Raw genomic sequence first — 115,343 nt, 5'->3', positions numbered from 1 at the left:
GGGTTTACACCGGTGATAGGTTCGATAATTCCGCCGCCACGTCGACGATAGCAACGCCGCCGGTGCTGAAACTCGCTTTCAGTGTCGGTGGTGTTGAACAACGAGCCCTGAGAGGCGTTAACTTCTAAGCCGATAAAATCAGAATCAGGAAAAGTAGATTGAAGTAAAAACGTCCTTTATGATGACTCAAAGGTTAGCCCAAAAGGAAATCATGACAATGAGCGTTGGATTAATTACAGACGAGCCAGGACGTTTCTACACCTTCCAGTCTACATTGCCAGCCGGTGAATATTTCGAATTTCGCCCACGCAATCCTCCACTGAACTCAAAACCCATCGTTGATGACGAAAGCGGGATGTGTATTGGTTATTCCGTCGCTCAGGCTCCCGGTTTATGGCAGATTTATGATGCAGACGGCATGTTTGTTAGGCTGGAAGAAGCGCCATTAGAAGCCCCCCTGATTGACCCAACAGACCTCGCTCTAATTGCTTTTGGTGCATTTCGTCTTTTACGGGCAGGTCAGTCGTTACTGAAAAGTGGTGTCAAAGCCGCCGTAACTGTGAGGCTCAGTGAGGCTACCATCAGTCTCTTGCGTGGCCGCCTTAAAATGGGCTTATCAGCTCGCGCGCTCAGGATGAGTGAGTCATCTGTAAAACACATGCTGACCCCAGGTCGTTATGTGCCTTTGCAGATTCAGGAAAAGGCCATTCGTTATGGCATAAGAACGCCGGATCCTCTCAAAAAGCCAGGGCTTTTCCGTTACGAGGCTCGTATGTATAAGCTTGTGGAAGACAGGCAAAATAAAGGCACTTATATTTATAAGTCTTACCGTCTTGAGGTTTTGGTCAGGGAAGCTGACTGGACTATCATGCATTTTCAGTACATGCCGTAAGGGGGGATCATGATAGATATCACAAGCGGTGACAGACACCTTAAATTAACGCCTTATGAAAGGCTGGCTGAACCCGAAGAGCCTGCCTATAGCCGTATTATGGTTTGGGTTGAATTCTCAATCCCAGCCTTAAAAACAGAGTTTGCTGCAGAGTTTTTTGTCGGTCAGTTGGAGCAGTTCAGGAATGATACACATGATTTCCATCTGGCCTTAAAGACAGGGGCGAAATTTAAGGATATTAATTTAACCTCGGCATTCGAGCAGGTTGTGCTTAAGTTTCATCAGGCACATTTTGCCGGGGCTGTTGGCGTTAGCATGGTACTTAAGCCTGAAAACCATGCTGACAGTATTACCCTTGATGATTCCTTCGATATTGATGAAAGTTACTTTCCCGACCTGCTCTCTGGACTGGACGACATCATTTCATGGCAAAACTGATGCTTGCATCAAGCCACAAGACCGGCACTCAGAATGCAGGTCTTGTTATGCCATTTACTCGCGATTTTCTCGTATTTAAGCTCTACATGCATCAGGTGCATGAGTTTGCATCCGTTTTTTACTCCAGCATTTGCCAGTCAGCGCCAGCGCTGGCACAGCTTTCCGCAACCGCGTTGTCGTGGCAGTTACAGCGACGACTCATGCTGCCTTCCAGACCGTGTGATTTCAGGAACGACTGCCACTCATGGCTCGTGTACTGACTGCCCTGATCAGAGTGAACCAGTACCTGCTTTTGAGGATTACGCCTCAACACCGCCATAAGTAATGCGTTCAGGACAATCTCTTTTGTCATGCGGGGTTGCATTGACCAGCCGATAACTTTGCGTGAGAACAGGTCAACCACCACGGCCAGATACAGCCAGCCTTCGTGGATTTCGGCCTGAGCATCTGACTGTTCATTATGAGTGGAAGAATCCGGACCGTACTTCTTTATCCAGGCGTAAAGACTGTGAGTGGTGATATCGAGACGTGTTGCAACACTGGAAACAGAATGACCGCGTTCAACAACCTGTTTGACTGCTTCAATTTTAAACTCTTCAGGATAACGCTTACCGCTCATGGGCACCTCTCTTTAAGTCATCTTAAATGACTCTGAGGTGTCTGTTAAACCCGTGGCGATTCAGAGCTAACAGTGGCATGTTCCTCTCAAGTCAAAATCTGAAATTTAAGTATGGGAACGTAATGCGTGAGCTTGTTAAGTAATCTTGCCGAGAAATCTTTTAAATAGAGAATGATTTAAATGAAACTTCCCGCATGGGCGGGAAGTAATGTGTCAATGTGGTCAATATGTGGACTCGGCCTGTAATAAATCCTTTTATTTCATTGTGTTAAGGTGTTTAAAATGGCTCCCGAGGGAGCCTTTCATTTCAGAACACTTTTTTATACGGGCGAACCGTGACTTTCTCGTACACGCTGGCTGCGACGTACGGGTCTGCTTCTGCCCAGGCCTGCGCGGCTTCCAGAGATTCAAACTCGGCAATCACCGTGGAGCCGGTAAAACCCGCTGCTCCCGGATCGTTGCTGTCAACGGCAGGCATCGGGCCTGCGGTCAGCAACCGACCTTCATCCTGTAGCAGCTGTAAACGCGCCAGATGGGCAGGGCGAACGGAAAGACGTTTTTCCAGAGAATCAGGTACATCTTCAGCGTAAATCACATAAAGCACGGCAAAGCTCCTTAACCGGTAAAAGTGACATTTACGTTATGTGAAAGCACAAATGACTGCAATGTAAAGATAATAACAATGTTAAAACCCTGATCTGGATGCCCCTTTTTTGCCCTCTTATACGCTTAAATTGCGCCAGGACAAAGTGTCTTATTGAATATGATTGCTATTTGCATTTAAAATCGAGGTTCGGTTTTTTAACGTTGATGATTATGACTTCGATGACCCTTGATTTACCTCGCCGCTTTCCATGGCCGACGCTGCTTTCCGTCGTTATTCACGGTGCTGTCGTGGCGGGTCTGCTCTATACCTCGGTTCATCAGGTTATTGAAATGCCAGCGCCAGCGCAGCCAATTTCTGTGACCATGGTATCGCCCGCGGATCTTGAACCGCCGCAGGTTGCGCCGCCGCCGCCACAGCCCGTTGTTGAACCCGAGCCGGAACCCGAGCCGATTCCTGAACCGCCAAAAGAAGCGCCGGTGGTGATCCATAAGCCAGAGCCGAAACCTAAGCCGAAGCCAAAACCCAAGCCGGTCAAAAAGGTGGAAGAGCGTCCGAAACGCGAAGTGCGTCCGGTTGAGCCACGCACCACGCAGCCGGTTGAAAATGCCGCCCCGTCACGTCCGCTGATGAGTAACACCACGACCGCGACAAAACCGACGGTAACGGCGCCAGCGGGCCCGCGCGCGCTGAGCCGTAACCAGCCGCAGTATCCGGCACGTGCTCAGGCGTTACGTATTGAAGGGCGTGTACGGGTGAAATTCGACGTTACGGCTGATGGACGTGTGGATAACGTGGAAATCCTGTCCGCACAGCCAGCGAATATGTTTGAACGCGAAGTTAAATCGGCCATGCGCAGGTGGCGTTATGAAGCCGGTAAACCCGGCAATGGGTTGATTGTAAATATTGTCTTCCGCCTGAACGGCGGGGCACAGATGGAATAAAAGAAGCCTCCGCAAGGAGGCTTTTTTTTACCTGAGGATCAGCTCCGTGGGAGCTGGCGGGGCTTACCGTCGCTATCCACTGCCACGTAGATGAACAGGGCCTCCGTCGCCTTATAGCGCTGACCAATCGGTTCAGAAGAGACTTTTTTCACCCATACTTCAATGTTAATGGAGATAGACGTATTGCCGCGTTTTACGCAGCGTGCGTAACAGCACACCACGTCCCCCACCGCGACAGGGCGCAGGAAGGTCATGCCATCGACCCGGACGGTTACCACGCGCCCGTGTGCAATCTCTTTTGCCAGGATTGCACCGCCCATATCCATCTGCGACATTAACCAGCCGCCAAAAATATCGCCATTGGCATTCGTATCCGCAGGCATTGCCAGTGTGCGTAAAACCAGTTCGCCCTGTGGGGCGTCATTTGTTGTCATTGTTTTTAAACTCGTAACTGAAGACTTCAGGCGGGATGCTACTATGATTTCTGGCTGGAGAGAATAGGGTTAGCGCCCGCAGCGCGGGCGCCTGAAGGTCAGAAGGACATGGTTACGCCAGCGTAATAGGCGCGGCCCGGTTCGTTATAGGTAGATGCACCGTCATTTTCACGGTAAATCTGCTTGTCAAAGAGGTTGCTGATGCCGGCATTCAGGCGCAGGTTTTTGGTCAGCTGATAGTTACTGCCGATACCCACGATGGAATACGCGCCGATCTCTCTGTTGGACATCGCATTTTCCTCTTTGCGGATTTCAGCGTTTTCTCTGGGCTTCTGGCGGCCGTACATCGTCCAGCTTACGTTGGCTGAAAGCTTGCTGTTAACCTCCCAGTCCAGCATGGTGTTGACGGTATATTTGGGGATAATCGACAGCGGATTACCGGTGTCTTTACTTTCAGACTGAATCATATACGTCGCATTAGTACGCCAGGTTAGCGTGTCGCGAATAACAGGGACGGTGAGGTTGCCTTCCAGCCCTTCAACAACGGCCTTACCGCCGTTCTCCCATTGCAGGATATTTGCGCCGCTGCTTGTCTGCCCCAGCACGTCCGTTCCTGAAACGATCTTGTTTTTGTAATCATTGCGGAACCAGGTAATTCCAGCCTCGTAGCCTTCCAGGGCAAAGGCCAGGCCGATCTCTTTGTTCACGCTGATTTCCGGATCCAGATCCGGGTTACCTAAAAGATAACAGCTTCCTTCGGAAACGTTATTCGGGCAGCCATTGCCGCGGGTGGAAAGCAAATAGCCTTCGCTGGATTGATACAAATTTGGCGCTTTAAATACCCGAGCGATACCCGCTTTAACCTTGAACATGTCACCCAAATCCTGAGAGAGGTTCAGGCTCGGACTCCAGTTGCTGCCAAATTGATTGTGATAATCAAAGCGGAGCCCTGGGATCAGGTTGGTGCCCTGACGCGCTTCAATATTGTCCTCAAGATAGATGCCGGTGAGGTCAGCGCTGTTTTTGCTGTTGCGCTCAGAAGCCGTGCCGGGAACGCCGTTAATCACTTCTCCCGACACATTTGTCGACTGCATTGAGGCCGGATCGTTCAGTTCATCACGGTTCCATTCTGCACCCACGGTTAGCGTCTGTTCGACCAGCCAGAAGAAAGGAATGTTCAGTTCACCCGTTGAACGGTATGACTCCAGCCGGCTGGTATCGTATTTATCGCTATTGATCATCCCTTCAACTTTGCCCGTAGAGCCTTCTTCCAGTCGGGTGTTGTTGGTCTTTTCATAATAAACCCCGAACTTTGACTGACCCCAGTCCCAGATGCCGTTGTGCGTAATGCCATAAGACTGGCGGTACATTCGGTTGGTTTCGTGTCCATACAGGGACGACACCAGACCGTCAGGGCTGACGTTGCTGTTGCTGTATTGAGTATCACCCGCGTAGATATTGCCCTGGCGGCTGTAGCTGTAGTCGAAATCGATAATCTGCTGTGGCGTGAGTTTCCAGGAGAGCAGGGCATTAATGTCCTTGTTACGTACGCCCTCTCGCCCGGCGGCGTAAGAGCCGTTTTGCGCGGTGTTGATGTCCTGAGCATCTGCGTCGGTTTTGTTGATGTTCCCGTACAGGCGCATCGTTAACGCATCGCCCGCGAGGGGGCCGCTCAGATCAAAATTAGCGCGTTTCGTCGCCCCCTCTTTATCATTTTCAGGCTGGTTAGTGTACAGGGAGAGGGAGCCGTGCCAGTCGTTGGACGGGCGTTTGGTAATGATGTTGACGACGCCGCCGGCAGCCCCCGAACCATAGCGGGCGGCAGCTGGTCCCCGGAGCACTTCAATACGCTCAACCATCTCTGGCGGAACCCAGTTGGTGTCCCCGCGGGTGTCGCGCTCCCCGCGCCAGCTGTAGCGCACCGAGTTACGTGACGTCACCGGCACACCGTCAATCAGAATCAGCGTGTTCTCTGGCCCCATACCGCGGATGTCGATCTGACGGTTGTTACCACGACTGCCTGTCGCGCTGTTTCCGGTGAGGTTAACCCCGGGCATTTTGCGAATAATTTCCGAAAGATCGTTAACCGGTGGATCCTTTTCTATGTCCTTTGCCGTGATGATGGAAACCCCCGGCTGTTGCTTTAGGGCCACTTCAGCGGTTGCCTGAACGACCATTGTTTCACCATCGGCGAGAGGATCTTCCGCTGCGTGCGCGCTCTGGTATAGCGTTGAAAGAATGGCGAGCGTAAGTGTAGCCGGGGCAAATCTTATTATGTTATTCATCAACTCATTTCCATTTGTTAAAAATGCGATGAAGAATATTAATGATAGTGATTCTCATTACAATAAAGCGACAGCAATCTCCATAAAATCTTCATGATTCAGACATTTTCGCAGGAAGGTTGTGGAGAAAAGGGAAGGCGGGAAAAGAGGCCAGACCGCGTGACGATCTGGCCAGAAGGATCAGTGCTTGTCATCCTGCGGCATGTGGCGATAAATATAAACGCCGCTGAGTAGGGTGAAGATAAGGGTCAGCGCCGTCAGGCCAAACACCTTGAAGTTGACCCAGATATTCTGCGGCAGCCAGAATGCGATATAGATATTCGCCAGACCACACAGAATAAAAAATAGCGCCCAGGCGATATTCAGACGCCCCCACACAGCCTGCGGCAGCGTCAGTTCTTTCCCCAGCATGCGCTGGATCAGCGGCTTCTTCATCACCCACTGGCTGATGAGCAGCGCGCCCGCAAACAGGCCGTAAATCACTGTGACCTTCCATTTGATAAATTCATCATTGTGGAAGAACAACGTCAGACCACCAAACACCGCCACCATCAGGAAAGTGATGAGCGCCATCTTTTCAACTTTGCGATAGCGAACCCAGCTGTAAATCAGCACCACAGCCGTTGCCACAATCAACGCCAGCGTGCCGGCATAGATGTCGTACAACTTATAAAAAGCGAAAAATACGATCAGCGGTAAAAAATCAAGAAACTGCTTCATTCTGCGATCCCGGTTACTGACGAATTAACATGTACAGGCGGAACAAATAGACCAGCAGTACAGCTGAAATCAGATTGCTCAGCGTATTGGCGACAACCGCGCCGACGTTTGGCGTTAATACCGCAAAATTCGGCGCAAACAGCAACAGTAGAGTCTTGGCCAGCAACCAGCTGATAACGGCCGGGGCGACCAGACGCATATTCGCCCACGCGAGCCTTATACTGCTGCGCATGGCGGTGAAAATACCCATTTTGTCCTGCACAACCATTACTGGCGCAAATGAAAGCACGATAGCCAGCAGCACGCCCGGAACGACAACCAACATTATCCCCATCTGGACCAGCAGCGTGGTCATGAAGATGAGGATAAACAGTTTCGGCAGCACCGGAGCACTGGCCCCGATGGCACGTAACGCGCTGACGCGTTGGCCGGCAGACACCAGCTGGATCATCAGCAACACGCCACCCGCCAGAATGGCGTTGCCGATCAGCCCCGAGAAGGTAGATGCCGCAGATGCACGCAGCAAGATTTGCTGTTGCTCTGGCGTCATATTCTGCACAAGGTCAAATAACCCTGCGCTGCCTGCAAGATGATCCCCCTGGCTCAGCGAGGCAATCTGTTCATCACTGGGTGAGAACGCATGACCCAGCACCACCGTAATAAAGGCGCACAACAACGCGATCAGTAAAAAGGTAATGAACTGATTGCGGAAAAAATTTCCCGTGTCACGGTAGACAGATTTCGCCGTGATAGACATGCACTCTCCTTGAGTATTGCAGGTGTTAATTAGCCGGCAATTGTACACCGGATAACACGCTGGTGGCAGCATCAAGGCTTGTATGGAAAAGCATATCTTTGTAAAGCGGCGGTAATCCATAGCGGGCGCGGGCGCGATTGCATGCCTCATTGACCTGTCCATCCTCTCCCGACATCGCGAAAGTGCGGCACGGGCTGGGGCGATCCGCGTAAATGGAACAGCGGGTGGATACCCCAGGTTCACCTTGCAGTGCCACACAGCGGCTCTGTTTTTGGTTGGTGCCGCGCATGCAACGCAGGAAAGGGGTCAAGGGTTCAGTGAGATCAACCGGAACGGTGCCGCCGCCATCGCTGGCTTCAGCCCAGTAGAAAGAGACTCGAAAATACGCACAACAGGCTCCGCACGTCATGCACGGGTTATGATCACTCATGGCACACCTGCAAAAGTAGAACGCATCAAATCAGATTGTGAGAGCGATAAATTATCCAGCCGCTACAGGAAGCGCAAGAGAGGAAAAACAGAAAATTTTTTAACTATGAAATGCCAAAAATTGACGCGGTAACAACTTATTGCTTTATGAGGCGTCACCAAAAATTAACCTAGATCAATGAATGTTAACTTACTGGTTTTAATGTGATCTGTGTTAGATCACTTATTACTCATTTGTGAGTATATTCTCCTCCGCAATTAAAACCACAACGATGGAGCGGATATGAAAAAATTAGCGGTGGCAGCCCTTATCTTAAGCAGTCTCTCTGGCGGCGCGTACGCGCATGAAGCAGGTGAATTCTTTATTCGTGCCGGTTCGGCAACGGTGCGTCCAACGGAAGGTTCCGACAATGTACTGGGTATGGGCGGGTTTAGCGTCAGCAATAACACCCAGTTAGGCCTGACATTCACGTATATGGCTACGGATAACATTGGCGTTGAGCTTCTGGCCGCCACGCCATTCCGTCACCGCGTCGGTTTAGGGCCGACCGGGGACATTGCTACGGTGCACCATTTACCACCAACCCTGATGGCGCAGTGGTACTTCGGCGATTCCAGTAGCAAGTTACGCCCTTATATTGGTGCAGGCGTTAACTACACCACCTTCTTTGATGAGAAATTTAACGATACCGGTAAAGAGGCTGGGCTATCCGATCTCAGCCTGAAAGACTCGTGGGGCATGGCGGGGCAGGTTGGTCTGGATTATCTGATTAACCGTGACTGGCTGATCAACGCCTCGGTCTGGTATATGGACATTGATACAGACGTGCGCTTTAAAGCTAGCGGTGAGCAGCAGAGTATCAGTACCCGTCTGGATCCGTGGGTATTTATGTTCTCAGCAGGTTATCGTTTCTGACAGAAGATATATCCCCGGTCAGCCGGGGATTGCTGTATGGTGGTTGTTCCACATACCTGGCTGGAGGGGATATCCCCAACATCAAATTTGAGTGTCCCGTTTGTGCAGGTAAACAGTTTCAGTTCACGACGTTCAGCCCAGCACATAGCCTACCTCACGGTGCTATCTGTTCCGTTTGCGGAACACGTCTCACCACTCATTCATGCCTGCCGAAACTCAGACGACGACGGTGGCCAAAGCCAGTAAACTAGATAAGGCCTCTGAGAGGCCTTTTTCGATCGTGAAATCACTTCTGAATTAAATAACGAATCGTTGGTCCGTCCTGCTGGATATCCAGCACGGTATAGCCGTGATTTTTGGCATCAAGCGGAATGTTATTGATCGACTGGGGGCAATCGCTCACCACTTCCAGAATTTCACCTTTCTTAAGCTGCGGTAACGCCTCAAGCGTGGCGACAGCCGGGTAAGGGCAGGGTTCACCCACCATATCAAGACGATAATCAGGCACGATCTCTTTCATGCGGCATTCTCCTGAGTTTCAGTTTTGACGGTGGCACGCCGGAAGAAGCGCTTTTCATGCGCAATAACCAGTAAGAAGGCGATAAGCAGCAGGGCGTAGGTCACCATGAGCCCCCCGAGTGGACCAAAGGTATTCAGCAAATTGACCTTGTCCCAGTTGGTTGCCAGTACTGGAGAGACGTCATCCCAGTAGTACGCCAGGAGGGTTGAGCCAATCACGTTACCCAGACCAACCCACCAGTAATGCACCTGGCCTTCCACGGCGCGATACATCCAGCCAGTTTCACACCCGCCCGCCAGCACGATGCCAAAACCAAACAGCAGCCCGCCAATGACCGCATTAGGACCGGCCCACATGATTTTCGGCTCAACGCCGAGCTGAACATAGCTAAAGATCCCGATCGCGCTCACGGCCATCCCGGCAATAATGGCTTTCGCCATCATGGTACGTCCGGTGATCCACATATCGCGAAACGCGGAGGTAAAGCAGATCTGCGCGCGTTCAATCAGCAGACCAAAGCCGACGCCGAACAGCATGGCCAGACCGAGTTTGGGCTGATTCATCGCCGTGCAAATCGCCCAGGCAACCATAGCAAAAAAGACCAGCATACCGAGGCGGAAGCGACGACGCGCCTGATCGGGTTTTTGCGTTAACGGAGATGCAGCGCTAACTTTCGTCATTTTCACCGGAATGCGGAACAGTGGCAGCAGGGTGAACTTTGCACCGAAATATGAGCCAATGGCGGTGGCGACGGCAAAGAACCAGGCATGCAGCGAGAACTGCGGAATACCGGTAAAGAACGCGGCCAGATTACAGCCCATCGCCAGGCGGGCGCCAAACCCGGCAATGATACCGCCGACCACGGCCTGCATAATGCGGATGCGGCTTTTCGGCATGCGCAACTTAACGTTGTTGGCCCACAGCGCGGCCGCAAAACATCCGCCAAACATGCCAATGATCATCATTCCGTCGATGCGGGTCAGCGGTGAGCCCTCAAGATGGATCAGTTTGAAGTAACCCCACTCTTCGGCATGAACGCCTGCCAGCTGTAATAGCTGCCCACCCCAGCGGGTAAACTCGCCCGTAACAGCCCAGAAGGTGCCGGTAATACCGAAATAATAGGTAGAGAGAATGCCTGCCGCGATAACGGCCGGAACAGGTGACCAGAACTTAACCAGGTAAGTCTGTTTGAAGGAATGCCAGGACATGAATAACCTCTGAACTCAGAAGGGTAACGCTAAAAAGAGCCCAGATCATACGCTTACGCGAAAGTTTGAAAAGTCATTCACACCGAAAATATCGACAGGATCAATTTTGACCTGCTTCTTTCAGGAAGAGAGAAGGGAAAACCGCCTGACGCCGGGGCCAGACGGTGTTAACGGTTACGCCTTGTGTGTGGCCGCTTTCATGGATGTGACGAATGCGTGTAACTCAGCCAGCATCTGCTCTGGCTTATCCACATTCTTCTCGATGATTTTCACGATAGCCGAACCGGAAATGGCCCCGGCGGCTTTCGCGTCAATCGCCGCAGTAACCTGATCCGGAGAGGAAATCCCAAAGCCCTGAAGCGGCGGCGCAGCATGGTATTCTGCCAGCTTCTCCACCAGATGATGCAGCGGAAGCGCGGCTTTGTTTTCCGCACCGGTGACGCCCGCACGGGAGAGCAGGTAGGTGTAACCCCGTCCGTAAGAGGCAATCTGACGCAACAGATCGTCATCGGCATTCGGTGGACAGATGAAAATCGGCGCGACGTTGTGGCGCATCGCCGCCTGACGGAACGGCGCAGACTCTTCAACGGGCACGTCAGCCACCAGCACGGAGTCAACGCCCACGCGGGCGCACTCTGCGTAAAACGCATCAATACCGCGGCTGAACACCAGGTTGGCGTACATCAGCAGGCCGATCGGAATGGTCGGGTGCTTCTGGCGAATCGCCGCCAGCATTTCGAAGCACTGGCCCGGCGTCACGCCCGCAGCAAACGCGCGAAGCGTCGCATTCTGGATGGTCGGGCCATCCGCCAGCGGATCGGAGAACGGAATCCCCAACTCCAGCGCGTCGGCACCGGCGTCAATCAGGGTATCGATAATCTTCAGCGACAGCTCCGGACCGGGGTCGCCCAGCGTCACGAAGGGAACGAAAGCGCCTTCCTGGCGGGCTTTCAGTTGTGCAAATGCGTTGTCGTAGCGTTCCATCAGATTTCCCCTCGTGCTTTCAGAATATCGTGAACGGTGAAAATATCTTTGTCACCGCGACCGGAAAGGTTTACCACCAGCAGTTGCTCTTTTTCCGGGTTTTCCTTCATCATTTTCAGCGCGTGTGCCAGCGCGTGGGAAGACTCCAGCGCCGGGATGATCCCTTCATTGCGACACAGCGTTTTGAAGGCCTCCAGCGCTTCGTCATCAGTGATGGAGACATAATCCGCGCGGCCGGTGCTGTTGAGGAACGCGTGCTGCGGCCCTACGGACGGGAAATCCAGCCCGGCTGAAATTGAGTAAGACTCCTCAATCTGCCCTTCATCGGTCTGCATCATCGGGGCCTTCATGCCGAAATAGATCCCCACGCGGCCATGCTTCAGCGGCGCACCGTGCTCACCCGTTTCAATGCCGTGGCCGGCAGGCTCAACGCCAATCAGCCCAACGCTGGTTTCGTCGATAAAATCGGCAAACATGCCGATGGCGTTAGATCCGCCGCCAACGCAGGCGATCACCGCATCCGGCAGGCGACCCTCTTTTTCGAGGATCTGCGCTTTAGTCTCTTCTCCGATCATGCGCTGGAATTCACGCACGATGGTCGGGAACGGGTGTGGGCCTGCCGCGGTACCGAGCATATAGTGGGCGGTTTCGTAGCTGCCAGACCAGTCGCGCAGCGCTTCATTACAGGCATCTTTCAGCGTGGCAGAACCGCTGTGCACAGGGATCACTTCCGCCCCCATCAGACGCATACGGAACACGTTCGGCGACTGGCGTTCCACGTCTTTCGCCCCCATATAGATGCGGCACTTCAGGCCGAGCAGGGCGCTGGCGAGGGCAGAGGCCACGCCGTGCTGGCCCGCGCCGGTTTCGGCGATAATTTCGGTTTTACCCATACGTTTGGCGAGCAGAGCCTGGCCAAGCACCTGATTAGTTTTATGCGCGCCGCCGTGCAGCAGATCTTCACGTTTAAGGTAGAGCGTGGTTCTGGTGCCTTCGGTCAGGTTGCGGCATTTGGTCAGTGCCGTCGGACGACCGGCGTAGTTTTTCAGCAGGTCAGTAAACTCCGCCTGAAACGCCGGATCTTTCTGCGCGCTCACGAACGCTTCTTCCAGCTGGCGCAGCGCGGGCATCAGGATTTGTGGGACGTACATCCCACCAAACTCACCAAAATACGGGTTAAGTAATGTCGTCATCTTCTCTTCCTTAATATGCACGCAGAGTTTTAAATACCGATGCCAGCTTGCTGGCGTCTTTTATGCCCGGTTGGGACTCTACGCCTGAATTGAAATCGAGGCCGGCGCAGCCGGTTTTGGCTGCTTCCACACAGTTATCGGGGCTTAATCCCCCCGCCAGCAGGACATTGTCCAGCACTTCGCCACGCAGCAGTGACCAGTCGAAACGCTGCCCCGTGCCGCCCTGGCCGTTGTCGAGCACGTATTTATCAACATGCGTAAGGTTACGCGCGGGCAGGATGGCGCCAACGCTTTGCGCTTTCCAGATCTGAACCTGAGGTGCCAGAACATGTCGCAGAGCATCGATGTATGTCTGATCTTCATCGCCATGTAGCTGAACCGCGCTCAGGGATAACGCGTCCGCTTTCGCCGCAACGTCGTTAATATCCGCATTGCGGAACACGCCCACGTAGCTCAGTGGCGCAGCCGCAATCACCCTGCGCGCCTGTTCTTCATTAACGGCGCGAGGAGAGGACTCAACAAAGATCAGACCACCATAGATTGCGCCCGCCTCATACGCCGCCTGCGCATCCTGCTCACGGGTCAGGCCGCAAACTTTGTTCTCACCCAGCAGCACGCGGCGAACGGCCGCATTAAGATCGTCGTGTTCCATCATCGCGGAACCGATCAGGAAACCGTTGGCAAAGTGGCTGAGTTCGCGCACCTGAGCGTAGCTGTTGATTCCGGATTCGCTGATCACCGTGACGCCCGCACCCAGACGCGGCGCAAGCTGGCGCGTACGGTTGAGGTCAATCGACAGGTCGCGCAGGTCGCGGTTGTTAATGCCGACCACTTTGGCTTCTAGCGCGATGGCGCGCTCCAGCTCCTCTTCGTTGCTCACTTCGGTAAGCACGCCCATATTCAGGCTGTGCGCGACGGCGGAGAGCTGGCGATACTGTTCGTCATCCAGCACAGAGAGCATCAGCAGGCAGGCATCGGCCTGGTAAAAGCGCGCCAGCCAGATCTGATACGGGTCGATAATAAAGTCTTTGCACAGAATCGGCTGCGGCGCGATGCCGCTGACTACGGGCAGAAAATCGAAGCTGCCCTGGAAATATTTCTCATCCGTCAGCACAGAAATGGCAGACGCATGATGCTTGTAGATACCGGCAATACGCGCCGGGTCGAAATCGTCACGGATCACGCCTTTGGACGGAGACGCTTTTTTACACTCCAGAATAAACGCGGTACGCGCGCCCTGGAGGGCATCATAGAAACGACGGCTGCTCGGAACGACGTCATTCTGAAAACTGGCGAGCGGCTGCTGTTGCTTACGGGCTTCCACCCAGATGGCCTTATCGGCGACGATTTTCGCTAAAACGGTCTGCATTATTTACCCTCTTGCCGCAAGTGCGGTAACGCGATCGTAAGCTGCACCGGAGCGCAGTACATCCAGAACTTTTTGGGCGTTGGCTTTCAGATCTTCCTCGCCATGTAAACGCATCAGCATGGCTACGTTGGCCGCCACGGCGGCCTCATGGGCGGCCTCACCTTTACCTTGTAATAAGCGCGTGAGAATGTCACGGTTTTCTTCCGGCGTGCCGCCCGCCAGGGCGTCCTGATGGTACGGGGTCAACCCGAAATCAGCGGCCTCAAGCTGATAGTTCAGCACTTCGCCGTTATTCAGTTCGGCCACCAGCGTGGGCGCATGCAGGGAAACTTCATCCATCCCGCCGCTGTGTACCACGGCGGCGCGTTGGTAACCGAGGACGCGCAGCGTCTCCGCAATCGGCAGGACCAGCTCCGGACTGTAAACGCCAATCAGCGCCAGCGGCGGGTGCGCCGGGTTAATGAGTGGACCGAGCACATTAAACAGCGTCCGGGTTTTAAGCTGCTGGCGAACGGGCATCGCGTGGCGGAAACCGGTGTGATACTTCGGCGCAAAAAGGAAACAGACGCCCAGGTCATCCAGCGCTTCACGGGAACGCTCAGCGTTCATGTCCAGGTTGATACCGAAAGCCGCCAGCAGGTCGGACGATCCGGAACGGCTGGACACGCTGCGGTTGCCGTGCTTCGCCACTTTCAGTCCGCATGCCGCCGCCACAAAGGCGCTGGCGGTCGAAATATTGATGCTGTTGCTGCCGTCGCCACCGGTCCCAACGATATCGGCAAACGGATAGTCCGGGCGCGGGAACGGGGCGGCATTTTCCAGCAGCGCGGTTGCCGCACCGGCGATCTCCTGCGGGCTTTCGCCGCGTACTTTCATGCTCACCAGCGCAGCGGCCAACTGCTCAGGCTTCAGCTCGCCGCGCACGACGGCGGAGAAAAGCTGGTGGCTCTCCTGCTGGCTCAGGGTCTGGGCCTGATACAGTTTTTCCAGAATCGGTTGCAGGGTGTTGGTCTGCTCCAGCTTTTGCAGCGCCCAGTTGAGCGTTTGCTCCAGCAGGCGCGCGCCGTTAGACGTCAGGATAGATTCCGGGTGGAACTGCATCCCGCAGACGCGATCCGCATCGTGACGCACCGCCATCACCATCCCTTCAAACGAGGCGTTAATCGTCAGCCCGGCCGGAATATTGCTGCCGACCAGTGAGTGGTAACGCGCCACCGGAAGCGGGTTCGGCAGACCGGCAAACATCGCCTGACCGTCATGTTCAATGCTTGACGCTTTACCATGCAGGATCTCCCCCGCCTGACCCACGTAACCACCGTAGGCTTCGACAATCGCCTGGTGGCCGAGGCAGATGCCGATAATCGGCAGCTTGCCGCGCATACGGGTCAACAGCTCAGGCATACAGCCCGCTTCGCTCGGTGCGCCTGGCCCCGGGGAGAGCATCAGCACCGGGTTTTGCATGGTCGCCAGACGGTCAATCAGCGTCTGGGCTGGAACGTGGTTGCGATAGATAACGACGTTGTGTCCATTCGCACGCAGCTGATCTGCCAGGTTGTAGGTAAAGGAGTCGATATTATCGAGCAGCAGAATGTCAGCCATCAGAAAATCTCCTGTGCATGGTGTGCGGTAGCAATGGCGCGCAGTACCGCGCGCGCTTTACTGCGGGTTTCGTCGGCTTCCGACTGCGGAACAGAATCCAGCACAATCCCGGCCCCGGCCTGGACGGTAGCAATGCCGTCCTCAACGTAGGCGGAGCGAATCACGATGCAGGTATCGAGGTCACCGTGAGCGGTGAAATAGCCCACCGCGCCACCGTAGCTGCCGCGACGGCGGCCTTCAGCTTCGGCAATCAGCTGCATGGCGCGGACTTTCGGCGCGCCGCTCAATGTGCCCATGTTCATGCAGGCGCGGTAGGCGTGCAGGACGTCGAGGTCGTGGCGCAGCTCACCCACCACGCGGGATACCAGATGCATGACGAAGGAGTAGCGGTCGACTTTGGTCAGGTCTGCCACATAGCGGCTGCCCGGCGTACAAATACGCGCCAGGTCGTTACGTGCCAGGTCAACCAGCATCAGGTGTTCGGAGAGCTCTTTGTGGTCGGTACGCATTTCCAGTTCGATGCGGCTGTCGAGATCGCGGTCCAGGGAGCCATCGGCACGACGGCCGCGTGGACGGGTGCCCGCTATCGGGTAGATCTCAATCTGGCGGCTGGTGGCGTCGTACTTGAGGGAGCTTTCCGGTGACGCGCCGAACAGGGTGAAATCATTGTCCTGCATAAAGAACATGTACGGGCTTGGGTTGCTCTTTTTCAGCACATCGTAAGCCGCCAGCGGCGACGGGCAGGGCAGTGAAAAGCGACGGGACGGCACCACCTGGAAAATCTCCCCGGCACGAATCGCTTTTTGCATCTGACGCACCACCGCGCCGTACTGATCGTCGGTCTGACTCACCTCGCAGGTCATCTTTTCAACACGCTGCACCGGGAGCGCGGGCGGTGCTTCTGACATCTGCTGTTGCAGTTGGCCGATGCGCTGCGCGAGGCGATTTTTCTCAGACACAGATGGCGTGAACAGGCTGGCCTGAATGCGGGTGTATTTTTTCTGATGGTCGATCACCAGCAGGGTTTCGGCCAGGTAGAAGCAGTAGTCCGGGCAGCGGTTACCCTGCTCGGTTTCCGGTAAATCTTCAAAGCCAGCAACCAGGTCGTAAGCAAACAGCCCGCCAAAGAACATTGCTTCGCGCTCATCTTCCGGCACAATGACCAGATTTTGCAGCAGGCGGAAGGCGTCGAAAACGGAGAGTGAGCAGAGGCGGGCATCTTCATCCAGCAACTGGCTTACCGGCGGGAAATGCAGAATTCGCAGGTCCGGATGACGCTCATTTTCAATACCTGAAGGCAGAGCCGCATCCAGCAGCGGCAGCAGCGACGCGCCATTCTCGGATAACGCCTTAATAGTGACAGTGTCACCCGATGCGGTAATGCGCAGCGCGCTGTCAACCAGCAGCAGGCTTTTGAGATCGTCCTTGCTGTCGATATCAGCAGATTCCAGCAGCAGCGTCGCAGGACGTGCACCGCACACCTGATGAAAGAGCGCGGTAGGGTTATGGCGATAGGCCGTCTCGCAGGTCAACAGTTCGAGGTGGGGTTTGGCTGTTTGCATGTAGTTATTCTCATATTCTGTTCAAAAAAAAGCCCGCTTGGGAGCGGGCCGGGTATCAGTTTGCTTTTCGCAGACGCGTGACACTGCCCGAAGATCAGGAAGTACGCCACCAACCGTGCAGAGCGAAATGTGCTGTCATTTACAGATACCTTTTTCGTGTGAACTTGCGTACTAGTTAACTAGTTCGATGGCGTGTTGTCAACCCCTGATTTCAGTATTTCGCGGTAAGTCGGTATCATAGGTGCTTCGGATGTCTCCAGACTGTTATGGGAAGTGCTTTGAGCGATACCACCTACGCCGTAATTTATGATTTACACAGCCATACGCAGGCTTCAGATGGCCTGCTGACGCCCGAAGCCCTGGTCCATCGCGCCGTTGAAATGCGTGTCGGCACGCTGGCAATAACCGATCACGACACAACAGACGCCATCCCCGCCGCGCGCGCCGAGATTGCCCGAAGCGGGCTGGCGCTAAATCTGGTGCCCGGGGTCGAGATCTCCACGCTCTGGGAAAACCACGAAATTCATATCGTTGGCCTGAATATTGATACAGAACATCCGGCAATGTGCGCATTTTTGCAAGAACAAAAAGCACGACGCAATCAACGCGCGGAGTTGATAGGCGAACGTCTTGAGAAGGCGCATATCCCCGGTGCGCTGGAAGGTGCGCGCAAGCTGGCGAACGGTGGGGCGGTCACGCGCGGCCATTTCGCCCGTTTTCTGGTTGACGCCGGTAAAGCGACGACCATGGCGAATGTGTTTAAAAAATATCTTGCGCGCGGGAAAACCGGATACGTTCCTCCCCAGTGGTGTACAATAAAACAAGCTATTGATGTGATTCATCATTCTGGTGGTAAGGCCGTATTGGCCCATCCGGGGCGGTATAATCTTTCTGCTAAATGGCTGAAAAGGCTGCTGGCCCACTTTGCCGAATCCGGCGGTGAGGCGATGGAAGTTGCCCAGTGTCAGCAGGCACCCAATGAGCGTTCGCAGCTCGCGACCTACGCCCGTCAGTTTGGCCTGCTTGGGTCACAGGGTTCAGATTTCCATCAACCCTGCGCGTGGATTGAACTGGGGCGCAAGCTCTGGTTACCCGCTGGCGTTGAGCCCGTCTGGCAGCTCTGGGAACAGCCACAGCAAATTGAAGAGAGGGAAGTATGAGTCAGTTTTTCTATATCCATCCGGATAACCCACAGCCACGTCTGATTAACCAGGCTGTGGAAATCGTCCGTAAAGGTGGCGTTATTGTCTACCCAACCGATTCTGGCTACGCGCTGGGCTGTAAAATCGAGGATAAAGGGGCGATGGAGCGCATCTGTCGCATCCGCCAGCTGCCGGACGGCCACAACTTCACCCTAATGTGTCGCGATCTCTCTGAGCTGTCGACCTATGCGTATGTCGACAACGTGGCCTTTCGCCTGATCAAAAACAACACGCCGGGAAACTACACCTTCATTCTGAAAGGGACAAAAGAGGTGCCGCGTCGTCTGTTGCAGGAAAAACGTAAAACCATCGGCATGCGCGTGCCGTCGAACCCGATTGCCCAGGCGCTGCTGGAAACCCTCGGCGAGCCGATGCTGTCTACCTCGCTGATGCTGCCGGGCAGTGAGTTTACCGAGTCCGACCCGGAAGAGATCAAAGATCGTCTGGAGAAAGTGGTGGAGCTGATTATTCATGGCGGCTATCTAGGCCAGCAACCGACCACCGTGGTGGATCTCACCGAAGACGCGCCAGAAGTGATTCGTGAAGGCGTGGGCGATGTTAAGCCTTTCTTGTAAGGGTGTAAGCAGATATACTACGCGGCCATCAAAGCAGGGCGCCGCCCTGTTTTGACCTGATTCGACGCCTGTGAAGGCGCACAAGATAAATATTAAACGCTTTATAATCAGTGAGTTAAAGTAACTCGATTAATGGTTGTTACCAGCTTGTGTGGCAGCCATTAGCCACATCGCGACTCTCATCATGTATGTACACCTTTCCCTGCCGTTAATGGCTTCATTGGTACAGCTCCGTTATGGGTATTAATACCGAGGGGCTTTATGGCTTCTCTTTTCCAAAATCTGTTAGTTGCTCATTTTCTGCACCCTGGTTAACCTAAGATTAATCCTAATGAATCAAGGGTGAGCTTGGCTATCGGGAACAGACAGATTCAAAAAGGAATCACCCAAAGAAGAGTTAGATCGCTTGCTGGATGAGCTTGCATTCACAAAGGAGCAACGGGATTTTATAGAATCCATACGGCAAGATAACGTGGATAAAAACAACGAGGAGTAGTGTCTATGGCGTGGATCTGTGAAGTTAGCAGCCGTAGTGCTGCCGATATTGCTGTTTGTGTAGTCGGTTAAAGATCAGTAGCCGATCTGTTGGTTTGTAGAGTTGAGTCGCGCAGTGTGTCTCAAGGTATGGATGGGCTATGGTGTGAGGTAACGTCTCGAAGTGTTGCTTCATCGAAAGTGAAGTTTGTCACTTCGCGCTCTTCCGCTGATCTACTTATTTGTTATGTGACATCACGGAGTGTTGCGGGATGGACGAGAGAACATCCATTGAAAGGTAAACTCTGACCATAAGGAATCATCATGAGCATTTACTTCACTGAACATGGTAGTGCCATTGGATACCAGGTAGAAGGGCGTTGGACAGTCAAGGGCGATTATTTGCAGGTCAACCATGGTCCCAACATTCTAGGCGGTTTATACAAAATCAACGACAATAAAGTGAAATTCCCATTCGACTACAAAGAAGTTGAGGGAGTGATCGACGCTGAGAAACTCACTTTCACCGTGTGTGGCATCGAATACAAAATGAGAAAAATTAAAACAAATCCGTGGGATGTATAATTGAAAAGGGGGCATTACGCTCCCTCGTATTGCCTTCTTAACCCATACTGCTAACGCCATGTTTTAGGGGTGACTGTCTGTAGATCAACCGTTATGATTGCAATACATTCAGAGTCAAAAGGATTGAGACGTGGATACAGTCGAGGAACTCAACGGAACATACTTCTATGCGGGGCGTACAAACCTCACCGCCTCCGAGCTTTTTTTCATGGTCTTCTGTGAAAATGTTGTTGATCAACTTGGTTTAGGTCTTGTTGATTTCGGTGCTGTAGTTGCCATTGTATCTGGGCGTAATACTCTCCCTACAAGGGCGAAACCAAACGGCGCTGAAAAGGGAACATCCTATGCGTCTAAAGCCTCGCGAAAAGTGTTCAAAAAAGCGCAGTTCCCTTTCGGTATCAAACTACCTTCCGTTATTGGTGGTTATCCACCTTCTACAATCAGAATCAGGGCGGTAGCTAACATTGGAACCTTTACGGGCAGGGCTATTCCTGTCGTGGGGTGGGTTATCTTAGCTTCTGATATCTCTCAAATCACCTATCGCACTATCCGAGACTACAACGCTATAGCGCTGGGTAACGATAAGTTATGGTAAACAATGTTGAGCAGCGCGTTTATGAGCTTGTACGGCCTTACGCTGGCACGTACCTATTCAAGTTCAAGAAAGTAGAGCTAACACCTGAAACGGATCTTGATACTGATTTGAGTCTTGATGAGCTTGAAGCTGGTGAGTTAATGGATAAGTTTTTCGATGCGTTCAAGGTTGAACGGGGAAACTTTAAAATAGAAACTTACTATCCTGACCAGCCTGTTTCATGGAATCCATTTAAAAAAACAGAGCCTACTCCTGTACCAGATTTCAATGTTGGTATGCTGATCGAATCAGCTAAAGCCGGAAGATGGTTGTACGAATGAGGGGCGCACCGCCCCCAGTAAATGCTGACTTATTTAGCCGTAATAAAATTAAGAATTTTTTACATGGATTAAAAGGAGATTAAGAAATGATTGAGTTGGCATCAGAGGTTGTTAACTTCATTGTAAATAAAATTGGATTGATTTTTTCCTTAGCTGCATTGGTGTTATCTTTCTTGAGCTATAGGAACAGTAAATTAATAAAAAAGAAGAGCGACAAAGATGCTCTTTATAAATTTAAGACGGAAACCTTACTCAAGGCGCGGGAATTTGAAATTGCTTTTCAAGATTCATATGATAAGATAAATGGCTTTATAAAAGAGTTGCAAGGAAATAACACGCTCTTTGCAGAGCCAAAGAATGTAATTTTGAATGGGTTGATTTCACAGCGTGACTCTTTCTATAAGCAGTGCGTGCTTGACGCCAAAGCAACTTGTTTAAAATTAATTGATAACTTTGATACATTAAGTGAAGATGAAATTGCGGAGTATCATAAGGTTTTTAACTCTGAATTGGAGAGATTAAAAGCAAATAATAAAAGATTGGATTCAAAATTTACGTCTTTAATCCAGAGTATTGCAGTGAAATAAATACACTCCACGAAGTCTTATTCTATTTGGTATGCATTATACCATCTCAATTACCAACATTGGGCACTCATGATATCAATATGAAATGCCCTAAGTGCGTGTCCCTCTCTTAATGCCCGTTGAATACTTCGTTCGTAGTGCGTCTACTTTGGCCTGAGTAATCCCCAGGTAGGCGCGGGTATGTTCGGTGGAGCGATGCCCCAACATCTTACTAATCACCTCAAGATCTTCGCCGTGGGCGTGAGCGATAGCAGCCACGGTCTTACGTGACGAGTGCATACTGATCACTGCTTCCTGTGGAAGCAAGCCCCCGCATTTTGAGCTTGTCCACTGCATACTCAATCTCAGCATGGATTTTGGAACGGCTAATCGGCTTACCCTTGGTCCGGTTGCTGTCATTCTGGAATACATACACGTTATCCCCGCGCTCGTTATAACGAGCCTTGAGCACCTCCCTTGCTGTCTCCGTCAACTCCACTTCTACCGCTTCTTTGGTCTTGTCGTGGGTGATACGCAATACCTTGCTACCATTGTCCAGTTCATCCCAGCGCCAGGATCGCATATCCACGCCGCGAAGCTGTGTCTCTATCAGTACCGAGACTCAGACGCACAAAACTTGTTGAATCATTTAGTCTAAAGTTAGTGTAGTATGTGCGCCCACGAATCATTGTGTGTGACAGCTTGTGTGACACGTTGTTTGCCATGCTGTGTACCATGAAAGAGTTACAGATCAGTGAGTTAAGTCGATTTATTAGCTAACTCGTTGTTTTAGAAAGTATACCAGACGCCTGTGAAGGCGACACCTGAGGAAGCTCAATGAGCGAGAAGTTACAGAAAGTGCTGGCGCGTGCCGGCCACGGTTCGCGCCGTGAAATCGAAGCCATTATTGAAGCAGGCCGCGTGAGTGTGGACGGTAAAATCGCCACGCTCGGTGACCGCGTTGAAATCGTACCGGGGCTGAAGATCCGCATTGACGGCCATCTTATCTCCGTGAAAGAGTCTGCTGAACAGATCTGCCGCGTACTGGCTTACTACAAGCCGGAAGGCGAACTGTGTACCCGCAACGATCCGGAAGGCCGCCCGACGGTGTTCGACCGTCTGCCAAAACTGCGTGGCGCCCGCTGGATTGCCGTAGGGCGTCTGGACGTGAATACCTGTGGCCTGCTGCTGTTCACCACCGATGGTGAACTGGCAAACCGCCTGATGCACCCGAGTCGTGAAGTGGAGCGTGAATACGCCGTTCGTGTTTTCGGCCAGGTTGATGAGAACAAACTGCGCGATCTGTCGCGTGGCGTTCAGCTGGAAGACGGCCCAGCGGCGTTCAAAACCATCAAGTTTACCGGTGGTGAAGGCATTAACCAGTGGTACAACGTTACCCTGACAGAGGGACGTAACCGCGAGGTGCGTCGTCTGTGGGAAGCGGTCGGTGTCCAGGTAAGCCGTTTGATTCGTGTCCGCTATGGCGACATCCTGCTGCCGAAAGGCCTGCCACGTGGCGGCTATACCGAGCTGGATCTGACGCAAACTAACTACCTGCGCGATCTGGTTGGCCTGACGCCAGAAACTACATCGAAAGTGGCGGTAGAGAAAGATCGTCGTCGTATGAAGGCGAACCAGATCCGCCGTGCGGTTAAACGTCACAGCCAGGTTAGCAGCAATCGCCGCTCTGGCAGCCGTAATAACAACGGTTAATCTAAAAGCCCGGTGAATATACCGGGCTTTTTTCTTCAGTAATCAATCCCTATTTGCGCTTTGAAACCCGCATCGAACGCATGCTTAACCGGACGCAGCTCGCTGACGGTATCGGCCAGCTCCAGAATGTCCCGATGACACCCGCGCCCCGTGACGATCGCCGTCTGGTGTGCAGGGCGGTTCCTGAGGGCCTCCAGCACGGCTTCCAGCGGCAGGTAGTCATAGGCCACCATATAGGTGATCTCATCCAGCAACACCATGTTCAGCGACGGGTCAGAGAGCATTCTTTTGGCATGCTCCCAGACGGCGAGGCAGGCTGCCGTATCTGTTTCCCGGTTCTGGGTATCCCAGGTAAAACCGGTCGCCATCACCTGAAACTCAACGCCATGCGGTTCGAGCAGATTACGCTCGCCGTTGGGCCATTCACCCTTGATAAACTGGATCACGCCCACTTTCTGACCGTGCCCGACTGCGCGGGTGGCGGTACCGAATGCGGCGGTGGTTTTGCCTTTGCCGTTGCCGGTGAACACGATGAGGATCCCGCGCTCGTCCTGAGCGGCCGCCACGCGTGCATCAACCTGTTCTTTCAGACGCTGCTGGCGCTGCTGATGACGATCTTCACTCATTGCGATATCCCCGGTTTGCGGCCTGGCTGAGCATCGAATGTCATTCCGGTTTTACGACGGCTGTCGTCACCCATTAGCCACAGGTAAAGAGGCATAATATCGGCCGGGGTTTTAAGCTTTTGCGGATCTTCTGTCGGGAACGCGCTGGCACGCATTTTAGTGCGCGTACCGCCAGGGTTAATACAGTTAACCCGCAGATGGCGGTTTTGATACTCTTCGGCCAGCACCTGCATCATTCCTTCGGTGGCAAATTTTGAGGCGGCGTAAGCCCCCCAGTTCGCACGACCCTGACGCCCCACGCTGGAGGAGGTAAACACCAGCGAACCGGAATCTGAGTTAAGTAATAAAGGAAGCAAGGCCTGGGTCAGGAAAAACGTCCCGTTGACGTTAACCTGCATCACTTGCTGCCAAATCTCCGGATCCTGTTCATCCATCGGGCGCACTTCGCCCAGTAACCCCGCGTTGTGCAGTACGCCGTCCAGACGCGAATAATGCGTACTAATGCGCTGGGCAAGGGCCTGACATGACGCTGACGTACAGGTCAGCAGATCGAGCGTATACCAGGGCGTGGGGGTACCGCCGGCGTTTTCGATTTCACGGGCAACGGCTTTGAGCTTTTCTTCATTACGTCCCAGCAGAATAAGGCTCGCACCGTATTCAGAATAAGTCAGCGCCGCTTCGCGACCAATCCCGTCGCTGGCACCGGTAACCAGAATGATGCGGTTCTGTAGAAGGTTTTTTTGTGGCTGATAATGCACGGTGGCTCCTCAGGCGCATTGGGCGTGACTTGCACCTTTATTTATGACTTTTCGGCTTTATGCCCGAAACCGCGTCAGAATTCAATCAGTCTACAGGACAGAACGCTGGGAAATTAACAATTTGCAAAGATTTAAACCAGAAACGGGGGATTCCTGAAGCCGCCTCGCAGAGCTAATGTCCAGAGCGAGACGCCTGCGCAGGGCTGTTGTACACTGGCGTGAAAGATTCGTGGTTAAATCAAGGTGGAACGCGTGGAATTACTTTCTCAGTATGGGTTGTTTTTGGCCAAAATCGCGACGGTGGTCATTGCTGTCGCGGTGATTGCCGTCCTGATTGTCAACCTGACGCAGCGTAAGCGTCAGCGTGGTGAGTTACGCATTACCCGCCTGAGCGAGCAGTATAAAGAGATGCGGGAAGAGATGTCTCTGGCGCTGCTTGACGATCATCAACAGAAGCTGTGGCTAAAAGCCCAGAAGAAAAAACATAAGCAGGACGCCAAAGCCGCGAAGGCGAAAGCTAAGCTCGCCACGCCACAGGCTGACGCAAAACCGCGCGTCTATGTGCTCGATTTTAAAGGTAGCATGGATGCGCATGAAGTCTCCTCTCTGCGTGAGGAAGTGACCGCGGTGCTGGCCGTGGCGACAGCCCAGGATCAGGTGGTGGTACGCCTTGAAAGCCCGGGCGGCGTAGTGCATGGGTATGGACTGGCGGCTTCGCAGTTACAACGTCTGCGGGATAAACAGATCCCGCTCACCGTGGCGGTAGATAAGGTCGCGGCGAGTGGCGGCTATATGATGGCGTGCGTGGCGGATAAAATCGTCGCAGCACCGTTCTCCATTATCGGCTCGATTGGGGTGGTTGCGCAGATCCCTAACTTCAATCGTTTCCTGAAAAATAAAGAGATCGACATCGAATTGCATACGGCGGGTCAGTACAAACGTACGCTAACGCTGCTCGGCGAAAATACCGAAGAGGGACGGCAGAAGTTCCGGGAAGATCTGAACGAAACCCACCATCTGTTCAAGGATTTCGTGCACCGCATGCGCCCAACGCTGGACATTGAGCAGGTGGCTACGGGCGAACACTGGTACGGCACGCAGGCGCAGGAGAAAGGGCTGGTGGATGAAGTGGGTACCAGCGACGACCTCCTGCTCAACCTGATGGAAGGCCGTGAGCTGGTGGGGGTGCGCTTCACCCGACGTAAGCGCCTGATCGACCATTTTACCAATAGTGCGGCAAAAAGCGCGGATCGCCTGCTGCTACGCTGGTTGCAGCGCGGACAAAAGCCGCTGCTGTAAAGAAAAACGCGAGGCAGATGCCTCGCGTTTTCGTTTTAATCGACCAGGTGGTACTTCTCTGAGAGGGTATGCGCCAGGTATTTAAACATGTTAAACACGGCGGTGCTTTTCGGGGTTGGTAACCCTTGTTCATCAAGGAAGTATTCACCGCTGAACACCAGCACGCCATTACGTTGTTCCACGCCAGTCGCTTCGATACCCGCCAGGGTGTCTTCATGGTCGCGAATGAGTTTGTTTGCTTCGATAAGCAGTGAAGCTCGGTCAATGGGTTGGGTCGTATTCTGCATATTCCACTCCTTAAACAGTGACAATAGTCTACGCCTGGGTCGCTTCGGGGGCAAATTTTCCCTGCTATCCACGGGTATAAGGAACAGGGGCTGGCTGGCGGGATTTGCTTTTGCATGCTAATAAAGTTGCGTAACGAATTTTATCAGGTACAGTGTGCGCTTTCGTCATTCTGGCAACAGAATTGCTTGACATTCGACCGGGAATTCGTCACGAATGAACTTTGATGTGAGAAAAATACCCGAAAACTCAATGACCTGGATGTCGCCATACTGACGTTCGGTAAGACAAAGGGGTTGATATCCCCTGACGACGTCGCAATATCAATGGCTCGTCGTCAGCGGAAGGGAAATCAACGTGCGGCGTATTCCTGGAAGAATTAAATTAGGTAAAGGTGAATATGGGTAAAGCTCTCGTCATCGTTGAGTCCCCGGCAAAAGCCAAAACGATCAATAAATATCTGGGCAATGACTACGTGGTTAAGTCCAGCGTTGGTCACATTCGCGATTTGCCGACAAGTGGCTCAGCCAGCAAAAAGAGCGCAGACTCTACCTCCACCAAAGGGGCTAAAAAGCCTAAAAAGGATGAACGTAGCGCGCTTGTCAACCGCATGGGTGTTAACCCATGGCACAACTGGGATGCACAATACGAAGTGCTGCCAGGCAAAGAAAAAGTCGTTAACGAGCTGAAACAGCTTGCTGAAAAAGCAGACCACATTTATCTCGCAACCGACCTTGACCGCGAAGGGGAGGCCATCGCATGGCACCTGCGGGAAGTGATTGGGGGTGATGACAAACGCTACAGCCGTGTAGTGTTTAACGAAATTACAAAGAATGCGATTCGTCAGGCGTTTGAAAAGCCGGGTGAACTGAATATCGACCGTGTTAACGCTCAGCAGGCGCGTCGCTTTATGGACCGCGTTGTAGGCTACATGGTTTCGCCGTTGCTGTGGAAAAAGGTCGCTCGCGGCCTGTCTGCGGGGCGTGTGCAGTCTGTGGCTGTTCGTCTTGTTGTCGAACGTGAACGCGAGATCAAAGCGTTTGTCCCGGAAGAGTTCTGGGAAGTGGATGCGAATGTCACCACGCCGGGCGGCGATGCGCTGCCGTTGCAGGTGAGCCACCACAACGACAAACCGTTCCGTCCTGAAAATCGCGATCAGACCATGGCCGCCGTAGCGCTGCTGGAAAAAGCGCGTTATCAGGTGCTGGATCGTGAAGACAAACCGACCAGCAGCAAGCCTGGCGCACCGTTTATCACGTCAACGCTTCAGCAGGCGGCAAGTACGCGTCTGGGTTACGGCGTGAAGAAAACCATGATGATGGCCCAGCGTTTGTATGAAGCGGGTTACATCACCTACATGCGTACTGACTCCACCAACCTGAGCCAGGACGCTGTCAGCATGGTGCGTGGCTATATCGAGGACAACTTCGGTAAGAAATACCTGCCGGACAGTCCTAATCAGTACGCCAGCAAAGAGAATTCTCAGGAAGCGCACGAAGCGATCCGTCCTTCTGACGTTTCCGTTCTGGCGGAATCTCTTAAAGATATGGAAGCGGACGCCCAGAAGCTGTATCAGCTGATCTGGCGCCAGTTCGTGGCCTGCCAGATGACGCCAGCGAAATACGACTCCACTACGCTGACCGTTGGCGCGGGTGATTTCCGCCTGAAAGCGCGTGGCCGCATTCTGCGTTTCGACGGCTGGACAAAAGTGATGCCTGCGCTGCGTAAAGGTGATGAAGACAGAACTCTGCCTTCCGTTAACAAAGGCGACGAGCTGTCGCTGGTTGATCTGGTACCGGCTCAGCACTTCACCAAGCCGCCTGCGCGTTTCAGCGAAGCGTCGCTGGTAAAAGAGCTGGAAAAACGCGGCATCGGTCGCCCGTCTACCTATGCGTCAATCATTTCGACCATTCAGGATCGTGGATACGTTCGCGTTGAGAACCGTCGTTTCTATGCTGAAAAAATGGGTGAGATTGTTACCGACCGTCTGGAAGCTAACTTCCGTGAGTTGATGAACTATGACTTCACCGCGCAGATGGAGGACAGTCTCGATGAGGTTGCCAGCCATAAGGCCGAGTGGAAGAAAGTTCTCGACAGCTTCTTCAGCGATTTTACCAACCAGCTTGAGAAAGCTGAGAAAGATCCTGAAGAAGGCGGCATGCTGCCTAACCAGATGGTACTGACCAGCATCGACTGCCCAACCTGTGGCCGTAAAATGGGGATCCGTACCGCAACCACGGGCGTGTTCCTCGGCTGTTCTGGTTATGCGCTGTCGCCGAAAGAGCGTTGCAAAACCACTATCAACCTCGTGCCGGAGAACGAAGTTCTCAACGTGCTGGAAGGTGACGATGCGGAGACCAACGCACTGCGCGCCAAGCGCCGCTGTAAGAAATGCGGCACGGCGATGGACAGCTACCTGATCGATCCAAAACGTAAACTGCACGTTTGCGGTAATAACCCAACCTGCGACGGTTATGAGATCGAAGAAGGTGAGTTCCGCATTAAGGGCTATGACGGTCCGATCGTTGAGTGTGAGAAATGTGGTTCCGAAATGCACCTGAAAATGGGACGCTTCGGTAAGTACATGGCATGTACCAACGACGACTGTAAAAACACGCGTAAGATCCTGCGTAACGGTGAAGTTGCGCCGCCGAAGGAAGATCCGGTTCCGCTTCCTGAGCTGCCGTGCGAGAAGTCAGATGCGTATTTCGTGCTGCGTGACGGCGCTGCCGGGGTATTCCTGGCGGCCAACACCTTCCCGAAATCGCGCGAAACCCGTGCGCCGCTGGTAGAAGAGCTGTACCGCTTCCGCGACCGTCTGCCGGAGAAACTGCGTTACCTGGCCGATGCGCCACAGCAGGATCCGGAAGGCAACAAAACCGTGGTGCGCTTCAGCCGTAAAACGAAGCAGCAGTACGTGGCGGCAGAGAAAGAGGGTAAAGCGACCGGTTGGTCAGCCTTCTTTGTCGACGGGAAATGGGTTGAAGGTAAAAAATAATCTTCACTTACCGTAACTTACCTTTGAAAGGGCCGGATTTCCGGCCCTTTTTTATTACGTTGTTATTATTTTTTGTTCCGTACTATACAGCCTGGCTATAAATGATATAGTGGTTATAGTTAACCCGTTTCTTATTATCAAATCGTATTAAGCGATTGACGCATGCGCTAAATCGGATGGTCTGGCATGAAATTACAGCAGCTTCGCTATATCGTTGAGGTCGTCAATCATAACCTCAATGTCTCTTCCACCGCAGAAGGTCTTTATACCTCGCAGCCTGGCATCAGTAAGCAGGTGCGTATGCTGGAGGATGAATTAGGTATTCAGATATTTGCCCGCAGCGGTAAGCACCTGACTCAGGTCACACCGGCAGGGCAGGAAATCATTCGCATCGCACGAGAAGTGCTTTCCAAAGTCGACGCCATTAAATCCGTCGCCGGGGAACATACCTGGCCGGATAAAGGCTCCCTTTATATTGCCACCACGCACACACAGGCGCGTTATGCGCTTCCCGGGGTGATCAAAGGTTTCATCGAACGCTATCCCCGCGTTTCCCTGCATATGCATCAGGGCTCACCGACGCAAATCGCAGAGGCCGTGTCTAAAGGCAATGCCGATTTTGCCATCGCGACGGAAGCTCTTCATCTGTACGATGATCTGGTCATGCTCCCGTGCTACCACTGGAACCGCTCTATTGTCGTGACCCCCGATCATCCGCTGGCGGGGAAGGGCGAAGTGACAATCGAAGAGCTGGCGCAATACCCGCTGGTTACCTATACGTTCGGATTTACGGGCCGTTCTGAGCTAGACACCGCCTTTAACCGCGCCGGCTTAACGCCACGGATCGTCTTCACTGCAACGGATGCGGACGTCATTAAAACGTACGTGCGTCTGGGTCTGGGCGTAGGCGTTATTGCCAGCATGGCGGTGGATCCTGTATCAGACCCGGATCTGGTGCGTCTGGACGCGCATGATATCTTCAGCCACAGCACCACCAAGATAGGTTTTCGTCGCAGCACGTTCCTTCGCAGCTATATGTATGATTTTATTCAGCGCTTCGCACCGCATTTAACGCGTGACGTGGTCGACACGGCCGTGGCGTTACGCTCCAATGAAGACATCGAAGAGATGTTTAAAGACATCAAACTTCCTGCCAAATAATTACACCCGGTATCTTTCTCTACTGGAAAGATACCGGTTTCCCCCTTTAAATCTAAATTAGAATTAACCTCATCTGCGCCTACTGTCATATATCGTCATAACCCATTTGATGAATAGGGTTTTACTGTCGCAAATTTGCGACAAAAGTAGAAACTAATTTACAGGTGTGCAAATTATTCTTTTCAATTATTTATTTCTGGTCAAAAGATTGAATTTTCCCAGGCTCAGATTCGTAAATTCACTGGCTTTTCGGCTAAAGTTTCTTTAGGATTTATCTCATCAGATGATTACTTGTGCCAATTGTTTGGTCTATAAATGATAAGCGATATCGATTGTATGAGGTTAGCAATGCCGTCAGGAAGTGAAGAACCGCAAAGGGATCCCGCGCTTAAGCGTAAAGCCTGGCTGGCGGTCTTTCTCGGCTCTGCCCTGTTCTGGGTGGTTGTTGCTCTTCTCGTCTGGAAATATTGGGGTTGAATATGGTCATGACGGTGCGTACTGACGCGAGAAAAGAGATGTGTCAGCTTCGTGACAATGCTCACAAAGCGCGTAAGGCGCCAGCAACCAGCGTGCCAGCCTCCTGGCAACTGACGCCACAGCAGCAGGCCTTTATTGATGTGTTCGCAGAAGACGAACCCAAAAAACAATAATTTTGATTTTTGCGTAATGATGCAAATAGTCTGAATAAAGACTGTGCACTTTTGTACTCCTTAATAAATACACATCAGCAATATAGAACGAGGGCAGACCTCGCATCCTTAAATAATTAAAGTCTGGTGTCCCTATGATGAATAACATGACAACCGTAAAATACTGGTCATGGCTCGGCGTATTCTCAGCGTCGATCCTCTTCTGGTGTCAGCTCCTCTGGCTGGCCTTACACTAAATCGTAAAACCTCGCCACGGCGGGGTTTTTTGTTTAATCCCTCGCGTTGGACCATTCCTAAATTTATCAATTTGGGTTGTTATCAAAACGTTACGACATCTTTGTGTTATCTTTAATTACAGCCCTGATGATTGTCAGGACATCCCTGTTTTTAAGGAGGAGCTTATGTCGTTAACCCTACGCGAAGCCAGTAAGGACACATTACAGGCGGAAAATAAAACCTGGCGCTACTACAGCTTACCGCTGGCTGCCAGGACGCTTGGGGACATTTCGCGGTTACCCAAGTCGTTGAAAGTACTATTGGAAAACCTCTTGCGCTGGCAAGATGGCGACTCGGTTACCGAGGAGGATATCCAGGCTCTGGCAGGGTGGCTGAAAAATGCTCATGCAGACAAAGAAATTGCCTACCGCCCGGCCAGGGTATTGATGCAGGATTTCACCGGCGTGCCGGCGGTTGTGGACTTGGCCGCCATGCGTGAAGCTGTTAAGCGTCTCGGGGGCGATACGGCTAAGGTGAACCCGCTCTCACCGGTAGACCTCGTCATCGACCACTCCGTCACCGTCGACCACTTCGGCGACGACGATGCTTTCGGTGAAAACGTCCGTCTGGAGATGGAACGTAACCATGAACGCTATGTCTTCCTCAAATGGGGTCAGCAGGCGTTCAGCCGCTTCAGCGTTGTTCCACCAGGCACCGGCATTTGTCACCAGGTCAACCTGGAATATCTCGGCAAAGCCGTCTGGAGTGAATTGCAGGATAAAGAGTGGGTGGCTTACCCGGATACGCTGGTGGGCACCGATTCACACACGACCATGATTAACGGCCTTGGCGTTCTGGGCTGGGGCGTCGGTGGTATTGAAGCGGAAGCGGCCATGCTCGGCCAGCCGGTATCGATGCTCATTCCCGATGTGGTGGGCTTTAAGCTGACCGGTAAATTGTCCGAAGGCATTACCGCCACGGATCTGGTTCTGACGGTCACCCAGATGCTGCGTAAGCATGGCGTGGTGGGTAAATTCGTTGAATTTTATGGTGATGGTCTGGATTCACTGCCGCTGGCGGACCGGGCCACCATCGCCAACATGGCGCCGGAATATGGTGCGACCTGCGGCTTTTTCCCGATTGATAGCGTTACGCTTGAGTATATGCGCCTCAGTGGTCGCAGCGAGGAGCAGGTGGCGCTCGTAGAGGCCTACACCAAAGCGCAGGGCATGTGGCGTAACCCGGGTGACGAGCCGGTATTTACCAGCACGCTGGAATTGGATATGGGCACCGTTGAGGCAAGCCTCGCAGGGCCGAAACGACCGCAGGACCGCGTCGCCCTGAGCAACGTTCCGAAAGCCTTTGCCGCCAGCAATGAGCTGGAGGTTAACGCCGCGCAAAAAGATCACCGTCCTGTGGACTATGTTCTGAACGGGCATCAATATCAGCTCCCTGACGGCGCCGTGGTGATCGCCGCTATCACTTCCTGTACCAACACGTCCAACCCGAGTGTGTTAATGGCTGCCGGGCTGCTGGCAAAAAAAGCGGTAGAACTGGGACTCAAGCCACAGCCGTGGGTTAAGGCGTCCCTGGCGCCTGGTTCGAAAGTGGTTTCCGATTACCTGGCGCAGGCCAGACTCACGCCGTACCTCGACGAGTTGGGCTTTAACCTGGTGGGTTACGGCTGTACGACCTGCATCGGTAACTCTGGTCCACTGCCTGAGCCTATTGAAGTGGCGATCAAGCAGGGTGATTTGACCGTTGGCGCGGTACTTTCCGGTAACCGAAACTTTGAGGGGCGTATTCATCCGCTGGTGAAAACCAACTGGCTGGCCTCGCCGCCGCTGGTTGTAGCCTATGCTCTGGCCGGAAACATGAACATTAACCTGGCGACCGATCCGATTGGTCACGATCGCAAAAATGAACCTGTCTATCTGAAAGACATCTGGCCATCATCGCGTGAAATTGCGCGCGCGGTAGAGAAAGTTTCCACCGAGATGTTCCGCAAAGAGTATGCGGAAGTGTTCGAAGGTACAGCGGAATGGAAAGCGATCGACGTGGTGGGTTCCGATACCTATGACTGGCAGGATGATTCCACCTATATTCGCCTGTCGCCCTTCTTCGATGAGATGCTGGCGGAGCCGGCACCGCTGAAAGATATTCACGGCGCGCGCATTCTGGCGATGCTGGGCGATTCCGTCACCACTGACCATATCTCACCAGCGGGGAGCATCAAAGCGGACAGTCCGGCAGGTCGGTATCTGCAAAGCCGTGGCGTGGAACGTCGCGATTTTAACTCCTACGGTTCGCGCCGCGGTAACCACGAAGTGATGATGCGCGGGACATTTGCCAACATCCGCATTCGTAATGAAATGGTCCCGGGCGTGGAAGGGGGCATGACGCGCCACCTGCCAGATACAGAGGTCATTTCAATTTATGACGCAGCCATGAAGTATCAGCAGGAGGGTACGCCGCTGGCCGTTATTGCCGGTAAAGAGTACGGCTCTGGTTCCAGTCGCGACTGGGCGGCTAAAGGTCCACGTCTGCTCGGGGTTCGCGTGGTGATTGCCGAATCCTTTGAACGTATCCACCGCTCAAACCTGATCGGGATGGGGATCCTGCCGCTGGAGTTCCCGCAGGGCATAACGCGTAAAACGCTGGGTCTGACCGGGGAAGAGCAGATTGATATCAGCGGTCTGCAAAATCTGCAACCGGGTAAAACCGTTCCGGTGAAGTTAACGCGGGCAGATGGTACAACAGAAGTGCTGGATTGTCGGTGTCGTATTGATACGGCAACAGAGCTAACCTATTACCAGAATGACGGCATTTTACATTATGTGATTCGTAAAATGCTGGACTGATAAATCTCGCCCGGCAGAAGTGCCGGGCGTTTTGCGTTTACTCGCTCAGCAGGTGCCCCATCTTTGCAGCTTTGGTATCGAGGTAGTGCGCGTTTTTCGGATTGCGGCCAACAATCAGCGGCACGCGTTCAACGATATTGATGCCCGCTTCAGTGAGGATCTCCACTTTTTTCGGGTTATTGGTCAACAGACGCACTTCGTCCACGCCCAGCAGCTTGAACATATCTGCGCAGAGGGTGAAATCGCGCTCGTCAGCAGCAAAGCCGAGCTGATGGTTGGCTTCGACGGTATCATAGCCCTGATCCTGCAACGCGTAGGCGCGGATTTTATTCAGCAGACCGATATTGCGTCCTTCCTGGCGGTGATACAGCAGCACGCCACGTCCTTCCTCTGCGATATGAGAAAGAGCGGCTTCGAGCTGGAAACCGCAGTCACAGCGCAGGCTGAAGAGCGCGTCACCGGTCAGACACTCAGAATGAACGCGGGACAGTACCGGCGTCTGCCCCGAAATGTCACCGTATACCAGGGCGACGTGATCTTGTCCGGTTGCCAGTTCTTCAAAACCCACCATCAGGAAATCGCCCCATGGGGTTGGCAGTTTGGCTTCTGCCACACGTTTAAGCTGCATGTGATTCTCCATACCAGGCTGACACGTTTCGTGCCTTTGCCCCATTTTGCTTTCTGTATTGGACTATTTTGCCACAAGCCCGTCTACTTCACCTAATCACCACCACGCTATACGGACGTTAAACGCACGATCCGACATATCCACCAGGAGGTGGAAATTCAGTTATGATTGTGGTGCTTAGTGAAAAAGGAGAGGACATGCTTTCAATTGCCAGACGCACGGCCGCAGGCGCCGCCGTATTGCTTGTTATACCCCTGATCGTTTGGTTCTCCGGCTGGATGTGGAAGCCCGGACAAAACGAGACGTGGCTGAAAGCCTTATACTGGATAACTGAGACGGTCACCCAGCCCTGGGGGATTATTACGCACGTGCTGCTCTGTGCCTGGTTCCTGTGGTGCCTGCGCTTTCGTCTTCGCGCGGCGCTGGTATTATTTGCCATTCTCGGAGGCGCCATTCTTGTCGGGCAGGGGGTGAAGTCGTGGGTGAAAGATCGCGTGCAGGAACCCCGTCCCTTTGTTATCTGGCTGGAAAAAACGCACCATATTCCGGTAGATGAGTTCTACACTTTAAAGCGTAAGGATCGCGGGGCGTTGGTGAAAGAACAGCTTGCGGAACAGCAGGATATCCCGACATTTTTACGCAAACACTGGCAAAAAGAGACCGGCTTTGCGTTTCCTTCCGGACATACGATGTTTGCTGCCAGCTGGGCGCTACTCGGCGTGGGGCTGCTTTGGCCACGTCGACGTACCCTCACGATTGCGATTTTGCTGGTCTGGGCGACAGGCGTAATGGGCAGCCGGATGCTGCTGGGGATGCACTGGCCGCGTGATTTGGTGGTGGCTACGCTGATTTCGTGGGTACTGGTGACGCTGGCGACCTGGCTTGCACAACGTTTCTGTGGGCCTCTGACGCCACCGCAGGAAGAGAAGGAAGAAATAGCCGAAAGGGAGTCAGGCGGAACCTGAAGCTTGATATTCCGCATTTTGACCATAAATCCATGAAGGGCGCATTACTTTTTCCGTTTCGCGCCCGCCACTAAAATGGTAGCTTATAAGGCTGATTGCAGTGAGTTGAACACGCTTTATACGCTCGAACCACATAACGGGAAGTCATGTGAAATATTTACTCATTTTCTTACTGGTGTTGGCGATTTTTGTCATTTCAGTCACATTGGGCGCGCAAAACGATCAACAGGTAAGTTTCAACTATCTGCTGGCGCAGGGCGAGTACCGGGTGTCGAGCCTGCTGGCTGTGTTATTCGCAGCGGGTTTTGTCATCGGCTGGCTTGTATGTGGCCTGTTCTGGCTTAAGGTTCGTGTTTCCCTTGTTCGCGCTGAACGTAAAATTAAACGACTTGAACATCAACTTACGCCTGCGACTGACATTCCGGCGAGCTCTGGTGTGCCGGTAGTCAAGGAATAATCGAATATGCTGGAGTTGTTGTTTCTGCTTTTGCCTGTCGCCGCAGCCTATGGCTGGTATATGGGCCGCAGAAGCGCGCAACAAACAAAACAGGATGAAGCAAACCGACTCTCCCGTGACTACGTTGCGGGGGTGAACTTCCTGCTGAGCAATCAGCAGGATAAAGCGGTCGATCTGTTCCTCGACATGCTCAAAGAGGATACCGGCACCGTAGAGGCGCATCTCACCCTGGGAAACCTGTTCCGCTCGCGCGGAGAGGTTGACCGTGCCATCCGTATCCACCAGACCCTGATGGAAAGCGCATCGTTGACCTATGAGCAACGGTTGCTGGCCGTGCAGCAGTTGGGCAGAGATTACATGGCGGCGGGCCTGTACGATCGCGCAGAAGATATGTTCTCTCAGCTGGTGGATGAGACCGATTTCCGTATCGGTGCGCTTCAGCAACTTCTGCAAATCTACCAGGCAACCAGCGACTGGCAAAAAGCGATTGATACCGCCGAACGGCTGGTCAAACTCGGCAAAGATAAACAGCGCGTCGAAATTGCCCATTTTTACTGCGAGCTGGCCCTTCAGCAAATGGGTAGCGATGACATGGATAAGGCCATGGCATTGCTAAAAAAAGGCGCCGCGGCCGATCGCAACAGCGCCCGCATCTCGATAATGATGGGGCGGGTCTTTATGGCTAATGGTGATTACGCCAAAGCCGTGGAAAGCCTGCTTCGCGTTATCGATCAGGACAAAGAGCTGGTCAGCGAAACGCTGGAAATGCTGCAAACCTGCTATCAGCAGTTAGGTAAGCAGGACGAGTGGGTTGCATTCCTGCGCCGCTGTGTTGAAGAAAACACCGGTGCCACAGCCGAGCTGATGCTGTCGGATGTCGTCGAAGAGCACGAAGGGAGTGATACCGCCCAGGTATACATTACCCGTCAGTTGCAGCGCCATCCGACGATGCGCGTCTTCCACAAGCTGATGGATTATCATCTTAACGATGCAGAAGAAGGGCGCGCTAAAGAGAGCCTGATGGTGCTGCGAGACATGGTCGGTGAACAGGTGCGGAGCAAGCCGCGCTATCGCTGCCAGAAATGCGGCTTCACCGCCTATTCGCTCTACTGGCATTGCCCTTCCTGCCGGGCCTGGTCCACCATCAAGCCAATTCGTGGTCTGGACGGGCAGTGATTTTTTAAAACACTCCATTTTAGTTACAACATACTAAAGAGTACATTATTTCTTTCAGCACCGTGCGGTCTGTGGTTCAGCAGGAAAAGCATTCGATTCTGTTCATTTACCCCGAGGGCAGGTAGAATGCACGCCGTTTATCTGTTCCGCGCCGCTGCGCGCCCATAGACGAAAAGGGCTGGTCATGACGTCTGTTACTTCCTCCACTTCCCGCGTAGTTACCGATTCTCCTGTAGTTGTTGCTCTGGATTACAATAACCGTGACGCCGCACTGGCCTTTGTTGATGGTATTGATCCCCGGGATTGCCGTCTTAAAGTAGGCAAAGAGATGTTTACGCTGTTCGGTCCGCAAATCGTCCGCGATCTGCACCAGCGTGGTTTCGACGTTTTCCTCGACCTGAAATTCCATGATATTCCGAATACCACTGCCCACGCCGTTGCTGCGGCGGCTGAACTAGGTGTGTGGATGGTTAACGTTCATGCCTCCGGTGGGGCACGTATGATGACGGCTGCGCGCGAAGCGCTGGTGCCGTTTGGCAATGACGCTCCGCTTCTTATCGCCGTCACCGTGCTGACCAGTATGGATGAATCTGACCTTCGTGACCTGGGTGTGACGTTGTCACCTGCCGAACATGCGGAGCGTCTGGCGCGCCTCACGCAACAGTGTGGGCTTGATGGCGTGGTCTGTTCAGCTCAGGAGGCGGTTCGCTTCAAATCTGAGTTAGGCCGCGAATTTAAACTGGTGACGCCAGGTATCCGTCCGGCAGGCAGCGAGTCAGGGGATCAGCGACGCATCATGACGCCAGAGCAGGCGCTGAGCGCGGGGGTAGACTATATGGTAATTGGTCGCCCGGTGACGCAATCCGCTCATCCGGCAGAGACTCTGAAAGCGATTAATGCATCACTGAAAAAGGGGGCATAATGCGTGATGCCAACACTCGTCTGGTCTATTCAACAGATACCGGGCGCATTGAAGAGCCAAAAGAGAAAGCTGAACGTCCGAAAGGCGATGGAATCGTGCGTATTCAGCGCCAGACCAGTGGCAGAAAAGGGAAAGGCGTTTGCCTTGTCACCGGCATTGATCTGGATGATGCAGAGCTGGTAAAGCTCGCCGCTGAGCTTAAAAAGAAGTGCGGATGCGGTGGGGCAGTAAAAGACGGCATAATTGAGATTCAGGGCGATAAGCGGGATTTAATTAAAACGCTCCTGGAAGCCAAAGGTATGAAAGTCAAACTGGCGGGCGGTTAAAATAAATGAGCCACGGACATTGCCGTGGCTCTTTTTTTTAGGTGCGTAAGTCAGACCTGAAAATACAAAATATATTATTATACCGGTGAGAGCCGTTATGGTGATTATTTGCCCACCTGGTGACCGATAATACCACCTACGGCAGCACCACCTAATGTACCCAGCGTACTACCATCCGTTAATACTGCACCACCAAGCGCACCAGCACCGGCACCAATCGCGGTGTTACGGTCACGTTTAGACCAGTTAGAGCAAGCGCTCAGAGACATTGCTACAGTGATTGCCAGAACAGCGGCGGCTAATTTTTTGCTGGTAAAGGTCATAATACTTTCTCCTGAATTATCGATTCACGGAAAGGAATGCACTTTAAGTATAGACAATATCCATACTTAAATTCTGTTCCCGTGAAAGCTGGTCGCGCAGGCGTTACATCATCACGCAGGTGATAGTCACTTCCTGTTATATCGCTAATATTAATTTTACGTGTTTAGAACAGTTTCAACAGGTAAAAACTCTTAAAGGAAGGGTCGGAATACTCTCAGAGAAAGGTTTAAGTGCGCCCATTATTCGGGCGCAGCAGGATAATCAGGCCGTTTTTTTCACAATATCGACAGTCAGGCCGTCTTGTTCTAATTGCTGGCGATATTCATCGCGTAAACGCTCATCCGTGATCACACGGCTGAAGCGCGAAGCCGGACCCATCGTATAAGGGTGTACGGCGCCAAACTTAGAGCTATCGGTCAGCACAATCGCTTCACACTCTTTGGCGAGTACGGCGTTCACCACGTCTGAACGCATCATGTCGCGACCGGTAAAGCCGGTGTCGGGCTGCCAGCCGTCAATGCCAATGAATGCCTTACTGAAGTGAACCTGCTGAACATATTGACGCGTTAATGGCCCCACCATGCTTTCGCTTTTCTTCTGGTAAATGCCGCCCAGCAGAATGACCTCGCAGCGAGTTTCCTTCAACAGATGGGCGATATAGCTGCTTACGGTAATGATGGTAACGTCTTTTTGATCGGCAAGCGTGCGCGCCAGAAGGGCGTTACTGCTGCCATTTTCAATAAAGACGGTCTCACCGTTATTCACTAAGGATGCAGCAAACTCCGCCAGTTCCCGCTTGAGCGCAAAATTGTTCATCATGCGGGTTTCAACGTCGTCACTGTCCAGTGGAACGGCATATCCGTGCGCACGCCGCAGGTAGCTCTGTTTTTCCAGAAGATTCAGATCCTGACGAATGGTGACTTCAGAAACGCCGGTAGCTTTAGCGAGATCGACTACGCTTACGCGTCCCTGATCGATCACCATCTGCAAAATGATTTGTTGTCGGGAATTCATAGCATCCATTTAAAAGGCAAGGGCGAAAACGACGTGGTTACACTTCCCACGGGGCTTTTGGTTGAGTGGATTCTGATGCGTTATCAGTGCCGTTCTCAGCCAGCAGTTCAGACTTGAGGATCTCAAGATTACGGATAGCAGAGTGATAATCGCCCGCGACAAGAATATCCAGCACAGTATCAATACGCTGTGCCACGGCTGTTGCATCAATGTTAGACATAAGCTCACCCTGAAGCGAAAAGTTAATATTATCAATGATGCAGAAAATTGATTCAAAAGAGAAGGTAAAAAATGCAATAACCAAAGTTCATAATTGAAAGTGACAAATTTAACCCCCGTATGCTGCGGGTTGTAGGAGTGGATTAGTCTAAAACTGCGCGCAACGCGCTTTTTTATAAGAGGAATTCGACTATGACAGTTATCAACCAGACAACCTGCACATTGTTTACTGATGCTGAACGATTCACTCAACTGGCGGCTTATTATGAGGCCGAACGGCGCACGGTATGGATGATGTTACGTGCCACGCCACGGCCTTGCTTCAATCATGCGCTGATCGAGGAGATCATGAATCTCTCCTGGCTGGTTCGCCAGTCCGGATATGTCGTTGATTTTTGGGTCACCGGATCGCTGGTCCCTGACATCTACAATACCGGCGGTGATTTACAATTCTTCGTTGAGTGCATCAAAAACAACCGACGCGAAGCGTTACGCGCCTATGCCCGGGCCTGTGTGGACTGCGTTCATGCCGCCTCGCGAGGGTTTGATACCGGTGCTGTCACGCTGGCGATGGTTGAAGGAAGCGCGTTAGGGGGCGGGTTTGAAGCCGCGCTGGCGCATCATTTCATTTTGGCCCAGCGCGATGCCCGATTAGGCTTTCCGGAAATCGCGTTCAATCTATTCCCGGGCATGGGCGGTTATTCACTGGTGGCGCGTCGTGCCGGCATGAAAATGGCAGAGGCGCTGATCTATAAAGGTGAGTCGCATACGGCGGAATGGTATGAACAGCATGGTCTTGTGGATCTCTTATTCGAGCCGTTACAGAGCTATGTTTCGGTACGGACGTTTATCGACACGCTACAGCCGAAGCTGAACGGCGTAAGGGCCATGCTGCGCGCGCGTACGCGTGTCCTGCCACTTCCGCGAAGCGAGTTGATGGACATTACAGAGGATTGGGTGGATGCCGCCTTCTGCCTTGAACCGAAGGATATCGCCTACATGGAGCGGCTGGTTATGCTGCAAAATCGCCATCAGGCGACGGGCTTACGCAAAGCCAGCTAACGGACATTCCTGGCCTGATAGCGCTTTAGCCATCGCTCGAATGCGGCTGCGGGCATGGGCTTAGCAAAAAGATAACCCTGCCGTTCGTTGACGCCATTCTTCGTCAGAAAGGCGTCTTCTTTTGCACTCTCTACCCCTTCAGCAATGACCTGCAGATTCAACGCCTGTGCCACGGCGACTATCGCGCGCACGAGCGACTGTGAAATGGACTGCTTATGGATATCCCGGACGAAGGACTGGTCAAGCTTGATGGCGTCGATAGGGAAGCGCGCCAGCTGCGACAGGGAAGAGTACCCCGTACCAAAGTCATCAAGGTGAATTTGCGACCCCAGGCGGCTAAATTGCTGGATCACTGACAGGGCCAGCTCTTCATTTTCGATGAGACAGCTTTCGGTCAATTCCACGTCAATCGGGCAGTATTCAAAATTCAGGTCTTTCAGCGCCTGCTTCAGGTCACTGAAGATGGTCTGGTCCGCCAGCTGACGGGCGGAAACGTTGACCGCGACGCGCAGGTTGATCCCTTTGTCGCGCCATTTTGCCACCTGGCGCACCACATCGAGCATAACCCAGCGGCCAAGGGGCACTATCAGCCCTGACTCTTCCGCATAGGAGATAAATTCCATCGGCGGGATCAGGCCACGCTCTGGTGACTGCCAGCGCACCAGCGCCTCCAGACTTCTGACTTCGCCGCGCCAGGTCATTTTTGGCTGGTAGTGAATTAACAGCTGATCGTTATCCAGCGCTTTACGCAGGTTGGTATCCAGCCACAGATATTCAAATACGCGCTGGTTCATCTCTGGCGAGAAGACGCAGAATTTACCCCGGCCATTTTCCTTGGCGGTGTACATGGCGGTGTCGGCATTGCGAATGACGCTTTCCCGATCGTTACCGTGCTGGGGCGCAAGCGCGATACCAAGCGAGCAGCCGGTGTAAACCTCAATCAGCCCGATGCGGAAAGGCTGCCGCAGTCGGGTCAGAATGCGCGACGCCATAGCTTCCAGCGCGCCCTGCGAGGTATCGGTGGCCATCACGATAAACTCATCCCCACCCAGGCGCGCCAGGGTTTGTCCGTCGTCCAGGCAACTCAGGATCGCCAGCGCAACGGCCTGTAGCAGCTGGTCGCCAAACATATGCCCATAGGCATCGTTCACTTTTTTAAAGTTATCCAGATCGAGATAAACCACGCCCACCTGCGTTTCACCCCGGGAGGTGATGGCGTCGGAGATCAGCTCATGGATGGCATTTCGGTTAGGCAAACCGGTAATCGTATCCGTATTGGCGAGAACGCGCAGGCGCTCCTGGGCCCGACGCTCTTCCGTGATGTCGGTACCCGAACAGATGAGGAAAATTTCATTTTTCCCGCTGCCGCTGTGAACGAATTTATTTCTGAAGAGAAACAGGCGTTGCCCCTTGCGGGTCTTGATCCAGCGTTCGACTTCGTAGGAGCTGCCGTTACGAAAAAAACCGGTGATGTTGCGTTTTGAGGCCGCGGCTTCGCTGCGGCTCATGAACAGTTTAAACACGTTTTGCCCGATGACTTCCTGTTCCTTCAGGCCCGTATATTCTTCACTTAAACGGTTGAAGCGCTGAATATTCCCGTTCTGGTCGAGGATGACAATTACGGAGTTAGCTTCGGACACCACCTGTTCGGCGAAGGAGAGTCCCTGCGCCAGATCGCGCGCCACGGAAGGCGTGTCGTTCCATGCTGATGCCGTTCCCGCCCACTCATTTTTGTTAATTTTACGACCGACAAGATGGACGGGAACGTCCAAACCATACAAGGGAAGGGTCATGGCAATGCTGGCGGTGATAACGGTGAGCTGGCGAATCAGAGCGGCCTGCTCATCGTCCAGCGCAACCACCTGAACGATGTCAGCGCTTTCACTGGCAGCAAGATGCAGAGCATTGCTGTCTGCTGTTAGTCGCCACCAGGGGCTATGCGTACCCATGTAACGAAACAGCAAATTCTGCTCCAGATCGTCCATCCCGTTTTCTCCCGCGGCTGCTGAGTAGCGCACAAATTATTCATTTGCAGTCGACTATGACGGCTCTTTTTAATGTAGATAATTCTGGCGAAATGTGGCGGTGGGAAACAGAAAAGTGTGAGAAAAAACGATGATTTTGCGAGAGATAATACTGGGGAGAACTCCCGGCCATCCCTGAACGGAACGGCCGGGAGTCTACGGGGTTATCAGGCGACAGGGCGCGCGGTAATGCTGCGGGTTTCCATGCGGACTTCAGCGATGTTTACATCAATCACGTCAGTGACTTTGTAAACCGTTTCGCCTTTAATTTGCACCGTCCCGTTTTCCTGGCTACAAACCAGTTCGTCGCGAACGGCATGCAGGAACGGGGCAGGAATAAAGGCAACGGCGCCATTATCCACCAGACGCACGCGCATACCGCCGCGGCTGATGTCAATGATTTCAGCCGGGAAACGGGTGTCAGTCCCTGCCTTATCATTCAGGAAACGCGCGTACAACCAGTCGCCGACATCACGCTCCGCCATACGGTTCAGACGGCGACGCTCTGCCATCTGCAACGTAGTCTCATCCTGTGGCCGGGCAACAGATTCCCCTTTGATGATCGCTTTCAGCAGACGATGGTTAACCATGTCGCCGTACTTACGGATCGGGGAGGTCCAGGTGGCATATGCCTCAAGACCGAGACCGAAGTGCGGGCCTGGCTCCGTGCTGATTTCCGCAAAGGACTGGAAGCGGCGAATGCGGCTGTCAAGGAAACCTGACGGCTGTGCGTCCAGCTCGCGGCGCAGCTTGCAGAAGCCTGGCAGGGTCAGCACCTCTTCCGGATCGACGTGGACGTCATGGGTTTTGAGCAGGGCGGCCAGCGCTTCGGTGTTAGCCGGGTCAAAGCCGGTGTGCACGTTGTAAATGCCAAAGCCTAACTTGTCGCGCAGCACGCGTGCGGCGCAAATGTTGGCGGAGATCATCGCTTCTTCAACGATACGGTTGGCAATACGGCGTGGCTCGGCGACGATGTTGAGCACTTCGCCTTTTTCCCCCAGCACAAAGCGGTAGTCCGGGCGGTCCTTAAATACCAGGGCGTGGGTCTGGCGCCACTCACTGCGGCTCTGGCAGACGCGATGCAGCAGACGAATTTGCGCAGCGATATTATCGGATTCAGGCTTCCAGCTGCCGGTATTTTCCAGCCAGTCGGACACGTTGTCATAAGCCAGTTTGGCTTTGGATTCGATGGTGGCGGCGAAGAATTCGATATCTTCTTCAATGGTACCGTCAGCCGCGATGGTCATGCGGCAGGCCAGTACCTGACGCACTTCATGGGGACGCAGGGAGCAGAGATCGTCGGAAAGCTCGCGCGGCAGCATCGGGATGTTGAAGCCCGGCAGGTAGTTGGTGAACGAACGCACTTTGGCCATTTCGTCCAGCTTGCTGCCTTCGACAATCCATGCGGTAGGGTCGGCGATGGCGACGGTCAGATGCATTTTGCCATCCGCTGCCTCTTCGGCATACAGCGCATCGTCCATATCCTCGGTGCTGGCGCTGTCGATGGTGACAAAGTCCAGCGCTGTCAGATCGCGACGCTCAAGACCTTCGTCCTGCATTTTGGTCGCGACGCCATCCGGCGCTTCTTTTTCGAGGTTGTGGCGCGCCAGCGTCACCCACCATGGGACGAAATGGTCGTCGCCAAAGGTGATGAACTGGGTCAGCTCGGCGTAGAAACCGCGATCGCCTTTTAAAGGATGACGGCGCATTTCGGCAACCGCCCAGTCACCCTCGACAAAGTCATGCTCAACGCCACGCGCAGCGCGGCAAGGGATGGCATCTTTCAGGAGAGGATGATCCGGTACGATAGAAAGACGATCGTCTTTTTTATGCACTTTCCCGACAAAGCGGGTCAGGAAAGGTTCGATCAGTGCTTCCGGCTCGGCAGACTCTCGTTCCTTTTCGGTATGAATAACGGCCGAAATGCGGTCGCCATGCATCACTTTCTTCATCTGAGGAGGCGGAATGAAGTAGCTCTTCTGTCCGTCAACTTCAAGAAAGCCAAAGCCCTTTTCCGTGGCTTTTACGACCCCTTCTGCACGGGGCGTCTGGGAATGTAGTTGCTGTTTAAGCTGCGCTAGCAGCGGGTTGTCCTGAAACATAATGTTCTATTTTCGTAGCCATTGAGCGGCTGACAGTTTTACGCGATTCTCACTGCTACAGCAAGCGCTCTTTAGGTAAAGCGTGTGGTTATTCCTCTTTGCCAAGCGCCACGCGAAGACGGTCCAGCCAGCCATTAAAAGCGCCGTGGGTTAACAGGTTAATTGCCTTGCCCGGTGGGATACCGGCCTCCGTGAGAGGCGTTAACTGGGCGGCGCTAAAACGATCGGGAGACGTAAGCAGCAGCGTATGGGCGGCTGAGAGCGATGCAGATGGCTGGGCTTCGCTTTGTGGGTGGTTAACCAGTATCTCGCCCGTCAGATTCAGCAGCATCGGCTCATGGCAGAGAACCGGCGTGAGCGCTGAAAGCGCAGGTTCGGCCTGCCAGCGTGAGAGCGCCTCAAGTTGAATCGCACTGGCATATTTTAGTTCGACTACGGGCTGTGTGGCTGTCCATCGGGTAAAGCTCAGCGGTAGTGTATGGGGCTGAATGTGGTGTCCCGGTAGCCAGCGTACCGGATGGCCAAGCAGCGCCTGAAACACTGCAACCGCCCGCGCCTGAAAACCAGTAAAGCCGATGATCTGGTTGATAAGCACAATGTCATACGTTGTCAGTCCCACCTCATCAAGCTGAGTTTGCGCTTTATCGTCAATGACGTCCGGAGAGCTCGCCAGCTGGCGGGCATACTGAGTGATTTCTGCAAGGCGTCGATTGCTTTCCCGGGAAGAGTCGGGGCCCGGAAGGGGGGCGAGGAGCGCCGCGTAGTGGTTACAGAGCCGCTGGACGCCACACGCCTGGGAAACCGTCAACGCCGTGCTCAGTCTGTCGTAGGCGCTAAGCGTGTGCAGACGGTTTACGGGAGTATCGAGCGGGAATAAGAGGCGGCACAAGGTTCGGGCTGGCGTAAGCCACCCACAACAGCTTGCGGCAATGTCGTCAGGCAGGGCTAAATCGAGCAAAAAACGATCGTCGACGTTAGCGGCTTCAGGCACCAGCGGCAGAACGTCCGTCTGCGAATGATTCGACTGGGTTTCGTGATACCAGTGGCCTTTGCCGGAAAAACGGCGTTGTTCCATGGGCGTTCCTTGATCTCAAAATGGCGATCAATATCCTGGCGTAAGGCGGAAGAGGGGAAAAATATTGTTAGGTGATAACAAATAGCAGAACGGAATAACGAAGTGCGGGGGAGGGGAGAAAACTCTCTTCCCAGGCGGGAAGAGAGTAACAGACTTATTTGATTTCCAGCTCGTTCATGGCAGCGATGTTGAAGCCGCCGTCCACGTGAACCACTTCGCCGGAGATACCTGCGGAAAGGTCAGAGCACAGGAATGCCGCAGAGTTACCCACATCTTCGATGGTAACGGTACGACGAATCGGGGTAACCGCTTCGCAATGTGCCAGCATTTTACGGAAATCTTTGATCCCGGAAGCGGCCAGAGTACGGATTGGACCCGCAGAAATTGCGTTAACACGCACGCCTTCAGGACCCATTGCGTTCGCCATATAGCGCACGTTGGCTTCCAGAGATGCTTTCGCCAGACCCATAACGTTGTAGTTAGGGATAGCGCGTTCTGCGCCCAGGTAGGACAGGGTCAGCAGGGCTGCGCCCGGGTTCAGCATCGCGCGGCAGGATTTTGCCATCGCAACGAAGCTGTAGGAGCTGATGTCATGGGCGATTTTGAAGCCATCACGGGTAACCGCGTTCACGTAGTCGCCGTCCAGCTGATCGCCCGGAGCGAAGCCGATGGAGTGAACGAAACCGTCGAATTTCGGCCATGCTTTTGCCAGTTCAGCAAACATGCCATCAATGCTTTCGTCTTGTGCAACGTCACATTCCAGAACAATGCTGGAACCCAGCTGCGCGGCAAATTCTTCAACACGGCCTTTCAGCTTGTCGTTCTGGTAGGTGAACGCCAGCTCAGCGCCTTCGCGATGCATAGCTTGTGCGATGCCGTATGCGATGGACAGTTTGCTGGCAACGCCAGTTACCAGAATGCGCTTACCGGAAAGAAAACCCATAGCTTTAATCCTTATATTCATTGCTTATTTTGCCTTGTAATTCATAGCGTTACAGGCAGTATTTCAAAATCATTCGAAATTAGCTCGAAATTATAGCCCACTCACAGCCCCTTGTGTCACGATATTTCTCGCTCACGTGCCGTGACTGGGCGCACGAAAGACGTTGAACTGACTCTTTATCAGGCTATTTCGTGTGTATTCCAGCAGTATATCACCGGGGGCTGGGTTCGCCTCATCCAACCAGAGGTTGGCCAGAAGCTTCACGCTAAGACGGCCGGATATTAATTCGCTGGCGAGGGGATTCGGGCAATAACCTTAATTTCAAAATCAAATCCGGCCAGCCAGTTAACGCCGATAGCCGTCCAGTTTGGGTAAGGTGGCTGTGGAAACACCAGTTTCTTCACCTCCATGATGACGGGGAACTGGTTTTCTGGATCGGTATGAAACGTCGTGACATCAATCAGATCGTCAAAAGTGCATCCTGCGGCGGCCAAAGTCGCCTGTAAATTATCGAATGCCAACTGCACCTGAGCGGCGAAATCAGGCTCAGGCGTGCCATCGCTGCGGCTGCCGACCTGACCGGAAACAAATAACAGATCGCCAGAGCGAATGGCAGCCGAATAGCCATGTTCCTCATAAAGGGCATGTCGATTGACAGGGAAGACAGGATTACGTGGATGCATGGCATTTCCTTTTCTGTCAGAGGCGTTGTTGTGGTTACTTAAGAGAAGTAACATACGCAATGTATGTGAAAAAATGTAATTCATATACGCCGCGTATGTCAAATTAAAAATATCGCTTTTATAGGAAGTTCTATGGCTACAAAACGTCGTGCTGAAACGGCTCAGGAAAATCGCGAAAAATTGATTCATGCGGCGCGAAAGGCGTTTGCTGAGAAAGGCTTTGCTGCAGCGTCGATGGATGAACTGACGGCAAGCGTGGGGTTAACGCGCGGTGCGCTGTATCATAATTTCAGGGATAAGAAAGGGTTACTGGCGGCGGTGGTCGCGCAGATAGACAGCGAAATGGCGGGCAACGCGAAAGCCGTTGCCGCGGCCACAGACGATGATTGGGAGCGGCTGCTGGCGGAAGGCATCGCCTACATCAACATGGCGCTCGTTCCGGAAGTTCAGCGTATCGTGCTTCTTGACGGTCCGGCCGTTCTGGGCGATCCGGCGCAATGGCCCAGCCAGAACAGCTGTCTTGAGTCGACCCGCCAGACCATCGAAAAATTAATCGAACGCAACGTGCTTAAAAAAATGGATGCGAAAGTCGCAGCCCATCTGTTGAACGGCGTTGCGCTGAATGCTGCCTTGATGATTGCCGCGAGTGATGAGCCGCAGAAGACGCTGCCGCATGCCATTGAGGTGTTTACTCTGCTGGCAAGCGGGTTACGCAACGGCTAACGATCTTTCCGCCACGCATCGGCCGTCAATGCTTCACCAAAGTGTCCGGCAATCAGGCGTTTTGTCAGGTCGTGGAGCGGGGAGGCCAGCACGTCAGCGGTACTGCCGCGCTCAACGACTTCACCCTGGTGCATCACCAGCACCTGATCGCTGATGTGCTTCATCATGCCCAGGTGCTGAGTCACGTAGATATACGATATCCCCTGCTTTTCCTGTAGCTCCAGCATCAGGTTGATGAGTTGCGAACGCATCGACATGTCCAGCGACGCCAGCGCTTCGTCGGCGATAATGACCTTCGGGCGCAGGATCAGCGCGCGGGCCAGTCCGAGACGCTGTTTTTGGCCCGGGGCCAGCATGTGGGGGTAATAGCTGACATGGTCGGGCAGGAGACCTACCAGACGCAGGGTTTCGACAATCCGTTTGCGACGCGCTTCCGGCTCCAGGTCGGTATTCAACCGCAGCGGGAAATCCAGGATCTGCGAAATACGCTGGCGCGGGTTGAGGGACGTTGACGGATCCTGAAAAATCATCCGAATGCGCTGGCTGCGGAAAGAGTAGTCACCAAATTCCAGAGGATGATCGTCAATCAGAATTTCACCGCCGCTTGGCTCAACCATACCCGCGAGCATTTTTGCCAGGGTCGATTTGCCCGAGCCGTTTTCACCGATAATCGCCAGCGTCTGCTTTTCGCGCAGCGTAAAGCTCAGCGGTTTAACCGCCTCGACGGTCTGACGGTGAAACAGGCCGGTGCGATAGCGAAAGGTCTTACTCAGGTTACGCACTTCCAGTAAGGTTTCGACCATTTCACTCTCTCTCCATGTTCAGCGGGAAATGACAGGCAAACAGATGATTTTTCGGCCCTGTCAGGCGCGGTGTTTCAATGCATTTACGCTGAGCATACGGGCAACGCGGACCCAGACGGCAGCCAATGGGCAGCGATTCCAGCAGCGGTATCGCGCCAGGCAGAGTATTCAGACGGCTCTTGTGTGGCATTGCGCTGCCAAAATCAGGGATCGCCCTGATCAGCGCCTGCGTGTAGGGATGATGCGGCGTCGTCACCAGGTCTTCACTTGGCGCGGTTTCTACCGTTTGTCCGCAATACATCACGTCAATTTTATCCGCCCACTTGCTCAACATTTGCAGGTCATGGCTGATCAGCAAAATGGTGGTGTTGTTATTCTGGTTCAGACGCGTGAGCAGGCGGAAAATCTGCGCCTGAGTCGTTGGCTCCATCGCGTTCGTCGGTTCGTCCGCAATCAGCAGACGCGGCTGATTGGCCAGGGCGATAGCAATCATCACTTTCTGGCATTCACCGTCGGTCAGTTCGTAGGGGAAACTGCGCATCGCGTCTTTATGGTCTTTGATCCCCACACGGTGCAATAGCTCAATGGCACGGCGTTTACGCCAGCCGAAACGCTGCCACCAGCGGCCTTTATAGGTCCAGCCGGGGATATTCTGCATCAGCTGTTTCCCGACGCGCTCGGACGGATCGAGACAGGATTGCGGCTCCTGAAAAATCATCGAGACGTTATGGCCCACCAGTTTACGGCGTTCGCGCGGGGAGAGACGCAACAGATCGATGTCGTCGAAACGCATACGGTCGGCGGTCACCCGCCAGTTGTCCTTCGCCACGCCGCAAATGGCTTTGGCGATTAGACTCTTACCGGAACCCGATTCGCCCACCAGCCCGCGTATTTCGCCCTCTGCGAGCGTAATACTGATGCGATCCACCGCTTTAACCCAGCCTTCGCCCGTTTTAATTTCGATCGTGAGGTTGCGGATATCAAGTAACGGCATTATTGCACCCCCGCATTGATTGCGCGGCGGATCCCGTCGCCAAGCAGGTTAACGAGCAGAACGCTCACCATGATGGCCGCGCCCGGCAGCATGACCGTCCACGGCGCGACGTAAATCAGCTCCAGAGCATCGCCGAGCATTGCGCCCCATTCCGGGGAGGGGAGCTGCGCGCCCAGGTCCAGGAAGCCCAGCGCTGCGATATCAAGAATCGCCATCGACAGGGCGCGGGTGATCTCCGTCACCAGCCCGGCGGCAATGTTAGGCAGCACGGCAAACCACAAAATATTAAACGTGGTGGCACCGTCCAGACGGGCGGCGACGACATATTCTTTCTCCAGTTCGTCGTGAACCAGGCTGTAAACCGATCGCACCATGCGGGGCAGAATGGCCAGCCAGACGGCGAACATCGCATGTGTGAGGTGCGGCCCCGCGAAGGCCACGACGATAATCGCCAGCAACAGCGAAGGAATCGAGAGCAAGGTATCAAGAATATGATTAAGCACGGCAGACCGCAGCCCGTGGGTTGAGCCGGCAAAAATGCCCAGCGCAAGGCCGCATATCGCGGCGGCAAGGGTGACCACGAACGCGCCGCCTACCGTAGGTGCGGCGCCGCTCAGTAAACGACTTAGCACGTCGCGTCCGAGATCGTCAGTCCCCAGGAAGAACGAAACCTCCCCGTAACGCGACCACGATGGCGGTAAAAGCTGATAACCAAGGAACTGCTGATCGATGCCATACGGCGCAAACCACGAACCCAAAACACACAGCAACACGAGGCCAATGCAGCCGTAAAAGCCGATCATCGCCGTGGTGTCGCCGTAGAAATTACGCCACACGGTGCGTAGCGCACCAGGCGTGCGCTTTTCGCTGTAGACGTTATCGTAAGGCATACCATTCCTTATGCTTCAACGGGTTGGCCATGGCACCCAAAATATCGGAAACAACGTTAACAATAATAACCAGCGAGCCAATCACCATCACTCCGGCGGAGATCGCAGCGTAATCCTGCTGGCGAATGGCGTTGATCATCCAGCGTCCAAGGCCCGGCCAGCTGAAAACCATCTCGGTGATCATCGCCAGCGTCAGCATGGTTGAGAATTGCAGCCCAAGCCGTGGGATTACCGGCGGCAACGCATTGTGCAGCACATGGCGACGTAGAATCGTCAGGCGAGACAGTCCGCGTGTGGCGGCGGCTTTCACATAGTTTTGATCGAAGACTTCGATAGTGCTGATGCGCATCAGGCGGATCACTTCGGTCGTCGGTGCGACGGCCAGCGTGAGCACTGGCAGCACCATATGGCGCAGGGCGCTCACGATCATTTCGTCGCGCCAGACTGAATCGGAAAGCCAGGCGTCAACGATGGCGAAGCCGCTCACCGTTTGCACGTTATATAGCAGGTCGAAACGGCCAGACACCGGAAGCCAGCCTAACGTCAGTGAGAAGAAGAGGGTAAGCAGCAGCGCCAGCCAGAAAACAGGGATGGAAAAGCCAATTAAGGCAAGCGCGCTGATGAATTTATCCTGCCATTTATTGCGATAAATTCCCGCCAGCATCCCCACCGGGATCCCCACCATGAGGGCAAAGCCAAAGGCGAGTATACACAGCTCCATGGTGGCCGGGAAAACCATCTTCAGCTGCTCAGAGATGAGCTGTCCGTTGATGCTGGACACGCCAAAATCCCAGTGCAACAGGCCGTTAAACCAGAACAGCCAGGCGTCCCAGAGGGATGAGCCCTGAAGCGGGGCGTGCGGCGTAAAGTAGCTAAGGCTAAAGCCGACAAAGGTCAGGAAGAACAGGGTGACCAGCAGTAACAGCAGCCGCCGCAAGGTAAATATAATCATGGTTTTTTCACCTCTTGTTCTTTCTCACGAGTCACGCCCGCGAAGGAGGCGTTACCAAACGGGCTGAGTACCAGCCCTTTTATATCGTAACGGTAGGCCTGAAGGCGCAGGGAAGAGGCAAGCGGCAACACGGGAAGCTCTCTGGCCAGAATATTTTGCGCTTCATCGTAGGCCTCAATGCGTGAAGCAAGCTGTTGAGATGAGAGGGCTTTTTGCAGCACAGCATCAAATTCCCGGTTACACCAGTGCGCGTAGTTGGTCTGGGAGTTGATCGCCGCACAGCTCAGCAGCGGACGGAAGAAGCTGTCCGGGTCGTTACTGTCGGTAGACCAGCCAGCCAGCGTTAAGTCGTGATTCATGTCCATCAGACGCGCCTCCTGGAAACGGCCTTCGACAGGAACGATGATCACCTTCACGCCCACCTGGGCCATATCTGCCTGCAACAGTTCGGCGGTTTTCAGCGGGCTGGGGTTCCACGCCTGAGAGCTGGTGGGTACCCACAGCTGAAGCGTCAGGTTTTCTGCCCCCAGTGCTTTAAGCTGTTCGCGCGCTTTCGCCGGATTATATTCCGTGATCTTCGCCTCGCCGTCATAGGCCCAGGAGGCGCGGGGCAGAATAGAGGCGGCGGTTTCCGCGGTGCCGTAATAAATCGACTGCATCAGACGCTGATTGTTGATCGCTAACGCCAGCGCATGGCGCACGGCCGGATTATTCAGCGGTGGCTTATCGGTGTTAAACGCCAGATAGGCGATGTTCATTCCCGGGCGTAGGGTCAGGCGCAGGCGGGGGTCGTCGCGCAAAATAGTCAACTGGCTGGCCGCAGGCCACGCAAGGACGTCGCACTCACCGGTCAGCAGTTTGGAGAGGCGGCCTGTTCCACCTGAACCCAGATCAACAATAACCTGCGGCATCAGCGGTTTGCCGCGCCAGAAATGATCGTGTCGTTGCAGGCGAATGTATTGTCCGGCGCGGTACTCAGCTAACTGGAAGGGTCCTGTGCCCACAGGCTCACGATCGAGACGTTCCTGACGATCCTTTTTCGTCAGCTGATCCGCGTATTCGGCTGACATGACGGACGCGTAGTGCGTCGCCAGGTGCCAGAGGAATGAGGCGTCCGGGCGCGTCAGGCGAAACTCAACCGTGCGGTTATCCAGCTTACGAACGCTTTTGACCGTGTCCGCGAATTGCAGACTGTCGAAGTAGGGGAAGTTTCCGCCGTTGACGTTATGCCACGGATGGTTGCGGTTAAAGATGCGCTGGAAGGTGAAAACCACGTCATCCGCGTTGAGCTTGCGGGTTGGGGTAAACCACGGGGTGTGCTGAAAAGCCACATCATCGCGTAGACGGAAGCGGTACGTGGCGCCGTTATCAAGCACTTCCCAACTTTCAGCAAGCTCCGGAACCAGCCGATAGGTATAAGGATCGACGTCGAGCAGGCGATCGTAAATCTGTGCGGCCAGCGTATCAACAATCACGCCGCTCCCCGCCTTTTGCGGGTTAAATGTATCAACTTGCCCGCTGACGCAATAGACGAAACCACTATCACGAATATCAGGAGGCGCAGTACGATCGGGCGCAGCAAAGGCCAGATTGCTGAACAGACCGAGTGCAAACAGGGATGATAAAACCAGGCGCATAGTTTTTAAGGTTTTTAGATTCGATCTGCAAAGTGTATCGCACTTACGCCTGCTTCGTAAAAATGTCTGGGGGTAAGTGCTGATAATGTCAGCGCATTTGATGTTTTTTGAGCAATGCCCTTAACTGATGGTAGGTCAGACCCAGCAGTTCAGCTGCCCGTTTCTGGTTATATTTCGCCTCTTTCAGGCTCCGTTCCAGCAGTTGCTGCTCCTGCTGATGCTGGAACTGGCGTAAATCGAGCGGCAACGCCGGATCATGCTGGCGCGCCGCCGGAGCAAGGGGCTGTTTAACCTCGCGCCGAAACGGATCGAGAATAATGTTGTCCAGTTCGGTCTCGCTGCTGCCATGACGGTAAACAGACCGTTCCACCACGTTTTTCAGTTCACGGATATTCCCCGGCCAGTGGTAACCGAGCAGGGTCTCGGTGGCCTGTTCGCTGAAGCCCGGAAAGAGCGGCAGGCCCAGTTCCCGGCACATCTGAATGGCAAATTGATCGGCCAGTAGCATGATATCGCTGCGCCGCTCACGCAGCGGCGGCAACTGGACGACATCGAAAGCCAGCCGGTCCAGCAGGTCGGCGCGGAATTTATCTTCTGCCACCATCGCGGGCAGATCGGCGTTAGTGGCGCACACCAGGCGAACGTTAACCTGAAGCGGCTGACTTCCGCCAACGCGTTCCAGTTCGCCATACTCAATGACGCGCAGCAGCTTTTCCTGCACCAGCATTGGCGCGGTCGCCAGCTCGTCGAGAAAGAGCGTTCCGCCGTCGGCACGTTCAAAACGACCGGGGTGCCGTTTTTGTGCGCCAGTAAACGCGCCGGCTTCATGACCGAAAAGCTCCGTGTCGAGCAAATTTTCATTCAGCGCCGCGCAGTTGAGCGAAATAAAAGGCCCGTCCCAGCGGCCAGACAGAAAGTGCAGACGGTTAGCGATAAGTTCTTTACCCGTTCCGCGCTCACCGATAATGAGCACCGGTTTATTCAGCGGCGCCAGGCGCGATACCTGCTCAAGCACTTCCAGGAAGCTGTTTGCCTCGCCAAGCAAATTGTCTTTATATTCAGCCATGATGAAATTAACCACTCCTTAGTGATATTCACCAGGTGAGAATAGCCGCTGGATGGATAAATATCAATCACACCCAGTAAAATCAATAAGATAAAAAGTTGGCATGGGTTTTGTATTAACTACTCAGCAGGGCATCGCCCGATAACAGAACTATGAGGATTGAATTATGGGTATTTTTTCTCGTTTTGCCGACATCGTGAACGCCAACATCAACTCGCTGCTGGAGAAAGCAGAAGATCCGCAGAAGCTGGTGCGCCTGATGATTCAGGAGATGGAAGACACGCTGGTTGAAGTACGCTCCACCTCCGCCCGCGCCCTGGCAGAGAAGAAGCAGTTAACGCGTCGTATTGAGCAGGCGACTGCCCAGCTTAACGAGTGGCAGGAAAAAGCTGAACTGGCGCTGCGCAAAGATAAAGAAGATCTGGCCCGCGCTGCGCTGATTGAGAAGCAGAAGCTGACCGACATGGTGGCCACGCTGGAACATGAAGTGACGCTGGTGGATGATACTCTGACGCGTATGAAGAAAGAGATTGGTGAGCTTGAAAACAAACTCAGCGAAACCCGTGCACGTCAACAGGCGCTGGCGCTGCGCCACCAGGCTGCAAGTTCGTCCCGCGACGTGCGTCGCCAGCTGGACAGCGGCAAACTGGATGAAGCGATGGCGCGTTTCGAATCGTTCGAACGTCGTATCGACCACATGGAAGCGGAAGCCGAAAGCCACAGCATCGGTAAGCAGAAAACCCTGGATCAGCAGTTTGCTGACCTGAAAGCCGATGATGAAATTAGCGAGCAGCTGGCTGCGCTGAAAGCCAAAATGAAGCAAGACCACCAATAATAAATCCTGCGGCACCTGAGCGTGCCGCATCGCAAGACAAGGAGTACACATGAGCGCGCTTTTTCTGGCAATACCCCTGACAATTTTCGTGCTGTTTGTTCTGCCCATCTGGTTATGGCTGCACTACAGCAACCGCTCTTCTCGCGGGGAGCTGTCGCAAAGCGAGCAACAGCGGCTGGCGCAGCTCTCTTCTGAGGCAAACAAAATGCGCGAACGTATTCAGGCGCTGGAAGCCATCCTGGATGCGGAACACCCGAACTGGAGGGAGCGTTAATGGCTGGACTAAATCTGAATAAAAAACTGTGGCGCATCCCGCAGCAGGGCATGGTTCGGGGCGTTTGCGCCGGGCTGGCACACTATCTGGATGTCCCGGTAAAACTGGTACGTGTGGTCACCGTATTGTCGATTTTCTTTGGCCTGGCCTTTATTACACTGGTGGCTTACATCATTCTGTCGTTTGTACTTGATCCGATGCCGGAAGGTGAACTGGATGCGGAAAACACGCCAACCAGCAGCGATCTTCTTAACGCGGTGGATGAACAGCTGAGCGCAGGGGAGAAGCGATTGCGCGAGATGGAACGTTATGTCACCTCCGATACCTTTACGCTGAGAAGTCGTTTCCGTCAGCTTTAAGAGAGAACTTACATGAAACAAAACTGGCAACAGGCCGGTCAGAAGGTAAAACCCGGCCTGAAAATCGCAGGTAAACTGGTTCTGATGACGGCGTTACGTTATGGTCCGGCTGGTGTGGCGGGCTGGGCGATCAAGTCTGTTGCCTGTAAGCCGGTCAGAATGTTGCTGGCGGTCGCCCTGGAGCCGCTGTTACAAAAACTGGCAAAACGCGTTTCACGTCGCTACTTTTCACGCTAATCCCGCTCATATAAGCCCTTTCTCGCGCTGAGAGAGGGCATGAATTCCCCCTCTGCTTTTTCTCTTTCTTTGCGGCAGCTCACATTACTGCGTTGCGCTGCTTTGAGAATGCCTTTTTCAGCCCCCAGGTCCGTTGACAGATATTTTTCATGGGAGTAGATTGCCACTCCGTGGGACCGCTACCATGGAAAATAATGTGAACGCAAAAATTAAATACCTTATCAATCATATTTACGGTGAATCATTTTCAGATGCACACTTTGACGTGTTATTAACTAAGCTTCAACAGGCGGCGGTTAATATTACGGAGAAGCGTAAGTCAGGCTGGGATGAAAAAGATGTTGTTCTGATTACCTATGCCGATCAGATCTCCGCGAAAGGGGAGAAAGCATTGCCGGTATTTACCCGGTTCTATAATGAGTGGCTTTCTCGTACTTTTTCTCATGTCCATCTTTTACCTTTCTATCCGTGGTCATCAGATGATGGTTTTTCCGTTATTGATTATCATATCGTTGCACCTGAAACGGGAAACTGGCGCGATGTCGCGGAATTAAAACAGTCAGCCAGCTTAATGTTTGATTTCGTTTGCAATCATATGTCAGCGAAAAGCGAATGGTTTGCTAATTATCTGGCGCAGAAGCCTGGTTATGAAGATTTCTTTATTTCTATCGACCCGGAAACCGATTTATCCGCGGTGACGCGCCCACGCGCTTTACCGCTGTTGACGCCGTTTACGCTTAATGATGGCAGCGTTCGTCATTTATGGACTACATTCAGCGATGACCAGATCGATCTCAATTTCGCCTCGCCGCAGGTGCTGATTGCAATGGTTGACGTTCTGCTCCATTACCTCATGGAAGGGGCGCGTTATATCCGTCTGGATGCGGTCGGGTTTATGTGGAAAATCCCGGGAACAACCTGCATCCATCTGGAACAAACTCATTGCCTTATCCAGCTGTTCCGCGCCATTACGGACGCCGGGGCACCTGGAACGGTGATCATTACTGAGACAAATGTTCCGCACAAAGACAACATCTCTTACTTCGGTGATGGTGAAAACGAAGCCCAGATGGTCTATCAGTTTTCCTTACCTCCGCTGGTGCTGCATGCCGTTCATCGTCAGGATGTGAAAGCACTTTGCCAATGGGCGGGGTCGCTGGCACTGCCTTCTTCACACACTACATGGTTTAATTTCCTGGCCTCGCATGATGGTATCGGTTTGAATCCGCTGCGCGGCATTCTTCCGGAATCAGAGATCCTCTCGTTGGTCGAAAATCTTCAGCAGGAAGGCGCGCTGGTCAACTGGAAAAATAATCCTGACGGAACGCGAAGCCCTTATGAAATTAATGTCACCTATCTTGATGCGTTAAGTTTACAAGACAGTTCAGATGAGGAACGTATTGCACGGTTCCTCCTCGCGCATGCTGTGTTGTTAAGTTTCCCAGGCGTCCCGGCTGTTTATATTCAGAGCATTCTTGGTTCGCGGAACGATTATGAAGGCGTCGAACGCCTCGGATATAACCGCGCGATTAACCGGAAAAAATACACGGCGGGGCAGCTTGATAGCGAACTGAATAATAAGAAGAGTATTCGTTATCAAATTTATTCTCGTTTGAGTGAGTTTATCGCTATTCGTCGCGGCGAGAGGGCGTTCCATCCGGATAGTCAGGCTGCTTTCGACGCAGTGGGTAAACAAATTCTTAAAATTATTCGTGTTGCTGAAAATGGCGAGCGAATTACAGCATTATTTAATTTTAGCAATAAAATGCAGACCGTATATGAACAAACGCTTTCTGGTAAGGAATTATTATCAGGACAGGATATTAGCGGTACGGAGCTGATCCTCAATCCATGGCAGGTAATGTGGATTAAAGAAAACTAAAAAGGACCCTAAAATGAAAATGCCAAAAATTGTGCTGTTATCAGCACTGGTTTCGTGCGCCCTGTTATCAGGCTGTAAGGACGATAAAGCATCTCAGGTCACCATTGAGTTTATGCACTCGTCGGTAGAACAGGAGCGTCAGGCCGTTATCACGAAATTGATTGAAAAATTCGAAAAAGAGAACCCGACTATAACGGTGAAACAGGTACCCGTTGAGGAAGATGCCTATAACACCAAGGTTATTACTCTGGCCCGTACCGGTGCGCTACCGGAGGTGATAGAGATCAGTCATGACTACGCCAAAGTCATGGATAAAGAGCAGTTGCTGGATCGTGACGCCATCGGCCGCGCCGTCAAGGCGGTGGGCGAGGAGACATTTTACGACGGTATTTTACGCGTTGTTCGCACGGAAGATGGCAGCGCATGGACCGGGGTGCCGGTTAGCGCCTGGCTGTCCGGCGTCTGGTATCACAAAGATGCGCTCGCGGCAGCGGGGATCGAGGAACCGCACAACTGGGAACAACTGCTGAAAGCCAGTCAGGCGCTCAACGATCCGGCGAAAAAACATTACGGTATCGCGCTTCCAACCGCAGAAAGCGTCATGACGGAGCAGGCTTTCTCGCAGTTTGCTTTGTCTGGAGGGGCTAACGTCTTTGATGCAAACGGCAGCGTGAAAATCGATACCCCTGAGATGTCGAAAGCGCTGGAGTTTTATAGGGCACTGGCCGCGAACACCATGCCGGGCTCGAATGATGTCATGGAGATCAAAGACGCCTTCATGAACGGTTCTGCGCCTATGGCCGTTTACTCTACCTATATCCTGCCCGCGGTCTTCAAAGATGGCAATCCGGCCAACCTGGGGTTCGTGGTCCCGACGGAAAAATCATCAGCCGTGTACGGCATGATCACTTCGTTGACGATCACTACCGGCCAGACCGAAGAGGAAACGCAGGCCGCCGAGAAATTTGTCACCTGGATGGAGCAGGCTCAGAACGCCTCTGATTGGGTCATGATGTCTCCGGGCGCCGCGCTACCGGTCAATAAACTCGTAGTGGGCACAGATTCCTGGAAAAACAACGACGTTATCAAGGCCTTTGGTCAACTGCCTTACGAGCTGATTGCGCAGTTCCCGAACGTCCAGGTGTTTGGTGCCGTGGGCGACAAGAACTTTACCCGCATGGGAGATGTTACCGGGTCCGGCATTATCAGTTCCATGGTGCATAACGTGACGGTGGGACAAAAAGATCTCAGTGCGACGTTAAGCAACAGCCAGAAGAAGCTGACTGACCTGATATCACAACGATAGGAGCGCTTTGCGAAGGGAATTATGAAGACGTTGTTTTCTGGTCGTTCAGATATGCCTTTCGCCATGCTGCTGTTGGCCCCCAGCCTGATTTTGCTGGGGGGCCTGGTGGCCTGGCCAATGATTTCTAACATTGAAATCAGTTTTTTACGTTTACCGCTGAATCCGCGTATTGATGCGGTGTTCGTCGGTCTGGATAACTACATTCGCATCCTGGGCGATGCTGCGTTCTGGCACTCCCTGTGGATGACGTTCTGGTATACGGCGCTGGTGGTGATCGGCAGCACCGGACTGGGGCTGGCCGTAGCGATCTTCTTTAACCGTGAATTCCGCATGCGGAAAACGGCACGTTCACTGGTGATACTGTCCTATGTGACGCCGTCTATTTCACTGGTATTTGCCTGGAAATACATGTTCAACAACGGCTACGGAATTGTGAACTATCTTGGCGTTGATCTGCTGCATCTCTACGATCAGGCGCCGCTGTGGTTCGATAACCCTGGCAGCAGTTTTGTCCTGGTCGTGCTGTTCGCCATCTGGCGTTACTTCCCGTATGCCTTTATCTCGTTCCTCGCGATTCTACAGACCATTGATAAATCCTTGTACGAAGCGGCAGAGATGGACGGGGCGAATGCCTGGCAGCGTTTTCGTATCGTGACGTTGCCCGCCATCATGCCGGTGCTGGCCACGGTGGTCACGCTGCGCACCATCTGGATGTTCTACATGTTTGCGGATGTTTATCTGCTCACCACCAAGGTCGACATTCTGGGCGTATATCTCTACAAAACCGCCTTTGCATTCAATGACCTGGGTAAAGCAGCCGCCATTTCCGTTGTGCTGTTTGTGATCATATTCGCTGTCATTCTGCTGACCAGAAAAAGGGTAAACCTCAATGGCAACAAATAAACGCGTTCTGGGCCGTATCGGTTTTTATCTGGGACTGGCGGTATTCCTGATTATCACGCTGTTTCCGTTTTTTGTGATGCTGATGACATCGTTCAAAAGCGCGAAAGAGGCGATCTCACTGCACCCGACTATCCTGCCGCAGGAGTGGACGTTACAGCACTACATCGACATCTTTAACCCGCTGATTTTCCCGTTTGTGGATTATTTCCGTAACAGCATGGTGGTGTCACTGACCTCCTCTGTCATTGCGGTGTTTCTCGGTACGCTGGGCGCTTATGCGTTATCCAAACTGCGCTTTAAAGGGCGCACGACGATCAATGCGAGCTTCTACACCGTCTATATGTTCTCCGGGATCCTGCTGGTGGTGCCGCTGTTCAAAATCATCACCGCGCTCGGCATTTATGACACCGAGCTGGCGCTGATCATCACCATGGTGACGCAGACGTTGCCGACTGCGGTCTTTATGCTGCGCAGCTATTTCGACACTATCCCGGACGAAATCGAAGAAGCCGCGATGATGGACGGCCTGAACCGCCTGCAAATCATCTTCCGCATCACCGTGCCGCTGGCGATCTCGGGTCTGGTGTCAGTCTTCGTTTACTGCTTCATGGTGGCGTGGAATGACTACCTGTTCGCCTCCATTTTCCTGTCCAGCGCCAGCAACTTCACGTTGCCGGTGGGGCTGAACACGCTCTTCAGTACGCCAGATTACATCTGGGGTCGCATGATGGCGGCATCGCTTGTGACCGCACTGCCCGTTGTCATTATGTATGCCCTGTCTGAACGTTTTATTAAAAGTGGTTTGACCGCCGGCGGCGTAAAGGGCTGAGGCGGCCGATTTTAACAAGGAGTGAGTCATGAAAAAATTAGTTGCGACAGCGCCTCGTGTAGCGGCGCTGGTGGAATACGAAGATCGTCCTGTTGCAGCACATGAAGTGAAGATTCGTGCCCGTTATGGCGCCCCGAAACACGGCACCGAAGTTGTGGATTTCCGCGCGGCAAGCCCGTTCATTGATGAAGAGTTTAACGCCGAGTGGCAGATGTTTACCCCACGTGAAGAGGGGGCAGCACGCGGCATCGAATTTGGTAAATTCCAGCTGGGAAACATGATCGTCGGCGACATCATCGAATGTGGTGCGGACGTAACGGAATACCAGATCGGCGACAGCGTTTGCTGCTACGGTCCATTGCAGGAAACGGTCATCGTCAACGCGGTGAACAACTATAAGCTGCGCAAAATGCCGCAGGGCGCATCCTGGAAAAACGCCGTTTGTTACGATCCGGCTCAGTTCGCCATGAGCGGCGTGCGTGATGCTAACGTCCGCGTAGGGGATTTCGTTGTAGTTGTCGGGCTGGGCGCTATTGGCCAGATTGCGATTCAGCTGGCGAAAAAAGCTGGCGCGTCAGTGGTTATTGGTGTCGATCCTATTGAACATCGCTGTGAGATCGCCCGCCGTCACGGTGCAGACCACTGCCTGAACCCAATCGGTACCGATGTCGGTCTTGAAATTAAGAAACTGACCGGCAAGCAGGGCGCTGATGTGATCATCGAAACCAGCGGCTTTGCAGATGCGCTGCAATCTGCGCTGCGCGGACTCGCCTACGGCGGCACGATCTCTTACGTGGCTTTCGCCAAACCTTTTGCGGCAGGCTTCAACCTGGTCCGCGAAGCACACTTCAACAACGCGAAGATTGTCTTCTCCCGCGCATGCAGTGAACCCAACCCGGATTATCCACGCTGGAGTCGCAAGCGTATTGAAGAGACCTGCTGGGAATTGCTGATGAACGGTTATCTCAATTGTGAAGATCTGATCGACCCGGTCGTCACCTTCACCACCAGCCCGGAAAGCTACATGAAGTATGTCGATCAGCACCCGGAACTCAGTATCAAAATGGGCGTTACTTTTTAAGCTAAGGACAGCAAATCATGAAAATCGCAACACAAAACCAGGCCTTTTTCCCGACCACTATCATGGAAAAATTCAAATACATCAAAGCGATGGGATTTGATGGCTACGAAATAGATGGCCGGCTGCTGGTTGAACATCTCGACGAAGTGAAAGCCGCTATCAAAGCCACCGGTCTGCCGGTTACGACGGCGTGTGGCGGATACGATGGCTGGATCGGGGATTTCATCGAAGAACGCCGCCTGAACGGTCTCCAGCAGATTGAACGCATTCTGGAAGCGCTGGCAGAAGTGGGCGGCAAAGGGATTATCGTCCCGGCTGCCTGGGGGATGTTTACCTTCCGTCTGCCGCCAATGACTTCGCCACGTAGCCTGGATGGCGATCGCAAAGCGGTCAGCGCTTCCCTGCGCTGGCTGGATGAGGTAGCAGCGCGCACCGGTACTACCGTCTACCTGGAGCCGCTGAACCGCTATCAGGATCATATGATCAACACCCTGGCCGACGCGCGTCGTTACATCGAAGAGAACGGCCTGAAGCACGTGCAGATCATCGGTGATTTCTACCACATGAACATTGAAGAAGACTCACTGACGGAAGCGTTGCATCACAACCGCGACCTGCTGGGTCATGTGCACATTGCTGATAACCACCGCTATCAGCCGGGCAGCGGCAGCCTCGATTTCGCCAGCCTGTTCGATCAGCTGCGTGCCGATAATTATCAGGGTTACGTCGTGTACGAGTGCCGGGTGCGTGCCGACGATCCGGCTCAGGCCTATAAGGACTCTCTCACTTACTTGCGTGAATGCTAAGGATGACGAGCGTGATGAGTGCTTCTACACCTTTGCCTCTGCGCGTCGCCATCATTGGCGCCGGGCAGGTTGCAGACAAAGTGCATGCCTCGTATTACGCCACGCGCAGTGATGTTCAAATGGTGGCTGTCATGGACAGCCGCCTTGAGCAGGCACAGGCGTTCGCGGAACGTTATGCCATTCCATCGGCATGGCAGGACGCTCACGAGATGTTGCAGAAAGTAAAACCGGATGTGGTGAGCGTCTGTTCGCCTAACCGATTCCATTTTGAACATGTGATGGCGGCTCTCGAAGCGGGTTGCCATGTGATGTGTGAAAAGCCGCCGGCAATGACGCCGGAACAGGCCGACCAGATGCGCATCGCGGCGCGCAAGGTAGGAAAAGTCCTTGCGTATGATTTTCATCATCGCTTTGCCCTGGACACCCAGCTCCTGCGCGATGCGGTAATGAACGGCACACTCGGTGAAATTTACTTCACTTCCGCGCAGGCGCTGCGTCGCTGCGGTGTGCCGGGGTGGGGCGTTTTCACCAATAAATCGCTCCAGGGTGGCGGGCCGCTTATCGATATCGGCATTCATATGCTGGATGCTGCGATGTACGTGTTGGGCTTCCCGGCTGTGAAGCGGGTAACCGCGCACAGCTTCCAGAGACTGGGGAACCGGAAACACACCGGTCAGTTTGGCGAATGGGATCCTACGCAGTTTACCGTGGAAGATGCCCTGTTTGGCACGATTGAATTCTGCAACGGCGGCGTTCTGCGTCTGGACACCTCCTTTGCGCTTAACATCCGCGAGCAGTCCATCATGAACGTCTCTTTCTGCGGTGAAAAGGCAGGCGCAACGCTGTTCCCGGCGCATATCTATAACGACGAAGCCGGTGTTTTAGAAACCCTTTTCCATCGTGAAGAGGCGGACGATCAGCGCCATCTGCGCAGTATGGATGCCTTCGTGCGTCATGTGCTGGGAGAGCACGTTATGATCGCTGACGCAGAACAGGGTCTGGTTATACAACAGCTTGTTGCCGCGCTTTATGAATCAGCAGAAACAGGGGAAAGCGTGACATTATGCTGAACGTGTCTGTATTAAACGATCCGGGCTTTTGTCCTCACAGCCTGAACAAATATGCCTCTGTCATGACATGCGGGAATGGATACATGGGCATTCGCGCTACGCATGAAGAAGATTACACCCAGCAGACCAGAGGCATGTATCTCGCGGGGCTTTATCATTGCGCGGGTCGCAACGAGACTACTGAGCTGGTCAATCTGCCGGATATCACCGGTATTGATGTTGAGCTTGATGGCGTCAATTTCACGCTCCTGTCAGGCGAAATTCTTGAATGGCAGCGCGAGCTGGCCTTTGCTAACGGCGAACTGCATCGCAACGTTGTCTGGCGTGCACCCGATGGGAAACGTTATCGGCTGGAGAGCCGTCGTTTTGTTTCGCTGGACCAGTTGCCCTTAGTGGCAATGCAGTTCTCGATCACACCGCTTGATGGCGACGCTCAGGCCGTGCTGAAAACCGGCATAGATGCGACACAAACGAACAGCGGCAGACAGCATCTGGATGAAATCTCGGTCAGGATCTTTGACCAGCACTACATGCAGGGCGTGTATGAAACGCAGGACCGTGCATCTGAGGTTGTGGTTTCGGCGTATTGCCAGCTCTCGACGAAAAGCGACAGCTGTTTCACCGCCAAAAACCGCCGTCTCAGCGTGCATCATTCGCTGACGATTGCTCGAGGTGACACTGTCACGCTTGAGAAGATCGTCTGGGTGGCTCACCGTAGCGAGAAAGCGCTGTCGCAGGAGTCATTCGCGCGCAACGCGCTGGCCGATCTTAAAGTCTGTGCGGCAAGAGGTTATGAGGCGTTGCTTGAAAGCTCAGCGTATGCCTGGAAAGATGTCTGGCGCGACGCACGTGTGGAAGTGACTTCCACAGAGCAACAGGATCAGCTGGCGCTGGATTACGCCGTCTGGCATCTGACGACAATGACGCCTGCTCATGATGAGCGAAGCAGTATTGCGGCGAAAGGGCTGACGGGTGAGGGGTACAAGGGGCACGTCTTCTGGGATACCGAAATTTTCCTGCTGCCGTTCCATCTGTTTACCCGCCCGCAGATTGCCCGCAGCCTGCTACGCTATCGCTGGCTTAATCTGGCAGGCGCACGGGAAAAAGCGCGCCGTAACGGTTGGCCGGGTGCATTGTTCCCGTGGGAAAGTGCGGCCAGCGGACAGGAAGAGACGCCAGAATTCGCGGCCATTAACATCCGCACCGGGGTTCGCCAGAAGGTGGCTTCCGCACTCGCTGAACATCACATCGTGGCTGATATCGCCTGGGCCGTGGTCGCTTACTGGCAGGCAACACACGACGATGCCTTTATGCGCAATGAGGGGCTGACGCTACTGATGGAAACCGCTTCGTTCTGGATGGGACGCGCGACGGAAATCAATGGTCGTCTTGAGATCCATGACGTGATCGGACCGGATGAATACACCGAGCATGTCAACAACAACGCCTACACCAACTATCTGGCCTGGCACAACGTTGCCTGCGCGCGTCAGTTTATGGCGATGTTTGGCCGTGAAGATGCGCGTTTTACGGAGAATGCCGGGAAGTTCCTGGCGCGCCTGTGGCTGCCAGAGGCCGACGCAGACGGTGTGATCCCGCAGGATGATACCTTCATGGCAAAACCTGCCATCGATCTGAGCCGCTATAAAGCCAAAGCGGGTAAGCAAACCATTCTGCTTGATTACTCTCGCGCGGAAGTGAACGAGATGCAGATCCTGAAGCAGGCCGATGTGGTGATGCTTAACTACCTGCTGCCGGAACGGTTTACGCCGCAGCAATGTGCCGCCAATTTGGCGTTCTACGAGCCACGCACGATTCATGATTCATCCCTGAGTAAAGCCATTCACGGCATTGTGCTCGCACGCTGCGGTGACACCGAGGGGGCGTATGCCTTCTGGCGTGACGGTATCGCCATCGACCTGGGGGACGACCCACACAGCAGTGATGACGGTATTCATGCCGCCGCCACCGGTGCGATCTGGTTGGGCGCTATTCAGGGGTTTGCTGGCCTGCACATTAGCGAAGGGGAGCTGCATCTTGCACCGAAACTGCCTGTTCACTGGCAGAAACTCGCCTTCCCGCTGCGGTGGCGGGACGCAACAATGCACATTACCTGTGAAAATGACCAGTTAACCATTGAGACTACCGCACCTGTCACGTTGACGCTGTGGGGTAAAACGCTGCACGTATCAGGGCGAAAAGTCTGCGCACATAAGGACTTTCTTGCACCTGTCAATGGGACCGCTACCACGGAGGGGCGCCATGACGCTTAACGCTGTTGTATTCGATCTGGACGGGGTGATCACCGATACCGCGCATCTTCACTTTCTGGCCTGGCGCGCCGTGGCGGAGGAGATTGGTATTACCTTCGATGAAGTATTTAACGAACAGCTGAAGGGAATAAGCCGTATGGACTCCCTCCAGCGCATTCTGAAACATGGCGGGAAAGAGGGGATGTTTAGTGACGAGCAGCGCCTGGCGCTGGCAACGAAAAAAAACGCGCTTTACGTCCAGTCGCTGGCATCACTGACGCAGGATTCGCTGCTCCCGGGTATTCGCGACGTGCTGGCGGATATTCGCGCCGCGAAGGTCAAAATTGGGCTGGCATCCGTATCGCTTAATGCCCCTGGGATTTTGCACGCGTTGGGTATTCATCAGGCTTTCGATTTTTGCGCCGATGCTTCGCGCATTTGCCGCTCAAAGCCGGACCCGGAGATCTTCCTTGCAGCCTGTAAAGGACTGAACGTGCGTCCTGAAGAGGCCATTGGTATCGAAGATGCCGCCGCAGGGGTAGATGCGATCAACGCCGCAGGAATGCTGTCGGTCGGAATTGGGCCTGGCCTGAACCATGCGGGATTACAACTTCATTCAACGCAGGAACTGACCTGGGAACGCCTGACGGCGTTCTGGGCATCCCGGGCGTATTGATAAGGAATTAATAATGGCTCAACTGTCTCTGAAACACATTCAGAAAATCTATGATAACCAGGTCCACGTGGTTAAGGATTTCAATCTCGAGATTGAAGATAAAGAATTTATCGTCTTCGTCGGTCCATCGGGCTGTGGGAAATCCACGACGTTGCGAATGATCGCCGGCCTTGAGGAGATCAGCGCAGGTGAACTGATTATTGACGGGGTTTGCATGAATGATGTTCCCGCCAAGTCCCGTGATATCGCAATGGTCTTCCAGAACTATGCGCTCTATCCGCATATGACGGTCTACGACAACATGGCGTTTGGCCTGAAGATGCAAAAAATAGCACCTTCCATCATCGAAGAACGTGTTAGCTGGGCGGCTCAGATCCTGGGTTTACGCGACTATCTCCAGCGTAAACCTGGCGCATTGTCAGGTGGTCAGCGTCAGCGCGTGGCGTTAGGCAGGGCGATAGTGCGTGAAGCAGGGGTCTTCCTGATGGATGAACCGCTGTCAAACCTCGATGCCAAGCTTCGTGTACAGATGCGCGCTGAAATCAGCAAGCTGCACCAGAAGCTCAACACCACCATGATTTACGTGACGCACGATCAGACGGAAGCCATGACGATGGCGACCCGTATTGTGATTTTAAAAGACGGCATCATTCAGCAGGTGGGCGCGCCGAAGCAGGTTTACAACGAGCCGGCGAATATGTTCGTTGCAGGCTTTATTGGTTCACCTGCGATGAACTTCATTCGTGGCGCGATCGACGACCGATACTTCGTGACGGAAACGCTGCGTCTGGAGATCCCGGAGGAGAAGCTGGCCGTACTGAATGCGCAAGGTTACCAGCGCAAAGCGGTCGTCTTTGGGATCCGTCCGGAAGACATTCTCACGCTACAGCGCAGCGGTGAAAACATCGCGGCGAAGATCAGCGTCGCTGAGCTGACTGGGGCAGAATTTATGCTTTATGCCAACGTGGGCGGGCATGAACTGGTTGTCCGTGCGGGAGCGGCGGATGATTACGTTGCAGGAGATAATATCGGCATCCAGTTCGATATGAGTAAGTGCCATTTCTTCGATGCTGATACTGAAGCAGCTATTAGATAAGAAAGGTATTCGCCGGAAATGAAAGTTTCCGGTTTTTTTGTATGTTAATTATAAAGGAATATTTTAATGAGTACTCTACTAAGAAGTGCTGCGCTCGTTTTGTGCGCAGGGGTAAGCTGCGCGCAAGCAACAGAGTCAACCAAACAGTGGGAATTTAATATTGGTGCCATGTATGAAATTGAAAACGTCGAAGGGCAGGGCGAAGATAAAGATGGATTATATGAACCTTCCGTGTGGTTTAACGCCACGTATGATGCGTGGACAATTTCACTGGCGATGTATCAGGAAGGCCCGGTTGATTACAGCAGCATGACGCGCGGCACCTATTTCGATCGTCCTGAATTTGAATTACGGTATCGCTTCATTGGCACAGAGGATTTTACGCTGGGTCTTACGGGCGGATTCCGTAATTATGGATATCATTTTAAAGATGAGCACGGTGCGAAAGACGGCAGTGCTAATATGCAGCGCTATAAAATTCAGCCTGACTGGGATGTGAAATTAACAGATGACTGGCGTTTTGGCGGTTGGTTTGCCATGTACCAGTTTGCGAATGACCTGGGAAAAACCGGTTATTCTGACAGCCGCGTCGAAACGGAAACCGGATTTACCTGGACAATAAACGAAACCGTCTCTGCAAAAGTTAACTACTATTTAGAGCGTGGCTTCAATATGGACAGTTCACGTAATAACGGTGAATTCTCCACCCAGGAGATTCGTGCCTACCTGCCTGTTTCATTAGGCCAGACAACGCTTACACCTTACACCCGTCTGGGGCTCGATCGCTGGTCAAACTGGGACTGGCAGGACGATCCAACTCGTGAAGGGCATGACTTCAACCGACTGGGTCTGCTCTATGCTTATGACTTTGCGAATGGCCTTTCCATGACGCTCGAGTATGCCTACGAATGGGAAAATCATGACGAAGGCGAGAGCGACCGCTTCCACTATGCGGGTGTCGGCGTCAATTACGCGTTCTGATGACGTTATACCAGGGGCGTTTGCCCCTGGTTTTTAGCGTAACGAAGCTGCATCTGAAAAATGTGTTTCAACCAATACCTTATGCGGCGCAGGTTTATCCGCAATGCACCTGAACAACAAATCGCAGCTCTCTTCGCCCAGCTTTTTCGTGGGGATATCAAAGCCGCCTGGTGCAGGGGTTAAAATGAGAGATAGCATCGGGTCGCTGTATCCTGCCATTGCGACCTGTTCCGGGATCGCCAGATTTAGCGCATCCGCGGCACGATAAAGACTCAGCAATTTCATGCTGTCAGTCGCAAAAACCGCATCGGGCGGGTTGTCTGAGGAGAGTAGCTGGCAGGCCGCCTGAAGCGCGCTTTCATGGGTATAGCCGCCATCGATAACCCAGGTCGGGTTAATTTCGATGCCGTGTTTCTCAAGGCTGAATTTATAACCCGCCAGGCGATCGATAGAGACGTGATAATCGAGCGGGGCATGCAGGCAGGCAATTTTGGTGCGGCCATGCGTGATAAACGAGTCTGTTAATATGGCGCTGTCGCGGAAATTATCCGTGTCGACAGAATAGATATTCTGGTAATTTCCTTCCACTTTACCAATGACGACCACGGGCACACCGTATTCATCCAGCGTCGAGAAAAACGACTCGTTCGCCGGCGAGCTTAGCATGATGATGCCTTTGATCATCTTCTGCTTTATTTTACCCACGCATTTTTGCAGATCATCTTCACTGCTTTTGGACGTTTGTAAAATAACATCAAAACCTTCTTCTTCTGCTTTTGCCGTAATGGCATGCAGTACATCTGAGAAAAAGGGATTTCCTGCAGTGGTCTTGGTTGAGCGGGTCGAAATAACCATAATGGCGTCGAAGCCAGAAGAGGTGAGTGCGCGGGCAAGTTTATTAGGTTGGTAATTTAACTCATCTATCGCCTTCAACACCTTTTCACGCGCTTCAGGAGAAATATTCGTTTGTTTATTCAGAACGCGTGACACGGTTGATTTCGAAACGCCAGCAACGCGGGCAATATCATAGATGGTGGGTGACATACACCTTACTCACTCCAGACGGACAGCAATTGCGTCCATCTTACTGGAGAGAAAACGGCAATAGCAATAATTAAGAATTGATAATCAACGATCTGCCCCAATTTACTGTATTCTGAAGTGACTTTGTTCAGGGTTCCAGACAATGAAGGACGGCGATGAAGCGACTTAAAAACGAATTCAATTCTCTGGTGAACCGTGGCGTTGATCGCCATCTGCGTCTTGCCGTTACCGGGCTGAGCCGCAGCGGTAAGACGGCATTCATTACGGCGATGGTCAATCAGCTGTTGAACCTGCATGCTGGGGCGCGCCTGCCACTGCTTAGCGCGGTGCGCGAGGAGCGATTGTTAGGCGTAAAACGCGTACCGCAACGTGATTTTGGCATCCCCCGTTTCACCTATGATGAAGGTCTGGCACAGTTATACGGGGAGCCTCCCGCCTGGCCCACCCCGACGCGTGGCGTGAGCGAAATTCGCCTTGCGCTTCGTTTTCGCTCGAATGAATCCCTGATGCGTCACTTCAAAGAAACGTCCACGCTGTATCTCGAAATTGTGGATTATCCGGGAGAATGGCTGCTCGATTTACCGATGCTGGCGCAGGATTACCTGAGCTGGTCCCGGCAGATGACCGGTCTGTTGCAGGGGCAGCGGGCAGAGTGGTCGACCAAATGGCGCCAGCTTTGCGAAGGGCTGGATCCGCTGGCGCCGGCGGATGAAAACCGTCTGGCCGTGATAGCCCAGGCCTGGACTGATTACCTGCATCAGTGCAAGCAGGAGGGGCTGCATTTTATTCAGCCGGGCCGTTTTGTTCTGCCGGGAGATCTAGCCGGTGCTCCCGCGCTACAGTTTTTCCCGTGGCCGGACGTAGACCGCATCGGCGAATCGAAGCTGGCGCAGGCAGACAAGACCACCAACGCCGGTATGCTCCGCGAGCGATACAATTATTACTGTGAGAAGGTGGTTAAGGGTTTTTATAAAAATCATTTTTTACGCTTTGACCGCCAGATCGTGCTGGTGGACTGCCTGCAACCCCTCAACAGCGGGCCGCAGGCGTTCAATGATATGCGGCTGGCGCTGACGCAGCTGATGCAAAGTTTTCATTATGGCCAGCGTACGCTGTTTCGCCGTTTATTCTCGCCGGTCATCGACAAGCTGCTGTTTGCCGCCACAAAAGCTGATCATGTGACGGTCGATCAGCACGCCAACATGGTATCCCTGCTGCAACAGCTGGTGCAGGATGCCTGGCAGAACGCGGCGTTCGAAGGGATTAGTATGGATTGTCTGGGTCTGGCGTCCGTACAGGCTACGCAGAGTGGGTTGATTGACGTGAATGGCGAGAAAATTCCGGCCCTGCGGGGCAACCGACTCAGCGACGGTGAGCCGCTCACGGTCTATCCGGGCGAAGTTCCCCCGCGTTTGCCGGGCCAGGCTTTCTGGCAAAGCCAGGGTTTTCAGTTCGAAGACTTCCGTCCGCAGAGCATGAACGTTGACCAGCCATTGCCGCATATCCGTCTGGATGCCGCGCTGGAGTTTTTAATTGGAGATAAATTGCGATGACGGAACCGTTAAAACCCCGCATTGATTTTACCGGCCAGCTTGAGCAGTCCCCGCATGAGGCGTTTAAAACAGCGCAAACCTTCAGCGGTCCGCAGGCCGACAACTTTGCTCCCGTGCTGGCAGAGGAGCCGTTGGTTGAAGAGGGGCAGGCGGAAGCGGTCGTTGATGCGGCACTGCGCCCGAAACGCAGCCTGTGGCGTAAGATGGTGACCGCCGGGTTAGCCCTTTTTGGTGTGAGCGTAATTGGTCAGGGCGTGCAGTGGGGCGTCAATGCCTGGCAAGCCCAGGACTGGGTAGCGCTAGGGGGATGCGCCGCCGGGGCGTTGATCGTTGGTGCGGGCGTCGGCTCGGTCGTGACCGAGTGGCGTCGCCTCTGGCGTCTGCGTCAGCGTGCGCACGAACGCGATGAAGCGCGGGATCTGCTGCACAGCCACGGCACCGGAAAAGGGCGTGCTTTTTGTGAAAAGCTTGCGGCTCAGGCCGGGATAGATCACTCTCACCCGGCGCTTCAGCGCTGGCATGCGGCGATCCACGAAACCCAGAATGACCAGGAAGTGGTCACGCTCTATGCGCACATTGTTCAGCCGGTACTGGATGCGCAGGCTCGTCGTGAGATCAGCCGCTCGGCGGCGGAATCCACCCTGATGATTGCCGTCAGTCCGCTGGCGATGGTGGACATGGCCTTTATCGCCTGGCGCAACCTGCGCCTGATCAACCGCATCGCCAGACTGTATGGCATTGAGCTTGGCTATTACAGCCGACTGCGCCTGTTCAAACTGGTGTTGCTGAATATCGCCTTCGCCGGGGCAAGCGAACTGGTGCGGGAGGTCGGGATGGACTGGATGTCGCAGGATCTTGCGGCGCGTCTCTCTGCCCGGGCGGCGCAGGGGATTGGTGCCGGTCTGCTGACGGCACGCTTAGGAATCAAAGCGATGGAGGTTTGTCGTCCACTCCCCTGGATCGATGGCGATAAGCCGCGGCTGGGGGATTTCCGTCGCGAATTGATTGGCCAGCTTAAAGAGACGCTCAATAAAAAACCTGCTCAGTGAGGTTTTGTTTACTAATCGTGCGGGCTGTCAATATTTGTTGACAGCCACCTTCCCGAATACCGTGATCTGACATATCATTTTACTGTTATTGGCTTAAACGGTGAATTTCCCATGCGTCTGGAAGTCTTTTGTGAGGACCGTCTCGGTCTGACCCGCGAGTTACTCGATCTTCTTGTTTTACGTAGCATTGATTTACGTGGCATAGAGATCGACCCTGTCGGGCGAATTTACCTCAATTTTGCCGAAATTGAATTTAATACCTTCAGTAGCCTGATGGCCGAAATCCGCCGTATCGCTGGCGTTACGGATGTACGCACCATCCCCTGGATGCCATCCGAGCGGGAACACCTTGCGCTGAGCGCACTGCTGGAAGCAATGCCGGAGCCGTTTCTCTCTCTCGATCTGAAAAACAAAGTCGAGCGCGTTAACCAGGCCAGTTGCCAGCTGTTTGCGCAGACTCAGGAAAAGCTTATCGGTCATTACGCCACGCAATTGATCCCAGGTTTTAATTTCCAGCGCTGGCTGGACAGCAACCCGCAAAATACCCATAGCGAGCACGTCGTCATCAATGGACAGAATTTCCTGATGGAGATCACGCCGGTCTACCTGAAAGGGGAAAATGCCGCGCGGGTGCTCACCGGCGCGGTAATCATGCTGCGCTCCACGGTGCGCATGGGACGCCAGTTACAGAACCTTTCCAGCCAGGACGTCGGCGCATTCAGCCAGATTATTGCGGTAAGCCCGAAGATGCGTCACGTGCTCGACCAGGCGCGTAAGCTGGCAAATCTTACGGCACCGCTGCTGATTACCGGGGATACCGGTACGGGGAAAGATCTGCTGGCGCATGCTGTGCATATGGCCAGCCCGCGTGCGGCAAAACCGTATCTGGCGCTGAACTGCGCGTCTATTCCTGAAGATGCGGTGGAAAGTGAACTGTTCGGGCATGCGCCGGAAGGCAAAAAAGGCTTCTTTGAACAGGCGAATGGCGGCTCGGTGTTGCTGGACGAGATTGGTGAAATGTCGCCACGCATGCAGGCGAAACTGCTGCGTTTTCTCAATGACGGTACGTTCCGCCGCGTGGGGGAAGATCATGAAGTGCACGTGGATGTACGCGTCATCTGCGCCACCCAGAAAAACCTGGTGGAGCTGGTGCAGAAAGGAGTATTCCGCGAAGATCTCTACTATCGTCTCAACGTTCTGACGCTCAATATTCCGCCGCTGCGCGATTGCCCGCAGGACATCATGCCGTTGACGGAACTGTTCGTCGCCCGTTTTGCCGACGAGCAGGGCGTGCCGCGTCCGAAGCTCTCTGCCGACCTGGGTACCGTGCTGACGCGTTACGGCTGGCCGGGCAATATTCGTCAGCTAAAAAATGCGGTCTATCGCGCATTAACTCAGCTTGAAGGGTATGAACTGCGTCCTCAGGATATTCTGTTGCCGGATTACGATGCCGGGACGGTCTCGGTAGGCGAAGAGGCAATGGAAGGCTCGCTGGATGACATCACCAGCCGTTTCGAGCGTTCGGTGTTAACGCAGCTTTATCGCAGCTATCCGAGCACGCGCAAGCTGGCTAAACGTCTTGGGGTGTCACATACCGCGATTGCGAATAAGCTGCGTGAGTATGGGTTAAATCAGAAGAAGGGTGACGAATAAATAAAAAAGCCTCTTTGCAGAGGCTTTTTTACGTTTAGGCTTTAAGTGCCTCAAGTGCAGCGGTGTAATCCGGTTCGGTAGTGATTTCGTTAACCAGCTCACTGAAAACAACGTTGTCGTTTTCGTCGATCACCAGCACCGCACGAGCAGCCAGACCTTTCAGCGCGCCTTCGGAAATGGCAACACCGTATTTTTCCAGGAAATCCGGGCTGCGCAGAGTGGAAAGAGTGATGACGTTGCTCAGGCCTTCAGCGCCGCAGAAGCGGGACTGGGCAAACGGCAGGTCAGCAGAAATGCACAGCACTACGGTGTTGTCCATTTCGGTCGCCAGCTGGTTGAATTTACGCACTGATGCAGCACAAACGCCCGTATCGATGCTTGGGAAAATGTTCAGGACTTTACGTTTGCCAGCAAACTGGCTCAGCGTGACGTCAGACAGATCTTTAGCCACCAGAGTAAAAGGCTGTGCTTTGCTGCCAGACTGTGGGATGGAACCTGCAACAGCAACCGGGTTGCCCTGGAAATGAACGAGTTGTGACATAGATATCTTCCTGTTTACAAATAGTTAACGTCGTGGCTAGTGTATGTCATCCGCAGTTAGCACGGCAAACCAATTTTCTGCCTTTCCGGCCTGCAAGGAGTCAGTGATGAGAAGCGTTAAGGTCTATGAAGAAGCCTGGCCATTGCACACCCCGTTTGTGATCTCGCGCGGCAGCCGTAATGAGGCCTGCGTGGTCGTGGTTGAATGTGAAGAGGACGGCGTAAAAGGCGTCGGGGAATGTACCCCTTATCCTCGCTACGGAGAAAGCCTGGCTTCAGTCATGGCGCAAATTATGACGGTGGTGCCCGAGTTGCAGGCGGGCCTGACGCGTGAGGCTCTTCAGCAGAGGTTGCCGGCCGGCGCGGCACGTAACGCGATTGACTGCGCACTCTGGAGTCTGGAAGCGGCGAAACAACAAAAAACGCTACCTTCGCTGCTGGACGTTACGCTGCCGCAATCGATCGTCACCGCGCAAACGGTGGTCATCGGTGAACCAGAGCAAATGGCGGCCAGCGCCCAGGCGCTATATGCAACCGGTGCAACCTTATTAAAGGTGAAGCTCGACGATCGTCTGATTAGCGAACGCATGGTCGCCATTCGTGCGGCGGTACCTGATGCCACCCTTATCGTCGATGCAAACGAATCATGGCACAGCGAAGGGCTAGCAGCCCGTTGTCAGCTGCTTGCCGATCTGGGCGTTGCCATGCTGGAGCAGCCTCTCCCGGCAGAAGACGATGCCGCGCTGGCGAATTTTATTCATCCGCTTCCCGTCTGTGCAGACGAAAGCTGTCATACCCGTGAGAGCCTGTCAGCCCTCAAGGGCCGCTACGAGATGGTGAACATCAAGCTGGATAAAACGGGTGGGTTAACCGAGGCCCTGGCACTGGCACAAGATGCCCAGGCGCAAGGCTTTTCCCTGATGCTGGGCTGTATGTTGTGCACCTCCAGAGCGATCGGTGCTGCACTCCCGCTGGTGAACAGCGTGCGTTTTGCCGATCTGGATGGCCCAACCTGGCTGGCGGTTGACGTTTCACCCGCCCTGAGTTTTACCTCCGGCGTACTTCATCTTTGAGGCTGCCAGCGCAGAAGATCTGTCATCGCTCTGAGGTATTTTTCACTCGCTTCATCCGAGGAAATAGGCGGAAACTCTGCGGTGATACAGTGAAGACTGAGGTCCGCGCACCAGCTGCCAAACGACCCGGGCGTTTCATACCCGACGCTGGTTACCAGAGGTAGAGCAAACGCATCCGCCAGCCACTGCCCGAGCGCTGTATGACGAGGATCTTCAATACAGGCGAGGGGATCGTGGAAAGAGACAACCCAGGCCGGGTGGATCTTATGAATAAGCTGACACAGCGCCTGGGTTTCGGGCTCGGAACCCGGTTTTTCTCCCGTAAGCAGGACCACATCTCGTTCCTGCGCCGAACTGTTCCAGCGATACACCGTTTCACCGGCACGCCAGTTTGCTGCCGGAAAGTTCCTGTTAAGGTCAACGCCTCGTGCATTCGCCCGTAATCCAAGCTGGCATCCGTCCGGGTTGACGGTCAAAATCACATGATGTCGTCGTAAATCGGGGGCCAGCGTACGTAGCGCGCACGAAAGCGTCACGATGGACGAGTTTTCATCGCCATGTGTGCCCGCAATGATTAAGCCGCTTGTGCGATCGGGCTCGGGAGCCGGAAACCAGATCAGTGGGGCGCCTAAAAATGAGCGGCCATAATGTTCAGTCCCGGGCGGGAAGGCGCCGCGTTCCGTTCTTGGTCGGGTGGTTGCCATAATAAACCCTGATGATGAAGTCGCTTCTGGCAGTGTTGTGCAAAACCCGCGCTTAATCAAATAGTTTCCGTCTGTGTGTAAAATTGCCTGACATCAACTTTCCTGAGGAAGCATTTGCATTTCTCCGTTTCGAAACAAATAATTACGCATCTGCCTGTTACCTGACATCATTAAGGGGATCATATGAAGCATCCTGTTTCGCTTCTTTGTACTGCGCTGTGGCTGTGCGGGTTTTCTTCACTTTCATATGCCGCGGAGGTTCCCAGGGGAACGGAGCTGGCGCAAAAGCAGGAGCTGGTTCGACACATTAAAGATGAACCCGCCTCGCTCGATCCGGCAAAAGCGGTGGGTTTACCCGAGATACAGGTGATCCGCGACCTTTATGAAGGGCTGGTGAATCAGAACGAAAAAGGGGAGCTGGTTCCCGGCGTGGCGACGCGCTGGCAGAGCAACGATAACCGTGTCTGGACGTTTACGTTGCGGGATAACGCGAAGTGGTCTGACGGTACCCCTGTGACGGCACAAGATTTTGTCTACAGCTGGCGTCGTCTGGTTGATCCTAAAACTACGTCACCTTTCGCCTGGTTTGCAGCGCTGGCGGGTATTAATAATGCGCAGGCCATTATCGATGGTAAAGCTGCACCGGAAACGCTCGGCGTGACGGCAGTCGATGCTAAAACGCTGCGCGTGCAGCTGGATAAACCGCTGCCATGGTTCAGCAACCTCACGGCTAGCTTTGCGTTCTATCCTGTTCAAAAGGCAAACGTGGAAAGCGGTAAAGAATGGACGCGCCCTGGCGCGCTCATCGGCAACGGTGCGTATGTGCTGAAAGATCGCGTGGTGAATGAAAAACTGGTGGTTGAGCCGAATACTCACTACTGGGATAACGCCAACACGGTGCTTAAAAAAGTCACCTTTGTGCCAATCAACCAGGAGTCCTCAGCGACCAAACGCTATCTGGCGGGCGATATCGATATTACAGAATCGTTTCCGAAAAACATGTACCAGAAGCTGCTTAAAGATATTCCGGGACAGGTTTATACACCGCCACAGCTTGGGACCTATTACTACGCGTTTAACACACAAAAAGGCCCAACTGCGGATGCCCGCGTACGTCTGGCGCTCAGCATGACTATCGACAGACGTATTATGGCGGAAAAAGTCCTGGGAACCGGTGAGAAACCGGCCTGGCATTTCACTCCCGATGTCACTGCCGGTTTTACACCGGAAATCTCGCCATTTGAGCAGATGTCGCAGCAGGAGCTAAATGCTCAGGCGAAAACGTTATTACAGGCGGCAGGCTATGGTCCCCAGCGCCCGCTGAAATTAACGCTGCTGTACAACACGTCTGAAAACCACCAGAAAATCGCCATTGCCGTCGCATCTATGTGGAAGAAAAATCTGGGTGTTGACGTTAAGTTGCAGAATCAGGAATGGAAGACCTACATCGACAGCCGCAATACCGGGAATTTCGACGTGATCCGTGCGTCGTGGGTAGGGGATTATAATGAGCCGTCGACATTCCTGTCGCTGCTGACGTCCTCTCACACCGGCAACATCTCACGGTTCAACGACCCTGCTTACGATAAGATTATTCATCAGGCGACGCTCGAAACCACTGAAAAAGCGCGTAATGCAGACTACAACATGGCCGAGAAGATCCTCGCCGAGAAAGCGCCGATAGCCCCTATTTATCAATACACCAATGGCCGCCTCATTAAGCCCTGGGTTAAAGGGTATCCGATAAATAACCCAGAGGATGTTGCGTACAGTCGTACAATGTATATTGAAAAGCATTAAAAAAACAGGAAAGGCGCTTAAGTGGTTTTGGCAAATAGCTATACATCGCTTAAGCGCCTGAACAAACGGTTCATGGTACCTACAGGCTAGTTATTATCAAAATTCCTTTCATAAAAAATCATTTATTCTTTTGATGAATGCTTCGAGCGACATCTCCTTTCCAGTTTATTGAAAAGCGTGCAAGCATTTATACATCCTCCATGTCATAGCTTAATTCCTGCTATTTAAAACCTGACTTTTGTCCGATATAGGATTTTTCCATATTCAGGAGGTTTATTGAATAAGATGATATGTCTCTGCGATTTTGCAGCTGATGCTTAAATCAGCATTGATATAAATCAATTATTCAACGACAGGTGGCAATGAATTCAATATTCTCTATCAAGGCAGACGTTCCTGCTAATCTATTGTGAATAAATGGTTAATACTTTCTGCGTGCCACTTATATCTGGAATTTATAAATACTACTGATTAGTGGAAAATTCTTAAGAAAAATCCATATGCAGATCTTTGATCTGAAAAGTTGATCATGAATGGGCTTTTGCTCTAATATGGTTTTGTAAAGACCCGTCACTCACTTAACTCGTATTTCTTGCAAAGAAAGGGACTGCTATGGCCGATTCATTTCAGAATGAGGTGCCCAAGGCACGCATAAATTTAAAACTGGCGCTGCATACAGGCGGCGCGCAGAAGAAAGTCGAACTGCCGCTTAAACTTCTCACTGTCGGTGATTTCAGTAATGGAAAAGAGAATCGTCCATTGTCCGAAAGGAAGAAAATCAACGTCAACAAAAATAACTTTAATAGCGTACTTTCGGAATTTAACCCGGAGGTTAATCTGACGGTGCCTAACACCATGGCTGTCGATGGTTCGGAGGAAAGTATAAAACTGAATTTCTCCGATATTAAGGATTTCGAACCTGAACAGGTTGCCCGCCAGATCCCCCAGCTCCGCGCCATGCTGACCATGCGTAATTTATTACGCGACCTCAAATCCAATCTTCTTGATAACGCCACTTTCAGAAAAGAACTCGAGAAAATTCTTAAGGACCCGGCGCTGTCTCAGGAATTACGCGACGAAATGAGTGCACTGGCCCCGAAATAAGCGGCATGTGTAATTTAATGGATTAACCGGGAATATGCTGATGTCTGTGAATAGTGAAACCGCCTCCGCGCAGGGGCAGACCATCGTACTGGAAAAAGAGGGCGTTTACGCCTCCCTGTTTGAAAAAATCAACCTGACTCCGGCCTCGAGCCTGGGTGATATCAATGCGTTTCTGGATGATGCCGCGCTTTCTGACGCGCCGGCGGGTGAACGCCTGACGGCGGCGATGCAGGTGTTTATGGACTGCATCCGCAAATCTGGTCAGCCCGTGGAGAAGCTCGACAAGACCCTGATTGACCACCATATCGCCGAACTGGATTTCCAGATCAGCCGTCAGCTGGATGCCGTAATGCATCACCAGGCGTTCCAGAAGGTGGAGTCCCTGTGGCGCGGCCTGAAGCAGCTCGTGGACAACACCGACTACCGCCAGAATGTGAAAACCGAGATTCTGGACGTCTCCAAGGACGACCTGCGCCAGGATTTTGAGGATGCACCGGAACTTATCCAGAGCGGCCTCTACTGGCACACCTATACCGCCGAATACGACACCCCGGGCGGCGAGCCGATTGGCTCAGTGATTTCATCCTATGAATTTGACGCCAGTCCGCAGGATGTGGCGCTGCTGCGCAACATCTCGAAAGTGTCTGCCGCCGCACACATGCCGTTTATTGGCTCTGTCGGCCCGAAATTCTTCCTGAAAGACTCTATGGAAGAGGTTGCTGCGATTAAGGATATCGGCAACTACTTCGACCGCGCTGAATACATCAAGTGGAAATCCTTCCGCGATACTGACGACGCCCGCTACATCGGCCTCGTGATGCCGCGCGTGCTGGGGCGTCTGCCGTATGGCCCGGACACCGTACCGGTGCGCAGCTTTAACTACGTTGAGCAGGTGAAAGGCCCGGATCACGAGAAATACCTGTGGACCAGCGCGTCGTTCTCCTTCGCGTCAAACATGGTGAAGAGCTTCATCAATAACGGCTGGTGCGTGCAGATCCGTGGCCCGCAGGCGGGCGGGGCGGTGAAAGATCTGCCTATTCATCTGTACGATTTGGGTACCGGCAACCAGGTGAAAATCCCGTCTGAGGTGATGATCCCGGAGACCCGCGAGTTTGAGTTCGCCAACCTCGGCTTTATTCCGCTCTCGTATTACAAAAACCGCGACTATGCCTGCTTCTTCTCGGCGAACTCCGCGCAGAAACCGGCGCTGTACGACACCGCAGATGCCACGGCCAACAGCCGCATCAATGCCCGTCTGCCGTACATCTTCCTGCTGTCGCGTATTGCGCACTATCTGAAGCTCATCCAGCGCGAGAACATCGGCACCATCAAGGACCGCCGTCTGCTGGAGCTGGAGCTGAATACCTGGGTGCGTAGTCTGGTGACGGAAATGACCGATCCGGGCGATGAGTTGCAGGCTTCTCATCCGCTGCGTGACGCGAAGGTGGTGGTGGAAGATATCGAAGACAACCCGGGCTTCTTCCGCGTGAAGCTGTTTGCGGTGCCGCACTTCCAGGTTGAAGGCATGGATGTGAATCTGTCTCTGGTGAGCCAGATGCCGAAAGCGAAAGCGTAACGTAAGGCAGGAAGCATGAAAACGGAACAACCGTTATGGGGCAGGGGCCAGATGGTCTCTCCCCAGCACTTCCAGCAACAGGCCGCGTATGCGGCCTGGTCTGCGGAATGCATCGCCCGGTTAGGCCTCTCCCATCCCTGGGGAGTGATTGAAGCCACTTTCGAACCGGATGCACTGAAACTGGGCCGCCTGCAGGCCCGCCATCTGCACATCCGTTTCCCCGACGGGACGCTTATCGACACGGATAATGCTGACGATCTGCCACCGGTTCTGGCGCTGGAGAGTGAATCAAATGAGGTGGTAGTGATGCTCGCGCTACCGCTGCTGCGCGCGAATGGTGGCAACTGTCTTAAGCCCGATGAGGTAGCCGGGCGTCCTGTTCGCTATCGCCAGCGTTGGCAGGATATCCGCAATACCTTCGGGGACGATACCCGCCAGATTGCGGTAATGCGTCCTGAGCTGACGCTGCGGTTTGCACATCAGAACAACAGCGATTACCTGACCTGTCCGGTTGCCCGCCTGCAGCAGGATCTGCAGGGGGCGTGGCAGCCTGATGAGACGTTTCTCCCCCCGCTCCTGGCCATCGAGGGCAGCCGCTGGCTGTTAACCCAGCTCGAACAGCTGATGATCCAGCTACGTGTACGCCTGAGCCGACTGATGGCCATGCGACGGGAAAGTAATGAGCGCATGGCAGACTTTGCGGTGGCCGACGTGTCGCTGTTCTGGTTGCTGAATGCCCTCAACAGCGCTGAGCCCGTGCTGGGGCAGTTTCAGCGCCATCCGCAAAGTCCGCCTGAACGCCTGTATCCGGAGCTGGCCCGCCTGGCGGGCAGCCTGCTGACCTTCTCGCTGGAGCACCAGGTGAGTGCGATCCCGGTCTGGCAGCACGAGCAACTGAATAACGTATTTCCGCCGCTGTTTGATTTACTGGGGGACCTTCTGGAAGCCAGTCTGCCATCGCGGGTGGTGGCGATTGAGCTTGAGCACGATGCCCGGCTGCACTTCTGGCAGGCCCGTCTGCATGATCCGCGTCTGCGTGAAGGGGCGGATTACTACCTCTCCGTGCGTTCAATGGTGCCGGTAGCTCAGCTGCAGGAGCAGTTCCCGCGCCAGTGCAAGGTTGGCAGCCCCGATCATGTCAGAAGTATCGTCAATTCATCGCGGGTGGGCGTGCCGCTGACCCCGCTGCGCCATGTGCCGGCAGCCATTCCGTTACGTCTGGAAAATCAGTATTTCAGTCTTGATGTCTCTCATCCTCAGGCCACTGAAATGCTCCAGGGCGGCACCTGCATGTTTTACGTTCCGGGCATGCTCGGCGAGCCTGAACTCGAACTCTTTGCGGTGCTGAGAACATGAGTGAGCGTAAACGCGGCGCTGCCGCGGCCATTGATATTGATGCCCTGCTGCAGGATACCTGGCTGCAGGTGATCAGCCTGCGTCACGGTCCGAAATTTCAGGATGGAGAAGGGCGCACGCTGTGGGAGCGTTGCATTGCTGATGTCGAACGTGTGCAGCGTGAGTTGAAAGCGGGCGAACTTGATGAAGCCAGCTGCCGGCATATTCTCACCGCACAATGTGCGCTGCTGGATGAGGCGGTTAAGAGTCGCGGTGTGGAGGATGATGCCTGCGTGCAGTGGTATGACATTCCCCTGCAGGGGCACTTCCTTGGCACCATGGACGCCGGTGACACGCTGTGCGATCGGATGCGCGATGTGCTGCGTGAACCGGCTCCTGACCACGCTGTCGTGACCTGCTTCCAGCGGGTCATGATGCTCGGATTCCTCGGCAACTTCCGCTCCCTAAACGATCCTGAGCGGCAGAAACTCATGAATGCACTTAATGAACATGTTGCGCCGTTCAGCTATTCACAACCCCATCCCGTTCTGGCGGAAAGCCATGCCGGACGGGGGATAAGGGGTTGGCTTGCATCATGGCCCATGCGCATTGGCCTGAGTGTGGTGGTGGTCACCGCATTATGGTGGGGACTGGATTGCTGGCTGGATCAGACACTGCTTACCCTGCTGCCGGGAGCCGTGAAATGAGCCCTGCACAACAGCGCGGGCTTGCGCTCTGGGCTGCCCTGCTGAGTGCAGTGGTCTGCCTGTGGTTTCTGCCAGCATCCCGGCTGGTTTCCGTTCTCGTCCTGCTGGCGGTACTGGGGCTAATCATGGCGTTCTGGGCTGTCGCCTGCCGTCGCGTGCAGCACGATTTCACCCTGTGTCTGGAGGACCTGCCTGAAACCAGTTATTGCCAGCCCGTGGTACTGGTCTGTGGCGATCTGCCGCTTGCCTGGCCGCATCAGTCACCGGTACTTACTGTCACGCAGGGCTGCTGGATCCGTGTGGAGGATCATCTGGAACTGGAGCAGGCCGCCCGTCAGGTACTGTGGTTGCGCCCCGACTGGGGACGTCAGCTGTCAGTGATGGTCAGTGTTTGTCCGCAGCAGCACCCTGACAGTGAACGCCTTACCAGTCGTTTGCTTGCCCTGCGCTGGCAGATTAGTCGGTTGCGTAAAGCAACCGGCCATTCTGTGCCACTGGTTCTGAATGGACAGGTCGGCAGTGCGATGATGAATGACATGCTCTGGCAGACGGCGATCCTGGGGGAAGGGGTAAAGGTCTGGAGTGGGACTTCAGCGCCTGGCTCAGTTGCTGAATGGGTTAATACTGGCGGAACGCCTGCGATGCATCAACAGGTGCTTATGAACAGCCTGATGAGCTGGTTCCAACAGCACGTCCACGCTGTCCTTATGGATGAAAACCCCGATATTCCTGTCATTGAACCTGTTGCGGTTCTGTGGGGATTGGGCCCGATCCTGGCCGGAAGCATGGCCACCTCTGTCTGGACAGCGTGGTTGTCCCGCCATACTGCGATGCAGCAGGTGTCTGGCTGGCAGCCGGCGGGAACGGACAGTACGGTTATTTCCCTGTTCCCGAATTTTGTCCTCCCTTTACTGCCAGAAGGACGAGGCCTGACACCGCATGGACGAACCTGGCGCGGTGCGCTCGGAATCTTCACGTTGGCGACCATTGCTGCACTGCTCAGCAGTGGCTGGAACAACCGCCAGCTGCTGCAACGCGTTAGCTTCGATATTGTCCGTTACAACAGCATCGCCATGGATGATTACGGTCCTAAAGCCAGCGCCGTACAGGTGCTGCGCGAGGATGCGGCGCTGCTGGATGAGCATGCACGCAATGGTGTACCGGCCCGGCTGGGTCTGGGGCTTTATCGGGGGGAACGTCTGCGAATACCGGTGCTGGAAGCGATCCGCTCATATGTGCCACCACCTCCTCCACCAAAGCCTGTGGAAAAGGTCGCGCCGAAAATCATCCGCCTCGACAGCATGTCGCTGTTCGATACCGGCAAATGGGCGCTGAAACCCGCCTCAACAAAGCTGCTGGTGAACTCACTTGTGGGGATCAAGGCGAAACCCGGCTGGCTGATTGTGGTCGCAGGCCATACCGACAGCACCGGGGATGACCAGTCCAACCAGGTCCTGTCCCTGAAGCGTGCGGAGTCCGTGCGCGACTGGATGCGTGATACCGGCGACGTGCCGGAGAGCTGTTTTGCGGTGCAGGGCTACGGTGAAAGCCGACCTGTCGCCACCAACGACACGGCAGAAGGCCGGACGCTGAACCGCCGTGTCGAAATCAGTCTGGTGCCGCAGGCGAACGCCTGCCAGCTGCCGGGCAACACCCCCGCGTCATCGCAGGATGATGGCGCTGATAACAACTTAACGGAGTAATTAACATGGCAATACCAGTCTATCTGTGGCTGAAGGACGACGGCGGCGCGGACATCAAAGGGTCTGTGGACGTTCAGGATCGTGAAGGCAGCATCGAGGTGGTGGCCCAGGAGCATAACCTGTACATCCCGACCGACAATAACACCGGCAAGCTGACCGGTACCCGTATCCACACCCCGTTCCTGTTCACCAAGGAAATCGACTCCTCCAGCCCGTACCTGTACAAGGCGGTGACCACCGGCCAGACCCTGAAATCTGCGGAATTTAAGTGGTACAGAATCAACGACGCGGGCCAGGAAGTGGAGTACTTCAACACGAAGCTTGAGAACGTGAAGCTGGTGAAAGTGAATCCGAAGATGCACGACATCAAAGATCCGGCGTTCGAGAAGCACAACCACCTCGAGCAGATTGAACTGCGCTACGAAAAAATCACCTGGACCTACAAGGACGGCAACATCATTCATTCCGATTCCTGGAACGAACGCGCCACCGCGTAAGTCGCATGCGGACAGGGCCCTGTCCGCAGTTTTTTGCACAGCGTCTGTATGCACGGACGCTGTGCAAAGAAAAACACAATCTGCCTGCCCGACCTGATGCGCTTTGGGTTCCTGAATAACAGGGAACAGCGACGGGCGGTAGCGTGTCCGGAACTGATAAAGAGAGAGTCTCATGGAAAATCCCGCCATCCTGTTACGCCGTCTTAACCCTTACTGTGCCCGCGCGATGGAAGGGGCCGCGTCCCTGTGCCAGACCCGCACCCATGCGGAAATCCTGCCCGAGCACTGGTTGCTGAAGCTGCTGGAGCAGGGTGAGGGCGACCTGACGGTGCTGGCGCGGCGCTACGAATGGGATATGGATACGATATGGCAGGATATGCTGGGTTTTCTGGACAGCCTGCCACGTTCGGTGCGCAGCCGTCCGCAGCTGTCGGACAGTGTCCGGGCTCTGATGCAGGAGGCCTGGCTGCACGCCTCGCTGGCGGGGGAAGAGCACATCCGCAGCATTCACCTCCTGATGGCCCTGGTGGACAAACCGGACCTGGTGCGCTGCGACGGCCTGTGGCCGCTGCTGACGCTGGCGCAGAGCCAGCTTGAGCGCCTGCGGGGGCTTCTGGATGCGCAGTCGGATGAACGCCCGGAGGTGCAGCAGGAAGCGGAGCTTACGCAGGGCGATGAGGTGGAGTTTGTCGGCCGTCCGGTGAATGCGGATATAAAAGGAGAGCTGAACCCGGCGTTACAGAATGCGCTGGACAGGTTCACCCTCGACGTCACCGCCCGCGCCCGTGAGGGCAGAATCGACCCGGTCTATGGCCGCGACAATGAAATCCGCCAGATGGTGGACATTCTTTCCCGGCGCCGCAAGAACAACCCGATTCTGGTCGGCGAACCGGGAGTCGGCAAGACCGCGCTCGTGGAAGGACTGGCGCTGCGCATCGCCGAAGGCAATGTGCCGGACGCGCTGAAGCCGGTCTCGGTGCGCACCCTTGACCTCGGCCTGTTACAGGCGGGTGCAGGCGTGAAGGGTGAGTTTGAACAGCGCCTGAAAAACATCATCGACGCGGTGCAGCAGTCACCCCTGCCGGTTCTGCTCTTCATTGACGAGGCGCACACCATTATCGGCGCCGGCAACCAGGCGGGGGGCGCCGATGCGGCCAACCTGCTGAAACCGGCACTGGCCCGCGGTGAGCTCAGAACCATCGCCGCCACCACCTGGAGCGAATACAAGCAGTACTTTGAGCGCGACGCCGCGCTGGAGCGTCGTTTCCAGATGGTGAAGGTGGACGAACCGGACGACGACACCGCGTGCCTGATGCTGCGGGGACTCAAGCCACGTTACGCGCAGCACCATGGCGTGCATATTACCGATGAGGCGGTTAAAGCCGCCGTCACGCTCTCCAGACGCTATCTGACCGGACGCCAGCTGCCGGACAAGGCGGTTGACCTGCTGGACACCGCTTCGGCCCGTGTCCGCATGAGCCTGGATACGGTGCCGGAGCCGCTGACCAGGATGAAGGCGCAGCTCACGGCACTTGCCATGGAGAAACAGGCGCTGCTGGAGGATATCGCGGTGGGCAATACCGCCCACGGCGAACGTCTGGCCGCCATCGGAGAGGAAGAAGTCGGCATCATTTTGCAGCTCGATGAACGGGAAACCCGGTACGGCCAGGAGCTGAAACTCACGGAAGAACTGCTTGCCTGCCGCACGGATATCTCCCGTCAGGGGGAAATTGCGGACCTTCAGATGCAGCTTACTGCCGTGCAGCAGAATACCCCGCTGCTGGGGCTGGATGTGGACGCGCGTACCGTCGCCACCGTTATCGCCGACTGGACCGGCGTACCGCTCTCTTCCCTGATGAAGGACGAGCAGACGGAACTGCTGAGTCTTGAGCACAGTCTGGCGAAACGCGTTGTCGGTCAGGACAGTGCGCTGAATGCCATTGCGCAGCGCCTGCGCGCCAGCAAAACCGGTCTGGCACCGGAGAACGGCCCGCAGGGCGTGTTCCTGCTTGTGGGCCCGAGCGGCACCGGCAAGACCGAAACCGCCCTGGCGCTGGCCGATGAACTGTTCGGCGGCGAGAAGTCCCTTATTACTATCAACCTCTCGGAATACCAGGAGCCACACACCGTCTCGCAGCTCAAGGGCTCACCGCCGGGCTACGTGGGTTACGGTCAGGGCGGCATTCTGACCGAAGCCGTCCGCAAGCGCCCGTACAGCGTGGTGCTGCTGGATGAAGTGGAAAAGGCGCACCGGGACGTGATGAACCTGTTCTACCAGGTCTTTGGCCGGGGATTCATGCGCGACGGAGAGGGGCGTGAAATTGACTTCCGTAACACGGTGATACTGATGACCTCGAACCTTGGCAGCGACCTTATCATGCAGATGCTGGATGAAAATCCGGACGCCACCGAAGGCGACCTGCACGAACTGCTGCGTCCTGTCCTGCGGGACCACTTCCAGCCCGCGCTGCTGGCGCGCTTCCAGACGGTGATTTACCGTCCGCTGGCAAAGGCAGCGATGCGTACCATTGTGGAGATGAAGCTGAATCAGGTGAGCAGACGCCTCAACCGTCACTACGGTATGACTACCCATATCAGCGAAAGCCTGTACGACGCACTGACTGCCGCCTGCCTGCTGCCGGATACCGGTGCGCGCAATGTTGACAGCCTGCTGAACCAGCAAATCCTTCCTGCCCTGAGCCAGCAGCTGCTGAGCCACATGGCCGCGAAACAGAAACCACATACCCTGACGCTGGGCTGGGATGAGGAAGAGGGCATAGTGCTCGAGTTTGACCGGACAGAAGGTGAGCATGCATGAGCAGTAATCTTCCCTTACGATTCAGCCACAGCCATCACCTGCTGTCGGTGAAGGGCTGCGATGCAGGGCTTGATGTGCTGGCATTTGAGGGCGATGAAGCCCTGAGCACACCGTTCAGCTACCGTACTGAATTCACCAGCGCGGATCATGCCATCAGCAAAGAGATGATGCTGATGAAAGCGGCTTCCCTGACGCTTCAGGCCCCGGTAGACCAGGGTTACGGTATCAAAATACAGCAGCCGGTACGGGTGATTCAGGGCGTGGTGACCGGTTTTGAACGCCTCAGCACGTCAAAAGATGAAACCCGCTACGCCCTGACGCTTGAGCCGCGTCTGGCGCTGCTCGACCGCTCGCACCAGAACGCGATTTACCAGGACATGTCGGTTCCGCAAATCGTGGAAAAAATCCTGGGCGAACGTCACGGCATGCGCGGCCAGGATTTCCTGTTCTTACTGTCAAAAGAGTACCCGCGTCGTGAACAGGTGATGCAGTACGCTGAGGACGACCTGCACTTCATCACCCGCCTGCTGGGCGAGGTCGGTATATGGTTCCGCTTCACCACCGACACGCGCCTCAGCATTGACGTGGTGGAGTTTTACGACAGCCAGCAGGGGTATGAGAAAGGCCTGACGCTGCCATCTGTACCGCCATCGGGCCAGCATTCAAAAGGCGTGGATTCAGTCTGGGGAATGGAATGCCATCACAATGTGGTGCAGAAGCAGGTCAGCACCCGGGACTACAACTACCGTCAGGCCACGCAGGACATGAACACCCGGGTTGACGCGACCGGCGGGGATGTCACCACGTACGGTGATGCCTACCACTGGGCGGATAACTACCTGACGCCGGGCAGCGCGTATGACCGCAACCCGGCAGCGGAGTCCGGGGCGTTTTACGCCCGCATCCGGCATGAGCGCTACCTGAATGGCCAGACGCAGACCGTTGCCTTCACCAGCTGCCCGGCCCTTTCACCGGGTATGCGGCTGAAAGTCACCGGCGGGTACGAAGTGGCGGAGGTGTTTACCCAGGGCGTGGTGGTCACGGCGATGCACAGCCATGCCCGGCGTGATGCAGACTTTTGCGTCAGGTTTGACGGTATCCCGGACAGCGCGGACTTTTGCTTCCGCCCGGCGCCAGGCCGCCGCCCGGTGATGGCCGGCACCTTACCGGCCCGCGTCACCAGCACCACCGAAAATGACACCTACGGGCATATCGACAAGGACGGTCGCTACCGCGTCAATATGCTGTTTGACCGTGAGAACTGGGAAACCGGGTTCGAGAGCCTGTGGGTCCGTCAGTCCCGCCCGTATGCAGGGGGCACCTACGGCCTGCACCTGCCGCTGCTGGCAGGCACCGAGGTGGCGATTGGTTTTGAGGACGGCAACCCGGACCGGCCATACATCTCCGGTGTGCTGCACGACTCGGCGCACGGCGACCATGTCACCATCCTGAACTACAAACGCAACGTCCTGCGGACGCCAGCGAACAACAAAATCCGCCTCGACGACGAGCGCGGGAAAGAGCACATCAAGGTCAGCACGGAGTACGGCGGCAAGAGCCAGCTGAATCTCGGCCACCTGGTCGACAGCGAGAAACAGCAGCGCGGTGAGGGGTTTGAACTCAGAACCGACAGCTGGGGTGCCATCCGGGCGCAGAAAGGACTATTCATCTCGGCGGACGGGCAGGCGAAAGCGCAAGGACTGCAGCGTGAAATGCAAGCTGCGCTCAAAGAACTTGACGCTGCCAGAGAGGTGACTTCTGGATTACGTCACGCTGCTCAAGCAGCCCAGGCGGAATTAGCCGATCTTGAGAGACAAACAACATTAATGAATCAGACGCTTAGCGATCTTAAGCAGCAAGCATTACTTCTGTCTGCCCCTTCAGGAATTGCGCAGGTCACCCCCGCGAGCGTACAAGTTTCGGCGGGGGAAAATCTAATTGTTACTGCTGGTCAACATGCAGACATTAGCATTGCCAAAAAATTAACTCTGGCGGTGGGCGATATTCTGAGCTTATTTGCACACAAACTGGGAATAAAAATGTATGCCTCGGAGGGCAAAGTAGATATTCAGGCACAGTCGGACGCGCTGAATTTATTTGCTAAAGAAAAGCTTTCGGTCGCCAGTTCAGACAACAGCGTTGTCATATCAGCCAAAAAAGAAATCCTTTTGGTTTGTGGGGGGACATTTATACGGTTAAGTGATGCGGGGGTTGAAGTTGGTACTGGCAAAAACGTCACGTTGAAATGTATTGCGGTTCAACAGCAGTCTGCGGCGACGTTAAATTCAACGCTTTCGCTACCTTCTGGCTGCAAACCTGGGGTAATTTCTGCAGCCCAACAGCAAGGGGCTGTGGTGATGCTTAGCTAATACTTGAGGAAAAAGATGACTACAAAATTAGCCGTTTTAGGTGACAGGACGAGTAATGGGAAAATAATTTCTGCAACTGCGAATTATTTTAGTGATGGAAAACAGGTGGCACAAAATAATGACAAAGCCATCTGTACTGTCTGTAAGGGAACATTTCCCATCCTAGCCACTGCAATTGGTATCGTCAGTAATGGCATACTTCTGGTACAGGATCAGGACCGTGTGCTTTGTCTATGTCCCGGCCATAAAGTGATCGCAGGCTCTAATTTTTTCACTGGCTAAATAAAAATTTTTTATCTACAGGCTTAATTAAAAAAAGGATGTGAATATGGCATGCCAGGGGTTATGCACAACGAAAGGCCTGACAGTACTGCCCGTGCGCTATGCTGTTGTGCCAGAAAATATTAATGCCAGTTTACCGGGATGGGCGAATGATGCGCACATAACAGGGGTAACGCTCGCCAGTAATGAAAAGTACACACTCCGCGCGCTTCGCCAGGGCTACCTTTACGTTTTTTATGAAAAAGGAAAACATGGCATCAATTACTGGCAGTGCTACAGCGTTGCGCCAGACGGCTCACTGTGGCTGCAACAGGTGGCGTCTAATCCTGTACCGGTGGATAAAGCGCTGTGCGAAACGGGCGAGCATATCGCGCAAAACGTCGAGTTCATGAGCATTGAATCCCCGGATAAGTGCGGCAATGTGTGGTTTGCGTTCAGTCAGTATCCGTGGGAGCAGGAAACGCTCGATCGGTATCGCATCAGGCCAGAAGAGCGCAGTGAGAGAATGCAGAAAGTGATGCCTTCGGTGGCGGGAGCTCAGCGCACAAAAACAGGGACCGACGTTACCGGGGCAAGCCTGAATCAGGTACTGGACTATCAGGTGCCTTCTGTTTCTGGTCTTCTGCCTGGTCCGGATGAGGCGAAAGTGGTAAACATCAGCCGTGCATCGTCACTCTGGGATCCGACAGTGGATGATCCCTGGCGGGTCAATAATGATGTGGTGAAACTGCAGTCCAGTCTGTATCCGTGGGCAAAAAACCGCAGTGGCATGGCAGCCGCGACGGTCACGGCCATGGAAAACCGAAGTGAGGGGATGACGCCGTTGCTGCTTCCACTCTGGGATCCGGTGGGGATTGTTCATGAGCTTAACGGCTGGAGCCAGGATGTGCTGGGGCGCCAGGCGCAGTTCCTGCAGGAGCGTGAGCTTGAGTTCGCCACCAAAACAAACCTCGATGCAGTCAGAACGCTGCTGGAAAGCAATGCCGAATCTCTGGAGGACGCGATGCGGAGACGAAGAACTGATGGTCCCATGCTGACAGACGAATATCTGGATTCGCGTCTGCAGGCGCTTGAGAAAAGGTATCAGGGTAAGCCTGATGTGCTGGCACAAATCAGGGCTGATGACAGGTTAGTGAGAAATTGGCATGCGCAGAACGTGACGGCATCATACCCGGAGAGTGTGCTGATGAGTCCACCCGAACCGCTGGCTGCTCACCAGCGACGGGTTGCCGCGATACAGGCTCAGGTCGATAAGGAACTGGCGTTAAATCTGCCTGAACCCTCGCAGGATTTCAGTGGAGTCCGGGCCCGGAGCTGGGCTCCCTATCAGAAAAAGCTCAACGCAACCCGACAGGCGAACTTTGATACCTGCTACACGAGCCTGGTTGATTCGGTTAATGCTATCTTCCAGAAGCGTATCGTCAGCGTGGTGAACTGGCTCAGTGCACCGGTACTGCTGGCAACGCTGGATGATTTCCACTGCGAGGCACAGCGGGCAGGGCTGTTCTACCAGTCAGCGGTGGGGATGTCCATGCACGGGATCAACAGCTGTCCGGCAGGGGCGGCAAAGATAGACGGCTGGTGGAATGAGTACAGCACTAAAAATCGCGGGAATCTGCTGTGGCGGCATGTGGCGGCCAATAACCCGCAGCTAATCAGTGAGCTGGAGCCGTATCTGGCGACGGTGAAAGGAAAAAAGGACGAGGACGTGACGCCTCTGACGGCGACCGCCATGACGGCAGCCCTGATGCAGCAGGTCAGCAATATGAAAAAGCTGGAGGGATATTACCAGAAATCGATGAACAGTGTCGTGAAGGGGCTGAGGGAAAATGCCAGCAAACTGGAAGTACAGCTCTTCAACACGGATGCGTTTATCGTCACGGTGGGAGACAGGGTAAGCCGAATTCTGCGGGTGGATAAGGCAGGCGAGAAGCTGGCGACCACGGCGTTCAGGCTGATATTTATGATAAGGGCGGGAATACCTTCAGAAAAAGTTCACTCGTTAGTGAATGCGTATCTGAAAGATGCCCCGGTGTTACGTCAGACGGTGCTGGCAGGTATACGGCGCAGCGGACGTTTTATGGCGAGCGGGAATGAAGTCGCCGAGATTAAACAGAGAATGAGCAGCAGGCTGGAAGAGCACTTTGCATCAGAAAAGGGCCAGGCCGAATATCGGCTGGCGGGAATAAACAGTCTGTTGCTGGTGCTGAATGCGATGGATTTTATCTACCTGTGCGGACAGGTAAGGGATGAGAAGAAGCCGCTGGCGAGCCTGCTGGCCAGCGGGCTGGCGATGGTGAGTCAGGGGACGTCGGTTATTTTGCCGGCAATAGAAAAAGGTCTGGAAGCGCGTGAGCTTACGGTGGCCTGGGTCAAGGGGGTTGGGGCGGCAGCGGGTGGAACTGCGTCTTTAATTTCGGTGTTTGCTGATGGTGCAAGTACTTACGAAGAGTTGCAAAGCAATCGTTTTTTACTTTCCTCTGTATTGCTTATTAAAACAACAGTTGATGTCCTGGCAGTCACAAAATCAGTCGGTCTTCTGCTGGAACAGTTTAGTCAACCGATAGTTAAAAAAGTAGCTGGGAAAATTACAGGTTTTTTGGCTTGGGAAATTTTAGGGATCCGAATACTTGCAGTACTGATGACCTGGGAAGTGATGGTAGCGATAACTTTGTTACAGGTGGTTGTGACCTGGATATCGGACGATGAGCTTCAGATATGGTGCAGGAAATGTGTATTTGGAACAGCACCGTTCAACCGCAGTGTGGCAGACCAGAATAAAGCCTTGGAAGGGGCGATAAAGGATATTTCATGAATTCAAAAGAGCAGCATCAGATATGCTCCCGTTTTGTTGAGCCAGAAAAATTAGCAGACCTGCGTACAAAGCGAGAGATTGAGATGATGAACGGCAGGCCGTGGACACGTGAGCTTCCGCCGCCGCCGGTATTGCCGCCTTATGGTCCTCTGGAGAAAATATCAGGGAAACTGCAGTCTTTCCGTAGCGAATATTTTCGGGAGTATTTTGATGCAGTTGCCTACCGGACCAGCACGTTGCCGGAGATATCAGATGGCCAGCGCGGAGCTGCCGCCGCTGCAGCGATAGTTGCAGGGAGCCCGGGTGTCGGGGCTGTAATGATGGCTGAAAGCGAGTCTTCGAATGATTCGGCGGAATATGTGCAGGGGATGATTAATGGCCAGCCGTTTCGCGGCTGGGTGGGTGTCACCCGGCTTCAGACTGGCGATGATGTGGACATGATTGTTGAGTGGCAGCATGACCATTATGAGGTCTATGCCATTGCGTTACCGGAAGAGCGGATAGTGTCAGTATGTCCGAAATGTGATATGGGGCATATTGCGCATATGCTGTGGCGCATTAAAAATATGTTCATTCTAATCACCATATTGATGGTGGCTTTTGTTTCTGTATGTGTATTTATCTCTATCTCAAAAGGAAATCCAAATGGTGTCTCTTTATTTGAGAGGTTTTATCTTTTCCTGGTAATGGCTTTTGTGGTGTCCTCTGTAATTTCGGGGTTGATTGCATTCTTTGCATATAAAGCCTGTGCGCCAACACGCTGCAAACTGGCGGAGGAGATATTTCAGTTGCTGCGGATGAGGCGTGTTGCAACAATCAATCTCAATAAAATAACAAAAAAACGTGAGCAACAACTAAAAGATAATGGGAAGTGGTATGAGCCGGGTGATAAAAGCAAACCTGCCTGTCCCAGCGGGAGATTCATTTATTCAGATGAAGGCTGGTTTTACTACTAAATCGGCAGTGAAACAAGCTACTTTCGCTAGTGTTATTAGTCGTGGAATGCTTCTGGTGTGGAATTAATTGCTGAAAAATAAACGGTGGAAATATATTTTGGAGTCAGATCTCTGGCGATTTTGCTGACCTGGGCAGTGATGGTGGCGATAACTTTGTTACAGGTGGTTGTGACCTGGATATCGGACGACGAGCTTCAGATATGGTGCAGGAAATGCGTATCTGGAACAGCACCGTTCAACCGCAGTGTGGCAGACCAGAATAAAGCCCTAGAAGGGGCGATAAAGGATATTTCATGAATTCAGAAGAGCAATATCAGATATGTTCCCGTTTTGTTAAGCCAGAAAAATTAGCAGACCTGCGTACAAAGCGAGAGATTGAGGTGATGAACGGCAGGCCGTGGACACGTGAGCTTCCGCCGCCGCCGGTATTGCCGCCTTATGGTCCTCTGGAGAAAATATCAGGGAAACTGCAGTCTTTCCGTAGCGATTATTTTCGGGAGTATTTTGATGCAGATGCCTACCGGATCAGCACGTTGCCGGAGATATCAGATGGCCAGCGCGGAGCTGCCGCCGCCGCCGCGATAGTCGCAGGGAGTCCTGGCGTCGGGGCTGCCATTATGGCTGAGAGCGAATCATCAAATGATTCGGCGGAATATGTGCAGGGAGATATTAATGGCAGACCATTTCGCGGCTGGGTGGGCATCACCCGACTTCAGGCTGGCGATAATGTGGACATGATTGTTGAGTGGCAGCATGATCATTATGAAGTCTATGCCATTGCGTTACCGGAAGAGCGGATAGTGTCTGTATGTCCGAAATGTGATATGGGGCATACTGCGCATATGCTGTGGCGGATTAAAAATATGTTTATTCTCACGGGGATTTTTTTCTTCTCAGTGCTTTTTGCGGGAGTTCTGAGTGAAGTGATTGAAGATACCTGGAAGGGCTTTGAGTTATTTATCACCACATACTTTTGGTTGTATGTTATAGCATTGTTGGGGGGAGGGAGTCTTTCAGGATTAATTGCATTCTTTGCTTATAAAGCCTGTGCTCCAACACGCTGCAAACTGGCGGAGGAGATATTTCATCTGCTGGGTGTTAAAAATATTAGAACAGTAAACCTCAATAAGGTGACAAAAAAACGTGAGCAACAACTAAAAGATAATGGGAAGTGGTATGAGCCGGGTGATAAAAGTAAACCTGCCTGTCCCAGTGGGAAATTCATTTATTCAGATGAAGGCTGGTTTTACTACTAGACAGAAAAAGACAGTGTTATTTTGGTTACCCCCGACAGGAAACAAGGTAAGCCAGCATGCCCAAGTTTGAAATTTACCTATTCAGGAGAAAATTGTTATCGCTACTGAGAGGGGGAGCGGCTAAATATGAATAAGATAATGATGTTTTATGAAAATCATAAATACAAATTAATTGAAATGTGTTTCTAATATTATTCTGGCAGGGTTGATTATGGATGATAAATTTTTTAACGATATACATGAAGAAATTACCAATGCTGCTTTTGGGAAAAATGGGAAATGTTTTCTGCTGATAGATGCATCTTTAGAACAGTATCATTCAGAACTTTTTTTGCCCGGTATTCTTAGAGAATATAAATCTTATCCTGTTACATTCCGCCAGGAAGAACTTCAGGGGGCTTTACCACTTTACCTTTTCCCTCTTAGTGCCTCCAGCGAGAGAGATGGTCAATTGTTTAAGAATAGTATTTACCATTCATTGAATGAGTTGAAAATAGAAAAACTTGAGTCCGGGGAAGGGCGCAGCGTCTGTGCGTGGATTTCGACGGATTTAACTGGGGAGCAGCTTGCTGAACAGGTCGCTTTGTCCGCCGTACAGTCGATTCAATCAGTTGGTAATATATTACTTCGCTATTACGACCCATCAGTATTTGGTTTGTTAATGTATACGCTAGATAAATGGCAAAAACAACAGCTATTAAGCAATATTAATACATGGTCTTATATTGATGGAGGCGGAATAGCTCAGGTGGTGAATGGTGATGGTAAATGCAAAAAAAAATTAAACTACTCACTTGGATTAACAGAGCAAAATGCATTAGAAATGGGCCGAATTTTAGTTGTTAATTATATTTTGCGAGCATATCGGAAAATGAGAATGCCGCATAAATTTAGTGAGCGTGATGTTATGGGATTATTGCATCCTGCGCTGGATTATTATTATTCAACTTTCTCAACATCCGATAAGGATGTTATTGATTTTGGGCTTGATGTGTTGAGCGCGCAGCGGCTATTTTATCAGGATGAGGTATTTAAGAAGATCTTATTTAGTAATCGCAGTAAAGACCTTCAGTCATACTCAGATATTAAATCCATAATTGACAGTATGGCATGTTAAGAAGTTTTTTCTCTTAAAGAAAATGTGCTGTTAACAATGATGGAGAATGATATGAATTGGCCTGTGCAAATAATCCCTCCAGTCGATAAGATTCCTGGAATTAAATGGAGTAAATGGTTTTTTTCTTTCATAAGTATTTTGTTGATTGTGGTGGTTAGTTGGGTTGGGGCTAAAATTATTTTGCCTGCTGAAGATGATGAGCTTTTGAAATTGCTTACCCTGTTGTTTTTTTCGGTGCCCCTAGCTTTTTCTGTCATAATTTCCGTTAGAATCTATTAGCATGGTTTGTGTTTGTCGGCATTCGAAGCAAGAGAGCGCGAAGCAGCATTGGTCAGGAAAGACTGGACTGAATGGGCAAGTAAAAAGTTTTATGTTTCCGCTTATAAACTATTTCTCCCTTCTGCAATATCGCAAACCGATATAGCAATGTCTCATTCGGTTGAAATATATAATAACCAGCGATTGAAACTACGGGGCCATAACGATGATTTATATACTGAAGAACAACTGATTTACGAACTGTTGTCGTCTGTCAGAACAAGGCTGTTACGGTTGAGTGAATCATGTATATTTGATGTTATATTTACCTATGATAGTAATTATATTACTTTCTCAATATTTCAAGAGTGTTGGGCTGCGATCGGGTTTGATGAAAATTGCTTGCGTAATTATTACTGTTGGAGTAGAGCATTAGGACAGGGATTTGATACATTATCCAACATCTCAAAAAATCGGGTGTCAATAATAATATCTGCAAACATTGAAACTTTTGTAAAATACCCCCCTGACTCAACAGAGTTCGCTTCAATATTGCTGGTGACTCATCGAGAACAACTCCCTGAAAAAAACAATAATGGTGTGGCTTTGCGACCAATGGTATGCAACAAAAATCTCACCAAACAAGAGGTCATCCACATGATGACTTACCAGTCAGATATTCTTAAAACGACAAGAGTACTTTTTAGCAATATGAGTGCAGAGGAAGCTTCAGAAGTTTCGGAGATATTAAGACTCTCATCTTTATCTATGAATGTTGAATGGGAGTGTGAGATAATGCATTTAAATTTGATGCTGGGTAATTTAAATGAGCACCATTTTTGGTTGGTGTTTACTCTGGCGCTTTTCATATCAGAAAAAAATAATGAGCCGGTTTTAATGGTCACTGGCGTTGGTGATGAATACCTTTTAAATGTCATTAAGCCATTTGATAATCGCAAGGAGCATTAAATTGAACACCTCGGCAAAATGGAGAGTGATTGGTCTTGTATTCTGTCTCATTATCTTTGGTGTGCTGACTTTTATAGGATGTTACTACTATGGGGATATCTTTGGATGGGTATCCTCAAAAGAAAAAGTGAGCCTTTGGTTCTTATGCATGTTTTTAATTTCTGTGTTCCTGATGTTGATGAACTTCGGTGTGTGGTTCCATCAAAAAGAGTATCGCTTTCAGCATATCGCGGGAGGGAAGTCCGTCACAGCTAATGTTCTTAATAACTATAAAAAGTCCAGTAAAAAGGATCCTGTAAAAGCTCATTTACGCCGACGCTATAGCTTCTTGTGGCAAAACAAGATCCGCCTGCTGTTGATCACCGGCGATGAAGCCGCGATTGAGCAACTGGTACCTGGCCTGCAACAGCAGCAGTGGCTTGAAGGCAACCGCACCGTGCTGATTTACGGCGGCAGCCTGGCATCGGAGCCTGACCGCGAAAAATACACCGCGCTGCGTAAACTACGCCGCGGGCGCCCGCTGGACGGGATTATCCGTGTACTGCCTGAGTCGCCTAAGTTGACCCCACATATCAGCGACAGCGATTTACGCGGCCTGGAAAAAATCAGCGAACTGCTGCGTTATTCCGCTCCGGTCTGGCTGTGGCAACTGTGCAGCAGTCACTGGTCGCAGGGTACGCGTCCTGAGCAGGCGGTAGGCGCAAGCTTTCCACCACGCGCAAAAGAAGATGATGTAATCCGCCAGCTGGAACTGATGCTGCCGGCCCTGCGGGCGCAGGGGATGAGTCAGGTCGCGGAAAACAGCAGCCACGACTTCCTGCTGCGCCTGAGCCAGCACCTGAACGACGGTGCTATTGCCCGCTGGGCTCAGCAGTTGCAGCCATGGTTCTTTGTTTCTCAGCAGCGCGTCCCGCTGCGTGGTCTGATGTTCAGCCTGTCGGAGAAGAAACCTGCCGGAATGTCAGCGGGAACAGCCGACGCTGAGAATTATGGATCACAGCGTCATGCCTTGACTCTGCCAGCAACCTGGCAGGGTATTGTTGACGACTGCACCCGCGTACGTGGCCGTCGTGTCGGTATGCCGTGGGAACGAGCGCTGGCCTGGTCACTGATGGCCATCATCAGTGTCTGGGGGGGAGGGATGCTGCTGTCGTTTGCGGTCAACCGGTCACAAATAGTTTCTGTTGCACAGCAGGCTCATGCTCTGGTGGAGCACCCTTCTGTATCGGATTACCAGCTGACGGCCCTGCATGCTTTGCGTAATGATGCCGGTCGCCTGCTGCACCATATTCAGGACGGCGCGCCATGGTATCAGCGCTTTGGTCTTAACCATGATCAGCAGTTGCTTGACGCATTGCTGCCCTGGTACGGGGTGGCGAACAACCGTCTGATACGTGATCCGGCAAATGAAGCGCTTAAGCAGAAGCTCATTGCGCTGGTCAATTCGGCACCCAACAGCGACCAGCGGACACAGATGGCGAAACCAGGTTATGACCAGCTGAAAGCCTGGCTGATGATGTCCCGTCCGGATAAAGCTGATGGTGCATTCTACGCGCAAACCATGAAAACCGTGCAGCCGACGCGTTTAGGTATCTCAACTGGCCTGTGGCAAAGCCTGTCACCGGATTTGTGGGCCTTCTACATCACCGAACTGCCTAAGCAGCCACTGTGGAAAACCACACCGGATGCGCAACTGGTCAGCCAGAGCCGCCAGGTGTTGTTGCAGCAGATAGGACGGCGCAACGCGGAAAGTACGTTGTACGAGAACATGCTCAAATCCGTACGTCGTAACTTTGCCGATGTGTCTCTGGAGGACATGACTGGCGGTACCGATGCCCGTCGCCTGTTTACCACCGATGAGGTGGTGCCGGGCATGTTCACCCGTCAGGCCTGGGAGGGAGGGATTCAGCAGGCCATTGAGAAAGCGGCAAACTCCCGCCGCGATGAAATCGACTGGGTACTGAGCGACAGCCGGAAAACCGTTTCCTCAGACCTGTCGCCGGAAGCACTGAAAGCACGTCTGACGGAACGCTACTTCACCGACTTTGCCGGTAGCTGGCTGAGCTTCCTCAACAGCCTGCAACTTAATCCGGCAAACAATATTGCAGACGTCACTGACCAGCTGACGCTGATGAGTGATGTTCGCCAGTCACCGCTGATTGCCCTGATGAACACCCTCGCCTGGCAGGGGCAGGCCGGCCAGAAGAGTGAAGGCCTATCGGACTCCATCATCAAATCGGCTAAAGACCTGGTAGGCGGGAAGGACAAACCGGTAATTGACCAGTCAGCCTCAGGCCCGCAGGGCCCACTGGATGAAACCTTTGGACCGTTGCTAACACTTATGGGTAAAAACAACGGCAGCAACGTTATGTCGGCTGACAATTCACTGAGCCTGCAAACGTATCTTACCCGTATCACCCGTGTGCGTCTGCGTCTGCAACAGGTCGCCAGCGCCTCTGACCCTCAGGAAATGATGCAGAGCCTGGCGCAGACCGTATTCCAGGGCAAAAGCGTGGACCTGACCGACACCCAGCAGTACGGCAGCCTGATTGCTGCAAGCCTGGGCGAAGAGTGGAGTGGTTTTGGCAGCACCATGTTTGTGCAGCCGCTGACCCAGGCCTGGGAAACTGTGCTTCAGCCATCGGCAGCGAGCCTGAATGACAAATGGAGTCGTTCCGTGGTGGCGAACTGGCATACGGCATTTGACGGACGTTTCCCATTTGCTGTCAGCAAGAGTGATTCCTCTCTGCCAATGCTGGCTGAGTTTGTGCGTAAGGACAGCGGACGCATTGAGCGCTTCCTGACCACGGAACTCGGCGGTGTGCTGCATAAGGAGGGCAGCCAGTGGGTACCGGATAAGGTCAACAGCCAGGGACTGAACTTTAACCCAGCCTTCCTGCGGGCGATTAATCAGCTCAGCCAGCTATCGGATATCTTGTTTACCGACGGCAGTCAGGGCATCAGCTTTGAACTACAGGCGCGTCCGGTACCGCAGGTGGTAGAAACTCAACTAACTATTGATGGACAAAAGCTACACTACTTCAACCAGATGGCAGACTGGCAGAGCTTCCGCTGGCCTGGTGACACCTACAAGCCCGGAACCATGCTGACATGGACCACCGTCAATGCGGGTGCACGTCTGTTTGGTGATTACAGCGGAACCTGGGGCTTTATTCGCTGGCTGGATGAGAGTAAACGAGAGCAGCTTGACCGCAGTCAGTGGATGATGAGTTTTACCGCGCCGGATGGTCGTACCCTACAGTGGGTACTGCGTTCACAACTGGGCAGTGGGCCGCTGGCGTTACTGGCACTGCGGGGCTTCACGCTGCCAGATCAAATATTTAGCGTAGATAGCGCGGCTATGGCGCAGGCGCTGATGACCAATACAGAAAACAGTGACATGGACGGAGTCGAATAATGGACGCTTTGCAGAATCTGGTTGTTGCCTGCCAGGCAGATGAAACCCTGCTGCGACAGCAGGCGCAGTCACATTCCGAAAGCTGGCAGCGCTGGCTTACCCCGATCAGTGAGAACAATCCTACAGGAGAAGACCCGGGTTATGACGATGATTTCCAGCGTATCCGGGAGGAGGTCAATAAACTTTCCAGTATTGATACCGGGCTGATTTGCCAGCTGGCTGAAAAGGTGTTGAACACTGTGGCCAAAGATGTCCGGGTTGCTACTTACTATTGTTGGGCGCGCTTGCACCAGGACGGTGAAACCGGGTTTGCTGAAGGGCTTGAGCTACTTGCGGGATTACTAACGCGCTATGGAAAGCAGCTTCACCCACAGCGAGAGCGAAGCCGTAAACCAGCACTGGAGTGGCTCGCAGGCTCTCGTCTGCTTGACAGCCTGTTACTCTGGCCAGAAGTGGTACGCGACGATGCCCAGCGTACGACCGGTGCGTTGCTTCTCATCCGAGACAGTCTTGAAACTGAGCCTGAAGCGTCACGTCCAGATCTGAGTGCCCTGTACAGCGCGCTGGGTTCCCGCCTGATGAAAGCCGGTGGCGTGGATGCGGTAATACCCCAGAACGCCAGCAGTAAAACACGCGCGCAGTGGGCATCTCACGCGGCAGAACAGGACGCGCCAGTGCTGAGCCACATCACGTCAGGTCAGGATTTGCTGGCTCAGGCCCGAACCCTGACGGGATATCTGCGTGAGCAACCCGATGGCTGGCTTGCCGCACACCGACTGATGAAAAGTCTGCGTCACGACACGCTGCGATCGATCCCGGCACCGGATGCCGAAGGGAAAACGCGCATCGAACCGCCGAGGGCTGACCAGCGGGCAATGCTCAAACGGCTGTATTTGCAACAGAGCTGGCTGGAGATACTGGAACAAGCGGACAGCACTTTCTCGCGTGGCGCCAATCATCTCTGGCTAGATTTGCAGTGGTACATCCATCAGGCCCTGATTAAATCAGGCCAGGATGTGCTGGCCGATATCATTATCGCTGACCTGAAAGGGCTGCTGCGGCGCCTTCCCGGACTTGAAACGCTGGCCTTCAATGACGGCACACCCTTTGCTGATGAGGTCACGCTGAACTGGATAAACCAGAGCGTGCAGGACGAGATGTCCAACTGGCGGGATGAGCCTGTCAATGCCTTGAGTGAAACTGGCAACGATATTCTGGCCCTTGAACCGGAAGCTTTGGAGAAAGCTGACACGGATGGTCTGGATGCCACACTCCACTGGCTGCAAACGCGCCCGGGCACCGACACCACAAAAGACAAATGGTTGGTGCGTCTGCTAATGGCCCGCGTGGCGGAGCAGAAGGGTAAGAATGAGCTGGCTCTTCATCTGCTGGGTGAGCTTGACGGTGCAGCACAGGCCATCACCCTCACGCAATGGACGCCAGCATTGATGTTTGAAGTGAAATCGCGCCGCCTCAGGCTGCTGCGCATGAAAGCCGCCCGCAGCGAAACCGATAAGTCACGGCTTCAGCCAGAGATGGACCAGCTTCTGGCGGGCCTGATTGCGCTTGACCCGGCAGGCTGTGCGGTGCTTTGCGGGTAAAGCGACTGACATACCTTTAAAACACATTTATTCAGGTTCTTATGGATGATTTAACCCTGCGTTATTACGACGCTGAAATGCGCTACCTGCTGGAAGCCGGCGAAGAATTTGCCCGCGCTCACCCTGAGCAGGCTGCAATGCTCAATCTCGATAAGGCGGGCGCGCGCGACCCGTACGTGGAGCGCCTGTTCGAGGGCTTTGCCTTCCTGATGGGCCGCCTGCGCGAGAAGCTTGACGACGATCTGCCGGAACTGACCGAAGGGCTGGTCAGCCTGTTGTGGCCGCATTACCTGCGCACCATTCCCTCGATGTCGGTGGTGGAGTTCACTCCTGTCTGGCGTGAGATGAAAGAACCGATGCGTATCGCCAGAGGTTTCGAGGTCAATTCGCGGCCGATCGGTGAAAAAGGCACGCGTTGTCGCTACACCACAACTAAAGAGATAACCCTTCAGCCACTGGCGTTGGATCATGCCCGCCTGTCGACTGATCCTGACGGGCGCTCTGTCATCAGCCTGCGCTTCAGTTGTAGCCATCTTGCTGACTGGAGCCGTGTCGATCTCAGCCAGATCCCGTTCTATTTCAACGCTGACGCGCCGCTGGCCTGCGCCATGCATGAAGCCTTTACCATGAATACTGCGTGCCTGTGGCTACGCATGCCGGGTGACACGGACAGAAGGCCGATGGACGGGTATTTCACCGCACTGGGGTTTGGTGATGATGACAGGCTGTGGCCGAAGGGGGACAGCAGTTTCAGCGGTTACCAGTTGCTGCTGGAGTACTTCACCTTCCGCGAGAAATTTATGTTCATGGGGCTGCGCGGGCTGGAGGCCGTGATCTTTCCTTCTGAGCTTCCTTGGTTTGAAATCGACGTGGTGCTGGCGGAACGCTGGGAGCATGACTTCAGCTTTACCGAAAAGCACCTGCGCCTGAATTGCGTGCCGGTCATTAACCTGTTCCCGCTGGAATCCGATCCGCTGACGCTCAATTCTCTGCAATCCGAATACATGCTGCGCCCGATGCGCGTGCAGGATGGCCATACCGAGATATATACCGTGGATTCGGTGATGTCGTCGAGTCAGCATACCTACGTGCCGTTTTCGAGCTTCCGTCATAAGGGAGGAATGATGCGTCATGAAGCACCGGAATATTACTACCACACCCGCGTGCGCCGCGGTCCGTCCGGCCTGCATAACACCTGGCTCATTCTTGGCGGCGAAGCATTTGATAATCATACCGTCCCGGAAGACGAAAGCCTGTCGCTGACGCTCACCGGCACAAACGGTCAACTGCCACGACGTGCGCTGCAAAGCACCGTGCTTGATACGGTGATGAAAACCACTTCGGTCAGCATTGCCGTGCGCAACCTGTGTGCGCCGACGCTGCCTTGTTACCCACCGGCGCAGGACCGTTTCCACTGGCGCGTGCTGAGTCACCTTGGCAGCGGATTTCTGTCGATGATGGATAATGCCGACGTGCTGCGCGGTACCCTGGCGCTGTATGAATGGACCGACAGCGAGATGAACCGTCGCCGCCTGGAAGGCATCATTGACGTGAAGCACAGTGAAACCGAACGCTTTGAGCAGGGCTATCTGGTGCGCGGCGTGCAGATTGAGGTGACCCTGGACAGCCATGGCTTTGCCGGGCGCGGTGACATCTGCCTGTTTGGCGAGATGCTGAGTCGTTTCTTTGCGCTCTACACCGACATTTATCTGTTTAACCGACTGATTATCATCCTGCAACCTACCGGAGAGCGCCTGGAATGGGAAGAGAAGCACAATCGCCGTATTCCCGGCTGAGCCCACGGTTGGAAGCCGACCTGCATCGTATGAACTTTTACCGTTTATGCCAGTTACTGGAGAAGCGTAACCCGGGCAGGCCGCTGATGGGCTCGACCAGTCACCCGGGGGATGATCCGGTACGCTTTGCCCCACATCCGGGGATGGGATTTCCGGCCAGTGAGATGAAAGCCGTGGAATATGATGAGGAGGATGACAGCCGGCCACCACTCATCCGCACGACCTTTATGGGAATGTACGGTGTCGACTCACCCTTGCCGACGGCGTATCTCGATGACATCGCTCAGCGTCGGGAAGGGCATGATGCACTACAGGGTTTTCTGGATATCTTCAGTCATCGCATTCTGACGCAGTTTTACCGTATCTGGCGTAAATACTCTTATCCTGCCACCTTTGAACCCGGTGGTACGGACAGCATCTCGCAGTCACTGCTGGGCCTGGTGGGGCTGGGTATTCCCGGCACAGCAGACCACATTGCCACACCGGTATCCCGTTTTCTGGCTTTGCTGGGTGTCCTACAGCAACCGGGCAAAACGCAGGAGGGAATGCAGGCGCTGGTGACGTTGCTGGCCCCGGATACCACCGTGAGGGTCAGTCCATACTGCCTGCGGCCGGTGGAAATTGGTCAGCCGCTGGGCTTTTACGGTGATGACGATTTTCTGCTGGACGGCAACACGCCACTGGGTGACGAAGCGATGGATGCGGGTAGCCAACTGCTGGTTGCGCTTACAACGGATAATGAACAGGAGGCACAGGGCTGGAAGCCGGACGGTCTGCTGTATCAGGATTTTCTGGTCATGCTGCGGGTATATCTTGGCTGGCGTTTTAAGGCGAAGATCACCCTGACCACCCGGACCCGACTGCTGGCTGTTCCGCCACTTGGCGAAGGCCCTCTCTGGCTCGGGATGAACGGCGTGCTGGGGGCTGATGAGGGGGAACTTAAAGACGATATCCCACCGACCTTTACGACGGAACTGGGCTATTACACCGGCCTGAAGCTGGCAATACCACAACAAGGAAACCGACGTGTTACGTACAAGTTTGATTAAACACGCGAGCTTGCTGCCTGCTCTGCTGGCATTCAGCCTGACGGGGTGCGGGGTGACGCAGGGCATCACTGATGGCACCAAATCGGCATTTAACTCCGTGTTCTACAAAAAAATTAAGATGCTGCACCTGGATTTCACGGCGCGTGAAGCGTTAAACACCGATTCCCGCGAAAATAACTCACTCTCCGAGCCGGTGGTAGTCCGCGTCTATCAACTGAAAGACCGCAAAATCTTCGATAAAACGGTTTACCAGCAACTCCTGAAAGATGGCGAAACCATCCTGAAAGCCGACCTGCTGGCGACCCGAGATGTGGTCGTAAAACCGGGTGGTGATACAAATCTTGATATGCCAATGGAAGAAGAAACGCAGTTTGTCGCGGTAGTCGGCCTGTTTCGTCACCCGGACCTGGACAACAATACCTGGAAGCAGGTTCTAAAACGTGAAGATCTCGATCCGGATAAGCCGCGCATTCTGGAGGCCGGGAATAACCACCTGACGTTACAGCCATTGAAGGATGACTGATGCCAAAGGGACATAATACGCCATCGCTGTATGAAATGCTGAGCGGCAATTTCTCAGGTGGCCTGAACCTCAACCAGGTCAGCGAACAGAATCAGGTGATTTTATCAGTACTCGATAATATGCAGCGCATCCTCAACTGCCGCGCTGGTACGCTGGCTCACCTGCCGGACTACGGCCTGCCGGATATGACAAAAATCCTCCAGGGGATGCCCGGAACCGCCCATCAGCTGATCACCACACTGTCGGCCGTGTTGCTGAAATATGAGCCGCGCCTGAATCGAATTAACGTGGTGATGCAGGAACAGATTCAGGCCGGTGAGCTTCGCTACGCCATTGACGCGGAGCTGAAGGGGGTCGGGTTAGTTCGATATGGTACGGAATTTATGCCGGAGGGCAGGGTATTAATCCGTCATCTGAAACAACAGCAATACCTCGATGCACGTGCCGCCATCTAGTTATTACTCAGGTTAAAACAGTTATGACAATAAATTCTGAACGCCAACTTAAAACCGGCGGGGATCCGCGCACGCTTGCGGATTACGCTGCCTTGCGCGAAGAAATGAACAAGCTCACCCATCCGGCACGCCCGGATGTGAACTGGCAACACGCGGAAACGCTCTGTCTGTCACTGTTCGGGCATAACGGTGTGGAGCTACAAACGGCTGCCTGGTATACGCTCGCCCGTACGCATCTGGCCGGATTGTACGGTATGAATGAGGGGCTTGCGGTACTTACTGCACTGGTAGCCCGCCAGTGGGGAAACCTCTGGCCACAGCCTGTCCATGCGCGAATCGAAATCCTCAGTGCACTCAGCAAGCGCCTGCAACAGGTAGTACGAACGCTATCGCTGACGTACGCTGACTTAGGGCAGCTGTATCAGTCTGAAGAGCATCTGAGCGCTTTGGGGGACGTCTTGCAGCGTATGGAACTCAAGCATGCTACTCAGCTTGATGCTCTGCGCACGATGATGCAGAACGCAGCAGTGCGTCTGGAAAAGAGCGAAAATACGGACATGAGTCTGCGCGGTGACGCATTGGGTGCTACGGAAATTCACCTCGTCGAACCGACTGAGCGTAGTAAATGGGTTTATGTGGTTGAGCCCGAGCCGGTGCTGAACGTTGGGGTGGTTAAAGAACCTCCGGTGTCGATGAAACCCTGGAAGCCATTTGCTGCTGGTATGTTGACCATGCTGGTGGCAGCCAGTGTCGTCGCAGGAGGATGGCAGATGTTGCATGCGCCAGATTCGGCACAAGCGCAGCTAGCCGCGGCTCTGGCTCCTCTACCTCAAGGGCTATCTACAGGGCAATTAGAGGCGCTGCAACAAACGTCACCATCACCGGAACCGGGGCTTGGCAGGACACAACAGCTGTTAGCGCAGCTTTTACAGTTGAAACCAGACTGGGCAGTGAGCTTCGGCGACCGTCTGGTGCAGCAGGCGCTGACGCTGTGGCCGGAAGAAGCCAAACCCCTGGCGCAACATTGGCAGAAACAGATGAGTATCGCTGCGCTAGCAGATTTAGATCTGAATGGATGGCATCAGGGTATGGCGCAGTTGCAGCAGTTGACGAACAAGCTGAACGCACTGGATGAACAGAAAGGGAAGTACATGACGGTGAGTGAACTGAAATCAGACGTGTTTGCCATGTCGCAGTCATTTAGCCAAACCCTACCGCTTGAGGAGCAGCTTCGTCTGCTTTCCACTTTACCTGCCGGGCAACCCCGGTCAGCAGCGCAGCAAAACAAGGTCGAACAACATCTTCAGCAGTTGATTGTCAGCTACGCCCTGCTGAAGCACAAAAAAGAACAATAAGACTGGCGAAAAACACGGAGTTAACATGTCAGCAAGAGAGCGTTTTTTTAAGAAAGTGCAGCAGAATAACGTAAATAAACCGATTCATATTAATACGGCTGAAGCCGAAGTCAGGGCTTTTTGTCAGCGGATGGATGATCTTGCACAGCAAATTATTGTTTGGTTTGAGGGTTCTGGTATTGAAGTCCTGTTATCCCAAAAGCATATCACCGATTTGAGTACGGTCGGCTACAGCCTCAGTAGCAGTATATGTCGTTATGTCATCACGACTGTCATTCTGCGAAATGGAGATCGCAGCGTCAGCATTATGCCAGAACAGATCATCAGGGGATCAGAGAAGGGGTGTATGACAATGTGCATTAATGCCCCCGGCAGTATATCGGGGGAGAGGATATACCATTTAAGCATGGCGCCTGAAACAGGCTGGTATATTCGTCGCGGACATCAAAGTGTGAAAGAGAATGTTCTCATGACGGAGGACTATTTTTTCCAGTCAGTCGACTGTCTGGCCTGAACGTAAGCCAGCCTGGTGGGAGGTCACGGTAACGTAGTTGATATATATTAACTACGTTAACTTATTAAGCATGACTAAACAATGTTGCCCTACGGTACTCCTTCTTAAATAGGTAAGCGCTAATATTTAAGGGGGGGCGGTAACCAAACTACAAGCTGGATATTTACCGTATATCATGCTTTTTATCTGCCTTAAGCGAAACTGCTCAAATCAAACTGCAAAACAACAAACCAACGACGAACGTGAGGACAAAATACTGTGGCAATGCTATAAACCTTAGAGCCCACAAAAATATAAAGTCGTAGGAAAAACTATGCTAAGAAATATTAGTGTCAGAACCTTCATTGTCTATTTCCTTTTATGTGTGTTTTTGGTAAGTGATGGAGTTATAGCGCTATTTTCAGGGAGTTTTTCGCTTTTTATTGCAGTCATTATCGTACAATGTATCGCCTTAATTTTACTCTGGGCGTATATGACAAAATATCTTGTGACGCCGATCAATACTGTGAAAAAAAGTATTGAAGAAGTGACGTCAGGCAATCTCGGCGTGTCGATCCCTGAATTCGGCAACAACTGTGCGGGACGACTGATCCCGGGCATTAATAGTCTCTCCAGCAACATTGCAACGCTGGTCCGTGAGATCCGCGCCTCCTCGCAAACCGCGATGACCCTGTCAGATCAGCTTTCTTCACGCAGCGCGCAGCTTTCCGTTAAAACAGAACAGCAGTCAGCTTCGCTGGTGCAAACGGCAGCCAGCATGGAAGAGATGGCTGCAAGTACAAAAAATAATGCCGACAATACCCGTTTAGCCAGCGAACAGGCGAATATCGCGACGTTGCAGGCGCGTAAAGGCGGAGAGTTAATGGGGCAGGTCGCGAACAATATGCAATCAATTACCGACTGCGCCCAGCAAATGACAGAGATTATCTCGCTGATTGACGGTATCGCTTTTCAGACCAATATTCTGGCGCTTAACGCCGCCGTTGAAGCGGCAAGAGCGGGCGACCATGGAAAAGGATTTTCAGTGGTCGCTGGTGAGGTCAGAAGCCTGGCGCATCGTAGCGCCGAAGCGGCAAAAAATATTAAGTCATTGATTGAAGTCACCAGCCATAACGTGACGCAGGGCGTTAACGTAGTCTCTGAAGCTGAAAAAAACATGCACGACATCGTTACCGGCTCGGGCAACGTGAGCCGACTGATGGATGAAATTTCCGCCTCAACATCGGAACAAGAAAAAGGGATTTCACAAATCACGCTGGCATTGTCAGAGCTGGAACGCGTAACACAGAGCAATGTGTCGATGGTTGAAGAACTCAACGGTTCGTCAGATGTGCTGCGCAATCAGGTGATTGAACTTCAGACACGAACACGTAATTTCCGTCTGAAGAACGAGTACCAGGCTGATAATGCGTTAATAAGCCGCGAATGGGTGGTGAATTCCTGAGCATATTCAGGATGATGCCTCACATAATTATTGCTTAACCCTCGACGAAAGCTAGACTGACACCGAAAGAGATAAATCGGTGGAGGCGCTGTGGAGAGCATTAAAGGGTCTGAAGTTAACGTACCTGACGCGGTTTTTGCATGGGTACTTGATGGGCACGGGGGCGCAAGGCCGCTTGAAGATCAGGATCACATCGACAACGAACACCCATGCTGGCTGCACCTCAACTACACGCACCCGGACAGCGCCGAGTGGCTCGCGTCCACGCCGCTATTGCCCAACAACGTTCGGGATGCGCTGGCGGGAGAAAGTCTCAGACCTCGCGTCAGCCGGATGGGTGAGGGGACGTTAATAACACTGCGTTGCATAAACGGCAGTACGGATGAGCGTCCAGATCAGCTGGTGGCAATGCGTGTCTACATGAATGAACGATTGATTGTTTCCACCCGTCAGCGAAAAGTGCTGGCGCTGGATGACGTCATTAACGATCTGAAAGAGGGCACGGGGCCTACGAATTGCGGAAGCTGGCTGGTGGATGTATGTGATGCGCTGACCGATCATGCCAGCGAGTTTATTGAAGAACTCCACGATAAAATCATCGATCTGGAAGACAACCTGCTCGATCAGCAAATTCCCCCACGTGGTTTTCTGGCGTTGTTGCGAAAACAGCTTATTGTTATGCGCCGCTATATGACCCCGCAGCGCGACGTCTATGCGAGACTGGCCAGCGAACGCATGAGCTGGATGAATGACGATCAGCGTCGCAGAATGCAGGATATTGCTGACCGGCTGGGACGTGGTCTGGACGAAATTGATTCGTGTATCGCCAGAACGGCGGTCATGGCGGATGAGATAGCACAGGTAATGCAGGAGTCATTAGCCAGGAGAACCTATACCATGTCGCTGATGGCGATGGTCTTTTTGCCAAGTACGTTCTTAACCGGGTTGTTTGGCGTCAATCTTGGGGGGATCCCCGGCGGTGAATACCACTATGGCTTCACCACGTTTTGCGTCATGTTAGTGGTTTTGATTGGGGGTGTTGCATGGTGGTTGCATCGTAGTAAATGGCTGTAAATTTACGCATTTTCTAATGCTGCGACTGCTTCAAAACGACATTTTAATTGAGCGAAGTCAATAAACTTAGACCATGTTAGGTGCAATATGACTCCCGCAGGTGAATGCAACGTCAAGCGATGGGCGTTGCGCTCCATATTGTCTTACTTCCTTTTTTTGAATTACTGCATAGCACAATTGATTCGTACGACGCCGACTTCATAGTCGGCTTTTTTTTGCCTCCTGTTTATCTGCGTCTACCCTTTAGGGGTAAGCACCCTAATCTGGAGGAAAAGATGAGTATGCTACTTGCCCTGCAACGCCTGAACACATGGCAGTCCGATCCGGTGCCCACCGATCCGACCCCAATTCCCGATCCCATCCCGCGTCCGCAGCCGATGCCGGATCCGCCACCGGACGAAGAACCGATTAAATTGTCGCATCGTTAGCGGAGATCTGCGAGGATACGCGCCATCTGACTGCAATCATTACCATGAGAGTATATTGTGACCGCTTTTTCCACGCTGAACGTTCTGCCTGAAGCCCAACTGACAAACCTGAATGAGTTGGGTTACCTCACTATGACCCCTGTCCAGGCCGCCGCGCTGCCGGCTATCCTTGAAGGCCGGGATGTGCGCGTGCAGGCGAAAACCGGTAGTGGAAAAACGGCTGCATTTGGACTCGGCCTGTTGCAGCATATTGATGCAACCCTGTTTCAGACCCAGTCCCTGATACTCTGCCCGACGCGCGAGCTGGCCGACCAGGTCGCGGGTGAGCTGCGTCGTCTTGCGCGTTTTTTGCCTAACACTAAAATTTTAACGCTCTGCGGCGGGCAACCGTTCGGTGCGCAGCGCGATTCCCTTCAGCACGCCCCGCATATCATTGTGGCAACGCCGGGCCGTCTGCTCGATCACCTGCAAAAAGGCACCGTTTCACTCGATGCACTGCAAACGCTGGTGATGGATGAAGCTGACCGCATGCTGGATATGGGCTTCAGCGATGCGATTGACGAAGTGATCCGCTTTGCGCCAGCCACGCGTCAGACGCTGCTTTTTTCTGCCACCTGGCCAGAGGCGATTGCGGCGATCAGCGGGCGCGTGCAGAAGAACCCGCTGACCATTGAAATCGATACTGTCGATGCATTGCCAGCGATTGAGCAGCAGTTCTTCGAGACGTCGCAGCAGGGCAAAATTCCACTGCTGCAAAAATTGCTTAGCCAACACCAACCAGCGTCCTGCGTGGTGTTCTGTAATACCAAAAAAGATTGTCAGGCGGTGTGCGATGCCCTGAATGATGCCGGACAGAGCGCATTATCGCTGCATGGCGATCTGGAGCAGCGCGATCGCGATCAGACGCTGGTGCGTTTCGCTAACGGCAGCGCTCGCGTGCTGGTTGCAACGGATGTGGCGGCTCGTGGCCTGGATATTAAATCGCTTGAACTGGTGGTGAATTTCGAACTGGCATGGGATCCGGAAGTGCATGTCCACCGCATCGGGCGTACCGCGCGTGCGGGTAACAGCGGTCTCGCCATCAGCTTCTGCGCGCCTGAAGAGGCGCAGCGCGCTAATATTCTTGCGGAAATGCTGCAACTGAAACTCAACTGGGTGAATGCCCCCGGTAATATCAGCATCGCTCCGCTGGCGGCGGAAATGGCCACCCTGTGCATCGACGGCGGTAAAAAAGCCAAAATGCGTCCCGGTGACGTTCTGGGGGCGTTAACAGGGGATATTGGTCTCGACGGGGCAGATATTGGCAAGATCACGGTCCATCCTGCACATGTCTACGTAGCAGTTCGCCAGTCGGTTGCGCATAAGGCCTGGAAACAGTTGCAGGGCGGGAAGATTAAAGGGAAAACCTGCCGCGTTCGGCTGCTGAAGTAAGGGAAAAAAGCGTCTCAGAAGCACTGTCTGAGACGCAGTCAGGTTATTTCACTTCCACCACGTTCAGGCGCAGTTCATCGAATTGCGCATCCTCTTCCTCTGGCTGCCAGCCAGCAGGCTGCATCGGGATCTCTTCGCGGTCAAACGCCAGATCCCCGCCATTCACTACCTCTGAACCGTGGTTAATCCCTTTGAAATCGAACAGTTCAACATCGGCGAGGTGCGAAGGCACCACGTTCTGCATGGCGCTGAACATGGTTTCGATGCGGCCCGGATAGCGTTTATCCCAGTCACGCAGCATGTCGCCAATGACCTGACGTTGCAGGTTCGGCTGTGAGCCGCACAGATTGCACGGAATGATAGGGAAGGCTTTGGCCTGAGAGAAACGCTCAATGTCTTTCTCGCGACAGTAGGCGAGTGGGCGGATCACGATGTGTTTGCCGTCGTCACTCATCAGCTTCGGTGGCATTCCCTTCATTTTGCCGCCGTAAAACATATTCAAAAACAGCGTTTGCAGAATGTCGTCCCGGTGATGACCAAGCGCAATCTTGGTGGCGCCCAGTTCGGTTGCGGTGCGGTACAGAATGCCGCGACGCAAACGTGAGCAAAGCGAGCAGGTCGTTTTGCCCTCAGGGATCTTCTCTTTTACAATGCCGTAGGTATTCTCTTCTACGATTTTGTACTCAACGCCCAGGTTCTCAAGGTACTCCGGCAGGATATGCTCCGGGAATCCTGGCTGTTTCTGATCGAGGTTAACCGCGACCAGGGAAAAGTTCACCGGTGCGCTTTGCTGTAGATTGCGCAGGATCTCCAGCATGGTGTAGCTGTCTTTACCGCCCGACAGGCAGACCATGATGCGATCGCCTTCTTCAATCATGTTGAAGTCTGCAATGGCTTCGCCCACGTTACGGCGCAGTCGCTTTTGCAGTTTATTCAGGTTGTACTGTTCTTTCTTGTTAATCTCTTGATTTTGTTGCATCTATTCGTTACTCAGATCTCAAATGGGGCACAGGGTGAGAAAACGATTTCAAAGCGTCAGCTTCGTGTTCATCTCTTCTATCCATGTAGCATAGATTTCATACACCATCTGCGCATTTACGTGCCCCATCTGGTTAGCGATAAAAGACGGGTTTGCGGCTACCGGTAAA

The 115,343-nt window shown here is 53.5% G+C and carries 111 protein-coding genes, 2 pseudogenes and 1 other annotated feature (1 of these 114 running past the window's edge); of the genes and pseudogenes, 72 read left to right on the top strand and 41 right to left on the bottom strand.

What is annotated here, in order from left to right; genetic code table 11:
• Positions 1–211 precede the first annotated feature (211 nt).
• Positions 212–892: a hypothetical protein gene (locus tag L2Y28_RS12110; RefSeq protein WP_236919549.1), complete on the top strand. Its 681-nt coding sequence runs from the start codon at positions 212–214 to the stop codon at positions 890–892.
• Positions 893–901: 9 nt separating this feature from the next.
• Positions 902–1,330 (top strand): hypothetical protein, encoded by a 429-nt coding sequence (locus L2Y28_RS12105; RefSeq protein WP_022648346.1) that lies wholly within the window; start codon positions 902–904, stop codon positions 1,328–1,330.
• A gap of 157 nt (positions 1,331–1,487) precedes the next feature.
• Here L2Y28_RS12105 and L2Y28_RS12100 read toward each other — a convergent pair.
• Positions 1,488–1,949, bottom strand: a pseudogene (locus L2Y28_RS12100) (DDE-type integrase/transposase/recombinase); the annotation flags it as partial.
• Between the two features lie 307 nt (positions 1,950–2,256).
• Positions 2,257–2,553, bottom strand: coding sequence for a YciI family protein (locus tag L2Y28_RS12095; RefSeq protein ID WP_022648343.1), 297 nt, complete (start codon positions 2,551–2,553; stop codon positions 2,257–2,259).
• Between the two features lie 221 nt (positions 2,554–2,774).
• Between L2Y28_RS12095 and tonB the strand changes: the two genes are divergently transcribed.
• Positions 2,775–3,497, top strand: a complete 723-nt coding sequence (gene tonB, locus L2Y28_RS12090; protein WP_032622462.1) for a TonB system transport protein TonB — start codon at positions 2,775–2,777, stop codon at positions 3,495–3,497.
• A gap of 38 nt (positions 3,498–3,535) precedes the next feature.
• Here the strand turns inward: tonB and yciA are convergent, their stop codons facing one another.
• From yciA to L2Y28_RS12065, 5 genes are all read right to left on the bottom strand, one after another.
• Complete coding sequence (gene yciA, locus L2Y28_RS12085; protein WP_022648341.1) at positions 3,536–3,931, bottom strand: acyl-CoA thioester hydrolase YciA; 396 nt, start codon at positions 3,929–3,931, stop codon at positions 3,536–3,538.
• Between the two features lie 98 nt (positions 3,932–4,029).
• Entirely contained in the window at positions 4,030–6,216 is a 2,187-nt protein-coding gene (locus tag L2Y28_RS12080; RefSeq protein WP_022648340.1) for a TonB-dependent siderophore receptor, read from the bottom strand.
• Between the two features lie 180 nt (positions 6,217–6,396).
• Positions 6,397–6,936 carry a septation protein A gene (locus L2Y28_RS12075; RefSeq protein ID WP_003856762.1) on the bottom strand — a complete coding sequence of 180 codons (540 nt, stop codon included), beginning with the start codon at positions 6,934–6,936 and terminating at the stop codon, positions 6,397–6,399.
• 13 nt (positions 6,937–6,949) lie between these two features.
• On the bottom strand, positions 6,950–7,693 hold the full coding sequence (locus tag L2Y28_RS12070; RefSeq protein ID WP_022648339.1) for a YciC family protein: 744 nt from the start codon (positions 7,691–7,693) through the stop codon (positions 6,950–6,952).
• A 25-nt stretch (positions 7,694–7,718) separates the two neighbouring features.
• Positions 7,719–8,123: a YkgJ family cysteine cluster protein gene (locus L2Y28_RS12065; RefSeq protein ID WP_017384228.1), complete on the bottom strand. Its 405-nt coding sequence runs from the start codon at positions 8,121–8,123 to the stop codon at positions 7,719–7,721.
• 282 nt (positions 8,124–8,405) lie between these two features.
• Between L2Y28_RS12065 and ompW the strand changes: the two genes are divergently transcribed.
• Entirely contained in the window at positions 8,406–9,038 is a 633-nt protein-coding gene (gene ompW, locus L2Y28_RS12060) for an outer membrane protein OmpW (RefSeq protein ID WP_022648338.1), read from the top strand.
• Between the two features lie 286 nt (positions 9,039–9,324).
• Here the strand turns inward: ompW and yedF are convergent, their stop codons facing one another.
• The 8 genes from yedF to trpL all read right to left on the bottom strand — a co-directional run bounded on the left by yedF (position 9,325) and on the right by trpL (position 17,612).
• Positions 9,325–9,558 (bottom strand): sulfurtransferase-like selenium metabolism protein YedF, encoded by a 234-nt coding sequence (gene yedF / locus L2Y28_RS12055; protein WP_003856774.1) that lies wholly within the window; start codon positions 9,556–9,558, stop codon positions 9,325–9,327.
• A complete protein-coding gene (gene yedE / locus L2Y28_RS12050; RefSeq protein WP_022648336.1) occupies positions 9,555–10,766 on the bottom strand; it encodes a selenium metabolism membrane protein YedE/FdhT in 1,212 nt (403 codons plus the stop codon). Before yedE ends, yedF begins: the two co-directional genes overlap by 4 nt.
• A 174-nt stretch (positions 10,767–10,940) precedes the next feature.
• A complete protein-coding gene (gene trpA / locus L2Y28_RS12045; protein WP_022648335.1) occupies positions 10,941–11,750 on the bottom strand; it encodes a tryptophan synthase subunit alpha in 810 nt (269 codons plus the stop codon).
• Positions 11,750–12,943, bottom strand: coding sequence for a tryptophan synthase subunit beta (gene trpB, locus L2Y28_RS12040; protein ID WP_022648334.1), 1,194 nt, complete (start codon positions 12,941–12,943; stop codon positions 11,750–11,752). Before trpB ends, trpA begins: the two co-directional genes overlap by 1 nt.
• 10 nt (positions 12,944–12,953) lie before the next feature.
• Positions 12,954–14,312, bottom strand: a complete 1,359-nt coding sequence (trpCF, locus tag L2Y28_RS12035) for a bifunctional indole-3-glycerol-phosphate synthase TrpC/phosphoribosylanthranilate isomerase TrpF (RefSeq protein ID WP_022648333.1) — start codon at positions 14,310–14,312, stop codon at positions 12,954–12,956.
• Between the two features lie 3 nt (positions 14,313–14,315).
• Positions 14,316–15,911, bottom strand: coding sequence for a bifunctional anthranilate synthase glutamate amidotransferase component TrpG/anthranilate phosphoribosyltransferase TrpD (gene trpD / locus L2Y28_RS12030; RefSeq protein ID WP_022648332.1), 1,596 nt, complete (start codon positions 15,909–15,911; stop codon positions 14,316–14,318).
• Positions 15,911–17,473: an anthranilate synthase component 1 gene (locus L2Y28_RS12025; protein WP_022648331.1), complete on the bottom strand. Its 1,563-nt coding sequence runs from the start codon at positions 17,471–17,473 to the stop codon at positions 15,911–15,913. The genes trpD and L2Y28_RS12025 overlap by 1 nt, the downstream gene beginning before the upstream one ends.
• Positions 17,474–17,496: 23 nt before the next feature.
• Positions 17,497–17,591, bottom strand: a sequence feature (Trp leader region).
• Complete coding sequence (trpL, locus tag L2Y28_RS12020) at positions 17,568–17,612, bottom strand: trp operon leader peptide (protein ID WP_071524153.1); 45 nt, start codon at positions 17,610–17,612, stop codon at positions 17,568–17,570. Its footprint overlaps the feature before it by 24 nt.
• 139 nt (positions 17,613–17,751) lie before the next feature.
• On the opposite strand from trpL, the gene rnm reads away from it, so the two are divergent.
• The 7 genes from rnm to L2Y28_RS11990 all read left to right on the top strand — a co-directional run bounded on the left by rnm (position 17,752) and on the right by L2Y28_RS11990 (position 21,811).
• A complete protein-coding gene (rnm, locus tag L2Y28_RS12015) occupies positions 17,752–18,633 on the top strand; it encodes an RNase AM (RefSeq protein WP_032622438.1) in 882 nt (293 codons plus the stop codon).
• On the top strand, positions 18,630–19,250 hold the full coding sequence (locus L2Y28_RS12010; RefSeq protein ID WP_003856793.1) for an L-threonylcarbamoyladenylate synthase: 621 nt from the start codon (positions 18,630–18,632) through the stop codon (positions 19,248–19,250). Before rnm ends, L2Y28_RS12010 begins: the two co-directional genes overlap by 4 nt.
• A 624-nt stretch (positions 19,251–19,874) precedes the next feature.
• Positions 19,875–20,033, top strand: coding sequence for a DUF6150 family protein (locus L2Y28_RS25575; protein ID WP_349817144.1), 159 nt, complete (start codon positions 19,875–19,877; stop codon positions 20,031–20,033).
• Positions 20,034–20,048: 15 nt separating this feature from the next.
• Positions 20,049–20,309, top strand: a complete 261-nt coding sequence (locus tag L2Y28_RS12005) for a hypothetical protein (protein WP_022648329.1) — start codon at positions 20,049–20,051, stop codon at positions 20,307–20,309.
• Positions 20,310–20,439: 130 nt separating this feature from the next.
• On the top strand, positions 20,440–20,904 hold the full coding sequence (locus tag L2Y28_RS12000) for an STM2901 family protein (protein WP_236919548.1): 465 nt from the start codon (positions 20,440–20,442) through the stop codon (positions 20,902–20,904).
• Positions 20,898–21,224: a DUF1493 family protein gene (locus L2Y28_RS11995; protein ID WP_032622440.1), complete on the top strand. Its 327-nt coding sequence runs from the start codon at positions 20,898–20,900 to the stop codon at positions 21,222–21,224. The genes L2Y28_RS12000 and L2Y28_RS11995 overlap by 7 nt, the downstream gene beginning before the upstream one ends.
• Before the next feature lie 86 nt (positions 21,225–21,310).
• Positions 21,311–21,811 carry a hypothetical protein gene (locus L2Y28_RS11990; RefSeq protein WP_022648327.1) on the top strand — a complete coding sequence of 167 codons (501 nt, stop codon included), beginning with the start codon at positions 21,311–21,313 and terminating at the stop codon, positions 21,809–21,811.
• 90 nt (positions 21,812–21,901) lie between these two features.
• On the opposite strand, the gene L2Y28_RS11985 is transcribed toward L2Y28_RS11990, so the two are convergent.
• Both L2Y28_RS11985 and L2Y28_RS11980 read right to left on the bottom strand, forming a co-directional pair.
• On the bottom strand, positions 21,902–22,090 hold the full coding sequence (locus L2Y28_RS11985; protein ID WP_223862209.1) for a hypothetical protein: 189 nt from the start codon (positions 22,088–22,090) through the stop codon (positions 21,902–21,904).
• On the bottom strand, positions 22,074–22,373 hold the full coding sequence (locus L2Y28_RS11980; protein ID WP_022648326.1) for a tyrosine-type recombinase/integrase: 300 nt from the start codon (positions 22,371–22,373) through the stop codon (positions 22,074–22,076). Before L2Y28_RS11980 ends, L2Y28_RS11985 begins: the two co-directional genes overlap by 17 nt.
• A 254-nt stretch (positions 22,374–22,627) precedes the next feature.
• Between L2Y28_RS11980 and rluB the strand changes: the two genes are divergently transcribed.
• Positions 22,628–23,503, top strand: a complete 876-nt coding sequence (gene rluB, locus L2Y28_RS11975) for a 23S rRNA pseudouridine(2605) synthase RluB (protein ID WP_003856794.1) — start codon at positions 22,628–22,630, stop codon at positions 23,501–23,503.
• Positions 23,504–23,538: 35 nt separating this feature from the next.
• On the opposite strand, the gene cobO is transcribed toward rluB, so the two are convergent.
• Entirely contained in the window at positions 23,539–24,129 is a 591-nt protein-coding gene (gene cobO, locus L2Y28_RS11970) for a cob(I)yrinic acid a,c-diamide adenosyltransferase (RefSeq protein ID WP_022648325.1), read from the bottom strand.
• Positions 24,126–24,887: a YciK family oxidoreductase gene (locus tag L2Y28_RS11965; protein ID WP_022648324.1), complete on the bottom strand. Its 762-nt coding sequence runs from the start codon at positions 24,885–24,887 to the stop codon at positions 24,126–24,128. Before L2Y28_RS11965 ends, cobO begins: the two co-directional genes overlap by 4 nt.
• 252 nt (positions 24,888–25,139) lie before the next feature.
• Between L2Y28_RS11965 and sohB the strand changes: the two genes are divergently transcribed.
• Entirely contained in the window at positions 25,140–26,186 is a 1,047-nt protein-coding gene (gene sohB, locus L2Y28_RS11960; RefSeq protein ID WP_022648323.1) for a protease SohB, read from the top strand.
• A 35-nt stretch (positions 26,187–26,221) separates the two neighbouring features.
• Here the strand turns inward: sohB and L2Y28_RS11955 are convergent, their stop codons facing one another.
• Complete coding sequence (locus tag L2Y28_RS11955) at positions 26,222–26,473, bottom strand: YciN family protein (RefSeq protein WP_003856804.1); 252 nt, start codon at positions 26,471–26,473, stop codon at positions 26,222–26,224.
• Between the two features lie 398 nt (positions 26,474–26,871).
• On the opposite strand from L2Y28_RS11955, the gene topA reads away from it, so the two are divergent.
• The 6 genes from topA to acnA all read left to right on the top strand — a co-directional run bounded on the left by topA (position 26,872) and on the right by acnA (position 34,357).
• Positions 26,872–29,469 (top strand): type I DNA topoisomerase, encoded by a 2,598-nt coding sequence (gene topA / locus L2Y28_RS11950; RefSeq protein ID WP_022648322.1) that lies wholly within the window; start codon positions 26,872–26,874, stop codon positions 29,467–29,469.
• A 186-nt stretch (positions 29,470–29,655) separates the two neighbouring features.
• Complete coding sequence (gene cysB, locus L2Y28_RS11945; protein ID WP_006810844.1) at positions 29,656–30,630, top strand: HTH-type transcriptional regulator CysB; 975 nt, start codon at positions 29,656–29,658, stop codon at positions 30,628–30,630.
• Positions 30,631–30,966: 336 nt separating this feature from the next.
• Positions 30,967–31,107 (top strand): YmiA family putative membrane protein, encoded by a 141-nt coding sequence (locus tag L2Y28_RS11940; protein WP_096168876.1) that lies wholly within the window; start codon positions 30,967–30,969, stop codon positions 31,105–31,107.
• 8 nt (positions 31,108–31,115) lie between these two features.
• On the top strand, positions 31,116–31,280 hold the full coding sequence (locus L2Y28_RS11935) for a hypothetical protein (RefSeq protein ID WP_162181317.1): 165 nt from the start codon (positions 31,116–31,118) through the stop codon (positions 31,278–31,280).
• A gap of 137 nt (positions 31,281–31,417) precedes the next feature.
• Positions 31,418–31,516 (top strand): small membrane protein YmiC, encoded by a 99-nt coding sequence (gene ymiC, locus L2Y28_RS11930; RefSeq protein WP_032103392.1) that lies wholly within the window; start codon positions 31,418–31,420, stop codon positions 31,514–31,516.
• Positions 31,517–31,681: 165 nt separating this feature from the next.
• On the top strand, positions 31,682–34,357 hold the full coding sequence (acnA, locus tag L2Y28_RS11925) for an aconitate hydratase AcnA (protein ID WP_023306390.1): 2,676 nt from the start codon (positions 31,682–31,684) through the stop codon (positions 34,355–34,357).
• Positions 34,358–34,394: 37 nt separating this feature from the next.
• On the opposite strand, the gene ribA is transcribed toward acnA, so the two are convergent.
• The gene (gene ribA / locus L2Y28_RS11920) at positions 34,395–34,985 is read right to left on the bottom strand and encodes a GTP cyclohydrolase II (protein ID WP_013096372.1); all 591 of its coding nucleotides are present in this window, start codon (positions 34,983–34,985) and stop codon (positions 34,395–34,397) included.
• Positions 34,986–35,182: 197 nt separating this feature from the next.
• On the opposite strand from ribA, the gene pgpB reads away from it, so the two are divergent.
• The 5 genes from pgpB (at position 35,183) to yciH (ending at position 38,831) form a co-directional block, all read left to right on the top strand.
• Entirely contained in the window at positions 35,183–35,950 is a 768-nt protein-coding gene (gene pgpB / locus L2Y28_RS11915; protein ID WP_032622464.1) for a phosphatidylglycerophosphatase B, read from the top strand.
• 148 nt (positions 35,951–36,098) lie between these two features.
• The gene (locus L2Y28_RS11910; RefSeq protein WP_006810839.1) at positions 36,099–36,407 is read left to right on the top strand and encodes a LapA family protein; all 309 of its coding nucleotides are present in this window, start codon (positions 36,099–36,101) and stop codon (positions 36,405–36,407) included.
• Between the two features lie 6 nt (positions 36,408–36,413).
• Complete coding sequence (lapB, locus tag L2Y28_RS11905; RefSeq protein WP_003856819.1) at positions 36,414–37,583, top strand: lipopolysaccharide assembly protein LapB; 1,170 nt, start codon at positions 36,414–36,416, stop codon at positions 37,581–37,583.
• 184 nt (positions 37,584–37,767) lie between these two features.
• Positions 37,768–38,505: an orotidine-5'-phosphate decarboxylase gene (gene pyrF, locus L2Y28_RS11900; RefSeq protein WP_022648318.1), complete on the top strand. Its 738-nt coding sequence runs from the start codon at positions 37,768–37,770 to the stop codon at positions 38,503–38,505.
• Positions 38,505–38,831, top strand: coding sequence for a stress response translation initiation inhibitor YciH (yciH, locus tag L2Y28_RS11895; protein WP_022648317.1), 327 nt, complete (start codon positions 38,505–38,507; stop codon positions 38,829–38,831). The genes pyrF and yciH overlap by 1 nt, the downstream gene beginning before the upstream one ends.
• A gap of 104 nt (positions 38,832–38,935) precedes the next feature.
• On the opposite strand, the gene osmB is transcribed toward yciH, so the two are convergent.
• The 3 genes from osmB to L2Y28_RS11880 form a co-directional block, all read right to left on the bottom strand.
• The gene (osmB, locus tag L2Y28_RS11890; protein WP_003856823.1) at positions 38,936–39,154 is read right to left on the bottom strand and encodes an osmotically-inducible lipoprotein OsmB; all 219 of its coding nucleotides are present in this window, start codon (positions 39,152–39,154) and stop codon (positions 38,936–38,938) included.
• Positions 39,155–39,416: 262 nt separating this feature from the next.
• The gene (locus L2Y28_RS11885; protein WP_022648316.1) at positions 39,417–40,169 is read right to left on the bottom strand and encodes a DNA-binding transcriptional regulator YciT; all 753 of its coding nucleotides are present in this window, start codon (positions 40,167–40,169) and stop codon (positions 39,417–39,419) included.
• 37 nt (positions 40,170–40,206) lie between these two features.
• Complete coding sequence (locus L2Y28_RS11880) at positions 40,207–40,389, bottom strand: hypothetical protein (RefSeq protein ID WP_022648315.1); 183 nt, start codon at positions 40,387–40,389, stop codon at positions 40,207–40,209.
• Positions 40,390–40,580: 191 nt separating this feature from the next.
• On the opposite strand from L2Y28_RS11880, the gene L2Y28_RS11875 reads away from it, so the two are divergent.
• Positions 40,581–41,450: a crotonase/enoyl-CoA hydratase family protein gene (locus tag L2Y28_RS11875; protein WP_022648314.1), complete on the top strand. Its 870-nt coding sequence runs from the start codon at positions 40,581–40,583 to the stop codon at positions 41,448–41,450.
• Here the strand turns inward: L2Y28_RS11875 and pdeR are convergent.
• The 5 genes from pdeR to L2Y28_RS11850 all read right to left on the bottom strand — a co-directional run bounded on the left by pdeR (position 41,447) and on the right by L2Y28_RS11850 (position 48,277).
• Positions 41,447–43,435, bottom strand: a complete 1,989-nt coding sequence (gene pdeR / locus L2Y28_RS11870; RefSeq protein WP_022648313.1) for a cyclic di-GMP phosphodiesterase — start codon at positions 43,433–43,435, stop codon at positions 41,447–41,449. The genes L2Y28_RS11875 and pdeR overlap by 4 nt on opposite strands.
• A gap of 206 nt (positions 43,436–43,641) precedes the next feature.
• Positions 43,642–45,576 (bottom strand): exoribonuclease II, encoded by a 1,935-nt coding sequence (locus L2Y28_RS11865; protein ID WP_236919547.1) that lies wholly within the window; start codon positions 45,574–45,576, stop codon positions 43,642–43,644.
• A gap of 88 nt (positions 45,577–45,664) precedes the next feature.
• Positions 45,665–46,651 (bottom strand): oxidoreductase, encoded by a 987-nt coding sequence (locus L2Y28_RS11860; RefSeq protein WP_022648311.1) that lies wholly within the window; start codon positions 46,649–46,651, stop codon positions 45,665–45,667.
• A gap of 154 nt (positions 46,652–46,805) precedes the next feature.
• The gene (gene fabI / locus L2Y28_RS11855) at positions 46,806–47,594 is read right to left on the bottom strand and encodes an enoyl-ACP reductase FabI (RefSeq protein WP_003856831.1); all 789 of its coding nucleotides are present in this window, start codon (positions 47,592–47,594) and stop codon (positions 46,806–46,808) included.
• A 281-nt stretch (positions 47,595–47,875) separates the two neighbouring features.
• A complete protein-coding gene (locus tag L2Y28_RS11850; protein ID WP_022648310.1) occupies positions 47,876–48,277 on the bottom strand; it encodes a RidA family protein in 402 nt (133 codons plus the stop codon).
• A 132-nt stretch (positions 48,278–48,409) separates the two neighbouring features.
• Here L2Y28_RS11850 and L2Y28_RS11845 point away from each other — a divergent pair, with 132 nt between their 5' ends.
• A complete protein-coding gene (locus tag L2Y28_RS11845) occupies positions 48,410–49,000 on the top strand; it encodes a TetR/AcrR family transcriptional regulator (RefSeq protein WP_022648309.1) in 591 nt (196 codons plus the stop codon).
• On the opposite strand, the gene sapF is transcribed toward L2Y28_RS11845, so the two are convergent.
• From sapF to pspF, 6 genes are all read right to left on the bottom strand, one after another.
• Positions 48,997–49,803, bottom strand: a complete 807-nt coding sequence (gene sapF, locus L2Y28_RS11840) for a putrescine export ABC transporter ATP-binding protein SapF (RefSeq protein WP_003856838.1) — start codon at positions 49,801–49,803, stop codon at positions 48,997–48,999. The genes L2Y28_RS11845 and sapF overlap by 4 nt on opposite strands.
• Position 49,804: 1 nt before the next feature.
• The gene (gene sapD, locus L2Y28_RS11835) at positions 49,805–50,797 is read right to left on the bottom strand and encodes a putrescine export ABC transporter ATP-binding protein SapD (protein ID WP_003856840.1); all 993 of its coding nucleotides are present in this window, start codon (positions 50,795–50,797) and stop codon (positions 49,805–49,807) included.
• On the bottom strand, positions 50,797–51,687 hold the full coding sequence (gene sapC / locus L2Y28_RS11830; RefSeq protein WP_003856843.1) for a putrescine export ABC transporter permease SapC: 891 nt from the start codon (positions 51,685–51,687) through the stop codon (positions 50,797–50,799). Before sapC ends, sapD begins: the two co-directional genes overlap by 1 nt.
• Positions 51,674–52,639, bottom strand: coding sequence for a putrescine export ABC transporter permease SapB (gene sapB, locus L2Y28_RS11825; protein WP_022648308.1), 966 nt, complete (start codon positions 52,637–52,639; stop codon positions 51,674–51,676). The genes sapC and sapB overlap by 14 nt, the downstream gene beginning before the upstream one ends.
• On the bottom strand, positions 52,636–54,276 hold the full coding sequence (sapA, locus tag L2Y28_RS11820; protein WP_022648307.1) for an ABC transporter substrate-binding protein SapA: 1,641 nt from the start codon (positions 54,274–54,276) through the stop codon (positions 52,636–52,638). Before sapA ends, sapB begins: the two co-directional genes overlap by 4 nt.
• Positions 54,277–54,364: 88 nt before the next feature.
• Positions 54,365–55,357, bottom strand: coding sequence for a phage shock protein operon transcriptional activator (pspF, locus tag L2Y28_RS11815; protein WP_162882544.1), 993 nt, complete (start codon positions 55,355–55,357; stop codon positions 54,365–54,367).
• A 151-nt stretch (positions 55,358–55,508) separates the two neighbouring features.
• Here pspF and pspA point away from each other — a divergent pair, with 151 nt between their 5' ends.
• The 15 genes from pspA to L2Y28_RS11740 all read left to right on the top strand — a co-directional run bounded on the left by pspA (position 55,509) and on the right by L2Y28_RS11740 (position 69,929).
• Positions 55,509–56,177 (top strand): phage shock protein PspA, encoded by a 669-nt coding sequence (pspA, locus tag L2Y28_RS11810; RefSeq protein WP_022648305.1) that lies wholly within the window; start codon positions 55,509–55,511, stop codon positions 56,175–56,177.
• A 49-nt stretch (positions 56,178–56,226) separates the two neighbouring features.
• Positions 56,227–56,451, top strand: coding sequence for an envelope stress response membrane protein PspB (gene pspB / locus L2Y28_RS11805; RefSeq protein ID WP_022648304.1), 225 nt, complete (start codon positions 56,227–56,229; stop codon positions 56,449–56,451).
• Complete coding sequence (gene pspC / locus L2Y28_RS11800) at positions 56,451–56,810, top strand: envelope stress response membrane protein PspC (protein WP_006810819.1); 360 nt, start codon at positions 56,451–56,453, stop codon at positions 56,808–56,810. Before pspB ends, pspC begins: the two co-directional genes overlap by 1 nt.
• Positions 56,811–56,822: 12 nt before the next feature.
• A complete protein-coding gene (gene pspD, locus L2Y28_RS11795; RefSeq protein ID WP_022648303.1) occupies positions 56,823–57,047 on the top strand; it encodes a phage shock protein PspD in 225 nt (74 codons plus the stop codon).
• A gap of 184 nt (positions 57,048–57,231) precedes the next feature.
• Complete coding sequence (locus tag L2Y28_RS11790) at positions 57,232–58,929, top strand: sugar phosphorylase (RefSeq protein ID WP_022648302.1); 1,698 nt, start codon at positions 57,232–57,234, stop codon at positions 58,927–58,929.
• Between the two features lie 13 nt (positions 58,930–58,942).
• Positions 58,943–60,235, top strand: a complete 1,293-nt coding sequence (locus L2Y28_RS11785) for an ABC transporter substrate-binding protein (RefSeq protein ID WP_022648301.1) — start codon at positions 58,943–58,945, stop codon at positions 60,233–60,235.
• Positions 60,236–60,256: 21 nt separating this feature from the next.
• On the top strand, positions 60,257–61,138 hold the full coding sequence (locus L2Y28_RS11780) for a carbohydrate ABC transporter permease (protein ID WP_022648300.1): 882 nt from the start codon (positions 60,257–60,259) through the stop codon (positions 61,136–61,138).
• Positions 61,125–61,967, top strand: a complete 843-nt coding sequence (locus L2Y28_RS11775) for a carbohydrate ABC transporter permease (RefSeq protein WP_003856865.1) — start codon at positions 61,125–61,127, stop codon at positions 61,965–61,967. Before L2Y28_RS11780 ends, L2Y28_RS11775 begins: the two co-directional genes overlap by 14 nt.
• Positions 61,968–61,995: 28 nt before the next feature.
• Positions 61,996–63,048 (top strand): zinc-binding alcohol dehydrogenase, encoded by a 1,053-nt coding sequence (locus L2Y28_RS11770; protein WP_022648299.1) that lies wholly within the window; start codon positions 61,996–61,998, stop codon positions 63,046–63,048.
• 17 nt (positions 63,049–63,065) lie between these two features.
• A complete protein-coding gene (locus tag L2Y28_RS11765; protein ID WP_022648298.1) occupies positions 63,066–63,854 on the top strand; it encodes a sugar phosphate isomerase/epimerase in 789 nt (262 codons plus the stop codon).
• Positions 63,855–63,865: 11 nt separating this feature from the next.
• Positions 63,866–64,924 (top strand): Gfo/Idh/MocA family protein, encoded by a 1,059-nt coding sequence (locus L2Y28_RS11760; protein ID WP_087878366.1) that lies wholly within the window; start codon positions 63,866–63,868, stop codon positions 64,922–64,924.
• Positions 64,918–67,197, top strand: coding sequence for a glycoside hydrolase family 65 protein (locus L2Y28_RS11755; protein WP_022648296.1), 2,280 nt, complete (start codon positions 64,918–64,920; stop codon positions 67,195–67,197). The genes L2Y28_RS11760 and L2Y28_RS11755 overlap by 7 nt, the downstream gene beginning before the upstream one ends.
• Positions 67,187–67,852 carry a beta-phosphoglucomutase gene (pgmB, locus tag L2Y28_RS11750; protein WP_022648295.1) on the top strand — a complete coding sequence of 222 codons (666 nt, stop codon included), beginning with the start codon at positions 67,187–67,189 and terminating at the stop codon, positions 67,850–67,852. Before L2Y28_RS11755 ends, pgmB begins: the two co-directional genes overlap by 11 nt.
• A gap of 13 nt (positions 67,853–67,865) precedes the next feature.
• Positions 67,866–68,948, top strand: coding sequence for an ABC transporter ATP-binding protein (locus L2Y28_RS11745; protein WP_022648294.1), 1,083 nt, complete (start codon positions 67,866–67,868; stop codon positions 68,946–68,948).
• Positions 68,949–69,014: 66 nt separating this feature from the next.
• Positions 69,015–69,929, top strand: coding sequence for an OmpG family monomeric porin (locus tag L2Y28_RS11740; RefSeq protein WP_022648293.1), 915 nt, complete (start codon positions 69,015–69,017; stop codon positions 69,927–69,929).
• 33 nt (positions 69,930–69,962) lie between these two features.
• Here the strand turns inward: L2Y28_RS11740 and L2Y28_RS11735 are convergent, their stop codons facing one another.
• Positions 69,963–70,973: a LacI family DNA-binding transcriptional regulator gene (locus L2Y28_RS11735; protein WP_022648292.1), complete on the bottom strand. Its 1,011-nt coding sequence runs from the start codon at positions 70,971–70,973 to the stop codon at positions 69,963–69,965.
• Between the two features lie 155 nt (positions 70,974–71,128).
• Between L2Y28_RS11735 and L2Y28_RS11730 the strand changes: the two genes are divergently transcribed.
• The 3 genes from L2Y28_RS11730 to tyrR all read left to right on the top strand — a co-directional run bounded on the left by L2Y28_RS11730 (position 71,129) and on the right by tyrR (position 75,228).
• Complete coding sequence (locus L2Y28_RS11730; protein ID WP_022648291.1) at positions 71,129–72,526, top strand: YcjX family protein; 1,398 nt, start codon at positions 71,129–71,131, stop codon at positions 72,524–72,526.
• Positions 72,523–73,575, top strand: a complete 1,053-nt coding sequence (locus tag L2Y28_RS11725) for a YcjF family protein (RefSeq protein WP_236919546.1) — start codon at positions 72,523–72,525, stop codon at positions 73,573–73,575. Before L2Y28_RS11730 ends, L2Y28_RS11725 begins: the two co-directional genes overlap by 4 nt.
• Positions 73,576–73,686: 111 nt before the next feature.
• A complete protein-coding gene (gene tyrR / locus L2Y28_RS11720) occupies positions 73,687–75,228 on the top strand; it encodes a transcriptional regulator TyrR (protein ID WP_022648289.1) in 1,542 nt (513 codons plus the stop codon).
• 34 nt (positions 75,229–75,262) lie between these two features.
• Here the strand turns inward: tyrR and tpx are convergent, their stop codons facing one another.
• Entirely contained in the window at positions 75,263–75,769 is a 507-nt protein-coding gene (gene tpx, locus L2Y28_RS11715) for a thiol peroxidase (protein WP_003856889.1), read from the bottom strand.
• A 106-nt stretch (positions 75,770–75,875) separates the two neighbouring features.
• On the opposite strand from tpx, the gene ycjG reads away from it, so the two are divergent.
• Positions 75,876–76,841, top strand: a complete 966-nt coding sequence (ycjG, locus tag L2Y28_RS11710; RefSeq protein WP_022648288.1) for an L-Ala-D/L-Glu epimerase — start codon at positions 75,876–75,878, stop codon at positions 76,839–76,841.
• Here the strand turns inward: ycjG and mpaA are convergent.
• Positions 76,832–77,545 (bottom strand): murein tripeptide amidase MpaA, encoded by a 714-nt coding sequence (gene mpaA / locus L2Y28_RS11705; protein WP_022648287.1) that lies wholly within the window; start codon positions 77,543–77,545, stop codon positions 76,832–76,834. The two genes, ycjG and mpaA, sit on opposite strands and share 10 nt — an antisense overlap.
• A gap of 183 nt (positions 77,546–77,728) precedes the next feature.
• On the opposite strand from mpaA, the gene L2Y28_RS11700 reads away from it, so the two are divergent.
• From L2Y28_RS11700 to L2Y28_RS11635, 14 genes are all read left to right on the top strand, one after another.
• Positions 77,729–79,345: an ABC transporter substrate-binding protein gene (locus L2Y28_RS11700; protein ID WP_022648286.1), complete on the top strand. Its 1,617-nt coding sequence runs from the start codon at positions 77,729–77,731 to the stop codon at positions 79,343–79,345.
• 612 nt (positions 79,346–79,957) lie between these two features.
• Positions 79,958–80,449, top strand: coding sequence for a type VI secretion system contractile sheath small subunit (gene tssB, locus L2Y28_RS11695; protein ID WP_022648285.1), 492 nt, complete (start codon positions 79,958–79,960; stop codon positions 80,447–80,449).
• Positions 80,450–80,483: 34 nt separating this feature from the next.
• Positions 80,484–82,025, top strand: a complete 1,542-nt coding sequence (tssC, locus tag L2Y28_RS11690; RefSeq protein ID WP_370875670.1) for a type VI secretion system contractile sheath large subunit — start codon at positions 80,484–80,486, stop codon at positions 82,023–82,025.
• A 15-nt stretch (positions 82,026–82,040) separates the two neighbouring features.
• Positions 82,041–83,381: a type VI secretion system baseplate subunit TssK gene (gene tssK, locus L2Y28_RS11685; RefSeq protein ID WP_022648283.1), complete on the top strand. Its 1,341-nt coding sequence runs from the start codon at positions 82,041–82,043 to the stop codon at positions 83,379–83,381.
• On the top strand, positions 83,378–84,067 hold the full coding sequence (gene tssL / locus L2Y28_RS11680; RefSeq protein WP_022648282.1) for a type VI secretion system protein TssL, short form: 690 nt from the start codon (positions 83,378–83,380) through the stop codon (positions 84,065–84,067). The genes tssK and tssL overlap by 4 nt, the downstream gene beginning before the upstream one ends.
• A complete protein-coding gene (locus tag L2Y28_RS11675; RefSeq protein WP_022648281.1) occupies positions 84,064–85,770 on the top strand; it encodes an OmpA family protein in 1,707 nt (568 codons plus the stop codon). The genes tssL and L2Y28_RS11675 overlap by 4 nt, the downstream gene beginning before the upstream one ends.
• Positions 85,771–85,775: 5 nt before the next feature.
• Positions 85,776–86,267, top strand: coding sequence for a type VI secretion system effector Hcp (gene hcp / locus L2Y28_RS11670; protein WP_009653685.1), 492 nt, complete (start codon positions 85,776–85,778; stop codon positions 86,265–86,267).
• A 172-nt stretch (positions 86,268–86,439) separates the two neighbouring features.
• Positions 86,440–89,085 carry a type VI secretion system ATPase TssH gene (gene tssH / locus L2Y28_RS11665; protein WP_236919544.1) on the top strand — a complete coding sequence of 882 codons (2,646 nt, stop codon included), beginning with the start codon at positions 86,440–86,442 and terminating at the stop codon, positions 89,083–89,085.
• Entirely contained in the window at positions 89,082–91,454 is a 2,373-nt protein-coding gene (locus L2Y28_RS11660; RefSeq protein ID WP_022648279.1) for a type VI secretion system Vgr family protein, read from the top strand. Before tssH ends, L2Y28_RS11660 begins: the two co-directional genes overlap by 4 nt.
• A gap of 15 nt (positions 91,455–91,469) precedes the next feature.
• Positions 91,470–91,736 carry a PAAR domain-containing protein gene (locus tag L2Y28_RS11655; protein ID WP_022648278.1) on the top strand — a complete coding sequence of 89 codons (267 nt, stop codon included), beginning with the start codon at positions 91,470–91,472 and terminating at the stop codon, positions 91,734–91,736.
• A gap of 46 nt (positions 91,737–91,782) precedes the next feature.
• Positions 91,783–94,551, top strand: coding sequence for a T6SS effector BTH_I2691 family protein (locus tag L2Y28_RS11650; protein ID WP_022648277.1), 2,769 nt, complete (start codon positions 91,783–91,785; stop codon positions 94,549–94,551).
• Positions 94,548–95,507, top strand: coding sequence for a putative type VI secretion system effector (locus L2Y28_RS11645; protein WP_022648276.1), 960 nt, complete (start codon positions 94,548–94,550; stop codon positions 95,505–95,507). Before L2Y28_RS11650 ends, L2Y28_RS11645 begins: the two co-directional genes overlap by 4 nt.
• A 293-nt stretch (positions 95,508–95,800) precedes the next feature.
• Entirely contained in the window at positions 95,801–96,763 is a 963-nt protein-coding gene (locus L2Y28_RS11640) for a putative type VI secretion system effector (protein ID WP_022648275.1), read from the top strand.
• A gap of 211 nt (positions 96,764–96,974) precedes the next feature.
• Positions 96,975–97,880 carry a DUF4123 domain-containing protein gene (locus L2Y28_RS11635; RefSeq protein WP_022648274.1) on the top strand — a complete coding sequence of 302 codons (906 nt, stop codon included), beginning with the start codon at positions 96,975–96,977 and terminating at the stop codon, positions 97,878–97,880.
• On the opposite strand, the gene L2Y28_RS11630 is transcribed toward L2Y28_RS11635, so the two are convergent.
• Positions 97,877–98,137, bottom strand: coding sequence for a hypothetical protein (locus L2Y28_RS11630; RefSeq protein WP_126510650.1), 261 nt, complete (start codon positions 98,135–98,137; stop codon positions 97,877–97,879). The two genes, L2Y28_RS11635 and L2Y28_RS11630, sit on opposite strands and share 4 nt — an antisense overlap.
• Positions 98,138–98,171: 34 nt before the next feature.
• Between L2Y28_RS11630 and L2Y28_RS11625 the strand changes: the two genes are divergently transcribed.
• The 13 genes from L2Y28_RS11625 (at position 98,172) to dbpA (ending at position 114,195) form a co-directional block, all read left to right on the top strand.
• On the top strand, positions 98,172–99,107 hold the full coding sequence (locus tag L2Y28_RS11625) for a hypothetical protein (RefSeq protein ID WP_126510651.1): 936 nt from the start codon (positions 98,172–98,174) through the stop codon (positions 99,105–99,107).
• Positions 99,070–102,525: an ImcF-related family protein gene (locus tag L2Y28_RS11620; protein WP_072202204.1), complete on the top strand. Its 3,456-nt coding sequence runs from the start codon at positions 99,070–99,072 to the stop codon at positions 102,523–102,525. Before L2Y28_RS11625 ends, L2Y28_RS11620 begins: the two co-directional genes overlap by 38 nt.
• On the top strand, positions 102,525–104,126 hold the full coding sequence (gene tssA / locus L2Y28_RS11615) for a type VI secretion system protein TssA (protein WP_022648271.1): 1,602 nt from the start codon (positions 102,525–102,527) through the stop codon (positions 104,124–104,126). The genes L2Y28_RS11620 and tssA overlap by 1 nt, the downstream gene beginning before the upstream one ends.
• Positions 104,127–104,167: 41 nt before the next feature.
• On the top strand, positions 104,168–105,922 hold the full coding sequence (gene tssF, locus L2Y28_RS11610; protein ID WP_022648270.1) for a type VI secretion system baseplate subunit TssF: 1,755 nt from the start codon (positions 104,168–104,170) through the stop codon (positions 105,920–105,922).
• The gene (tssG, locus tag L2Y28_RS11605) at positions 105,886–106,971 is read left to right on the top strand and encodes a type VI secretion system baseplate subunit TssG (protein WP_022648269.1); all 1,086 of its coding nucleotides are present in this window, start codon (positions 105,886–105,888) and stop codon (positions 106,969–106,971) included. The genes tssF and tssG overlap by 37 nt, the downstream gene beginning before the upstream one ends.
• Complete coding sequence (gene tssJ / locus L2Y28_RS11600) at positions 106,949–107,494, top strand: type VI secretion system lipoprotein TssJ (protein ID WP_022648268.1); 546 nt, start codon at positions 106,949–106,951, stop codon at positions 107,492–107,494. Before tssG ends, tssJ begins: the two co-directional genes overlap by 23 nt.
• Positions 107,494–107,949, top strand: coding sequence for a type VI secretion system baseplate subunit TssE (gene tssE, locus L2Y28_RS11595; protein ID WP_022648267.1), 456 nt, complete (start codon positions 107,494–107,496; stop codon positions 107,947–107,949). Before tssJ ends, tssE begins: the two co-directional genes overlap by 1 nt.
• Before the next feature lie 23 nt (positions 107,950–107,972).
• Entirely contained in the window at positions 107,973–109,304 is a 1,332-nt protein-coding gene (locus L2Y28_RS11590; RefSeq protein WP_022648266.1) for a VasL domain-containing protein, read from the top strand.
• A gap of 25 nt (positions 109,305–109,329) precedes the next feature.
• On the top strand, positions 109,330–109,818 hold the full coding sequence (locus L2Y28_RS11585) for a hypothetical protein (protein ID WP_022648265.1): 489 nt from the start codon (positions 109,330–109,332) through the stop codon (positions 109,816–109,818).
• A 313-nt stretch (positions 109,819–110,131) separates the two neighbouring features.
• Positions 110,132–111,262 (top strand): methyl-accepting chemotaxis protein, encoded by a 1,131-nt coding sequence (locus L2Y28_RS11580; RefSeq protein ID WP_022648264.1) that lies wholly within the window; start codon positions 110,132–110,134, stop codon positions 111,260–111,262.
• Between the two features lie 90 nt (positions 111,263–111,352).
• Entirely contained in the window at positions 111,353–112,336 is a 984-nt protein-coding gene (gene zntB / locus L2Y28_RS11575) for a zinc transporter ZntB (protein WP_022648263.1), read from the top strand.
• A gap of 281 nt (positions 112,337–112,617) precedes the next feature.
• Positions 112,618–112,764: a hypothetical protein gene (locus L2Y28_RS11570; RefSeq protein ID WP_369702450.1), complete on the top strand. Its 147-nt coding sequence runs from the start codon at positions 112,618–112,620 to the stop codon at positions 112,762–112,764.
• 57 nt (positions 112,765–112,821) lie between these two features.
• Positions 112,822–114,195: an ATP-dependent RNA helicase DbpA gene (gene dbpA, locus L2Y28_RS11565; RefSeq protein ID WP_022648261.1), complete on the top strand. Its 1,374-nt coding sequence runs from the start codon at positions 112,822–112,824 to the stop codon at positions 114,193–114,195.
• A 43-nt stretch (positions 114,196–114,238) separates the two neighbouring features.
• Here dbpA and ttcA read toward each other — a convergent pair whose 3' ends face one another.
• Together ttcA and L2Y28_RS11555 are read right to left on the bottom strand one after the other, a co-directional pair.
• Positions 114,239–115,174 carry a tRNA 2-thiocytidine(32) synthetase TtcA gene (gene ttcA / locus L2Y28_RS11560; protein ID WP_001186974.1) on the bottom strand — a complete coding sequence of 312 codons (936 nt, stop codon included), beginning with the start codon at positions 115,172–115,174 and terminating at the stop codon, positions 114,239–114,241.
• Between the two features lie 48 nt (positions 115,175–115,222).
• A pseudogene (locus L2Y28_RS11555) lies at positions 115,223–115,343 on the bottom strand (tyrosine-type recombinase/integrase); its annotated part runs 65 nt beyond the window's last position; the annotation flags it as partial.

Origin of the sequence: Enterobacter sp. JH25 (assembly GCF_021725435.1) — a bacterium.
Classification (GTDB): domain Bacteria; phylum Pseudomonadota; class Gammaproteobacteria; order Enterobacterales; family Enterobacteriaceae; genus Enterobacter; species Enterobacter intestinihominis.
The sequence above is the reverse complement of the archived record's forward strand: the minus strand, read 5'-3'. Positions and strand labels throughout refer to the sequence as shown.

Excerpts from the sequence above, each read along its gene's own strand:
- acnA (WP_023306390.1), top strand. The coding sequence starts at position 31,682 with ATGTCGTTAACCCTACGCGAAGCCAGTAAGGACACATTACAGGCGGAA.
- L2Y28_RS11885 (WP_022648316.1), bottom strand. The coding sequence starts at position 40,169 with ATGAATTCCCGACAACAAATCATTTTGCAGATGGTGATCGATCAGGGA.
- ompW (WP_022648338.1), top strand. The coding sequence starts at position 8,406 with ATGAAAAAATTAGCGGTGGCAGCCCTTATCTTAAGCAGTCTCTCTGGC.
- L2Y28_RS11780 (WP_022648300.1), top strand. The coding sequence starts at position 60,257 with ATGAAGACGTTGTTTTCTGGTCGTTCAGATATGCCTTTCGCCATGCTG.
- pgpB (WP_032622464.1), top strand. The coding sequence starts at position 35,183 with ATGCTTTCAATTGCCAGACGCACGGCCGCAGGCGCCGCCGTATTGCTT.
- L2Y28_RS12080 (WP_022648340.1), bottom strand. The coding sequence starts at position 6,216 with ATGAATAACATAATAAGATTTGCCCCGGCTACACTTACGCTCGCCATT.
- sapB (WP_022648308.1), bottom strand. The coding sequence starts at position 52,639 with ATGATTATATTTACCTTGCGGCGGCTGCTGTTACTGCTGGTCACCCTG.
- tssE (WP_022648267.1), top strand. The coding sequence starts at position 107,494 with ATGCCAAAGGGACATAATACGCCATCGCTGTATGAAATGCTGAGCGGC.
- trpB (WP_022648334.1), bottom strand. The coding sequence starts at position 12,943 with ATGACGACATTACTTAACCCGTATTTTGGTGAGTTTGGTGGGATGTAC.
- pgmB (WP_022648295.1), top strand. The coding sequence starts at position 67,187 with ATGACGCTTAACGCTGTTGTATTCGATCTGGACGGGGTGATCACCGAT.
- L2Y28_RS12110 (WP_236919549.1), top strand. The coding sequence starts at position 212 with ATGACAATGAGCGTTGGATTAATTACAGACGAGCCAGGACGTTTCTAC.
- L2Y28_RS11875 (WP_022648314.1), top strand. The coding sequence starts at position 40,581 with ATGACAGTTATCAACCAGACAACCTGCACATTGTTTACTGATGCTGAA.
- pspB (WP_022648304.1), top strand. The coding sequence starts at position 56,227 with ATGAGCGCGCTTTTTCTGGCAATACCCCTGACAATTTTCGTGCTGTTT.
- sapF (WP_003856838.1), bottom strand. The coding sequence starts at position 49,803 with ATGGTCGAAACCTTACTGGAAGTGCGTAACCTGAGTAAGACCTTTCGC.
- L2Y28_RS12075 (WP_003856762.1), bottom strand. The coding sequence starts at position 6,936 with ATGAAGCAGTTTCTTGATTTTTTACCGCTGATCGTATTTTTCGCTTTT.
- L2Y28_RS12005 (WP_022648329.1), top strand. The coding sequence starts at position 20,049 with ATGAGCATTTACTTCACTGAACATGGTAGTGCCATTGGATACCAGGTA.
- L2Y28_RS11850 (WP_022648310.1), bottom strand. The coding sequence starts at position 48,277 with ATGCATCCACGTAATCCTGTCTTCCCTGTCAATCGACATGCCCTTTAT.
- tssF (WP_022648270.1), top strand. The coding sequence starts at position 104,168 with ATGGATGATTTAACCCTGCGTTATTACGACGCTGAAATGCGCTACCTG.
- tpx (WP_003856889.1), bottom strand. The coding sequence starts at position 75,769 with ATGTCACAACTCGTTCATTTCCAGGGCAACCCGGTTGCTGTTGCAGGT.
- sapD (WP_003856840.1), bottom strand. The coding sequence starts at position 50,797 with ATGCCGTTACTTGATATCCGCAACCTCACGATCGAAATTAAAACGGGC.
- yedF (WP_003856774.1), bottom strand. The coding sequence starts at position 9,558 with ATGAAAGAGATCGTGCCTGATTATCGTCTTGATATGGTGGGTGAACCC.
- L2Y28_RS11585 (WP_022648265.1), top strand. The coding sequence starts at position 109,330 with ATGTCAGCAAGAGAGCGTTTTTTTAAGAAAGTGCAGCAGAATAACGTA.
- L2Y28_RS11645 (WP_022648276.1), top strand. The coding sequence starts at position 94,548 with ATGAATTCAAAAGAGCAGCATCAGATATGCTCCCGTTTTGTTGAGCCA.
- mpaA (WP_022648287.1), bottom strand. The coding sequence starts at position 77,545 with ATGGCAACCACCCGACCAAGAACGGAACGCGGCGCCTTCCCGCCCGGG.
- lapB (WP_003856819.1), top strand. The coding sequence starts at position 36,414 with ATGCTGGAGTTGTTGTTTCTGCTTTTGCCTGTCGCCGCAGCCTATGGC.
- L2Y28_RS11955 (WP_003856804.1), bottom strand. The coding sequence starts at position 26,473 with ATGCAGAATACGACCCAACCCATTGACCGAGCTTCACTGCTTATCGAA.
- L2Y28_RS11570 (WP_369702450.1), top strand. The coding sequence starts at position 112,618 with ATGCTACTTGCCCTGCAACGCCTGAACACATGGCAGTCCGATCCGGTG.
- topA (WP_022648322.1), top strand. The coding sequence starts at position 26,872 with ATGGGTAAAGCTCTCGTCATCGTTGAGTCCCCGGCAAAAGCCAAAACG.
- L2Y28_RS12105 (WP_022648346.1), top strand. The coding sequence starts at position 902 with ATGATAGATATCACAAGCGGTGACAGACACCTTAAATTAACGCCTTAT.
- pspA (WP_022648305.1), top strand. The coding sequence starts at position 55,509 with ATGGGTATTTTTTCTCGTTTTGCCGACATCGTGAACGCCAACATCAAC.
- trpA (WP_022648335.1), bottom strand. The coding sequence starts at position 11,750 with ATGGAACGCTACGACAACGCATTTGCACAACTGAAAGCCCGCCAGGAA.
- L2Y28_RS11775 (WP_003856865.1), top strand. The coding sequence starts at position 61,125 with ATGGCAACAAATAAACGCGTTCTGGGCCGTATCGGTTTTTATCTGGGA.
- L2Y28_RS25575 (WP_349817144.1), top strand. The coding sequence starts at position 19,875 with ATGGATGGGCTATGGTGTGAGGTAACGTCTCGAAGTGTTGCTTCATCG.
- L2Y28_RS11725 (WP_236919546.1), top strand. The coding sequence starts at position 72,523 with ATGACGGAACCGTTAAAACCCCGCATTGATTTTACCGGCCAGCTTGAG.
- L2Y28_RS11635 (WP_022648274.1), top strand. The coding sequence starts at position 96,975 with ATGGATGATAAATTTTTTAACGATATACATGAAGAAATTACCAATGCT.
- tssA (WP_022648271.1), top strand. The coding sequence starts at position 102,525 with ATGGACGCTTTGCAGAATCTGGTTGTTGCCTGCCAGGCAGATGAAACC.
- yciH (WP_022648317.1), top strand. The coding sequence starts at position 38,505 with ATGCGTGATGCCAACACTCGTCTGGTCTATTCAACAGATACCGGGCGC.
- ycjG (WP_022648288.1), top strand. The coding sequence starts at position 75,876 with ATGAGAAGCGTTAAGGTCTATGAAGAAGCCTGGCCATTGCACACCCCG.
- tssG (WP_022648269.1), top strand. The coding sequence starts at position 105,886 with ATGGGAAGAGAAGCACAATCGCCGTATTCCCGGCTGAGCCCACGGTTG.
- cysB (WP_006810844.1), top strand. The coding sequence starts at position 29,656 with ATGAAATTACAGCAGCTTCGCTATATCGTTGAGGTCGTCAATCATAAC.
- L2Y28_RS11860 (WP_022648311.1), bottom strand. The coding sequence starts at position 46,651 with ATGGAACAACGCCGTTTTTCCGGCAAAGGCCACTGGTATCACGAAACC.
- L2Y28_RS11865 (WP_236919547.1), bottom strand. The coding sequence starts at position 45,576 with ATGTTTCAGGACAACCCGCTGCTAGCGCAGCTTAAACAGCAACTACAT.
- tssC (WP_370875670.1), top strand. The coding sequence starts at position 80,484 with ATGCTGATGTCTGTGAATAGTGAAACCGCCTCCGCGCAGGGGCAGACC.
- L2Y28_RS11660 (WP_022648279.1), top strand. The coding sequence starts at position 89,082 with ATGAGCAGTAATCTTCCCTTACGATTCAGCCACAGCCATCACCTGCTG.
- L2Y28_RS11730 (WP_022648291.1), top strand. The coding sequence starts at position 71,129 with ATGAAGCGACTTAAAAACGAATTCAATTCTCTGGTGAACCGTGGCGTT.
- L2Y28_RS11740 (WP_022648293.1), top strand. The coding sequence starts at position 69,015 with ATGAGTACTCTACTAAGAAGTGCTGCGCTCGTTTTGTGCGCAGGGGTA.
- trpCF (WP_022648333.1), bottom strand. The coding sequence starts at position 14,312 with ATGCAGACCGTTTTAGCGAAAATCGTCGCCGATAAGGCCATCTGGGTG.
- cobO (WP_022648325.1), bottom strand. The coding sequence starts at position 24,129 with ATGAGTGAAGATCGTCATCAGCAGCGCCAGCAGCGTCTGAAAGAACAG.
- L2Y28_RS11985 (WP_223862209.1), bottom strand. The coding sequence starts at position 22,090 with ATGCACTCGTCACGTAAGACCGTGGCTGCTATCGCTCACGCCCACGGC.
- hcp (WP_009653685.1), top strand. The coding sequence starts at position 85,776 with ATGGCAATACCAGTCTATCTGTGGCTGAAGGACGACGGCGGCGCGGAC.
- tssB (WP_022648285.1), top strand. The coding sequence starts at position 79,958 with ATGGCCGATTCATTTCAGAATGAGGTGCCCAAGGCACGCATAAATTTA.
- ymiC (WP_032103392.1), top strand. The coding sequence starts at position 31,418 with ATGAATAACATGACAACCGTAAAATACTGGTCATGGCTCGGCGTATTC.
- fabI (WP_003856831.1), bottom strand. The coding sequence starts at position 47,594 with ATGGGTTTTCTTTCCGGTAAGCGCATTCTGGTAACTGGCGTTGCCAGC.
- L2Y28_RS11790 (WP_022648302.1), top strand. The coding sequence starts at position 57,232 with ATGGAAAATAATGTGAACGCAAAAATTAAATACCTTATCAATCATATT.
- ttcA (WP_001186974.1), bottom strand. The coding sequence starts at position 115,174 with ATGCAACAAAATCAAGAGATTAACAAGAAAGAACAGTACAACCTGAAT.
- yedE (WP_022648336.1), bottom strand. The coding sequence starts at position 10,766 with ATGTCCTGGCATTCCTTCAAACAGACTTACCTGGTTAAGTTCTGGTCA.
- L2Y28_RS11770 (WP_022648299.1), top strand. The coding sequence starts at position 61,996 with ATGAAAAAATTAGTTGCGACAGCGCCTCGTGTAGCGGCGCTGGTGGAA.
- L2Y28_RS11755 (WP_022648296.1), top strand. The coding sequence starts at position 64,918 with ATGCTGAACGTGTCTGTATTAAACGATCCGGGCTTTTGTCCTCACAGC.
- L2Y28_RS11580 (WP_022648264.1), top strand. The coding sequence starts at position 110,132 with ATGCTAAGAAATATTAGTGTCAGAACCTTCATTGTCTATTTCCTTTTA.
- L2Y28_RS11590 (WP_022648266.1), top strand. The coding sequence starts at position 107,973 with ATGACAATAAATTCTGAACGCCAACTTAAAACCGGCGGGGATCCGCGC.
- L2Y28_RS11880 (WP_022648315.1), bottom strand. The coding sequence starts at position 40,389 with ATGTCTAACATTGATGCAACAGCCGTGGCACAGCGTATTGATACTGTG.
- rluB (WP_003856794.1), top strand. The coding sequence starts at position 22,628 with ATGAGCGAGAAGTTACAGAAAGTGCTGGCGCGTGCCGGCCACGGTTCG.
- osmB (WP_003856823.1), bottom strand. The coding sequence starts at position 39,154 with ATGACCTTTACCAGCAAAAAATTAGCCGCCGCTGTTCTGGCAATCACT.
- pspD (WP_022648303.1), top strand. The coding sequence starts at position 56,823 with ATGAAACAAAACTGGCAACAGGCCGGTCAGAAGGTAAAACCCGGCCTG.
- L2Y28_RS11650 (WP_022648277.1), top strand. The coding sequence starts at position 91,783 with ATGGCATGCCAGGGGTTATGCACAACGAAAGGCCTGACAGTACTGCCC.
- L2Y28_RS11700 (WP_022648286.1), top strand. The coding sequence starts at position 77,729 with ATGAAGCATCCTGTTTCGCTTCTTTGTACTGCGCTGTGGCTGTGCGGG.
- L2Y28_RS11785 (WP_022648301.1), top strand. The coding sequence starts at position 58,943 with ATGAAAATGCCAAAAATTGTGCTGTTATCAGCACTGGTTTCGTGCGCC.
- L2Y28_RS11940 (WP_096168876.1), top strand. The coding sequence starts at position 30,967 with ATGAGGTTAGCAATGCCGTCAGGAAGTGAAGAACCGCAAAGGGATCCC.
- sapC (WP_003856843.1), bottom strand. The coding sequence starts at position 51,687 with ATGCCTTACGATAACGTCTACAGCGAAAAGCGCACGCCTGGTGCGCTA.
- pspC (WP_006810819.1), top strand. The coding sequence starts at position 56,451 with ATGGCTGGACTAAATCTGAATAAAAAACTGTGGCGCATCCCGCAGCAG.
- L2Y28_RS11640 (WP_022648275.1), top strand. The coding sequence starts at position 95,801 with ATGAATTCAGAAGAGCAATATCAGATATGTTCCCGTTTTGTTAAGCCA.
- L2Y28_RS11765 (WP_022648298.1), top strand. The coding sequence starts at position 63,066 with ATGAAAATCGCAACACAAAACCAGGCCTTTTTCCCGACCACTATCATG.
- ribA (WP_013096372.1), bottom strand. The coding sequence starts at position 34,985 with ATGCAGCTTAAACGTGTGGCAGAAGCCAAACTGCCAACCCCATGGGGC.
- L2Y28_RS12025 (WP_022648331.1), bottom strand. The coding sequence starts at position 17,473 with ATGCAAACAGCCAAACCCCACCTCGAACTGTTGACCTGCGAGACGGCC.
- pdeR (WP_022648313.1), bottom strand. The coding sequence starts at position 43,435 with ATGGACGATCTGGAGCAGAATTTGCTGTTTCGTTACATGGGTACGCAT.
- sapA (WP_022648307.1), bottom strand. The coding sequence starts at position 54,276 with ATGCGCCTGGTTTTATCATCCCTGTTTGCACTCGGTCTGTTCAGCAAT.
- L2Y28_RS11980 (WP_022648326.1), bottom strand. The coding sequence starts at position 22,373 with ATGCGATCCTGGCGCTGGGATGAACTGGACAATGGTAGCAAGGTATTG.
- tssH (WP_236919544.1), top strand. The coding sequence starts at position 86,440 with ATGGAAAATCCCGCCATCCTGTTACGCCGTCTTAACCCTTACTGTGCC.
- yciA (WP_022648341.1), bottom strand. The coding sequence starts at position 3,931 with ATGACAACAAATGACGCCCCACAGGGCGAACTGGTTTTACGCACACTG.
- L2Y28_RS12065 (WP_017384228.1), bottom strand. The coding sequence starts at position 8,123 with ATGAGTGATCATAACCCGTGCATGACGTGCGGAGCCTGTTGTGCGTAT.
- L2Y28_RS11675 (WP_022648281.1), top strand. The coding sequence starts at position 84,064 with ATGAGCCCTGCACAACAGCGCGGGCTTGCGCTCTGGGCTGCCCTGCTG.
- L2Y28_RS11630 (WP_126510650.1), bottom strand. The coding sequence starts at position 98,137 with ATGACAGAAAAAGCTAGGGGCACCGAAAAAAACAACAGGGTAAGCAAT.
- L2Y28_RS11995 (WP_032622440.1), top strand. The coding sequence starts at position 20,898 with ATGGTAAACAATGTTGAGCAGCGCGTTTATGAGCTTGTACGGCCTTAC.
- tssL (WP_022648282.1), top strand. The coding sequence starts at position 83,378 with ATGAGTGAGCGTAAACGCGGCGCTGCCGCGGCCATTGATATTGATGCC.
- L2Y28_RS11845 (WP_022648309.1), top strand. The coding sequence starts at position 48,410 with ATGGCTACAAAACGTCGTGCTGAAACGGCTCAGGAAAATCGCGAAAAA.
- tyrR (WP_022648289.1), top strand. The coding sequence starts at position 73,687 with ATGCGTCTGGAAGTCTTTTGTGAGGACCGTCTCGGTCTGACCCGCGAG.
- L2Y28_RS12010 (WP_003856793.1), top strand. The coding sequence starts at position 18,630 with ATGAGTCAGTTTTTCTATATCCATCCGGATAACCCACAGCCACGTCTG.
- tonB (WP_032622462.1), top strand. The coding sequence starts at position 2,775 with ATGACCCTTGATTTACCTCGCCGCTTTCCATGGCCGACGCTGCTTTCC.
- trpD (WP_022648332.1), bottom strand. The coding sequence starts at position 15,911 with ATGGCTGACATTCTGCTGCTCGATAATATCGACTCCTTTACCTACAAC.
- L2Y28_RS11935 (WP_162181317.1), top strand. The coding sequence starts at position 31,116 with ATGACGGTGCGTACTGACGCGAGAAAAGAGATGTGTCAGCTTCGTGAC.
- L2Y28_RS11735 (WP_022648292.1), bottom strand. The coding sequence starts at position 70,973 with ATGTCACCCACCATCTATGATATTGCCCGCGTTGCTGGCGTTTCGAAA.
- pyrF (WP_022648318.1), top strand. The coding sequence starts at position 37,768 with ATGACGTCTGTTACTTCCTCCACTTCCCGCGTAGTTACCGATTCTCCT.
- L2Y28_RS11655 (WP_022648278.1), top strand. The coding sequence starts at position 91,470 with ATGACTACAAAATTAGCCGTTTTAGGTGACAGGACGAGTAATGGGAAA.
- tssK (WP_022648283.1), top strand. The coding sequence starts at position 82,041 with ATGAAAACGGAACAACCGTTATGGGGCAGGGGCCAGATGGTCTCTCCC.
- L2Y28_RS12070 (WP_022648339.1), bottom strand. The coding sequence starts at position 7,693 with ATGTCTATCACGGCGAAATCTGTCTACCGTGACACGGGAAATTTTTTC.
- L2Y28_RS11745 (WP_022648294.1), top strand. The coding sequence starts at position 67,866 with ATGGCTCAACTGTCTCTGAAACACATTCAGAAAATCTATGATAACCAG.
- L2Y28_RS11990 (WP_022648327.1), top strand. The coding sequence starts at position 21,311 with ATGATTGAGTTGGCATCAGAGGTTGTTAACTTCATTGTAAATAAAATT.
- L2Y28_RS11620 (WP_072202204.1), top strand. The coding sequence starts at position 99,070 with ATGTCATTAAGCCATTTGATAATCGCAAGGAGCATTAAATTGAACACC.